Raw genomic sequence first — 113,873 nt, 5'->3', positions numbered from 1 at the left:
CTCCTTGATGCGGATGTCGCGGTAGGAGATCACATCGTCGGTGCTGTGGACCTGGAGACCGATGTACCCGGAGGAGTACCGGCGGCCGTCCGTGCCGGGGTCGTCCCCGCGCGGCGGGGTGAACTCCTGGCCGCCGGTGTTGTCGAACTCATTGAGCAGCACACCGTTGCGGTAGATCGAGTAGTGCTGACCGACCACCCGGATCTCATAGTCGTTCCAGCTTCCCTTGGGGGTGACCCCGGCGCCGCCGAGCCCGACCCGGTCGAAACCGTAGATCGATCCGGTCTTGTACATATCGCCGTCGGGGCGGTCGAGGATCTGCACCTCGTGCCCGTATTTGATGGCGACCCACTCCGGACGGGACTCCTCGGGGTGGTCATGCACATAGGGGAAGCGCACGAAGACACCGCCGTTGGCATTGCCCGTCCCGGGTGCGTCATCGCGGAACTGGAGCTTCAGCGAGAAGTCGTCGTAGGTCCGCTGCGGGAACCACAGCATGCCCATGCCCTCGACCGAGGTGCTGCTGGTGATGCTGCCGTCGTCATTGAGACCGAAGGCCCCGCCGCCCACATGCTGCCACTTGTTCAAGGACTTCTGGGTGCCGTCGAACAGCGGGCGGTAGCCCTCGTCCTGACCGGGCTTGCCGATCCCGGACTGCTTGGCCGCCTTGTTGATCGCCCGGTACTCGCGCTGGTCGATCACGCGGTCGGTGAGCAGCTTGTCGGTGACGGCCGTGACGTGCTTGAGGAAGAGGGCGTGGGAGGACCAGTCCTTCTCGTCCTCGATCAGCTCATTGATGGTGCAGCGGCTACGGGTGATGCGGTTGGGGACGCCGGTGTCCACCGTGCCGACGATCACCGTAAGGCGCTCGTCCCACTCCGGGCACGCGGGTACGGGCACCCCGCCGCCCTCGGCCACGGTGAACGCCAGTTGCCGCGCCTCGGAGGTGTTGCCCGCCTTGTCGGTGGCGCGGTACGCCACGGTGTGGCGGCCCACCCGGTCCACCGCCACGGGGGTGGTGTAGGCGAGATACGGACCGCTGTCCAGGGAGTACTCGACCTTCGCCACCCCGGAGTCGTCGTCGGCCGCGGTGAGCGAGACCTTGGCGCTGCCCACATAGGCACCGTCGGAGTTCTTCGTCCCGTCGACCGTCGCGGAGACCGCCGGGGGTGTGGTGTCCTCGGCCGGCGGGGCCACCACGGTGAAGTCCACCGACTTCACCTCCGAGACGTTCCCCGCCTTGTCCGCCGCCCGGTAGCGCACCGTGTGGGAGCCCGCGTCATGGACCATCACCGGACCGGTGTAGGGCTGGAACTCCCCCTGGCCCAGGGCGTAGTCGATCCGGTTGACCCCGGAACCGGTGTCGGAGGCGGTGATGGTCACGGTGGCCATGCCGATGTAGGCACCGGACGGGTCCTTCTCACCGGAGACGGTGGCGGAGGTCTCGGGCGCGGTGGTGTCGTCCGTCGGCGGCGCCACCACGGTGAAGTCCACCGACTTCACCTCCGAGACGTTCCCGGCCTTGTCCACGGCCCGGTAGCGGATGGTGTGCTCGCCCACCTGGTGGACCATCACCGGGGCGGTGTACGGCTGGAACGCCCCGTCCCCCTCGGCGAACTCGATCCGGTCCACGCCCGAGCCCTCGTCGGTGGCGGACACCGTGACGGTGGCCATCCCGATGTAGGCGCCGTCCGCGTTCTTCTCGCCCTCGACCTTCGCCGTGGCGTCGGGCGCGGTGGTGTCCTCGCCACCGCCGCCGTCGGTGACCACCAGGATGCCCTGCATCTGGCCGTGGCCGGGGATGGTGCAGTGGTAGCGGTAGCGGCCGGGGCTGAGGGTGACCTCGGCGGTGTGCTTGCCGCCGCTGTCGTCCGAGGGGTTGGCGAGGATGTTCAGCGGGACGTCGTTGTTGTACTCGGGGTCGGAGACGTCGAACGTCAGGGTGTGCGGCATCCCCATCGTGTTGCCGGTGGCCGTGCTGTTCTCGAAGACGATGGTGGTCTTCCCGGCGACCGCGGTGGTGGGCGCCGAGGCGTACTTGGTGATGTCGTCACCCGCGGTCCAGGTGAGGGTCTGCTGTGCGGCCTGCCGGGTGTCGTTCTGCCCGTGGGCCGCCGTCGCCGTCGCCGAGCCGAGCCCGAGGATCATGAGCAGCGCGGCGAGGAGGGGCAGCCAGGGTCTGCTGGGTTTGGGGCGCCTTCGTTTCACGGTCACTCCGCCTTCCTGACCAGGTCCTTGGCGAGCGGAGTGGGCTCGCCGCCGGTATAGGTGATGTGCCACAGCGCCGACTTGGAGTCGGAGGTGAAGAAGCCGCGCCCGTAGTCGAGGACGTAGAGCGAGCCGTCCGGGGCGAACTTCCAGTCCATGAGGTTGCGGATGCCGTCGGCGCCCACCGGGATGATCTTCTTGAGGGTTTCGGCGTGCACCGGCAGACCGCCCTTGCCGACGGTCTTCGGGTCGGTCACCACCGCGTGGCGCGGCTGGTCGGCGTCGTAGAAGTCGCCGACGAACCACTTGCCGTCCCAGTAGGCGGGCCACTTGGTGGTCGATTTGCTGTCGGCGTCATAGCGGTAGACCGGGCCGTTCATGGTGGCCTGACCGCCGCCCTTGAGCCACGGCAGCAGGAACTTGGCCTCGGACGCCTTGTAGCTGGGGATGCCGTTGGCGTCCCGCGGATAGTCGGGGGCGCCGCCCTGGGGCGAGTACCAGATGGTGTTCCCGGTGATGGGCGGCAGATTCACCAGACCGTTGTTGTTGGGCGACTCGTTCTTGGGGTGGTCGCAGTCGTACCAGCCCAGCGGCTTGCTGGGGTCGGGCAGATTGCGGTCCCGGTAGGGCTGCTTGTTGCCCATGCAGAACGGCCAGCCGTGGTTGCCCGCCTTGGTGATGGCGGCGAACGTGTCGTACTTGGCCGGGCCCCAGGTGGTGCTGGGCTCGCCCGCGTCGGGGCCGACCCAGCCCGCGTAGAGGATGTCGGTCTTCTGGTCCACGAAGATCCGGGCCGGGTTGCGCACCCCCATCACATAGATCTCGCCACGGGTCTTGCCCCCGCCCTCGTCGGGCTCCTTACCGGTGAAGAGATTGCCCTCGGGGAGGGTGTAGGTGCCGTCGTCCTCGGGGTGGATCCGCAGGATCTTGCCGTTGAGGTTGTTGGTGTTGCCCGCGGTGCGGCGGGCGTCGGAGAAGGAGACGCCCTTGTAGTTCGGCTGCGGGTTGTTGCCCGAGTAGCCGTCGCTGAACTGCGAGGAGTTGTTGTCGCCGGTGGCGATGTAGAGATTGCCCTTGGAGTCCCAGGACATCCCGCCGCCCGCATGGCAGCAACTGTGGATCTGGACCGGCCAGGACAGCAGGACCTTCTCCGAGCCCAGGTCAAGCTTGTTGGTCTTCAGGTCCAGGGTGAACCGGGAGACGCGACGCTCGGCCATCTGGGTGTCCCGGTTGATCCGGGAGTGCGGGGTGTAGTGGAGATACACCCAGCCGTTGTCGAGGAAGTCCGGGTCCAGCTCGATACCGAGCAGCCCCTCCTCGTTCTTGATCAGCTCATCGCCGCCGCCCTTGTTGCCGAAGACGGTCACGGCGCCCGCGAGCGTCACCTTTCCGGTGGCCGGGTCGTAGACATGGATCTGGCCCTGGCCCTTGCCGATCTCCGGGTCGTTCCAGTCGGTGACCACGGGCGCGCTGTTGTCACCGCCGCCGCGGCCGATGTAGAGCACCCGGCCGTCCTTGGCGACGACGAGGCCGTGCGGTTCGCCGATCTGGTCCGACTGGCCCGGCTGATTGGGCTTGGTGACCCGCTCGGCCTTGTAGTTCGCGTTGATGGTGGCCTTGCAGTCGGCGGTCGAGAGCCGGGTGGTCCACAGCAGCGCGCCCCGCAGATGGGCACGGAAGTCGGTCTCCTGGAAGGTGGCGACCGTACCGCCCATCCCGGTGTAGAAGGAGCGGCCGCCGTCGTAGTCACGGCACCAGGAGATCGGGTGGTCCCAGCCGTTGGCGCCGGTGCCCGGCTGGTAGCTGGACTCCCGGACCCGGGCCACGGTGTGCACCGTGCCCGACGGGTTGACCTTCCAGTTCGGCCAAGTGTCCGTGCGCTTCCACTCCAGCGGCAGCTCCTTGGTGGCCGGGTGGACGCGGTCGCCGACCTCCACCACGGCCCGCTGGGCGGTGCCCGGGCTGGTGGCCGCCGGGCGGGCGCCGATCAGCCCGCTGTACCAGTCGGAGTACGGCTCGTTGCGGGCCGCGTCATGGATGCCGAGGAAGCCGCCGCCCGCCTTCATATACGCCTCGAGCCCCGCCTCCTGCTCGGGGTCGAGCACATCGCCGGAGCCGGTCAGGAAGACCACGGCGTTGTACTTGCCGAGCCTGGGCTTGGTGAAGACCGAGGCGTCGGCGGTGGCGTCGACGGTGAACCGGGTCGCCGCGGGGCCCTGATTGCCGATCTTCTCGATGGCCTCGATGCCCGCGTTCACCGTGGCCGGCTCATCCCCCGCCGAGCCGTGGAACACCAGGACCCGGACGTTGTCCCCGCCGGGCGGGGAGGGCAGCGTGAGTGGCGCACGATCCTCGGGCCGGGCGCTGGCGGGAGTCCCGCCCAGCAGGGTCGCGGTGAGCGCGCCGAAGAGCAGCGCCGCCACCCCCGCGCGTCTCTTCCGCAGCCGACCGACTGTCATCCCTCTCCACCTTGAGGGCATTTGGTACGGTTTGTCCCGCATGGGTCACCCATCCCTCTCACATACCGGAAACCACCGCTGAAGGAAGCTAGACGGCTTTTCGCAACCCGCCAATAGCTATGACCGCAACTCAACGAACTTTGTCCTGAGTGTGGATGAACGAAGCTCCCCCGGCTACCGTGAAAGCACCCCGGGGCATCTGCGCATCGTCAACGGCAGGGGATCCACAGCGATTTGGGAGAACGATGAGCGACGCACCCGGTATCACCTCCAGACGCGGTCTCAGCAGACGGCTCTTCACCGGCGGCGCGGCCGCCGCGGCCGTCGGACCGCTGGCCCTCACCTCCTCGGCGGCCGCGAAGGCGCCGAAGGCCCCGTCCGGCGCGGTCCGGACGGCGACCGCGGGCGGAGTGGTCCGCCATCTCAAGCTCTACGCCGAGAAACTGCCGGACGGCCAGATGGGCTACGGCCTCGAGAAGGGCAAGGCCACCATCCCCGGTCCGCTGATCGAGCTGACCGAGGGCGACACCCTGCACATCGAGTTCGAGAACACCATGGACGTCACGGCCAGCCTCCATGTGCACGGCCTGGACTACGACGTGGCCAGCGACGGCACCCAGCTCAACCGCAGCGCCGTGGAGCCGGGCGGCACCCGCACCTACACCTGGCGCACCCACGCCCCGGGCAAACGCGCCGACGGCACCTGGCGGCCGGGCAGCGCGGGCTACTGGCACTACCACGACCACGCGGTGGGCACCCCGCACGGCACCGGCGGCCTCCGGAAGGGGCTGTACGGCCCCGTGGTGGTGCGGCGGGCGGGTGACATCCTGCCGGACAAGCAGTTCACCATCGTCTTCAACGATATGACGATCAACAACAAGTCGGGCCATGAAGCCCCCGAGTTCCGGGCCACGGTGGGCGACCGTGTCGAGATCATCATGATCACGCACGGCGAGTACTACCACACCTTCCATATGCACGGGCACCGCTGGGCGGACAATCGCACCGGACTGCTGGAAGGCCCGGACGATGTGAGCCGGGTCATCGACAACAAGATCACCGGTCCGGCCGACTCCTTCGGCTTCCAGGTGATCGCCGGGGAGAACGTCGGCGCCGGCGCCTGGATGTATCACTGCCATGTCCAGAGCCACTCCGACATGGGCATGGCCGGGCTGTTCCTGGTCGCCAAGCCCGATGGCACCATCCCCGGCCACGACCCGCACGGGCTGTCCGCGCACCGCCACGGATAGGCGGCGAAACGATTGCGACGGGGCGGGCCGCCGGGCCCGCCCCGTCGCCTTGTCGCCGTATCGCCGCCGTACCGCCCCGTCAGGCGGTGTGCAGCCGCAGGCCGTACACCGACAGGATCTCGTTGATCGGCTGGTACCAGGTCTCGCCGCCACTGGAGCAGTTGCCCCAGCCGCCCGAGGTCACGCCCTGGGCCTGGTCGCCGCTGATGAACGAGCCTCCGGAGTCACCGCCCTCGGCGCACACACTGGTCTTGGTCATCTCGTACACGGCGCCCTGGCTGTAGTTCACGGTCTCGTTCTTGGCCAGGACCGTGCCGCAGTGCCAGTGGGTGGTGGAGCCGGAACGGCAGATGGAGGCGCCGATCGGGGCCTCGTTGGAGCCGCGGACCAACTGGTCGGGAACGGTGCCCCAGCCGAGCACCACCGGCACGGTCCACCAGCCGCTGCCGACGCTGACGTAGGCGTAGTCGTTGCCGGGGAAGGAGGAGCCCTGGAAGTTGCCGATGTACGAGCCGTCCCAGCCGCTGACGGAGCCGCCCGCCTGGCCGCAGTGCCCGGCGGTGACGAAGCCGCCCTGGACCGAGAAGCCTATGGAACAGCGGACGTTGCCGGTGTAGTACGGGTCACCGCCGACCGTACCGGCGGCGAAGGTCGTCGGCGCCTGGGCGGGGGCCTTCTCGACGGTGACCGGGACCGAGGACGCGCGCTTTGCCGCGCGGAGGAACGCGCGGACGGCGGTGTCGCCCTCGCGGCCCTCGCGGACCCGGACCACGACACCGCCCGCACGGGGGTCGGCGCTCCAACTGCTCACCCCGGCCGGGGCGGCCTTCTCGCGGGCCTGGTCATCGAGGCGCGCCTTGGCGGCGTCGAGCGCGGCGGCGCTGTGCTTCACGATCCGGGTGGTGGCGCCCGTGGCCCGTACCGACGCGGCCCGCTCGGCGCTGGTGACGCCGACGACCAGCTTTCCGCTGCTCGTGTCGAACCACGAGCCGCCGTAGGACGCGCCCGCGGCGCGCTCGGCCTTGGGCTCCAGCCTCATGGCGGCGGCCTCCTGGCCGAGCCGCTCGCGCGCCTGGTCCGCGGTCAGGCCGAGGTCCCGGCCGAGCGCGCGGACGAGGCCGGCGGACGGCGCCGGCGCGGCGGCGGGCTTCGCCGCGGGGGCGTCGGCGCCGGAGGCCGCGGCGGCGGTCGAGAAGGCCCCGCCGGCACCCGAGAGGGCGCCGAGGACGAGCAGTGCGGACAGTCCGGCACGGACAACGGGCTTCCGTCTCATGGAAGTTCCCCTTCTGTTCGGCGGGTGAGAGCGCTTTCACGTGTCGATCGCGCCGAGCCTAGCGAGCCAGGGGGGAAAGTCCAGACCAAGACCGTGATCGGTCACACTCGGAACGGATACCCGCGCGGACTCATGGGGCGTCGTCCGGATTCCAGTTGAGCAGCCGCACCTGGGCGACGGTGCGGACATGGCGGCGCATGGCCGCGGCGGCGGCCCTGGGGCGGCGCTCGGCGATGGCGTCCAGGATGCTCTGGTGCTGACCGAGCGAACGCCTGGGGCGGCCGGGCTGACGCAGCGACTCCTCGCGGCTCTCGGCGATCTGGTCGGCGATGGAGCGCATGAACTCGCCGAGCAGCGGGCTGTGCGCGGCCGCGGTGACGGCGGCGTGGAAGCGGCGGTCGCCCTCGATGCCGTGGCGCCCGGACTCGATCTCGTCCTCCATCCAGATCAGGGCCTGCTGGAGGGCCATGAGGTCGTCGTCGGTGCGGCGCTCGGCGGCGAGTTCGGCCAGCTTGGTCTCCAGCGCCTCACGGGCGTCGAGCACATCGGGCAGCCTGCGGCGGCGCTCGACCAGCCGCTCGACGGGCTCGGTGTCGAGGCTGTCGCGCAGCAGGCACATACCGCCGCCCTGGCGCACCTCGACGAGCCCCTGCACCTCGAGTACGACGATGGCCTGTTTGACGGAGGCGCGGCTGATCCCGAGGCGCTGGGCCAGTTCGCGCTCGGTCGGCAGCCGGTCGCCCGCGCGCAGCCCGCCCTCCTCGACGTAGGCGCGCAGCCTCTCCAGCACCTGCTCGTACAGACGCTGACGGTTCATCGGTCGCAGCGCGTCCCCGGCCATACGGGCTCCCCCCATCGCGGTTTGTGATGGTCCCGATTCGCAGCGTAGCACCGGGTGGAGGGATGGTGCGGTGGTCTGACGGACCGGTGGAGCACTGGTCAATTGGCTGAGCCAATCTGCCACCGATGTCTTGACTGCCGAACCGCCCGGCCCCCAACGTGAGTCAGCCAGCAGGCCACTTGGCCCGACCGTCCCCGGTCCGCCGACCGGGTCCCCGTGACGGGAGCGCGCGATGTCCGACGAATTGATCTCGATACTCGTGCTGGTGGTGGTCTTCGTCATCGCCACCACTCGTTCGATCAACATGGGCGCCCTGTCCTTCGCCGCCGCCTTCGGCGTGGGCGAGCTGGTGGCCGACTTCAGCGCGGACCATATCTTCGCCGGGTTCCCGGGCGATCTGTTCGTGGTGCTGGTGGGGGTGACGTATCTGTTCGCCCTCGCCCGGGCGAATGGCACCACCGACTGGCTGGTGCACGCCTCGATCCGGCTGGTGGGCGGGCGGGTCGCGCTGATCCCCTGGGTGATGTTCGCGATCAGCGGGGTGCTGACCGCGATCGGGGCGGTGAGCCCGGCGGCGGTCGCGATCGTCGCTCCGCTCGCGCTCTCCTTCGCCGCGCGGTACCACATCAGCCCGCTGCTGATGGGCGCCATGGTGGTGCACGGCGCCCAGGGCGGCGGCTTCTCCCCGATCAGCATCTACGGCTCGATCGTCAACGGCATCGTGGACCGGGAGAAGCTGCCCGGCAACGAGGTCACGCTGTTTCTCGCGAGCCTGGTGGTCAACCTGATCATCGCCGCCGTCGTCTTCGTCGTCTGCGGCGGGCTGAAGCTCCCCCGGACCGCCGTCGCCGCCGGGGAGGCGCGGGAGGACGGGGCGGGTGAGGCCCCGGCGGAGGCGGAGGGCCGGCTCACCCCGGCCCGTATCGCCACGCTGAGCGCGCTGGTGGTGCTGGTGGTCGCGGTGCTCGCCTTCGATCTGGACGCCGGGCTCACCTCGATCACCCTCGCCGTGGCCCTGAGCGTCTTCTGGCCGGACCACGGCAAGAAGGCCGTCAACGAGGTCACCTGGCCCACTGTGCTGCTGATCTGCGGTGTGCTCACCTATGTCGGGGTGCTGGACGAGATGGGCACCATCGACTACGCGGGCAAGGCGGTCAGCGACATCGGGATTCCGCTGCTCGCCGCCCTGCTGCTCTGCTACATCGGCGCGATCGTCTCCGCCTTCGCCTCCTCGGTGGGCATCATGGGCGCGCTGATCCCGCTGGCCGTCCCCTTCCTGGCCCAGGGCGACATCGGCGCGGTGGGGATGATCGCGGCCCTCGCGGTGTCGGCGACCGTCGTCGATGTCAGCCCCTTCTCGACCAACGGGGCGCTGGTGCTGGCCAACGCGCCGGATGTGGACCGGGACCGGTTCTTCCGGCAACTGATGGTCTACGGCGGGATCATGGTGGTAGCGGTGCCCCCGGTCGTCTGGCTGGCGTTGGTGGTCCCCGGCCTCGGCTGAGCGGGCCGAAGGGAACTCCCATCCGGAGTTCAGCCCGCGGGTCGAGCGCGCGGGTCGAGCACGCGCGTTCAGCCCGGGGGCTCAGCCGGGCGGCAGCGGAACCCAGCGGGATTCCCCCGGGGCGACGGTCAGCGAGCGGTCGGCGAGCCGCACCTCGATCGGGGACTCCTCCGAGTCCGGCACGCTGATCCACAGCCTCCCGGCCCGCACCCGCAGGGCGACGCCCCAGTGGCCGCGATAGCGCACCGAGAACCGGTACTCCGACAGCCCGGACAGCTCGGGCAGCGGCACCGGGTCCAGCCACAGCGCGTCCTCGCGGGTCTCCAGCCCGGTCAGGCCGCGCTGCACCAGATCGAGGGTGCCGCCCATGGCGCCGAGGTGGATGCCCTCGCCGGTGGTGCCGCCCTGGACGTCCGCCACATCGCCGAGCAGCGCCTCCTGGAAGTGCCGCCACGCCTCGTCCCGGCGCGCCCGCACCAGCACCCAGCCGTGCACCAGCTCGCTGAGGGTCGAGCCATGGCTGGTCCGGGGCAGGTAGTACGCCACGGTGGCCTGCCAGACGTCGTCGTCCAGGACGTAGCCGAGCCGCCGGAAGAGGCCCGACAGCTCGGCGGGGGCGAAGAGGTAACCGAGCATCAGCGCGTCGGCCTGTTTGGAGACCTGATAGCGGTTGACGGAGTCGCCCTCGGACTCCAGGATCCGGTCCAGCCGGCGGATGTCGCCGTAGCGGGCGCGATAGCCGTCCCAGTCGAGTTCGGCCAGCTCCCCGTAGCCCTCGAACTGGCCGATGACTCCCCGGTGGAAGGGGACCAGCAGCCGCCGTGAGACGTCCTCCCAGCGCTCCGGCTCCGCGCGGTCCAGGCCCACCCGCTCGAACAGCTCGCGGCGGCGCGGCTCGGGCAGGGTACGGGCCAGCTCCAGGGCCCGGTCGAGCACCCAGGCGGCGGTGACGTTGGTGTACGCGTTGTCGTCGATCCCGGGGCGGTCGGTGCCGGGATAGCCGTCGTGATACTCGTCGGGCCCGACCACCCCGCGGATGCGGTACCGCCCGTGGTCCGGATCCATGACGGCGGTGTCCGCCCAGAAGCGGGCGATCTGCACCAGCATCTCGGCGCCCTTGGTGTACAGGAAGTCGGTGTCGCCGCTGGCCTGGCAGTACTGCCACACGTTGTACGCCACCGCCGAGCCCACATGGTGCTGGAGCCGGGAGTGGTCCGGCAGCCAGCGGCCGGAGCGCGGGTTCAGATGCAGCGTCTGGGTCTCCTCACGGCCGTCGCCGCCGCTCTGCCACGGGTACATCGCCCCGGCCCGCCCGGCGTCCGCGGCGGCGCGGCACGCCTGGGGCAGCCGCCGGTGACGGTAGTGCAGCAGGGCCCGGGACACCTCGGGGAAGTGCAGGTTCAGATACGACAGCACGAACAGCTCGTCCCAGAAGACATGGCCGCGGTACGCCTCGCCGTGGAGGCCGCGGGCCGGGACGCCCACGTCCAGTTCCGCGGTGTGCGGCGAGAGCGTCTGGAGGATGTGGAACAGATGCAGCCGCAGGATGTGGCCCGCCTCGCCGGGGACCTCCAGCGCCGCTTCGCGCCACAGGTGTTCCCAGGCGGTGTGGTGGGAGGCCAGCAGCTTCCCGAACTCCGGCGCCCGGGCCACTCCGTCGAGGGCGGCCTGGGTCGGATCGCTCATCGCGGGGTCCTTGGAGGTGTACACCGCCACGGTCTTCTCGACGATGACCGGGGCGTCCGGCCCGACCGGCACGGCCAGGGTGCGCACCGCCGCGCTCTCGGTGAGCCGCTGCCCGCTGCCGGTGGGCGCGCCGCGGACGGCCCGGGTACGCGCGGCCATGGCCACCCGTACCTCGGAGGTGGTGGTGCGGCAGCTCAGCCATACGGTCTCGGGGGCCGCGGAGCCGGTGCGCCGGTCGACGAGATGGCGGCCGGAGAGCGCGGCGTAGCGGGCCACGCCGGTGTTGGCCACGGCACCGTCGAGCCCCGACTCCAGCTCGACGGTGCCGGACCAGCCCTCGGCCCGGAAGGTGGTGCGCATCGCCGCCAGGTGCGGATCACCCATGTGGACGAGCCGCTCCTGGTCGACGTGGAGCACCCGGCCGTGCCGGTCGGTGTACCGCAGCCGCCGCAGGAGGGTGCCGTGCCGGAGGTCGAGGGTCTGCCGGTAGCCGGTCAGCTCGTCCCCGTCGGGTGTGAGCCAGCCGCCGGTGCCGACGGGCCGGTCCGGGTCGTGGACGCGGTAGCGCAGCGGCAGCCAGTTCGGCAGGTTGACCAGGTCCTCGTTCTGGACCTGCCGTCCGCCGACCACCGACGTCAGCCGGTTGTAGCAGCCCGCCACATAGGTGCCCGGGTAGTGCGTCTCATCGGCCGCCGCCTCGCAGGCCGCGCCCCGGGTGGCGAGATAGCCGTTGCCGAGCGTGCACAGCGACTCGCGCAGCCGCTCCTCGCCGGGCTCATAGCCCTCGTACTCCCACACCCAGTCCGCCACGGCCGCTCACCGGCTCTCCTCCCTCGACACCCCCATTGTCGTCCGGGCCGCGGGACTTCACCGGCTGCGCCGCGCCCCCGCGCGGCGGGCGCTCAGCAGATCTTGTAGTCGACCCGACTGCTGTTGTACGAGCAGGTGTCGACCGTGGAGCCGCCGGTCTTGCGGAGGGTGGCCTTGTCGGCGTCGTTGTTCCAGACGTACGCCCGGCGGTCCTGGTACTTGGTGGCCGAGGTGTCGGAGCCGGTGCCGGTCCGCACGGTCACGGTCTTGCCCGCGCCGAGGGTGTAGCTCGGGAAGGTGTACTTGTGGTTGCTCGCGTCGACGAGCACCCAGCCCTTGAGGCTGACCCCGCGTGAGGTGGAGTTCTTGATCTGGACGTACTCGCCGTTGAGGCTGGAGGTGCTCCCGTTGTCGGTGCCGGGCGAGTCGTAGTAGATCTTGGAAAGGTGTACGGAGCCCGCGGCACCGGCGGGCGTCGCCGGGTACAGCAGGGCGATCGCGCAGCCGGCGGCGAGTGCCGCGCCGATGCGGGCGGTGTATGCGGACATGAGGTCCCCCCTTGCGTGGTGCGTGGTGAAGCAGTGGTAACGCAGGACGGACGGGCGGCCGCGCCCGAAGATGGTTTGGAGTCAGCGAGCTGACTCCTTCGGTGCGGCCGTCCGTCCGTCTTCCCCCCACCTGTGTGGAGGACCAGATTGGACCACGGCTGAACGCGGCGGCAGGGCTGCGCGGCCCTTGCTCCAGGGCCGTATGGCCCTAGCGCGGATCGGATCCGCGCTGCCCTGGCGCGGATCCGATCCACGGCCCTGTCCGGCGGGGGCGCCGGGGGTGAGGCGGGGTCAGCGGCCGAACTGCGCGCCCCCGTTGATGTGCAGGACCTGCCCGGTGACGTACGCGGCCTCCGGGGAGGCCAGATAGCGGATGGCGGCCGCGATCTCGACGGGCGTCCCGGGCTGTCCGGTGAGCGTCTGCCCGATCTGCTGGGCGATGAACTCGGGCGTGCCGCGGTCGCCGAAGAACTCGGTGTCCTCGACATAGCCGGGAGCCACCGCGTTGGCGGTGATGCCCTCCGGGCCGAGCCGCTTGGCCAGCTCGAAGGTGTAGGTGTGCAGCGCGGCCTTGGTGCCGCCGTACGATCCGGGGCCGCGCAGCGCCGCGACCGAGGACAGATGGACGATCCGGCCGCCGGGCCGGGTGAGGTGGGGCAGCAGCGCCTCGGTGAGCAGTACGGCGGTCAGCACGTTGGCCGCGAAGTTCCGCTGGTACTGGTCGGCGATGCCTTCGAGGGTGCCGTCGTTGGAGGCCGCGACATTGCCTCCGGCGTTGGTGACGACCACGTCCACCCCACCGTCCGCCGCGATGAACTCGGCGGCGCGCCGGGTCTGCCCCGGGTCGCTGAGGTCCGCACTGGTCCAGGTGACCAGGTCGGGGCCGTAGGCGGCGTTGAGCTTGTCCGCCGCCGTGCGCAGCACCTCGGCGCGGCGCCCGAGAATGACCACCCGGTCCCCTTCGGCGGCGAAGGTCTCCGCGGCCGCCAGTCCTATGCCGGTACCGCCGCCCGACACCACGATCCGTCGCCCCATCACGGGCCTCCTCTGTGCAGCTTATTGAATTCCAGTCACATCTATGAATCGCACGCTAGGAAGAAAGCGCATTCCCGTCAAGGCTCAGTACCCAACAGGCAGGCTGTTGCCTTGCGTTCACTATTGACAGGTTCTGTTGGGGATGGCGCAATGGCGGCGCCCCACTTGTCCCAGCAGCAGCCTCAGTAGCTGTTCCAGCAAGGAGGACATGTGCGTTTTCGTTCATCTTTCGCCAGATCCGTGGTCGCGACCGTGACCTTGGCGCTTGGCGCGCTCGGTCTGCTGACCGGTCCAGGTCCGGCCGCGGCCGACACCCGCTCCGACGACTCCCCGGTCGTCCACGGCCTCCGCGGCGACTACTACCTCCAGTCCGCCTCGGGGGCCTTCGACTTCCACGAGCTGAAGGCCACCAGCCTCGACACCGCCCTGGACTTCGACAATCTGGAGCCGCGGCTGCAAGCCACCACCGGACGGTCCGACGACGTCAGCGTCCGCTGGACCGGCCAGATCACACCGGAGCGCTCCGGTGCGCACACCTTCTCGATCACCGGCGACAACGGCTTCCGGCTGTGGATCGACGGCAAACCGGTCATCGACCACTGGGTGGACGACTGGGACAAGGAGCAGACCTCCCAGCCCGTCGAGCTCACCGCGGGCAAGGCGTACGACATCAAGGTCGAGTACTTCGAGCACTACGGCGGCTCCAACCTCCATCTGTCCTGGACCCCGCCGGGCGCGGCCAAGGCGCCCGTGCCCGCGTCCGCCTTCCGGCTGCCCGCCGACTTCGACTACGACGGCCCCCTGACCAGCGCCGTCCGGCCCGACGGCCGCACCCTGCTGCTGGACTTCGCCCAGCCCCTGACCACTCCCCCGGCCGATCTGACGTCACATCTGACCGCCGTCATCGGCGGCGCGGCCTGGCCGCTCGGGCGCGCCCGGCTGGACGCCTCCGACCCGTCCAAGCTGCTGCTCGCCCTGAAGGAGCCGGTGGTCGGCCGCGGCGGCGAGGCCGTTGTGCGCTATGACGGCGAGGGCGGCCTGGAGGACGGCGACGGCGCCATCGAGCCGTATGTGTCCTTCGGCGGCAACACATCGACGTATCAGCTCAGCACCCCCTGGGCCAAGGACGTCGGCCCGGACAACGCCCACCCCGAGTACCCGCGCCCCCAGCTCACCCGCGATCAGTGGCGCAACCTCAACGGCGACTGGCAGTTCGCCGCCGCGAAGGAGGGCGAGAAGCCGCCCGTCGGGCAGCGGCTCAAGGAGCGGATCCTGGTGCCGTACCCGGTGGAGTCCAAGCTCTCCGGTGTGGAGCGCCATGAGGACCGCATGTGGTACCGGCGGACGTTCACCGTGCCGGCCGACTGGAAGGTCGGCGACGCGAAGCGGCTGCGGCTGAACTTCGACGCCGTCGACTGGCAGGCCGAGGTGTACGTCAACGGCACCCGGGTGGCCGACCACCGCGGCGGCTACGACCGGTTCAGCGCCGATGTCACCGACGCCCTGCGGCCGGGCCGCACCCAGGAGCTGATCGTCGGCGTCTACGACCCGACGGACGCGGCCGACGGCGAGAACCCGCCGATGGGCAAGCAGCGCCTCGACCCCAGCGGCATCTTCTACACCCCCTCCTCCGGCATCTGGCAGACCGTCTGGATGGAGCCGGTCGCCACCGACCACGTGGACACGCTCAAGCTGACCCCGGACGTCCCCGGCCAGGCCCTCACCGCCGAGGTCCGCGGGGTGCGGGACGGTGTCCCGGTCACCGCGACCGCCTACGACGGACGGCGCGTGGTCGGCACCGCCACCGGGCGCACCGGGAAGCCGCTGACCGTCCCCGTGCCCTCGCCGCATCTGTGGTCCCCCGACGATCCGCATCTGTACCAGCTCAAGGTCACGGTCGGCCGGGGCGCCTCGGCGGACCGGGTGGAGAGCTACTTCGGCATGCGGAGCATCGCCGTCAAGGAGGTGGACGGCAAGCGGCGCACGGTGCTCAACGGAAAGCCGATCTTCTCCATGGCCACCCTCGACCAGGGGTTCTGGCCGGACGGCCTGCACACCGCGCCGACCGACGAGGCCCTCGCGTACGACCTGAAGATGCATAAGCGCATGGGCTTCAACTCGGTGCGCAAGCACATCAAGGTCGAGCCCGACCGCTGGTACTACTGGGCCGACCGGCTGGGCCTGATGGTGTGGCAGGACATGCCCGCCATGAACACGGTCACCCCGTCGGAGAAGGCGCAGGCGCAGTACGAGCACGAGATGAAGCGGATGATCGACCAGCACATCAGCAGTCCGTCGATCGCCATCTGGGTCACCTTCAACGAGAGCTGGGGCCAGTACGGCGGCCCGAAGGTGCCCGAGCTCGCCAAGGGCTGGGACCCCACCCGGCTCATCGACGGCGCCAGCGGCTGGAACGACACCGGCAACGGCGACCTCGCCGATATCCACGCCTATCCGGGACCGGGCGATCCGCGCCCCGACGCCTCACGGGCGGGCGTCACCGGTGAGTACGGCGGGCTGGGCCTGGCCATACCGGGCCATGCCTGGCCGGTGCAGCACACCTATGTCGGCGTCGACAAGGACCAGTACACCGAGGAGTATCTGAAGCTGCTGGACAAGGTGCGCGAACTGGTGGCGTGCAACGGCAGCAGCGGGGCCGTCTACACCCAGATCACGGATGTGGAGGGCGAGCTCAACGGGCTGCTCACCTATGACCGCAAGGAGATCAAGCCCGATGTGGAGCGGCTGCGCCGGGCCCATCGGGCGCTGATCCGCGACGCGGCGGACCCGGCGTCCATGGAGTGCACCACCTAGGCACACGGCTCGGCCATGGCGATGACCCGTTCCGGGGCGTGACGGCCCCGGGGCGGGTCATTCCGTCGCCAGCGCCTCGATGGCGGCGACCGTACGGTCCACCACCACGTCGTACAGCCTGCTCTGCGCCCGCGGCAGCCTCGACAGCAGCGGGGCGACCGCTTCCCGCTCCTCCTGGGGGTAGCGGGCCAGCGCCTCGCTCAGTGCGTCCAGCTTGCGGGCGGAGACGGGGCCGCGGTGGGTCTCGTAGACCGCGTGGCCGATGACGGTGGATCCGATGAGGGTCACGGCCAGCGCGAGATCGTCCTCGGTCAGCCGCAGGGGGCGCAGCATCCGGGTCAGGGTCACCAGGGAGGAGATCCGGGCGGGCTGCTGGGTGGCGGCCATATAGGGGAGCAACTGGCGGTGGGGCAGCAGATAGTCGCGGCTGCTGTGCATCCAGGAGCGCAGCCGCTCCTGCCAGGTCTCCCCCGGCGGGTCCTTGTGCTGGGTCTCGGCCAGGACCCGGTCGGCCACCGCCTGGAGGAGATCGTCGCGGTCGGGGAAGTAGCGGTAGAGCGCCATGGGGGCGGAACCGACCGCCTCGGCGACCTTTTTGACGGTCAGCGCGACCTCCGGCTCGCGGAGCGCCAGCTCCGCGGCGCTGCGGACGATCTGCTCGCGCGACAGGCGGGGCGGGCGCCCACGTCCCCTGCGGACGGTCCCCTCCGCGGTCCCGGCCATCCGGTGTCCTTTCGCTCGCCCCCGTCGTGCCAGGCCCCAGGCTACGCAAGTCGACTCGGGTGCCGCTCGTGGCCGTCCGGCGCCTTGACCGCGGCCTCTTGAACGCCGCCTCGCGCCATGACCGCATCCGACCTGCCCGTGGACATCGTGCGCGCCCGTCGCCACGGCATCGCCGATCCGACGAGGCGGACCGGCCGGTGCCGCCGAGCCGACGGGCGAGAGCGGCGGCTATATTTGACGTACCAGTTACACAAATTTATGCGACACTGCTGCCGCACCTGACGTGGATCGGCCGCGCCCCGACGAAGGACCACCGTGACTTCCTTACCTCCGACCCCCGATGCCTCCGAAGCGGCGACGACCGCCCACCCGCCGCGCTCCGGACCGGTGGTCGCCGTCCTGGCGTTCGGCGGAATCGTCGTCTCCCTGATGCAGACCCTCGTCGTGCCGCTGATCCCCGATCTCCCGGGACTGCTGCACACCTCGGCCTCGGACGCCTCCTGGGCGATCACCGCCACCCTGCTCGCCGGCGCCGTGGCCACCCCCGTACTGGGGCGGCTCGGCGATATGTACGGCAAGCGGCGGACGCTGCTGCTCAGCCTGACGATGCTGGTGGTCGGATCGGTGGTGTGCGCGCTCTCCGACGCCCTCGCGCCCATGATCGTCGGCCGTGCGCTCCAGGGCTTCTCCGCGGGCGTGATCCCGCTGGGCATCAGCATCATGCGGGACGAGCTGCCCGCCGAACGGCTCGGCTCGGCGATGGCCCTGATGAGCTCCTCGCTGGGCGTCGGCGGTGCCCTCGGCCTGCCCGGCGCCGCGGCGCTGGCCGAACACGCCGACTGGCATGTGCTGTTCTGGGTCTCGGCGAGCCTGGGCGTGGTGGTGATCGCGCTGGTGCTGGCGCTCGTACCGGAGTCCCCGGTGCGCGGCGGCGGGCGGTTCGACCTGGTGGGCGCCATCGGGCTGTCGGCCGGGCTGCTCTGCCTGCTGCTGGCCATCTCCAAGGGCGCCGACTGGGGCTGGGGCAGCACGACCACCATCGGGCTGTTCGGCGGCGCGGTGGTCGTGCTGCTGCTGTGGAGCCGGTGGGAGCTGCGGGTGACCGGGCCGCTGGTGGATCTGCGCACCACCGTCCGGCGTCAGGTTCTGCTCACCAATCTGGCCTCCATCGTCATCGGCTTCGCGATGTTCGGGATGTCGCTGGTGCTGCCGCAACTGCTTCAGATGCCCGAGGCGACCGGGTACGGGCTGGGCCAGTCGATGATGACCGCCGGTCTGTGCCTGGGCCCGTCCGGTCTGGTGATGATGGCCATCTCACCGCTGTCGGCGCGGATCACGGCCACCTGGGGCCCCAAGGTGTCGCTGATGCTCGGCGCGGGAGTGATCGCCGTCGGGTACGGCATGGGCGTCTTCCTGATGGACGCCGCCTGGCAGGTCGTGATCATCTCGTGTGTGATCGGCGCCGGGATCGGCCTCGCGTACTCGGCCATGCCCGCGCTGATCATGTCGGCGGTGCCGGTGTCCGAGACGGGCGCGGCCAACGGCCTCAACACCCTGATGCGGTCCATCGGCACCTCGACCGCCAGTGCCGTGGTGGGCGTCGTCCTCGCCCATATGACCACCGCGTTCGGGCCCACCGAGGTCCCGTCCCTGAACGGCTTCCGCACCGCCTTCGTGATCGGCGGCGGCGCCGCGCTGGTGGCGCTCGCGGTCGCCTCGCTGCTGCCGGGCCGCGGTCCGGACCGGCTCACGGCACCCTCGGAGCGGTCCGGCACACCGCAGCCGGTGGCAGGCCGCTGACCCAGGGCCGACGACAGCCGCCCGTATCCCCCTTCCGCCACGCGGGCGGGGGATACGGGCGGCTGTCGTGGCGGGGGCGCATACGGGCCATCATGTGGACAGCGGTTGACGGAACGGGCCCGCGCGGGGCTGAATGATGCGGGTGAGGACTGAGCTGCCCCTGGTCACACGCGACCACATCGACTTCGGTCGGGTGTGGTCCGCCTCCTGTTCCGGCTGACCCGGCAGCGGGCCGTCCCACCGGCCGCCCTCCTTTGATCTCAGACTCTTCTGATCCCAGGGCCCTCGTCTGCCATTTCCGCGGCTGACGCGCCATCACCCGGCGAACCGCCATGTTCCGGTTCCGGGGCGCTTCTCCCCTGTCTCGCCATGTCTCCGCTTCCCGAAAGGTCACCCCATGTCCGTGGAGTTCCTCGGCACCGCCGCCACCGACGACGGCTCGCAGCCCGGTCCGCGCTCCGGCGCGCCCTTCGCGGCCGAACCCGCGCCCCGGCTGACGGTGGCCCGGGTGACGGTGGACGATCCGCGGGTCGAGCCGCTGCTGGCCGAGCTGGCGTACGAGTACTCCACCCGTTACGGCAGGTCGGCCGATCGTGAGCTGAACCGCTATCCGGCCGAGGAGTTCGCCCCGCCGCACGGGGAGCTGCTTCTGCTGCTGGAGGACGGTGAGCCGGTCGCCGGTGGTGCGTACCGGCGGTATGACGGGCGGACGGCGGAGCTCAAGCGGATCTGGACGCACTCGGGCCACCGGCGGCGCGGGCTGGCCCGCCGGGTGGTGGCGGAGTTGGAGCGGTCGGCCGCCGAACGCGGCTACCGCCGGGTCTACCTCACCACCGGGCCCCGCCAGCCGGAGGCGCGCGGACTGTATCTGGCCACCGGCTACACCCCGCTGTTCGATATCTCGGCCGACCCGGAGACCATCGGCCCGCTGCCCTTCGAAAAGGCGCTGTAGGCCCGGCGGAGCCCGGTCCACCGACACCCGTCCGTCCGCCTGTCCGTCCGCCCACTCGGCCGCTCCGGGCGGACGGGCACATTCCCCCGTTTACGGTTGACCGTTCTGTGTCAACTGTTGGTGAACGCCCGCACGTGCGGTTTTAGGATGCGGTAATTCTGCCGCGACCCGACCGTCCGAAGGCACACCATGACCAAAGTCCCGAACGTCGATGCACTACCCGAGCCAACCGTGCTCACACGCGCGAAGCGACGGCGTCCCGGACTTCTGGTGGCCAATGCGATCGTGCTGGTACTGGCCGCGATGGCGGTCACCACGATATTCACCAACCCTCGTTTCGAGTGGAACACCGTCGCGAAATACTTCTTTGAAATCCGGGTACTGAAGGGCATCGGGGTCAGCATTGGAATGACCGCGGTGACCATGGCGATTTCACTGGTTACCGGCACCCTGGTCGCTCTTATGCGGATGGGCGACTCCCGGCTCATGTCCACGGTCGCCGCGGCGTTTATCTGGGTTTTCCGCAGCATTCCCATGCTGGTGCAACTGCTGTTCTGGTACAACCTCGCCGCGCTGTTTCCGACACTGTCCCTCGGCATTCCCTGGGGGCCGCGTTTCATCACCTTCGACTCGAACGACGTCATCGGTCCGCTGACCGCCGCGATCATCGGCCTGACCCTCCATGAGACCGCGTACATCGCGGAGTTGATCCGTTCGGGGCTGCTCGCGGTGCCCGAGGGACAACATCAGGCGGCGTCCGCGCTGGGGTTGACGCCGACTCAGATCTTCTTCCGTATCACCCTCCCCCAGGCGCTGCGGGTCATCGTCCCGCCGATGGGAAATGAGCTGATATCTCTCCTCAAGGCCACCTCCCTCGTCAGCGTGATCACCCTGGCTGACCTGCTCTACTCGGTCCAGCTCATTTACGCCAAGAACTTCCAGACCGTTCCGCTGTTGATCGTGGCCGCCATTTGGTACATGATCATCACTGGCGTCATCACTCTTCTACAGCAGCGCCTGGAGCGACGTCTGGGACGGCACACCCTGATTTCGGCCGACAAGGCCGGGAAAGTGAAGAGGATCGAGCACTCGGTATGACCGTGGCATCGGAAAAGCAATCGCAGGCGGTCGTCTCCCTGCGTGGGATCCGTAAGTCGTTCCGTGGCACCGAGGTGTTGCACGGTATCTCCCTGGATATCCACCGAGGTGAGACGGTCTGTCTGATCGGTCCCTCCGGATCCGGAAAGAGCACGCTGCTGCGCTGCGTCAATCACCTCGAGGTGCCGGACCAGGGCGTGGTGGTGGTCGACGGCAGCGTCATCGGCTACCAGTTGCGCGGCCGCACCCTGCATGAGCTGGGCTCCCGGGAGCTGGCCGCCCAGCGCTCGGCGATGGGCATGGTGTTCCAGAGCTTCAATCTGTTCCCGCATCTGACCGCCCGCGAGAACATCGTGGAGGCCCCGCGCCGGGTGCTCGGGCTCTCCAAGTCCCAAGCCGACAAGCGGGCCGTGGAGCTGATGACCCGGGTCGGGCTCGCCCACAAGCTGGACAGCTTCCCGGACAAGCTCTCCGGCGGCCAGCAGCAGCGGGTGGCCATCGCCCGCGCCCTGGCGATGCGCCCCAAGGTGATGCTCTTCGACGAGCCGACCTCCGCCCTCGACCCCGAGATGGTGCAGGAGGTGCTCAGCGTCATCAGGGACCTGGCCCGCGAGGGCATGACGCTGGTCGTCGTCACCCATGAGATGCGCTTCGCCGCCGATATCGCTGACCGGATCGTTTTCATGGACGACGGCCGGATCGTCGAAGAAGGTGCCCCTGACCAGTTGCTGCGCACTCCCGCACACGACCGCACCCGTACGTTCCTGTCGAAGGTCAGCCCATGAGCACCGAACTTCCCCTGCCCGCCAAGACTCTCCGGCGCCTGGAGCTGTGGGACTCCTACCGCTCCTACCAGTACCTGGAGGCCGGGGAGGACTTCCGCGCCTTCGAGCTGGCGCCCGCGCTCGGCCGGGTCCCCGGGTCCGCGCTGGAGTGGAGCGAGGACGTCGAGGTCCGTGCGCGGGACTTCGAGGAGCGCCATCCGGTGATCTCCGCGCATGACCATCTCTCGCTGCGCCCCGCGGATCCGGGCGACTTCGCCGCCTACCGCCGCCAGGGCCGGGAGTCGATCCCCTACGAGGGCATCGCCCACTCGGGGGTCGACCTGTTCTTCGACGGCGGCCCGGCCGCGGTGAGCATGATCCGCTCACATGCCCCCTGGGACTGGGACGACGCGGTCGCCGATCTGGCCATGCGCCAGGCGGATCTCGCCCATCAGCGGCTGGTGACGCCCGTCCGTACGCTCGAGGAGGCCGACCGGGCGCGGGCCGGCGATCAGGTGGGCGTGGTGCTGACCCTGGAGTCCGCCTCCCCCATCGGCAATGACATCGACCGGCTCGATCTGCTCTACGGTCTGGGCGTCCGCCTGCTCGGCCTGGTCTACAGCGAGAGCAATCAGCTCGGTTCGGGGCTCGCCGACACCGGTGACACCGGTCTGACCCTGCTCGGCCGCCGGGCGCTGCGCCGGATGAACGACCTCGGGATCATCGTCGATGTCTCGCACAGCGGGGACGCGACGGCCCTGGACGCCGTGCGCCGCTCCGCCGCGCCCGTGGTGATCACCCATGCCGGGTCCCGGGCGCTGTGGCCCACCCCGCGGATGAAGCCGGACGATGTGATCCGGGCCTGCGCCGGGTCCGGCGGGTTCATCGGCGTCGAGGCGGCGCCGCATACGACCATCACCGCCCAGCACCCCCGGCACAGCCTGGACTCGGTGATGGAGCACATCGAGCGCTGTATCGATCTGGTCGGCATCGACCATGTGGCCTTCGGCCCGGACACCAACTTCGGCGATCACACCGCCTGGCACCGGACGTTCGCCCCGCTCTTCGGCAAGGACGACGCGCACGACGGCAAGGCCCCCGAACTGCCGCCGCACGAGGAGGTCGCGTATGTACGCGGCTGCGAGAACCCCGCGGAGGCCGTCGGCAACATGATCCGGTGGCTGTTCGAGCGGGGCTACTCCGAACCGGACGTGGGAAAGCTGGCCGGGGGCAACGTACGGCGCGTCGCCGAGACCGTCTGGGGCCGCTGACCGGTCCCGTTCTTCCGCATCCGCCACCCCCCATCTCCTGGAATGGAGCACCCATGCGCAACCGTCCCCATGTCGCCGCATGTGCCCTGCTGGCCTCCCTGACCCTGACCCTGTCCGCCTGCTCGGTGGACGACACCCCCGGCGACGGCAAGGCCAAGCGGAGCCATCCGGCGGCCACGCTCGCCCCCGAGCCCAAGGACAGTGCGCTGGCGGCCGAGGTGCCCGAGGAGTACACCAAGAAGACACTGATCATGGGTGTCAGCGAGTACGCGCCGTATGTCACCTTCGAGTCCGACGGGAAGATCACCGGGCTGGTCCCCGAACTGGCCGCGCAGCTCTCCTCGTTGCTCGATGTGAAGATCAAGGTGGAGCGGACCAACTTCGACGCGGTGATCCCGGGGCTGAAGTCCGGCCGGATCGACCTCAGCGCCCCCTCCGGTGACTTCATCGAGCGTCAGAAGGAGGTCGACTTCGCCGACTTCGCGCAGAGCAGTGTGACGCTGTTGGTGCTGGGGGACGGCTCCTTCCGCCCCAAGACCGGTCTCGAGGTCTGCGGGCACAAGGTCGGCGTCGAGAAGGGCGCCGGAACGCAGAACGTGCTCGCCGCGCAGAACAAGCGGTGTGCCGCCAAGGGCAAGCCGTCGGTGGACGCGAAGCTCTACACCGATCTGCCCGCCGCCTCGCTGGCGCTCCAGAGCAAGCGCGTGGACGCGGTCGCCGCGCCCAGCGCCTCCAACACCTCGGCCAGCCAGAACGCGCAGGACCGCTTCGAGACGCTCGAGATCAAGGACATGATGGACCTGCCCGCCGCGTCCGCCATCTACGGCATCCAGGCCAAGAAGGGCACCGGGCTAGCCTCCGTGATCGTCAAGGGGCTTCGGAAGATGTACGAATCGGGCACCTACGCCAAGCTCTTCGGCCAGTGGGGGCTGCCGCTGTCCACGGTCACCCGGTCCCAGCTCGCCCTCAACGGCTCCAAGCAATCCCAGACCCAGTGAGATCTTCCATGGCACGAACCAGCCAGACCGAAACGAGCGGGGACAGAGAGCGGGCCGCCTGGGAGGAGCCCGCCCGGCTGCTGGACGAGCGGGTGTGGCGACGCACCCTGCGCGTTCCGACGCGGGACGGGATCGTCCTGGCCGCCGATCTGTTCAGCGCCGAGGAGCGGCCCGGACCCCGTCCGGTCATCCTCGAACGGACCCCCTACGGCCGCCGCGACATACGCGACTCCGACCGCAGCCGCCACGACGAGCCGGTACCGACGCCGGAGGAGACCTCGGCGTTCTTCGTCCGCGCGGGGTACCACGTGGTGCGGCAGGACTGCCGGGGCCGCGGGGACTCGGACGGCACCTTCGTGAAGTATCTGGGCGAGGGGCCGGACGGCGCGGACACCATCGACTGGATCGCCGCCCAGCCCTGGTGCGACGGCCGGGTGGCCATGATGGGGGTGTCCTACTCGGCCCACGCCCAGACGGCGGCCGCGGCCGAGTCCCCCACCGGCCTGTCCGCGATGTTCATGGACTCCGGCGGCTTCGCCAGCGCCTACGAGGCCGGGATGCGGATGGGCGGCGCCTTCGAGCTCAAGCAGATCACCTGGGCCTTCCGGCACGGTGAGGAGAGCCCGGAGGCGGAGCGGGACCCGCTGGTGCGCAAGGCGTTCGCGGGGACGGATCTGCGCGACTGGTTCACCGTGCTGCCGTGGCGCACCGGCGTCTCCCCGCTGCGTCAGGTGGGGAGTTACGAGCGCTATCTGCTCGACCAGTGGCGGCATGACGCCTTCGGGGCGTACTGGCGCCAGCCGGCCATCTACGGGCGTGGCCACTACGACCGCTTCCCCGATGTGCCGAGCCTGCACATGTCGAGCTGGTACGACCCGTATGTGCGCTCCACCATCGAGAACTTCACCACCATGGGCCGTCTCAAGCGGTCCCCGGCGTATCTGGTGATGGGCCCGTGGAAGCACGGACTGCGCTGTGTCACCTTCGCCGGCGATGTGGACTTCGGGCCCGCCGCGACCTTCAGCGGCAATGTGGACACCTCGTATCTGTCCTTCCGGCAGCGCTGGTTCGACGCGGTGCTGGGGGGCGGCGATCCGGAGTCGATCCCGCGGGTGCGGTACTTCCTGATGGGCGGCGGGGACGGCCGGCGGGACGAGGCCGGGCGGATGCGGCACGGCGGCCGGTGGCACACCGACACCCAGTGGCCCCCGGCCGGGACCCGGGAGACGGCGTTCTACTGCCACGCCTCGGGCGAGCTGAGCGCGGAGCGGCCGGCTGCGACACGGGCCTGGGTGGAGTACGACTTCGACCCCAACGACCCGGTGCCGACGCTGGGCGGCCAGGTCACCTCGGGGGAGCCGGTGATGGTGGGCGGCGCCTTCGACCAGGTGCCGGACGAGCGGTTCTACGGCGCCCGCCCGCCGTATCTGCCGCTGAACTCCCGGCCCGATGTGATCTCGCTCGCCACCCCGCCGCTGGAGGAGCCGCTGGAGGTGGCCGGGCCGGTCACGGCGCGGCTGTTCATCTCCTCCTCCGCGCCGGACACCGACTTCACGGTGAAGCTGGTCGATGTGCATCCGCCGAACGAGGACTATCCCCACGGCTTCGCGATGAACCTCACCGAGGGCATCTTCCGCTGCCGCTTCCATGAGTCGTTCGAGCGCCCGGAGCCGCTGGAGCCGGGCGAGATCTACGAGATCGAGATCCCGGCGCCGGACACGGCCAACCGCTTCGAGGCCGGGCACCGGCTACGGGTGGACATCTCCTCCAGCGACTTCCCCCGGTTCGACGTCAATTCCAATACCGGGGTGCCGGAGGCGGTGAGCCGCCGCAAGGTGGTCGCGACCAACCGCGTCCACATGGACGCGGAGCGCCCCTCGGCGGTGCTGCTGTGGACCCGGCCGGGCTGACGGGCCGCGGTGGCCCGGCCGTCACCGCATGATGGTCGCCAGCACGTCCTGCCCCAGCCGGAGCAGGGTGCTGGTGGCCAGCCGGTGGTAGACGTACTTGCCCTCGCGCTCGGACTCGATGAGCCCGGCGTCCCTGAGCTGGCGCAGGGTGCGGGAGACCTGCGTATCGGCGAGCCCCATCCGCTGGGCCAGTTCGGAGGTGGTGATGGGCTCGCCCAGCAGATGGCGGCAGATCTCCATCCGGCCCAGGGACGCCAGTGCGGACATCCGGGCCCGCAGCTCCGCCTGGGTGAGCTGATCGGCCGTCCCGTCCTCCCGGGCGGCGAACTGGAGCACCACGGGGTGGCACTCCTCGTCCTTGACGGTCAGATGCGGCCAGACATGGACGGAGGGGAGCAGGAAGAGCGGGCGCGGGCCGATCTCGATCTCGGCGACGGCCAGCTTGTCGTAGCGCACCCGCTCCCCGCCCCGGGAGACCACCGCGGTGGGGCTGAGCCCGGCCAGCACCTCGGCCAGACCCCGCCGCCGGATGTCGCCGCCGACCCGGGCGGCGGCCGACTCCAGCCGGTCGCGGACCGTGCGCCACTCGGAGGCGAAGAACGCCTCGTGGCAGGAGTCGAGGAAGCACAGGAGCCGGCCGCGCAGCCCCTCGGGCGAGGCCACCAGATCGTGGGCCAGTTCGCCGCGCCGGATGGACCGCAGCTCGCACTGGGTCACATAGCGCTCGGCGGCCTCGGGGTCGGTGAGCAGGCTGCCGGCCGGGGGCACCGCCTCGCGGAAGCCGAGCACGCCCTGGGAGCACAGGCCCACGAACTCCTCGAGCGGCAGCTTCTCCAGATGGCGCAGCTCGTCCTCGAAGGGCTGGTCCAGCGGGAGCCCCAGTGGGAACAGCAGCCGGCAGCGGAGCCGGGCCCACAGCGGGGACAGAGCGCTCATCTCATGGGCGAGGGAGGGGGAGATCGCCGTCCCGAGCCGGTGCGTCCAGCGCTGGGCCTCGGGGTGGTGGTCGGGCTCGGCCATGATGTGCAGCACCGACATGAGCTCGGCCAGCGCCGACCGGCCGACGTACACATCGGCGGGTCGTGCGCGCTGGAGGTTGAGCGTGATCCCCACACCCGCACATTACTCGGCGGGTGACGGGCCCGGCCGGGGTGTCTCGCGAATCGGCGCCGGACCCCCAGGTCAGGGGCCTGAAGTGGCCGGGGCCGACGCGCGGGGTGACCGGGGCCCGGCCGCGGGGCCCGTCAGTCGCGGGGCAGCAGGGGGCCCAGCGGGCCCAGATCCAGGTTGAGGTCGTCCTCCGTCAGCCCGAAGTGCTCCCGCAGCTCGGCCATGTTCTGCTCCAGGGCCATCAGCGTCAGCCCGAGCTTCTCCATCTGTTCATCGCTGATGCCGCCCTGCTCGACGCGGCGCAGCGCCTGCCGCTCCATGAGCTGCCGCAGCAGCTCGACGATGGTGAGCACCAGACCGGCCAGGCTCTTGCGGACCGACTCCTCGTCCACCTCGATCCGCCGGCCGGGCCGGGGAGCGCGGTCAGCCGTCATGGCGGACCCCCTCCCTTCCTCCTCGTTCCTCCTCCTCGTTCTCCACCCGTACGGAGGCGATCAGGGCGCGCAGGGAGATCCGCACCAGGTCGATATCGGCGATGTTCAGGGTGATCTCCCCCGCGATCACCACGCCTCCGGCGAGCACCCGGTCGAGCAGGTCGACCAGGGCCACCTCCCTGCGCTCGATCGCACGGGTCACGGCGGCGCCTCCTCCGGCCGGACCTCTCCGGCTTCTCCTGCCTGCCCTTCCTGGCCGTCCTGGCCGTCCTGGCCGTCCTGGCCTTCCCGCTTCGGCGGAGCGGTGAAGGAGTACGGCGGCCAGGGACCGCTGACTTCCAGGGTGACGGCGGGGTAGCGCTCCCCCAGCGTGGTCACCAGGGCGGTGAACTCCTCGGTGAGGCCGTCGGGCACCAGATAGGAGTTGTTCAGCACCATCCATCCCTCGTACGCGGCCAGCGCGGTGTCCTGCGGTGGATGGGCGGCCGTCGCCACCGCCAGCGCGGCGAGGGAGGCGTGGATCTCCTCCGCCCGCTCGGTCGCCCGCAGATGCGCGGTCTCCTGGTCCTGCCGCTGGGCCCGGCGGCGCAGCAGATAGGCGGTGCCGGGGCTGTCCTCGCCGCCCGCGGGCTCATCCGGGTCGGGCAGGAAGGACCTGGGGTCGACATACGCCTTGACGCCCCACTCGGTGCGGCCCGCCACCCGCCGCAGCGTGGCGGTGAAGTCCTCCCGGCGCTCCTGGAGCATCGCGCGGACCCGGTCGTCGTCGTGGTAGAGCGTGGCGAAGCGCAGCGGGATGACCTGGCCCTGGCGGGCCGCGCCGTTGATCACCCGGTGGTGGGCGCGGGCCGTGCGCTCCAGCCACTCCAGGTCCTCCAGATGGCCGCGCAGCGCGTCCTCGTCGAACTCCTCCAGCGGTACGGAGCCCACGACGGCGGCCAGCCCCGCCTGCTCCACCAGGCGCACCGGCTCGTCCGCCACGCCGGTGAGCCCCGGTGGCGGGGCGCCGTCCTCGGGGGCGGCCAGCACCGCGTACAGCCAGGTGGCGAGGGAATCGGTCACCGTTCGTCCTCCCGCTCCGCGCCGCGGTCCACCTCGTGCGCGCCGGGGCCCTCCTCCAGCTCGCCCACGCGCCGCCGCAGCCGCTCGTTCTCCTCCAGGACGTCCCGGGCGCCGGACGAGAGCGTGGGGTCGTGCTCCCACCAGTCGATGCCCATCTCCTTGGCCCGGTCCACGGAGGCGACCAGCAGCCGGATCTTGATCGTCAGCAGTTCGATGTCCAGCAGATTGATCTGGATGTCACCGGCGATGACGATGCCCTTGTCGAGCACCCGCTCCAGGATGTCGGCCAGGCTGGAGGGCTCGGCGCCGCGCCGGGCCGGTTCGCGTGCGCCGCCGGTGCGCCGGACCGGCGCGTTCCAGTCGGAGCTCTGGTTCATGCCCGGTCATCCCCCCTGCCCCGGTAGTGGCGCTCGGTGCGGCGGTAGGAGGCGAGTTCGCCGCTGTCGTCCAGTTCGACCTGGTACTCGGCGAGGATGTCGGTGGAGTCCGGTATCCGGCGGGTCTCGACGACCTCGATGCCGATGACCCAGCCGTCCTTCCCGCGCTCCAGGGAGGTGACGCCCTCCGCGGCCCGTCCGGTCAGCCCCTCCACATGGCGGGCCGCTCTCCGCGCGGCGTCGCGGGCGTCGAGGGCGGGACGGCGGGGCCGCTCCCGCTCATGGCCCCGCTCATGCCGGTCCCGTTCCGCACGGGGCCGGGTGCGCGGCCGCTCCTCACGGCTGCGCTCCTCGCGATGGCGCTCCTCGTCGTGGCGCTCCTCGCGGTGCCCCTCCTCGCGAGGCCGTTCCTCAGGGGGCACGGCTCACACCTCCAGGCCCCCGCCGGGCGGCCCCTGGGACATCAGCCTGCGAACCAACTCGTCCTCCTCGCGGGCCGCCTCCTCCTCGGTGAGCTCTCCGCTCTCGCGGGCCTCCGCGACCTCCTCCAGCCGCTGCTTGATCACCTCGGGGTCGTAGAGCTGCCGATGGGCCTCGTCATGGAGCCGCTCGGCGACCCAGACGACACCTCGCACCGGGGCCAGCGGCAGCGTGGCCAGGCCGGTGAACAGTCCCATGGCTACTCGTCGCCTTCCTCTCCTCCGGGTCCTTCGACAATCGCGTCCGCCACGAAGTCGTACGGCGCAAGCGGGCCGATCAGCCGCAGCCGGACCCGGCCGTGCCAGTGCTCGGCCAGTTCCTCGGCCGCCTCCTCGAATGCCTGCCGCTTCGCGTCCTCCACCAGGAACGAGGCGTTGGCCAGCCCTTCGGCGGACGCCGCCTCCTGTGACACCGAGGCCAGTGCGTACGGCCCCAGCCGCCGGTCGAGCTCCAGCGCGTCCACGCTCCGCTTCGCGTCGATGGTGTCCAGGACGAGCCGGCCGAGCTGGATCCGCTGCTCGTACCCCTCCTCCTCCGGCAGCCCCCGCAGCTCCTCGCGGAGCCGTCTGGCCTCCGGCTGTTCGGTCACCACCTCGCGCAGGACCGCGTCCTGCTCATACCGGGCCCGCACGGTGAGCTGCGAGCGGCCGCGGAGCCGGTCGAGGCCGCGGGCGAAGTCGTCGTGCCCCTCGGCCAGCAGCTCGTCGGTCACCGCCGCGGTGTCGCGCACCACGGTGCCGAAGCGGAACGGCAGCACCGGTGGACCCTGCTCGGCCAGGCTGTCCAGCACCTTGGCATGGGTGCGCAGATCCTCGGGGGTGCCCAGCGGCTTGCCGACAGGCACCTCGCTGACCACCGCGGCCTGACCGCGGTGGCGGACCAGGGTCACCGGCGCCTCCGGATCCCCGACGGCGGGCAGGTCCTTGACCGCCTCATCGGTCCGGTCGTCCGTGACGACCCCGTAGACATAGCAGGCACGTGCGTCCTCGGCCATCACCGCTCGCGCTCCCTGTGGCTGGTGGAACCCCTCGTACGCCGGTGCCTCTCCCGCTCCTCGGGCTCGGGCTCCCGGTCCTCGTCGTCATCGTCATCGTCGTGCAGCAGATCCGAGACCGATTCCTTGACGCCTTCCAGGGCGCCCTTGGTCTTCTTCTTGCCGCCGCCCTCCCGGAGGTCGTCCATGAGGCCGGGCAGGCCGTGGGTCTCGGTGCCGCTGCGGGCGAGGTCGAGGCGGTTGGTCGCCTCCGCGAACCGCAGATACGTGTCCACGCTGGCGACGACGATCCGGGCGTCGATGGTCAGGAGCTCGATGCCCACCAGGGACACCCGCACATACACATCGATGACCAGGCCCTTGTCCAGGATCAGGTCGACCACGTCGACCAGGGCGCTGGAACTCGCCCGGTCCAGATACTGGCTCTGCTGCTGGCGTGCTACGGTCACCGCGCTCACCCGTTCCCGGGGCGGGATCCCTCAGCGGCGCGTGCGGCGCCGTGCGGGCTCCTCGTCCTCGTACTCCTCCTCGTCTTCGTCCCGGGGCTCCTCGTCCTCGTACTCCTCGGACTCCTCGGACTCCTCGGGCTCTTCCTCCTCGTCGTACTCCTCGCGCTCTTCGCCTTCTTCGCCTTCTTCGCCCTCCCCCTCCTCTCGCTCGTCCCCCTCCACGATCTCGCCGTCGTGCACCACACCGCGCCAGCCCACGACCTCGTCGGGGTTGAGCAGCACCTCGCGCATGAGATGACGGCGGAAGTGCTTCAACTCCAGACGCACCCGGCGGCCCTGGGCACGCCAGAGGTTGCCGGTGCGCTCCATGAAGCCCTGCGGCCAGTACTCCAGGACGAACAGGATCCGGGTGAGCTCGGGGGCCAGCTCATGGAAGGTGATCGTGCCGTCCACATGGCCCTTGTCCGCCCGTGACGTCCAGATGATCCGCTTGTCGGGCACCTGCTCGACGACCTCTGCCTGCCACTTGCGGTGCGACCAGAAGACCTGGGCCTTCCACTCGGATTCCGTCCCGGGCACGTCCTCGTCCTCGCTCTCCTCCTCGCCCTTGTTCTGGACGTCCTCGACCTTCTTCATGTACGAGGGGAAGTTCTCCCACTCCGTCCAGAGGTTGTAGGTGAGGGAGAGGGGCGCGCCCACGTCGATCTGCTCCACGATGTTGGTGACCTTGAGCTTCTTGCCGCCCTTGCCGCCACCGTCGCCGCCACCGCCGAGGCCCGGGATGAAGCTCTTGGCCTTGTCGACGACCTTTTCCTTGACCTGGTCCTTGACCTTGTCCTTGGCCGTGTCGACGACCTTGTCCTTGACCTGTTCCAGCTCGCTCTTCAGCCCGCCCTTCAGCGCGCCGCCGATCCCGGGGTTTCCTCCCAGGTGGGTGACCGATTCCAGAGCCTTTTCGCCCAGCGCCATCAGCAGGCCCTGTGCTTCCTTCACCAGGCGGTCGGTGGGCAGCGCGCCGCGCCCGCCGGCCCGTCCCTTGGGAGTTTCCTCAGCCATGGCCCTCACCTCTGGCTTCGTCGCGCGGGCCCTTCGCAGCCGTCCGCTTCCTGGCCTGCGCCGGACGGTCGGCCGGCTTGCGCTGCTGCTTGCCGGTGCGCTCGCGTGGCTCGCGCTCCTCATGCTCGTCCGGCTCCTCATGCTCCCCGTCCTCCGGCTCCCCGCCCCCCGCGCCGCCGGTGCGCAGCGCCGTGGCGCGGTGCTCCAGCCGGTCGCTCAGGGCGTCGATGCGGTTACTGGCCGCCGACATGGCCGCCTCCCGGCCCGCGGAGACCAGCCGGCTGCCGATCTCCTGTCCCAGCTTGCCGAGTTCGGAGGACTTCAGTGCCTGGGCGCCCGGTGGGCTCATACCGGAGAGCCGTTTGCCCGCGGCGAGACCGGCGAGGCCGAGGATCAGGGTCCCCCTGTGGCCGCGCCCGAAGAGATAGCCGCTGACGAAGGCCAGCGCCACCCGAGCGTTCTTCATGATCGCTCCTCCTCCCGGAGCTGAACGAGACAGCCGTTCGGATGCATATAGCCAAGTATGGTGCATTTCACCCTATTGAGTGACCTCAGGCCGCGAGCACCGGATGCGGGGCCTGCGCCAACGGGAGTTCATGCGAGACCACGAAGCCGGCCACCGCGTCGATGCCCTTGTCGATGCCCTCGCCGCCGGTACGGTCCGGCCCGCGCCATAGACGGCCACGCTCTCGCCCGGGGAGAGCCGTAGGCACCGCCCGCGAAACCGGGGTTGACGGTGAGACAGAAGCCGGTGTCGCCCGCGAGGCAGTTCTCGCAGAATCCGCGGGCCACGTTGAACGGCACGACACGCGGACGCAGATCGGAGCCGCGGATCTCACCTGGATCACCTCCGCGTCGGATGCTGACGGGCGGCGGTGGTGGCGGAAACGGCCGGTCCCAGGGTGTCTCGGCCACCACCGGGTACTTCCAGCGAAACGCCGTCGGACGCCCGGCGCAACCGGGTCCCGTGCTCCGGGGCCTACTCGACCGTGATCCAGTCCAGGGTGCGCTGGACGGCCTTCTTCCAGCCCGTGTACCCCTCCTCCCTGGCCTTCTGGTCCCACTGGGGCTCCCACCGCCTGGACTCGCTCCAGTGGGAGCGCAGCTCATCGGTGTCCCGCCAGAAACCCGTGGCCAGCCCCGCTGCGTAGGCGGCGCCCAGGGCGGTGGTCTCGGCGATGACGGGGCGGCTGACCGGTACGCCCAGCACATCGGCCTGGATCTGCATGCACAGCTCGTTGTCGGTCACCCCGCCGTCCACCCGAAGGACGTCCAGGTGGATGTCGGCATCCCGCTCCATGGCCTCGACCACGTCCCGGCTCTGGTAGCAGATGGCCTCCAGGGTGGCCCTGGCGATATGGCCATTGGTGTTGAAGCGGGTGAGGCCGACGATCGCGCCCCGGGCGTCGGAGCGCCAGTACGGGGCGAAGAGCCCGGAGAACGCGGGCACGAAGTACACCCCGCCGTTGTCCTCGACGGTGCGGGCGAGCCGCTCGCTCCCGGGGGCGTCGTCGATCATCTTCATCTGGTCGCGCAGCCACTGGACGGCCGAGCCGGTGACGGCGATCGAGCCCTCCAGGGCGTAGACGGGAGGGCTGTCGCCGAACTGGTACGCCACGGTCGTGAGCAGCCCGCTGGTCGAGCGGATCAGCTCCGCTCCGGTGTTGAGCAGCAGGAAGTTACCGGTGCCATAGGTGTTCTTGGCCTCGCCGGGGGCGAAGCAGACCTGGCCGACCGTGGCCGCCTGCTGGTCGCCGAGGACGCCGGTGATGGGGGTGGCGGTGCGCAGCGGGCGGGAGGTGCGGGCCTGGCCGAACGCCTCGGGGTGGGAGGAGGGGTTGATCGTCGGCAGCATCGCGCGTGGAATGCCGAAGATCTCCAGTAGTTCGTCGTCCCAGTCCAGCGTCTCCAGGTTCATCAGCATGGTGCGGCTGGCGTTGGTGACATCGGTGGCGTGGATACCGGCGCCGGGGCCGCCGGTGAGGTTCCACAGCACCCAGGCGTCGGTGTTGCCGAAGAGGGCGTGGCCGCGCTCGGCGGCCTCACGGACGCCCTCGACGTTCTCCAGAATCCATTTGATCTTGCCGCCGGAGAAGTAGGTGGCGGGCGGCAGCCCCGCCTTGCGCCGGATGATCTCGCCACGGCCGTCCCGTTCGAGGGCGGCGGCGATGGTGTCGGTGCGGGTGTCCTGCCAGACGATGGCGTTGTAGTACGGGCGGCCGTTGCGCGGATCCCAGATCACCGTGGTCTCGCGCTGATTGGTGATGCCGATCGCGGTCAGGTCGGCGGGCGAGAGGCCGCCCTCGCGGAGGGCGTTCTGCATCACGGAGTTGGTGCGCTCGTAGATCTCCACCGGATCGTGCTCGACCCACCCCGCACGCGGCAGGATCTGGCGGTGCTCGAGCTGGTAGCGAGCCACCTCGTCGCCGTCGTGGTTGAAGATCATGAAGCGGGTGCTGGTGGTTCCCTGGTCCACCGCACCGACGAATTCCGGCATGATGCCGCCTCTCGTGGGTGGGGTCCGGCCCGGATCGGCTATTCGGGGGTGGGGGTGCGGCCCACCTCCGGTGTGGCCACCGGGAGGTAGCGAGTGATCAGGACCTGGTAGAGGGCGGCGCCGATCAGCCCCCCGACCAGCGGGCCCACGATCGGCACCCAGAAGTAGATGTCCCCGTACTGATCCCGCCAGGCGCTGTGATAGCCGGTGAGGAAGCTGGCCAGCCGGGGGCCGAAGTCACGCGCCGGGTTGATGGCGTACCCCGCGTCGGCGCCCCACGCCATGCCGATCGCGACCACGATCAGGCCGATGATGAGCGGCCCCAGATTGGCCTTGGGGGCCGAGTTCAGCAGATCGGTGACGGCGAAGATGAGCAGTACCAGGATGGCGGTGCCGATGATCTGGTCGCGCAGCGCGCCCCATTCGCTGACCGGAAGGACGCCGTTGCCGGGGAGAGTGGAGAAGACGAACTGGGTCTTGAAGGTGTGCCCCGGGTCGGCGTGGCCCAGCGCCTCGGTGTAGTTCCAGCGCACCAGCAGCGCCCCGACGAACGCGCCGAGCGTCTGGGCCCCCACGTACGGCAGGACCTTGCTCCAGGGGAAGCCCTTGAAGGCCGCCAGGGAGACGGTGACCGCCGGGTTGATATGGGCCCCGCTGAGCCGCGCCGCCACATACACACCGAGGGTGACGCCCAGGCCCCAGGCCCAGGCGATGGAGTCGTGGTCGCCGAGACCGCCCGGGGGCTTGGTGAGCGCGCCACCGGCCACGACCTGGGCCACGACGCCGCAGCCGAAGAGGATCAGCACCATGGTGCCCGCGAACTCCGCGCAGAGCTCGCCGATCAGTGCCGACCTCGGGTGGTTCGCCTCCGGGGCAGCCTTCGGGTCAGTCATGCGCCCATCCTGGGCGCGCGGCGGCACGGCGGCCCGTCCTGCTGGGCCGTACGGGGCATGGACGGTCTTGGACGGGGCGCGGAAGCGAATCGTCGACGGGTCATGGACAGGTCAGGGACGGCGCAACCCGGTCTGTACGGATCAGGGTGCGGCCCTGTACCAAGGTCAGGACACCATCACCCATCGCCCTCCAGCGGAAACAGGACGACACGGATGCCGACCACCCACGCCCCGACGAACTGGGCCGGGAACATCACCTTCTCCGCCGCCCGGCTGCACCACCCGGACACCATCGACGAGCTGCGGCGGATCGTCCGCTCCGCCGACCGGGTGCGGGTGCTCGGCACGGGCCACTCCTTCAACCGCATCGCCGACACCGAGGGCGATCTGGTGAACCTGGACCGGCTGCCGCACCGGGTGGAGATCGACCCCGGCAAGCGCACCGCGACCATCGGGGCGGGCATGCGCTACGCCCATGTGGCCCAGGCCCTGCACACGGAGGGCCTGGCCCTGGCCAACCTCGCCTCGCTGCCGCACATCACGGTCGCGGGAGCCTGTGCCACCGCCACCCATGGCTCGGGGAGCGCCCAGCGGTGTCTGGCGGCGGCGGTCGCGGGGCTGGAGATCGTCGGCCCCGACGGCGAGGTGACCCGGATGAGCCGGGACGAGGACCGGGACCGGCTGAACGGGGCCGTGGTCGGCCTCGGCGGACTGGGCGTCGTCACCGCCATGACGCTGGACATCGAGCCCACCTACGACGTGGCCCAGTGGGTGTGGACCGGGCTTCCGCTGGACCGGCTGGACGACAGCTTCGAGGAGATCTTCGGCGCCGCCTACAGCGTCAGCGTCTTCACCGACTGGCACTCGGGCGAGGGGGTGGTGTGGCTGAAGTGCCGCACCGATCTGCCCGATCCCCCGGAGCCCGGGCAGCCGTGGCTGGGGGCCGTCCCGGCCGTCCGCCACCACCATCCGGTGCCCGCGATGCCGCCGCTGCACTGCACCGAGCAGTTGGGCGCGCCGGGGCCGTGGCATGAGCGGCTGCCGCACTTCCGACCGGACTTCACCCCCAGCAACGGCGATGAGCTCCAGTCGGAGCTGCTGCTGCCGCACGAGTCCGCCTCGGCGGCGTTCGCCGCGCTGCGCGGCCTCGGCGACCGGATCGCGCCCGTGGTGCAGGTGTCCGAGGTCCGTACGGTCGCGGCGGACGAGCTGTGGCTGAGCCCCGCGTACGGCAGGGACAGCGTCGCGTTCCACTTCACCTGGGTCCCCGACCATGACGCGGTGATCGAGGTGGTGGCCGCGATGGAGGAGGCGCTGCTGCCGCTGGGCGCGCGGCCGCATTGGGGCAAGCTGACGACGGCCGCCCCCGAGCGGATCCTCTCCTCGTACGACCGGGCCGCCGACTTCGCGCGGCTGCTGGCCGAGCACGACCCGGCGGGGAAGTTCCGCAACGCCTATCTGGACGGCTACTTCCCCACCGGCTGAGCCCGTCGATCCGAGGGGTGAGCCCGTCGCCCGCCCGGTGAGCCCGTCGGCCCGCCGGGCGGGAGCATCCGGGCCGGTCCTCAGCCGGTCCAGGACCATTCGGCGACCTCGGGCATATCGGTGCCGTGCTCGCGGATCCAGGCGTGGTGGCGGGTGCGGGCGTCCTGCATCCGCTGCCGTACGGCCACGGCGCGCGCCGCGAGCCCCGGGGTCCGGTCGATGACGTCCATCACCAGCCGGAAGCGGTCCAGGTCGTTGCGGACCACCATGTCGAACGGTGTGGTCGTGGTGCCCATCTCCTTGTAGCCGCGCACATGCAGATGCGGGTGGACGGCCCGGCGGTAGGACAGCCGATGCACCAGCCACGGATACCCGTGGTAGGCGAAGATGACCGGCCGGTCGCGGGTGAACAAGGCGTCGAACTCATGGTCCGACATCCCGTGCGGATGCTCCTCCTTCGGCAGCAGCCGGGTCATGTCGACGACGTTGACCACGCGCACGGCCACATCGGGCAGATGGCGGCGGAGGATCCCGGCCGCCGCGACCACCTCCTGGGTGGGCACGTCACCCGCGCCGGCCAGCACCACATCCGGCTCCCCCGCGCCGTTCTCGGTTCCGGCCCAGTCCCAGGTCCCGGCGCCGCGGGCGCAGTGGGCGCGTGCCTGGTCGAGATCGAGCCAGTCGAAGCAGGGCTGTTTGCCCGCGACGACGACATTGACGTAGTCGCGGGTGCGCAGGACATGGTCGGCCACGCTGAGCAGGGTGTTGGTGTCCGGCGGCAGATAGACCCGCACCACTTCCGGGCTCTTGTTGAGCACATGGTCGACAAAACCGGGGTCCTGGTGCGAGAAGCCGTTGTGGTCCTGGCGCCACACATGGGAGGTCAGCAGATAGTTGAGGGAGGCCACGGGGCGCCGCCAGGGCAGTGAGCGGGACACCTTCAGCCATTTGATGTGCTGGTTGACCATGGAGTCGACGATGTGCACGAACGCCTCGTAGCAGGAGAAGAGGCCATGCCGCCCGGTCAGCAGATAGCCCTCCAGCCAGCCCTGGCAGAGGTGCTCGGAGAGGATCTCCATGACCCGGCCGCTGCGGCTGAGGTGCTCATCGGTGGGCAGGACGGCCTCCTGCCACGCCTTGCCGGTGGCCCGGAAGAGGCCCTCCAGCCGGTTGGAGGCGGTCTCGTCGGGGCCGACCACCCGGAAGTCGCGGCGGGCGGCGGTGTCCTCCATGACCCTCTCCAGCAGCCCGCCGAGGACCCGGGTCGGCTCGTGGAGGGTCGCACCGGGCTTGTCCACGGGGACCCCGTACCGCTCCAGGGCGGGCAGCGGCAGCGAGCGCAGCAGCCGCCCGCCGTTGGCGTGCGGATTGGCGCCCAGGCGGCGGTCGCCCTCCGGGACGTCGGCCAGGAGCGGCGGCCGGGGCCGCCCGTCGGCGTCGAAGAGCTCCTCGGGGCGGTACGAACGCAGCCAGCGCTCGAGCTGCCGCAGATGCTCCGGGTTCTCCCGGACGCCCGGCAGCGGGACCTGATGGGCGCGCCAGGTGCCCTCCACGGGGAGCCCGTCGACCACCTCGGGCCCGGTCCAGCCCTTGGGCGTACGGAGCACGATCACCGGCCAGCGCGGCCGCTCGGCGGCGCCCTCCTGGCGGGCGGTGCGTTCCTCGCGGGCGGTGCGCTGGAGCAGGGCGATCCGGTCCAGGGCCTCGTCCAGGGCGTACGCCATGGCCCGGTGCACCGCGAGCGGTTCGTCCCCGGTGACGTGGATCGGCTCATGGCCGTAGCCGCGCAGCAGCTCGTCGAGTTCGGGCCGGGGCAGCCGGGCGAGGACCGTGGGGTTGGCGATCTTGTACCCGTTGAGATGGAGGATCGGCAGCACGGCGCCGTCGTGGACAGGGTCCAGGAATTTGTTCGCGTGCCAGGAGCCGGCCAGCGGACCGGTCTCCGCCTCGCCGTCGCCGATGACGCAGGCGACCAGCAGTCCGGGGTTGTCCAGCGCGGCCCCGTAGGCGTGGGCGAGGGAATAGCCGAGCTCACCGCCCTCGTGGATCGAGCCGGGGGTCTCGGGGGCGACATGGCTGGGCACCCCGCCGGGGAAGGAGAACTGCCGGAAGAGCCGGGCCATGCCCGCCGCGTCCCGGCCGACATCCGGATAGATCTCGGAGTAGCTGCCGTCCAGCCAGGAACCGGCGAGCACCGCGGGACCGCCGTGGCCGGGGCCCCAGACACAGATGGCGTCCAGGTCGCGGTCCTTGATGACGCGGTTCAGGTGGGTGTGGACGAGGTTGAGGCCGGGTGAGGTGCCCCAGTGGCCCAGCAGCCGGGGCTTGATGTGGTCCGGGCGCAGCGGCTCGGTCAGCAGGGGGTTGGCCAGCAGATAGATCTGGCCCGCCGCGAGGTAGTTGGCGGCGCGCCAGTGGGCGTCCAGGGCGCGGATCCGGTCGTCCCCGAGCCCGCTGTCCGGCGAGCCCGTCGTGGTCGGTGCGTCTGGCATGGACCTCTCTCCCTCGTGGTATCCGGTGTCCGGTGGTGTGCCCCCGTGGTGTCCGGTTGCCTTGCCCAACGGTCGCGTCATCCGCCCGCCGGTCGCGCTACCCGGCGCCGCCGGTCGCGGCGTCCCAGCCGTTCAGACCCGCTCCGGCACGATCACCACCGGGCAGGGCGCGTGGTGCAGTGCCGCGTGGGCGACGCGGCCGAGCTCCAGCCCCACAGCGTGCCCGTGGCCGCGGCGGGCGCCGAGTACCAGCAGATCGGCGGTGGCCGCCGCGTGGAGGAGCGCCTTGCGGGCCGTTCCCTCGACCGTCTCGCGGTGGACGGTCACCTCGGGGTGGTCCCGTCCGGGGGTCCGCAGGGCGTGATCCAGCGTCCGCTCCGCCCGTGCCCAGTGGGCACGTACCGGGTCCCCCTCCAGCAGCAGTTCATCCGTCACCTCACCGGCCGGGGCGCGCCAGGCGCGTACGCCTTCCAGGGTGCGGCCGCTCACCTCGGCCTCGCGGAAGGCGAACCGGGTCGCGGCCGAGGGGCCGGCCGTCTCGCCCACGCCGAGCACGATCCGGCCGAAGGCACCGCGCCGGTTGGGCTCGCCGCCGCGTACGACGGTGACCGGGCACGAGGCGCGGGCGGCGACCGCGAGGCTGACCGAGCCGAGCAGCAGCGCGGCGAGTTCGCCGCGGCCGCGGGAGCCGGTGACCAGGCCCGAGGCGTCCCGGCCGGCGCGCAGCAGCGCGGCGACCGGGTCCTCCGGCAGGACCTCGGCGCAGACCTTCACCTCGGGTCCGCACCGGTGGGCGCGCTCCGCGGCCAAGGTGGCGATCTCCTCGTCCCGGATCAGCTCCCAGGGGCGCGCCGGGTCGGCGGCGGGGGCGATGCCCTCGTACCGCTGCCACAGCGAGGCGTGGATCAGCCGCAGCGGCACCCCGTGCCGGGCCGCCGCTTCCACCGCCCAGTCCACGGCCTGAAGGCTGTAGTGCGAGCCGTCGACGCCCACGACGAGGGGAAGGTCCGCCGTCTCCACCGTTTCCACCACCTTCCGCGCGGCGGCCGCACTGTGCCGACGCCTCTTCACCCTCGCGGCCGTGCGGGATCCGGCGCGAGGGGCGTTTCGGCCCCGCCGGGGGTCGTTCGGCCCAGGGTGCCCATGCGGGCCGAACGGTCCGCATCGGACCCCGGGCAGCCCAAGAGGGCGGGCGGGTCGCCGTCCGAGGCTGGGACCGACCGGGGAGGCACGGATGAAGCACCGCAAGATCGGCAACGTGATGACCGACGACGTCGTCCGGGTGAGTTCCATGACCTCGTTCGACGAGGTCGGTGCGCTGCTCTCCCGGCACCGCTTCAACGGGCTGCCCGTGGTGGACGACGACGACAAGGTGGTCGGCATGATCACTGGGACCGATCTCAGCGAACCCGCCCCGACGGCCGGGCAACTGATGTCGCGCCCCGCGGTCACCGTGCGCCCCCAGGACAGCATCGTGGACGCGGCCCGCGCGATGGACCGCCATCGCGTCGAGCGGCTCCCCGTCGTCGACGAGGAGGAGCGGCTGATCGGCATCGTCACCCGCCGGGATCTGCTGCGGGTCTTCCTCCGCCCGGACGACGAGATCCGTGCCGAGGTGATCGACGAGGTGCTGGTCCGCTCGCTGTGGCTGGGCCCGCAGTCGGTCGCCGTCACCGTGACCGACGGGATCGTACGGCTGGAGGGACAACTGGACCGGCACAGCGAGATCCCCATCGCGGTCCGGATGACCGGACAGGTGGACGGCGTGGTGGCCGTGGTCGACCGGCTCACCTATCTGATCGACGACTCCGCCGGCCGGGGAGGTGCGCGGCGATGACCCACCCGGCCAAGCCGGTGCGGGACGGCCGGGTGGTGGTGGGCCTGGACGGCTCGGACAGCGCGTGGGCCGCGCTGGACGGGGCGGTCGCCGAGGCGCGGCGCCGTCACGCCACGCTGGAGATCGTGCACGCCTGGCCGTGGGCGCGGACCGACCCGCTCGCCTTCGACCCGGACAGCGAACCCCGGCGGCCCGCGGTGGAGATCGCCAGAACCGTGCTGCGGCTGGCCGTGTCCCGCGCCCAGGAGCAGGATCCGGAGCTGCGGATCGTGCCCACCCTGACGGCGCAGGACGCGGTGCCCGAGCTGCTGCGGATCGGCGGGGACGCCGCGCTGATCGTCATCGGCACCCGGGGTCTTGGCGGTTTCACCGGGCTGCTGCTCGGCTCGGTCGGGCTGCGGCTGGCCGCCCACACCCGGCGCCCGCTGCTGGTGGTACGCGGCGGGCCGACGACGACGTACGGGCCCGAGAGCCACGGCAAGGTGCTGGTCGGGGTGGAGAGCGGCGCGGACGCGGCGGCGGCCCGGTTCGCCTTCGAGGAGGCGAAGCGGCGCCGCGCCCGGCTGCGGGTGCTCTACGCCTGGCCGCGGCCCCGGGTCTTCGCGGGCGATCACGCGCTGCCCGCACGCGAGGTGGTGGCGCTGCGCGCCGAGCGGGAACAGACGGTGGCCCACGGCATGGTGGCCGGCCTGCGCGAGGAGTTCGGGCAGATCCGGGTACGCGAGCACACCACCCACACCGCCCCCGCCCAGGCCCTGGTGGAGGCGTCCCGAGCGGCGGACGTCCTGGTACTCGCCGTCCACCGGCGCACCCCCCGCCTCGGCATGCAACTGGGCCCGGTCACCCACGCGGCCCTCCACCATGCGCACTGCCCGGTGGTGCTGGTGCCGGTGGAGTAGCTCGGGGGCCGGGACGGAATGGGCCCCGGCCCGGCGCGGAGACCGGTCGGCCGTGTCGGGCCAGGGCGGTGGAAAGGGCCGGAAGACCTGGTCCCTGGGACCCTGCCGGGACCGGTCGGCCCTGTCGGTGGGGGCCCGGTCATGGTCCGCTGGAGATGGCACCGGGGGCATCCGGCAGACGCGGAGAAGCGGACGCCTGAGTTCCGTGCACCGCGCAATCAGGGCCCGCGAGAAGTGGGCGCCCCCGGCGCCACGCCTCGGACTGGGCGCCTCCCAGCGGTGACCGCGGCCATGGACAAGCGGCCATGGACAAGGGGCGCGTCGCCGCCGTGAGGGCACGCGTGCGGGCCGCGGTCGGGCATGCGGCGCCGCGTCGCGAGTGGCCGCGCGTGATCAGCCGTCGGCTGACGGACAGCGGCCGGCGGCCGGCGGCTCGTACGTCCCCGAGGCGGGCCGAGGTGCCGAGTGGGTCTGCCGGGAAGGAGGCAGCGATGGCGCGCCCCGTAACCGTCGGGCTGGACGGTTCCCCCGAGAGTCTGGCCGCCGCCGGATGGGCTGCCCATGAGGCCCGTTCGCGCGACGCCCCACTTCGGCTGGTGAACGCCTGGCCGGGGCCTGATCAGAAGGATCTGACACCGGGCCGGGAGGCCGCCTGGCACTACTGGGCCGAGCGCGCCCTGGGTTCGGCCAGCGCCGAGCTGGACGCCGACCACCCGGACATGGCGATCCTCACCGATCAGATCCCCGGCCGGCCCGCGCCCGTCCTGCTGGCCGAGGCGGAGCGCGCCCAACTGCTGGTGGTGGGGTCCCGCTCGATCGGCACGGTCGCCGGATTCTTCCTCGGCTCCGTCGGTCTGGAGCTCGCCGCACGCGCCATGACCCCCGTGGTCCTGGTGCGGGCGGACGCGCACGAGGACCGGCAGGGCGATGTGGTGGTCGGGGTGGAGCCGGGCGAGCCGGGCGACGACATCCTGGAGTTCGCCTTCGACGCCGCGGCCCGCCGCGACGGTGTGCTGCGGGCCGTCTACGCCAGCCGGGTCCCCGCCATCCGGGGCGATGCCCCCTGGGTGGTGGACGTGGGGCTGAGCGACGCGCGCAAGGAGTCCGAGCACGCGCTGGGCGAGGTGCTGGCGCCGTGGCGGGACAAGTTCCCCGAGGTGCGGGTCTTCGAGGAGATCGCGTCGGACAGCCCGGCCCGGCAGCTCGTGGGCGTGGCGGCGGGAACGGCGCTGATGGTCGTGGGCCGTGGTCCGCGCCAGGTGGGGTTCGGTCCCAGGCTGGGGCCGGTCACCCAGGCCGTGGCGCACCACGCCGCCTGCCCGGTCGCGATCGTGCCCCAGCGATGAGACCCCGGGCCACTCGGCCACCGCGCCGCACGAGGCGCCCGACCGGATGACACGCCATGCGACGGGGCGGCCGAGAACCGCGGCGGAAGCCCAAGGCGAACAACCGGAGGAGAACGCGAACAATCGGAGGAGAGGGAAGCGACCATGAAAGCACTCGTCTTCCACGGGCCGGAGCAGTTCTCCTGGCAGGAGGTGCCCGACCCCGAACTCGAGGCCACCACCGACGCGATCGTCCGGATCGACACCGCGACCATCTGCGGCACCGATCTGCACATTCTCCGCGGCGAGCTGCCGGACGTCAGCCCCGGCCGGGTGCTCGGCCACGAGGGGGTCGGCGAGATCGTCGAGACCGGTGCCGATGTCCGCGGGGTCCGGCCCGGCGACCGGGTGCTGCTCTCCTGCATCTCGGCCTGCGGCCACTGCCGCTTCTGCCGGGAGCGCAGCTACGGGCAGTGCCGTGACGGCGGAGGGTGGATCCTCGGGCGCCTGATCGACGGCACCCAGGCCGAGTATGTCCGGGTGCCCTTCGCCGATCTGTCCACGCATCCGCTGACGGGGCCGGTCGAGGGCCATGACGCCGTGCTGCTGGCGGATACCTTCCCCACCGCCTATGAGGTGGGCGTCCTCAACGGCCGGGTGGGGCCGGGCGATACGGTCGTGGTGGTGGGCGCCGGGCCGGTCGGGCTGGCCTCGATCGCCACGGCGCAGTTCTTCTCCCCCGGCCGGATCATCTCCGTCGATCCGGACCCGGCCCGGCTGGACGCCGCCAAGCGGGTCGGAGCCGACGCGGTGGCGGACTCCGGCGAGGACCCGGAGCGGCTGGTCGACGATCTCACCGAGGGGCTCGGCGCCGATGTGGTGATCGAGGCCGTCGGGAACCCGCGGAGCTTCGAGACCTGCACCCGGATGGTGCGGCCCGGCGGCCGGATCGCCAATGTCGGGGTGCACGCCCGGCCCGCCACGCTGCATCTCGAAGAGCTGTGGATCAAGAACGTGACGATCACCACCGGGCTGGTCGACACCTTCTCCATCCCCACTCTGCTCTCCCTGCTGGCCGCCGGGCGGCTGCCCGCGTCCACGCTGATCACCCATCTGTTCGAGCTGGACCAGATGGAGGAGGCGTACGACGTCTTCGCCCGCGCGGCCGACACCGGCGCGATCAAGATCGCGCTCGGCGAGGCCGCCCGGCCGCTGGTGGCCCGGGAGACGTGAGCGGGGAGGTGACGCGTATGGGAGCGCCCATCGTCGTCGGTGTCGACGGTTTCGCCGAGAGCCCGCCGGCCGCACACTGGGCGGCCCGTGAGGCGCTGCTGCGCGATCTGCGGCTGCGGCTGATCCATGCCTGGAACCCGCCGTCGCCCGAGGCCCCGACCCTCCCCCACGAGGACGACCTGCACTACTGGGCGCAGCGTCTGCTGACCGACCTGGTGGGCGAGTTGCGGGACGCCCATCCGGGGCTGCGGGTCTCGGCCGAGCTGGTGCCGCGCGAGACGGTGCCCGCCCTGCTGGACGCGGCCCGGGACGCCGAGATGCTGGTGCTCGGCTCGCGCGGCCGCGGCACCCCCGGCGGCTACCTCCTCGGATCGACCGGCCGCCATGTGCTGGCGCACGGGGAACGGCCGGTGATCATGGTGCACGCCGACGACCGGCCGCTGACCGCCGATGTGACCGTCGGGGTGTGTCTGCGGGGGACGAACGAGGAGACGCTGCGGTTCGCCTTCGACGCCGCCGCCCGGCGTGGCGGTGCGCTGCGCGCCGTGCACGCGGGCGCGGGCACGAGCGCGGGCACGAGCGGGCCGGAATACGAGGAGTCGGGGGAGGCGGGAGCAGGGGACGCGCTGGACGCGGCGCTGCGCCCCTGGCGGGAGAAGTACCCGGGGGTGCCGGTGGCGGAGGCCCTCACGGCCGAGCGCCCGGCCCTCGGGGTGATGCACACCGCGCCGGGCTCCGGGCTGCTCGTGCTGGGCCGCGAGGAGACGGAGCCGGACCCCGTCCCCTGCCTGGGCTCGGTGATCCACGCGGCGGTGCACCACGCACCGTGCCCGGTGGCGGTCGTCCCGTGCGGCTGATGTCCGAAGGGAGCGGCTGATGTCCGAAGGGAGGCGAGAGTGACATGTCGGAGGCGATGACCACCGACCTCTACGAGGCGACGATGGCCCTGTCGTATCTGCGCGAGGGCATGACCGGCCCGGCCACCTTCGACCTCTACGTCCGCGACCTGCCGCCCGAGCGGGGCTTCCTGGTCACCGCAGGGCTGGAGCCGGCGCTGGACTTTCTGTCCGGCTTCCGTGTGGAACCCGAGGACGTGGCGGCGTTCGCCGCGGCGACGCACCGTCCGTACGAGGACCTCGAACCCCTGCTGGGGCTGGGCTTCGACGGCGAGGTGCGGGCGGTGCCCGAGGGGCGGATCGTCCTGGCCGGGGAGCCGCTCCTGGAGCTGACCGCGCCGCTGCCACAGGCCCAGCTCGTCGAGACGTATCTGATGGGGCAACTGAGCCATCAGACCACCATCGCCTCCAAGGCGGCCCGGTGTGTGCTGGCCGCGGAGGGGCGCCCGGTGGTGGACTTCTCGCTGCGCCGCACCCATGGCCCCTGGGCCGGGATGCAGTCGGCGCGGCTGAGCGCGATGACCGGGTTCACGGCGACCAGCAATGTGGCGGCGGCCGCCGCGTACGGGATCGAGGCGAGCGGGACGATGGCGCATGCGTACATCGAGGCGTTCCCGGACGAGGAGACCGCGTTCCGCGCGTTCGCCCGTACCCATCCCGGCCCGGTCACCTTCCTGGTGGACACCTATGACACGGCGAGCGGAGTGGCCACCGCGGCGGGGGTGCTGAGCGAGCTGGAATCCGGACCCAGCGGCGCGATCCGGCTGGACAGCGGCGACCTGGGCGAACAGGCGGTGCGGGCGCGGGAGATCCTCGACGCGGCGGGGCTGCCCGAGGTGCGGATCGTGGTGAGCGGCGGGCTCGACGAGTACTCCGTGGAGGAGCTGGTCCACTCGGGCGCGCCGATCGATGTCTTCGCCGTGGGCACCCGGATGGGGGTGTCGGCCGACGCCGCCGCCCTCGACACCGCGTACAAGCTGGTCGCCTACGACGGGACCCCGGTGATGAAACTGTCCTCGGCCAAGGCCACGGCCCCCGGGACCAAGCAGGTGTGGCGCCGCCCCGGCTACGCCGATGTGATCGGCGAGCGCGACGAGCTTCCGCCGCACGGCGGGGCGCCGCTGCTGGAGACCGTGATGCGGGAGGGCAGGCGCACCGGAGCTCCCGACACCCTCGACCGCGCGCGGCGGCGGTTCGACACCGATCTCGCGGGGCTGCCACCGCACGCCCGGCGGATCCGCCACCCGGTCCCGCCCCGGCCGGCCACCTCCGCCGGACTGGCCGGGCTCGCGGGGCGGGTACGCCACCGGATCGAGCACCGGCTGGCGGCCGACAGCGAGGCGGGCGGAAGACAGGCAGCGTGACCAAGGAGGATGCCGTGCCCCGGAGTGCGCACATTGTGAGCGATGTGATGACCCATACCGTCGTCGCCGTCGGCCGCGAAGCGCCGTTCAAGGAGATCGTCAGAACGCTGGAGCAGTGGCGGGTGAGCGCCCTGCCGGTGCTGGAGGGCGAGGGCCGGGTCATCGGCGTGGTCTCCGAGGCGGATCTGCTGCCCAAGGAGGAGTTCCGCGACAGCGATCCGGCACGGGTGGCGCAACTGCCCGACCTCCCCGGTATCGCCAAGGCGGGCGCGGTGACGGCGGATGAGCTGATGACGACCCCCGCCATCACCGTGCACGCGAGCGCGACGCTGGCCGAGGCCGCGCGGATCATGACCCATAAGCGGGTCAAACGGCTCCCGGTGGTGGACGAGGAGGGCCGACTGGAGGGCATCGTCAGCCGCGCCGACCTGCTGAAGGTCTTTCTGCGGCCGGACGACGACATCGAGGAGGAGGTACTTCGCGAGGTGGTGGCCCACCTGTTCCCGGCCGCGGGGGAAACCGTCCGGGTGAGCGTGAACGAGGGCGTGGTCACCCTGACCGGCCGGGTCAAAGAGGCCGTCCTCATCCCGGCGGCGGCCCGCCTCATCCGAGCGATCGAGGGCGTGGTCGACTTCGACAACCAACTCACGGCGGCACCACATACGGCCCAGCGACGGTAGGTGCGCGGCGCGCCCCCGGCGAACCCCGCCGGGCGGGGTCCGCCGGGGGCGCGCCCGGCCGCGCGGGGGCCCGGCGGGCGTGGCTGGGACGTCCGAGTGCGCGTGCGCCCGACACAAAGACGACGAAGACGCACCCCTACGCCACCTCCCGCGCCGCCGCGCTTACCACGGCGACGATCCGCCGGTAGGCGGCCCGGCGCGCGATGCCGCCCAGCAACTGCTGGGCGGCACCCCCGGCGCCGGACGCCGCCCGCCCGGCGGCCTCACCCACCGGTGCCACAGGCACGCAGACCGGCCGGGCACGGCGGTACGCGATGGGGCCCACCAGATGCGGCATCATGCGCCGGTGCCACAGGCACGCAGACCGGCCGGGCACGGCGACGCGTAGCCGGGCATCACCCGAGGTGGCGACCCAACGCCACCGCGCGGCGGCGCATTGCCGGTAGGCGGCGCAGCGGCGCGCGATGCCCCCAGCCACCGCTGGGAGACGCCCCGCGCCGTACCACCCGCCGGGCGGCATCACCGATGCCACACGCGCCAACACCGGCCGGACACAGCCGTACGCGATCGCGCCTCCTCGGATGCGGCGGCCCCGCGCCAGCGAGGGGAACGCCCCGGCGCCGGGCACCACAGGCCCGGGCAGCATCATGGGAGGCGCCCCGGCGCCGTACCACCCACCGGGCGGCACCACCAATGCCACACACGCCAACACCGGCCAGGCACAGCCCTACGTCATCGGGCCTCACCGAATGCGGCGGCCCAGCGCCAGCGGGGGCAGCGCCCCGACCCCGGGCACCACAGGCCCAGGCAGCATCAGGGGAGGCGCCCCGGCGCCGTGCCGCCCGCCGGGCGGACGCCACCGATGCCACACACGCCGAAGACCCGCCGGGCACGGCGCTTCGTGATCGCGGGTCATCGGATGTGGCGGCTCCAGCGGGGGCCGACCTCGGCCCAGGCGCGGCCCCATTCCTGGGTGCGGGCGCGGTCCAGGCGCCAGCGCGCCACACCGCGTCCGGCCAGCGATATCGCGCCCACGCCCGCCGCGGCCGATGTCCCGGCGAGCACCGCGCGGGTGGCGATCTGCTCGGGGGTGGGAGGCCGCTGGACCAGTTGGCCGCGGCCGTCGGTCCAGACCTCGGTGGCGGTGCCCGCCTTGCTGCCGTCGTGGACCCGGGCCGTGCCGGTGTGGACGGTACCGTCCGGGCCGGTCCACCGGACGATCGCGCGCACCTGGCCGGTGGTGGACCCGTCGCCCGCGGGCTGCGCGACGGGCGCGTCCTCCTTCAGGACGGCGGGCACCCGGTGCCGGTCCGCCCGCTCCTGCTGGAGCGACGCGTCCACGGCCGTGCCCGCGGCCACCCCTGCCACCGGGCCGCCGACCGCCATCACCACGCCGGTGACCAGCACGACCCACGCCTCGATCACATCCGAGCGGCGTCTGAGCGGGTTGCGCCGCCACCGCCATGTCCGCCGCCCCCGCACTTCCGTGCCCATGTCGTGACCGTCGCACGCGCGGGGAGGGCGGGACGAGGGCCGGGCAGCCCCCTTGGGGGCCCGTTCGGCCCTGGTACCGCCCTGACCTGCTGCGCCACGATTCCCACCGGGGGCAGGGCGGACGGTGGACGAACAGTGCGAGAGCCCATGACCGAGACACGAGCGACACCGGCGGCACCGGCGACACCGATCAGGGTGTTCGTCCTCGACGACCACGAGGTCGTGCGGCGCGGACTGCATGACCTCCTGGACGCCGAACCGGACATCGAGGTGGTCGGCGACGCGGGAACCGTCGACCACGCGCTGGCCCGGGGCCCGGCGCTACGGCCCGACGTGGCCATCCTGGACGTCCGGCTGCCGGACGGGGACGGCATCACGGTCTGCCGCGAGCTGCGCTCCCGGATGCCGGATCTGGCCTGTCTGATGCTGACCTCGTTCGACGACGACGATGCCCTGCTGGACGCGATCATGGCCGGGGCGGCGGGCTATGTGCTCAAGCAGATCAAGGGGTCGGACCTGGTCTCGGCGGTGCGTACCGTCGCCTCCGGCCAGTCGATGCTGGACCCGGCCACCACCGCCCGGCTGATGAGGACCCTGCGGGGGGACACCGCCCCGCAGGAGCCCAGGGACGAGGTGCTGGCCGGGCTGTCCCCGCGCGAGCGGGAAATCCTGGTGCTGATCGGCGACGGGCTCACCAATCGGCAGATCGGCAAGCGGCTCTTCCTGTCCGAGAAGACGGTCAAGAACCACATCTCCCGGCTGCTGGCCAAGCTGGGCGTGGAGCGCCGTATCCAGGCGGCGGTACTGGCGACCCACTCGGCCCCGCCCGCCGCCGACGACCATCCGGGATGACCCGGATCCGGGGCCGCACCGCCCCCCGTCCGTAACCCCGACGGACGCCCGACCACGGCCCCTTACGGCCCCACCACCGACGGCGCCACCGGCGCGAGGAGACCCCATGCAGCCCGCAACGCTCGACGCGGCGATCCTGGAGAAGCTCATCTCCGCGGCCGTGGCCGCCCCGTCGATGCACAACACCCAGCCGTGGCGCTATCGGCTGGACCCCGACACCGTCACGCTGGAGGTCCGGGCCGCCCCCGAGCGGGCGCTGCGGTACGCCGATCCGATGGGTCGGGCGCTGAGCATCTCCGCCGGGGCCGCCGTGTTCAATCTGCGGGTCGCCGTGGCCCACTTCGGCTGGCACCCGGTGGTCCGGCTGCTGCCGTACCGGTCACAGCCCGATCTGCTGGCCACGGTGCGGCTGGCCGCGTCGCCCCACGACGTCGACGGGCAGGACGGCGACGGGCACGACGCCCCGCACCACCACGACGCCCCGCACCACGACGACCGGCACCAGGATCTGTACGACGTCATCTGGCGGCGGCACAGCAGCCGCTCCCCCTTCTCCGGGCGCCGACTGCCACCACGGGTGCGCTACGAACTGGCGGAGGCGGCGTGCGCACACGGCGCCACGCTGTGGCTGGCGGGCCCCGAGGAGACCTCGCGGCTGCTGCGGCTGACCGCCGAGGCGCAGCGGCGCACCTCGGGGGATCCGCGTCGGCTCGCCGAGAGCCGCGACTGGGTCCGCGAGACCGGGCCGTACGGCATCCCTGCGGCCGCCCTCGGGCCACGGGACGTCACCGGGCGGCTGCCGATGCGCGACTACCTCGGCCCGGGGCCGGACGGCCGCCGGGGCGGTGATCCGCCCACCGTGGCGTTCGAGAGCGACCCGGCCATCGCCGTACTGGCCACGGACCAGGACCGGCGTACCGACTGGCTGCGGGCCGGGCAGGCGCTGGAACACGTACTGCTGCTGGCGACTTCGCACGCGGTCCGGGCGTCCCTGCTGCACCAGGCGCTGGAGTGGTCGGATCTGCGGTGGTCGCTGAGCGACGCCCACCGGACGCCCGGCCATGTGCAGATGCTGATCCGGCTGGGTTACGGACCGGTGGGGCCGGCCACTCCGCGCAGCGAGGCGGCCGAGACCCTGGACGCCGAGACCCTGGACGGGGGCCGCTGACCCGGCAACGGGCCCCGCTGACGCGGCACAGCCACCGTCTACCGCTCCGGCAGCGGTACCCCCCACACCAAGCGGGTGCCACCGCCCGGCGGCTCCCCCAGCTCCAGTTCGCCGCCGAGCTTCTCGGCGCGCTCGGCCATGTTGCGCAGTCCGCTGCGGCGGCCGCCCTCGGGGACGCCCACCCCGTTGTCCGTGACCATGAGGGTCAGCCGCCCGGCCGCCACGACCAGCGAGATCTCGGCGGCGTCGGCCCGTGCGTGCCGGGCGATGTTCGACATCGCCTCGGCCAGGACGGCGACCATGTCGTCCGCGACGGTGCGCGGCACATCGGTGTCGACCAGGCCCTCGGTGCGCAGCGAGGGGGTGAAGCCGAGCGCGGGCACGGCCTCCTCGATGGTCTTGGCGGTACGGACTCGCAGCCCCTGGACCGCGGGCCCCGCCTCGTGCGAGCGCAGTCCGAAGATCGTCGAGCGGATGATCTTGATGGTGTCGTCCAGGTCGTCCACCACCCGCAACAGCCGTTCGGAGCCCTCCGGGTGCTGGACGAAGCGCAGCGTGGACTGCAACGTCATTCCGGCGGCGAAGAGCCGCTGGATGGCCAGGTCGTGCAGATCGCGGGCGATCCGGTCGCGGTCCTCCAGCAGCACGAGCTGCTCCGCGTCGCGCCGTCGCTCGGCCAGTTTCATCGCGATGGCCGCCTGGCCCGCGAAGCCCAGCAGGGTGTCGGTCTCGATCTGGGTGAAGGCGGGGCTGTCCGCCATGCGGGCCAGCGAGAGCACTCCGCCCACTCCGTCGCTCGTCCGCATCGGCACCGCGACGGCCGGGCCGAGCCCCTCCCAGCGCTGCGGGCCGACCGTGATCCGCGGGTCGTTCTGGACATCGGTGCTGGTGACCGGCTCGGAGGCGGTGAAGGCCGCCCCGCCGAAGGTGCCCCGGCGGGGCAGCACCAGACCGCGGTGGTCCTCGGCGTCGGTTCCCGCCGCCAGCGCGACCTCCAGTTCGTCGGTGCCGGGCACCGGCAGCATCAGCACGCCCAGATCGGCGGAGAGGATCCGGCGGGCGTGCTCGACGATCAGCTCCAGGACCCGGGTCTCGTCCACTCCGGACAGCAGGCTGTGGGTGACCTCGGCGTTCGCCTCCAGCCAGCGCTGGCGGTGCCGGGTCTCCTCGTACAGCCGGGCGTTCTCGATGGCCACTCCGGCGGCCACGGCGAGGGTGGACAGCACCGTCTCGTCCTCGCCGTCGAACTCCTTACCGCCGCGCTTCTCGGTGAGATAGAGGTTGCCGAAGACCTCGTCGCGCACCCGGATGGGCACCCCGAGGAAGGAGCCCATCGGCGGATGGTCCGGCGGAAAGCCGTAGGAGGCCGGATGCTCCGAGAGCTCGGCCAGCCGCAGCGGCTGGGGGCGGCGGATCAGCTCCCCCAGGAGGCCGTGGCCGGAGGGCAGATGCCCGATCGCCTCGATCCGCTCCTTGTCGATGCCCACCGGCAGGAATTCCGCCAGCCGCTGATCCTCGCCGATGACCCCCAGCGCGCCGTATTCGGCGTCCACGAGCACCACGGCGGCCTCGACGATCCTCCGCAGCACATGCGAGAGATCCAGCTCCCGGCCCACCGACAGGACGGCTTCCAGCAGGCTGTGCACCCGGTCCTGGGTGCCGCGCACCCCGTCGATGCGCGACTGGAGCTCCTCCAGCAGCTCGTCCAGTCGAAGCTGGGGCAGGGACTCCGTACTCCTCGTGCTCTCCATACCCACGGTGCCTCCGTCGGCTTCACCGCGCCCGGCGCGGCATTCCGCACGGCCCTCACTCTCTTCACGGTAGCCGCGCCCGGCCGACAGTGAGTGGGTCGGAACATCTTGGCGTGCGGGAGCACGTTGGCTAATGTGCGGGCCTGTTCGCTCTGGAGCGTTTCGACACCCAAGAAGGGTGGACCACCAGATGCCCCTACGCCTCCGCCGTCGCCTCCTCCTCCCCCGCTTCTCCCGGCCACCCCGGCCACCCCGAATCCCCCGGACCTCCCGCATCTCCCGGGCTTCCCGCACCTCCCGGATATCCCGGATCGCCGCTCTCGCCCTGGCCCTCGCGCTCGCCGCCCCCGCCTCCCCGGCGGCAGCGGCGAATCCCCCCGATCCGCCCGCGGATGTCTACAAGCTGCTGGAGGACCCCGAGGTCACCTCGGTCGGACAGGAGCCCGCCCATGCGCGGCTGACCCCGTACACCGACACCGCCGGCGCCCTCGACGGCGGCTCCAGGAGCCGCTGGACCGCCTCGCTCGACGGCGCCTGGAAGCTCCATATGTCCGACCGCCCCGAGGAGGTGCCGAAGGACTTCTTCACCGAGGGCTACGACACCTCCAGCAGCGGCTGGCGCAGTGTGAGCGTGCCGCACACCTGGCAGACGGACGGTCTCGACCATCCGGTGTTCCGGAACATCCCCACCGAGATGTATCCGGACGCTCCCCCGAAGGTCCCGCACGACGTCAATCCGACCGGCGCCTACGTCAAGACGTTCGAGCTGCCGAAGAGCTGGGAGAAGCGCCGGACGTTTCTCCGCTTCGAGGGCGTCACCAGCGGCTATCTGCTGTGGGTGAACGGCTCGTACGCCGGCTATGACCAGGGCGGCTACACCCCGGCCGAGTTCGACATCAGCGACCGGCTGCACCCGGGCCGCAACACCGTCGCGGTGCAGGTCCACCGCTGGGGTTCGGGGGCGCATCTGGAGGACTACGACCAGTGGCGGTTCTCCGGCATCTTCCGCTCGGTCGGGCTGTACTCCACCCCGGCCACCTATCTGCGGGACATCACGGTCAAGACCGATCTGGACGCCCGCTACCGCGACGCCCGGCTGACCGCCGAGGTCGAGGTGGCCGCCAAGGGCCCGCGGCGCGGCACGGATGCGCGCAAGGTCCTCGGCACGCTCTACGACCGTCGCGGACGCAAGGTGACAACGATGTCGGGAACGGTGGACGGCGGCAGCGGATCCACCACCCTCGCCGCCGATGTGGCCGATCCGGCCAAGTGGACCGATGAGACGCCCGACCTCTACACCCTGGTCGTCCGGCTCACCGACGCCGACGGCAAGGTCACCCACACCACGGCCCAGCCGGTGGGCTTCCGCGAGATCGAGATCAAGGACAGACAGCTCCTCGTCAACGGCAAGCGCATCCTCGTCAAGGGCGTCAACCGCGCCGAGACCGACCCCGGCACCGGCCGCCACGCCACCCGGGAGCGCACCGCCTCGGACGTCTCCCTGATGAAGCAGCTCAACATCAACTCCGTGCGCACCTCCCACTACCCCTCGGATCCCTACCTCTACGAACTGGCCGACGCCCGTGGCCTGTGGATCGACGACGAGGTGGACATCGAGACCCATCACCACGACGCCTGCCCGGACGACTGTCTGGCCGAGCGGCCCGAGTGGCAGGCCGCGTTCATGGACCGCCTCACGGCGATGTACGAACGGGACAAGAACCATCCCAGCGTGCTGATGTGGGACACCGGCAACGAGGCCGGACTGGGCAAGGCCCACTACGCGATGGCCGACTTCCTGGACCGCGAGGACCCGGCCCGGCCGGTCTACCACCAGCCCAACAGCCCCGACGGCGACGCCCCGTTCGCCGATGTGTGGGGCCCGCGCTACCCCTCCCCCTCGGGTCTGGAGGAGAAGGCGAAGGCCACCACCAAGCCCATCATCATGGGCGAGTACGCCCACGCCATGGGCAATTCGCTCGGCAACTTCCGGGAGTTCTGGGACGTCGTACGGAAGTACCCGCAGGTCCAGGGCGGCTACATCTGGGACTGGGCGGAGCAGAACATCACCCAGCCGCTGCTGACCACCCCCGACACCTCCGGCAACGACATCCTCTCCTACGTCTCCGGGAAGCCCGGTCTGGTGGCGGGCCACCGGGGCAAGGCGCTGGAGCTGTCCGGTCTCGACGACTTCGTGGAGGTCTACCGCGACCCGAAGCTGGACACGGTCTCGGACGCGCTCACCCTGGACGCCTGGGTGAAACCCGCCGACTGGACCGGCTCCTTCACCGTGATCGCCAAGGGCGACCACAGCTATGCGCTGAAGATGCGCGACAAGGACACCCTGGAGTTCTTCGTCTACGGGGACGGCGACTGGCACACCGTCGCGGCCGATGTCCCAGGCGGCTGGTACGGCTCCTGGCATCGCGTCTCCGGCACCTTCGACGGCCGGACGCTCCGGCTGCTCATCGACGGGAAGCAGGCCGCGTCGGCCGACTGGACCGGCACCGTCGGCTCCTCCGCGCAGCCGGTGAACATCGGCCGCAACCCGGAGACCGACCAGGAGAACATCCGCACCCGGATGGCACACGGCACCGTCGACCAGGTCCGCGTCTACCACAAGGCGCTGAGCGCCGATCAGCTCGCCGCCGACCCCAGCACGGACGCGGTGCTCGCGCTCGACTTCGACCGGCTCGACCGCAAGGGAGAGTTCCTGTCCTATGGCGCCGGGACCGGCGGGGTCGACGGGGTGGTCTCCGCCGACCGCACCGTCCAGCCCGAGGCCCGCGCCATGGCCGCGGTCCACGCCCCGATCCGTATCTCGGGCGACGAGGCCCGTACGGGGCGGATCGAGGTGCGCAACGAGCGGTCCTTCACCGGCACCGACGACCTCCGGCTGCGCTGGCGTATCACCGAGGGCGCCCGCACCCTGGCCCAGGGCAGCCGCGCGCTCGGCCTGGCCCCGGGTGAGCGGACCACCCTCCAGTTGCCGAAACCGCCCGCCAACCCCCGGGACGCCGACCGGCAGTTGACCGTGGAGGCGGTGCGGGCCGCGGACACGGCCTGGGCGAAGGCGGGAGACCGGGTGGCGGTCGAGCAGTTCGACATCGGCGGCCGGCAGCTCGCGGGCACGGTACCGGCGCGGGCACCGGGGAAGGTGGAGGCCACCACCTCCGATGGCCGCCTCACCGTCACCGGCGAGGGCTTCTCGTACGGCTTCGACCGGACGAGTGGCGAGCTGGTATCCATGAAGTCCGGCGGCCGGGAGCTGCTCGGCTCCGGCCCCGAGCTGGACGCCTGGCGCGCCCCGCTCAGCAATGAGATCGGCTCCGAGGAGGGGCCCTGGCGCGAGGCGGGCCTGGACCGGCTGCGCACCGAGCCGGGCAGGGTCACGGCGGACGAGCGGGACGGCGAGGTCGTCGTCACCGTGCCCTCCTCCGCCGCCGCGCCCGGTGTGAAGGACTCCTCGTTCGCCCAGACCCTGCGGTACACCGTCAGCGGCACCGGGGAGCTGCGCCTGGACCACCGCGTCGAGGCCCGGGGCGCGGCGCGCACGGTGCCCTATCTGCCCCGGATCGGGCTCTCGCTCCGGCTGCCCGACCGCTACGACCGGTTCACCTGGTACGGGCGCGGGCCGCAGGAGAACTACACCGACCGCGAGGACGGCGCACCGGTGGGGGTGTACTCCACGGACGTGGCCGAGCAGTTCGCCGGATACACCAAGCCGCAGGACTACGGGAACCACGAGGACGTCCGCTGGGCCTCGCTGTCCGACGGCAGCGGCGGGCTCCTGGTGTCGGGCGACTTCTCGGCCGGGGTGACCCCGTACACCGGGATCGACCGCGCCGCCTATCCGTTCGCCCTCCGCAAGGACCCGGGAGGCAACACCCTGCACCTGGACCACGCGGTGAGCGGGGTGAGCGAGACGTTCCACACCGTGCTGCCCGAATACCAGGTGCGGCCCGCCAAGGAGTACGCCTACACCCTGCGGCTGCGCCCGCTGACCGGCGCCGAGGCCCGCACCGGCACCCCGCGCGGCCCGGTGGTCTGCGCCCCGGAGGCCAGGCTCACCGCCGCCGACACCACGGTGGCGGCGGGCGAGTCCACCCCGGCGGAGCTGACCGTCAGCAACCCCTGCGACACCCCGCTGCGCGATGTCACGGCGGCCTTCGGCCTGGCCGGGGGGTGGACCGCCGAGCCCGGCACCCTCGACCTCGGCGACCTCGCGGCGGGCCGGACCGCGACCGTACGGACCGAGATCACCCGCGGCGAGGACACCCCGGACGGTCTGCGGCCCGCCGTCGCCGACGTCCGCGCCACCTCGGCGGGCGGTGCGCGGGTGAGCGGCTCGGCGTCGGCCGAGATCGACGGCACGCCTCCCCCGCCGCGCGGCGACGTGGCGGTGTCCACGCTCGACTTCCTCACCGCGGACAACGGCTGGGGCCCGGTCGAACGCGACCACAGCAACGGCGAGTCCGCCCCCGGCGACGGCAAGACCCTGACCGTCGGCGGCACGGCCTACGAGCGCGGCCTCGGCGTGCACGCCGATTCCACGGTCGAGGTCTTCCTGGGCGGCAACTGCTCGTCCTTCACGGCCGAGACGGGCGTGGACGACGAGGTGGGGGCCGACGGCAGCGTCGTCTTCGAGGTCTACGCCGACGGCGAGCGGGTGTACCGCGGCGAGACGCTGCGCGGCTCGGACGCGGCCGTACCGGTGAAGGCCGACATCGAGGGCGCGCAGCGGCTCCGGCTGCGGGTCACCGACGGCGGCGACGGCAACGCGCATGACCACGCCGACTGGGGAGCGGCCACGGTGCGCTGCGATACGGGAGGAACGGGGTGAGCTGACGGCGGATGGCCGCGGGCCCCGGTCACGCACGCCCGGGGCCCGCGCCGTCCGTCCCGTCCCCGGGGCTCGGGCCTTCCGTCCCGTCCCCGGGACCCGCGTCTTCCGCCTAGTCCCCGGCCCTCGCGCCGTCCGGCCCCTGGAGCAGTTCCTCGAGCCGGTCCAGGAAGATCCGCTGCTTGGTCACGATCTTCCGGCGGGCCTCGTCCGGGCCGAACCAGGCGACCCGGTCGATCTCGGGGAACTCCCGCATCCGGCCGGACCCCTTCGGCCACTCCATGGTGAATGTGCCGGGGGTGATCCGCTCCGGGTCCAGATCCCCCGCGAGCGCCCAGACGGTGACCTCCTTGCCCCCGGTCTGCGTCACCGAGCCGAGCGGAATCGGCTCGCCGCCGGGCGGGGGCATGCCGAGTTCCTCCTCGAACTCCCGGCGCGCGGCGGCCTCCGGGGTCTCGTCCTCGTCGTACTCCCCCTTGGGCACCGTCCAGGCGCCCGCGTCCTTGGCGGCCCAGAACGGGCCTCCCATATGGGCGAGCAGCACCTCGATGGCCGGACGGCCCGCCGGGCCCGCATCGCGGTACAGCAGGAGTCCGGCACTGCGCTGACGAGTCACAGCGACCAGTGTGCGCCCACCCCGCCGGGCTGGTGTGCCGGGCTCGCCGGGTCAGCCCTTGCGGGCGTAGCCGAGGTAGGTGACCAGCGGCCGGGCGTCCGGGGCGAGGACGAAGTCGACGATCGGCGGGATCTGCTCATCGCTGATCTGCCCCTTGCGGCGCGCCATGGTGGCCTTGACCAGGCTGCGCGGGTCCTTGGGCTTGAAGTCGCAGATGTCCTCGTTGCGCAGCCCCTGCCGGTCCAGGGCGGCGGTCAGTTCGGCGGGGGTGCGCAGCCGCGCAGCCGTGTAGCGGCCGGCCGGCATGATCCGGGTCATCGGGACGCGCTGGAAGGCGCCGAGGTAGATCAGCCGGGAGAGCAGGGTGCGGTTGACCGTGTCGTAGATCAGCACACCGCCGGGCCGCAGCACCCGGGCGGCCTCCGCGAGCACCCGGTCCAGCTCCGAGGTGATCTCGAAGGTGTCCGCGTAGTAGGCGAGGTCGAACGCGCCGTCGGGGAGGCCGAGTTGCTCGGCGGGCGCGGTGCGGTACTCGATCCCGGGGTGCTCGCCCTCGCCCGCCTCGCGCGCCATCTCGGTCGCGGTGGCGGAGGGGTCGACGGCGACGACACCGAAGCCGAGTCCGGCCAGCCCGCGGGCCAGCAGCCCGCGGCCGCTGCCCACGACCACGGCGCGGCTTCCGGACGCGGAGAGGTCCGCGCTCTTGAGGGTGGTGCGGACGTACTCCAGACGGCTGTCCTGAAAGGTGACGGCCCGGATCTGACGGCCGTCGACGGCCTCCGGCGACCGTGAGTCCAGTTCGATGTGCGGGGCGGCGGCCATCGTCTTCTCCCTCACGGGTGCGCGGATTCGCGGATTCACCGGTGCCTGGGGTGACCCGGACGGGCTCGCCCGGTTCCCCGAGGAAACCTAACATCCTTAAGTTCCCTCAGGGAACTCGGCTAGGGTTGTGTCATGACCCGTACTCCGCTCGCCGATGTGGCCTGCTCGATCGCCCGCGCCACCGATCTGTTCGGCGACGCCTGGACCGCGCTGATCATGCGGGATGTGCTCACCGGGGTCACCCGCTTCGACGATCTCGCCCATGACCTGGGCATATCGCGGAAGGTTCTGGCCGCTCGGCTGTCCCGGCTGGTCGAGGAGGGGGTGCTGGTCCGGGAGCGATACCAGGAGCGTCCGCCGCGTGAGCACTATCGCGCCACCCCGAAGGGCGAGGACCTCTATCCGGTACTGCTCGCCCTGATGGAGTGGGGCGACCGCTGGTACGCCGGTCCCGCCGGGCAGCCGGCCCGGATCCGCCATCTCGGCTGCGGGCTGGACACCACACCGGTGTCCGCGTGCGCCCACTGCGGGGAGCCCCTGACGGTCGGCAACACCACCCAGCTCCCGGGTCCCGGCGGACGCACCGGACCCGGCACCCGGGTGCTCGGCCCGCTGCTCGCCGCGCGGGAGGACACCCCGGAGACCGGGCGCCCGGCGACGGTTTGAGCGAACGGCACGGGGCACTCGGCACCACAAGCCGGGCAGCCGACCACGAGGAGCGCCGACCATGCGCTACGAAGAACTGACGGGCCTGGTCCAGGCCCGGGCCCAGCTTCCCGACCGGCAGTCGGCCGAGCGGGCGATACGGGCGACGCTCGAAACCCTCGCCGAGCGCATCCCGGGCGGACTGGCGGACCATATGGCGGCACAATTGCCGCGGGAGGCGGGCGAGCCCCTGCGCCGGGTCGCCGCCGCACACGAGGGCACGCCAGAGGAGCGGGCACACCGGCGGGACCACGGCGAGCGGTTCGATCTCACCGGTTTCGCGGGCCGGGTCGCCTGGCGCACCGAGCACACGGAGGACGAGGCGCTGCGCGAGGCGGCCGCCTTCTTCGAGGTGCTGGACTCGGCGGTGGACCCGGAGCTGATGGAGAAGCTCTACGGCGTGCTGCCGAGCGACATCCGGGAGCTGCTGCCGGAGGCGCGGGCCGAGTAGGGCTCACGGCCCGCCCACGGGGTGCCCGGCGGGTCTCTCCCCTCCCCGCCCCTTCCCGCAGCATGCATTCGCGGCTCCGCCGCGTGGCAAGGGCTCCGCCCCTGGACCCCGGGGCCTGGGGTCCAGGGGCCTGGGGCGAAACCCCACCACGCGGCGGAGCCGCATATCGATGCCGAAGGAAGGAGCGAAGCCCCGGCTTCGGGGCCTGAGGCGAAGCCCGGTCCGGGGCCTTGGAGGGCGGAGCCCGGTTGTGGGGTCCGGGACGGAGCCCCGATTGCGGGGTCTGAGGCGAAACCCGGTTGCGGAGCCTGAGGCGAAGCCCCGGCTTCGGGGCCCTGGAGGGCGAAGCCCGGTTGCGGGGTCTGGGGCAGAGCCCCGGTTGCGGGGTCTGGGGCGGAGCCCGGTTGCGGGGTCTGGGGCGGAGCCCGGTTGCGGGGTCTGGGGCGGAGCCCCGGTTGCGGGGTCTGGGGCGGAGCCCCGGTTGCGGGGCCTGGGGCAGAGCCCCGGTTGCGGGGCCTGGGGCGGAGCCCCGGTTGCGGGGTCTGGGGCGGAGCCCCGGTTGCGGGGTCTGGGGCGGAGCCCCGGTTGCGGGGCCTGGGGCAGAGCCCCGGTTGCGGGGCCTGGGGCAGAGCCCCGGTTGCGGGGCCTGGGGCAGAGCCCCGGTTGCGGGGCCTGGGGCAGAGCCCCGGTTGCGGGGCCTGGGGCAGAGCCCCGGTTTCGGGAAGGGGCGGGGAGGGGCATAGCCCGCCGCAGGCGCCCAGCACCGTCGAACACGGCCTACGGCCAGGAAGGCTGCCGCCCCGCCGTGCACAACGGGGGAGCCCCGCGGGGCGGCAGCGGCCGAGCCGGGAGACTCGGCCGAGCCGCGGGGGCGTGGGATGTTCCCGGCGGCTCACCGGCGTCTACGGACCGCATCGGCGCCCTGTTCACCTTTTATCCGATGGTGAGCACCCGCCGCTTATGTGCACCCACCGCTTGAGCACCTGCCACGCCCCCGGTGATCGTCTGTCAGGCTGTCCCCATGCCGACCACCACCGTCTCCGAACTCGTCGACGAACTGCTCTCCGGGACCCGCCCGCTGCCGATCATCTCCGCGGGCGTCCCCGTGCTCCGGCAACCGGCCTTGCCGTACGAGGGCCAACTGACCGCGGACCAGTTGGACCGGCTGCTGGCGGCGATGCGGGAGACGATGCACTCCGCGCCCGGGGTGGGGGTCGCGGCCCCGCAGATCGGTGTGCCACTGCGGCTGGCGGTGATCGAGGACCCGGCGGAGGTGGCGGCCGAGGTGCGGGAGGCGCGCGACCGGGTGCCGCAGCCGTACCGGGTGCTGGTCAATCCCGTCTACGAACCGGTCGGCGACGGCCGGGCGGCGTTCTTCGAGGGGTGTCTGAGCATCCCCGGCTGGCAGGCCGTGGTCAGCCGCCCGGACCGGATCCGGCTGCGCGGGCAGGACGAGACGGGGCGGGAGCTGGACGAGGAGTTCACCGGCTGGCCCGCGCGGATCGTCCAGCATGAGACCGACCATCTCGACGGCGTCCTCTATCTGGATCTGGCCGAAACTCGTTCCCTGTCCTCGGCCCAGGCCGTCAGCGACTACTGGTCCCAGCCCACCCCCGCCACCGCCGCCCATTCACTCGGTTTCCCGCTCCGGACCGCCACCGGCACCGCCACCGGCACCGGCACCGGCACCGGCGATGACAGCGGCGGCACCGGCGCTACCGCTCCGTAACCACGGGCCGACCAGCGGCATGTGTTCGTCATCGACTGGCAGTCGCCGAATCACCACACGGACACTGTGACGTACGTCGCCACGGCAAGACTGGTGAAAGCCCGCAGTGCGCGCCGCCTCAGCGCACCGCACGGCGAGTGAGGCGTTTCTTCCGCTCTTCCCCAGTCCCCACCGCTCCTGACTTCCCTTGAACGGAGAACAGGAATGTCCGTGCTCACGACGTCCTCGACGACGGCGCCCACCAGCTCGTACGTCACCTCGATCGCCCACACCCAGGAGCAGATCCACGCCGCGCAGCGGCTGCGCTACCAGGTGTTCGGCGAGGAGAGGGGCGGCCGGCTGGACGCCGCGGTCGACGGCCGCGACGTGGACGAGTTCGACGAGATCATGGACCACCTGATCGTCACGGACACGGCGACGGGCACCGTGGTCGGCACCTACCGGCTGCTTCCCCCCGGGCGCAGCGAGCGGCTCTACTCGGACACCGAGTTCGATCTGCGCGGCCTTCCGACCGAGGTCCGCTCGTCCATGGTCGAGACCGGCCGGGCCTGTGTCCACGCCGACCACCGCACGGGCGCCGTCATCAACCTCATGTGGGCCGGTCTGGCCCGCTATGTGCTGCTGTCCGGCCATCGCTATCTCGCGGGCTGTGCCTCGGTTCCGCTCGCCGAGGGCGAGGGGGCCGCGGCCAACGCCTGGCTGCTGGGCACCAGCAAGCACGCCGCCCCGCCCGAGATGCGGGTCCACCCGCTCGACCCGTGGATACCCTCGCGGCCGCTGGACGGCGAGCCCAGCTACGCCGACCTGCCGCCGCTGCTCCGCGGCTACCTGCGGGTCGGCGCCTGGATGTGCGGCTCCCCGCAGCACGACCGGGCCTTCAACGACGCCGACTTCTTCGTGCTGCTGGACACCGAGCGGATGAACGACCGCTACCGCCGCTACTTCCTGGGTGAATCCCAGTGACCGACGCGGCCACGATGAGTCTGCCCGAGCACGCCTGGGCGGGCTGGTCCCCGTGCACTCCCGGCTGTGTCTCCCACGCCGCCGACCGCGTCCCGGCCACCCGGGGCGCCCGGCGGGCCGCCGTCTTCGTCGGGGCGGTGATGGGCGCGCTGCTGTCCGGCCGGCGGATCGCCGAGCCCGAGACGCTGCGGGCGCGGGCGGCGACGCTGCTGGACGCCCTCGGTATCCGGCTGGAGGTGACGGGCGACAGCACGCTCAGCGCGCCCGGCGGCACCGGCACGCTCGTCGTGGCGAACCACATCTCCTGGCTGGACATCCTCGCGCTGCTCGCGGTGGAGCCCGTGGTGATGCTGGCCAAGCGGGAGATCGCGGGCTGGCCGCTGATCGGCCCGCTGGCCACCCGCGCGGGGACGATGTACATCGACCGCGGCTCGCTGCGCGAACTCCCCGACACCGTACGGGAGATGGCGGCCCGACTGCGTGACGGCCAGTCGGTGATGGCCTTTCCGCAGGGCATCACCTGGTGTTCGGGCACGGGCGGCAGCTTCCGGCGGGCCACCTTCCAGGCCGCGCTGGACGCGGGCGCGCCGGTGCGACCGGTGACGCTGGAGTACGTCCAGCACGGTGTCCCGACCACGGTGGCCGCCTTCGTCGGCGAGGACGACTTCGGCGGCTCGCTGCGCCGGGTGCTGCGCGCCGACGGGCTCACGGTGCGGGTGGCCGTGCACCGTGCGCTGCGGCCGATGCGGGACGTGGACGACCGGCGCAGGGTCGCGGCACAGGCCCAGGCGACCGTCTGCGGGGCGCGGCTGCCCCTGCACCAGGAGTTCCCCGCTCTCGAACTGGCACGCTGAGCCCGTCCGCTCCGGGCCCTCCGTCCCGGGCGCCACGTCCCGTCCGAGGAGGGCGCCCGGGGCGGTGCTCAGCTCTCGGTGCGCCGGTCCCGGACCCGGCGGATCTTGCCCACGGAGCGCTCCAGCGTCTCCGGGTCCACGACCGCCACCTCCACCGTGAGCCCCACCCCGTCCTTCACTCCCCGCGCGATGGCCACCGCGGCGGCCGCGCGCTGCTCGGGGCCGGCGCCGGGGCGGGCCTCGATCCGCACCGCCATATGGTCCATCCGGCCGCGCCGGGTCAGCTCGAGCTGGAAGTGCGGGGCCACCGCCGGGACCCGCAGCACAATCTCCTCGATCTGGCTGGGGAAGACATTGACCCCGCGCACGATGAGCATGTCGTCACAGCGGCCGGTGATCTTCTGGATGCGCCGGAAGGCGGGGCGGGCGGTGCCGGGCAGCAGCCGGGTCAGATCGCGGGTGCGGTAGCGGATGACGGGGAGCGCTTCCTTGGTGAGGGTGGTGAAGGCCAGCTCCCCCTCCTCGCCGCCGGGCAGCACCGCGTCGGTGAACGGGTCGACGATCTCCGGGTAGAAGTGGTCCTCCCAGACATGCAGCCCGTCCTTGGTCTCCACGCACTCCTGGGCCACGCCGGGGCCGATCACCTCCGAGAGCCCGTATATGTCCACCGCGTGGATGTCCATGCGCTCCTCGATCTCCCGGCGCATCTCCTCCGTCCAGGGTTCGGCGCCGAAGATGCCGACCTGGAGGGAGGTGGAGCGGGGATCGACGCCCTGCCGCTCGAACTCGTCGAGGAGCGTCAGCAGATAGGACGGCGTGATCATGATGATCTCGGGCCTGAGGTCCTGGATGAGCCGCACCTGCCGGGCGGTCATCCCCCCGGAGGCGGGGATGACGGTGCAGCCGAGCCGCTCCGCGCCGTAGTGGGCGCCGAGGCCGCCGGTGAACAGGCCGTAGCCGTAGGAGATATGCACCTTGTGGCCGGGCCGGCCGCCGGCCGCGCGGATCGAGCGGGCGATCACCTCCGCCCAGACCGCCAGGTCGTGCTCGGTGTAGCCGACGAGGGTGGGGCGGCCGGTGGTGCCGCTGGAGGCGTGCAGCCGCCGCACCTCGCTCTGCTCGACGCCGAACATCCCGAAGGGGTAGGTGTCGCGCAGATCGTCCTTGGTGGTGAAGGGGAACCGGGCCAGGTCCTCCAGGGTGCGGCAGTCCTCGGGGCCGACCCCGGCCGCGCGGAACTTCCTGCGGTACAGCTCGACATGGTCGTACGCATGGCGCAAGGTGGCCCGCAGCCGGGTGAGCTGGAGCGCCCTCAGCTCCTCGGGGCTCATCCGCTCGGCGTCGTCGAGCGGGGCCACGCTCAGGGATTCCGCCATGGGCGTCCACCACCTCCGGTTGCCGACCGAACATTCGGTTACCATTCGGGCGCGGTCCAGTAATCCAGCATCCGACCTGGCTGTCAAGGGTCCGGACAGCCCGGCCGCGCCGGTACGCACCCGCCTGACGCGGAACGGCGGGAGGACGGTGAACGATCGGCTCCGACTCTCCGTATCCGTAGATGCGATGGACGCAGCCGCGACCCGGATCCGATGCGAGAGGGCCCTTTATGTACGACGCCGCCGACGCCGACGCTCCGCACCCGCTCCGGACCGCCGACCGCCCCCCGCGCCGCCATGGCCCGCGCGCGATGGCGGTCGCGGCGGCGGTGGGCGCGCTGCTGACCGTCGCCGGCTGCGGCGGGGACGGTAAGGCGGACGCCAAGGCGGAGACCGGGGGAAACGCCGCCCGGCCGAGCGCGAGCGCCGCGCCCAAGGCCGCGCGGGTGGAGCAGCTCGCCTCGGCCGCCGGCTGCGAGCCGGAGTTCACCACCAAGGTGGACGACTACCGGCAGGCCGTCTGCAAGAGCGCCAAGGGCAAGTTCCTCTTCCTCGACTTCGTCACCGCCAAGGGCCAGCGCGACTGGCTGGAGACCGCGCAGATGTACGGCGGGGTCTATCTGGTCGGCAACCGCTGGGTGCTGTCTTCCTCGCCCAGGAAGAACATGGAGAGGCTCCGGGACGAGTTCGGCGGCACCATCGAGGAGGAGACCTCCTACGGGGGCGCCTCCCGCGCCCCCCGGTGAGGATCTTTCCCCTCCCCGCCCCTTCCCGCAGCATCGCTATGCGGCTCCGCCTTCCAGCCCCTCCGGCGCTTGAGGAGCGGGGTCTGGGGCGGAGCCCCAGTTGCGGGAAGGGGCGGGGAGGGGAGCAGCCCGCCGCAGGCGTCACGACCCCCCGGACACCCCCTACACGTCGGCGAGCGCCCGCAACGTGGCCGCCTCCCGCGGCAGCAGCCGCTCGTCGTCGTCCGGGACGAACTCCAGCAGGACATCCAGCGGCGGGCCGTCGGCGGACACCGCGGCGCGGTGCGTGCGCAGCCGCTCGAAGGCGCTGCGCCACAGCGGGGCGCGGGCGGTCAGCGGCAGCCGGGTGGTCCCGGGCCACCAGGAGAAGGCGTGCACCGCGGCGATCCGGTCCCCCAGCGCGTCCAGCCCCTTCAGCGCCTCGGCGTCGGGCATGTCGACCGGCGGCTGCCAGTAGGTGGCGACCTCCGCGCGGTCCACCTCGTCCAGCAGCCGGAGGGTGTGGTCCGCGCCGTCGGTCAGGGTGTTGCGGTGGAATTCGTAGGCGAGTTCCACCCCCGCGTCCGCGGCGAGCGCGGCGGCGCGCCGAGTGTCCTCGACGACCGCGCGGCGCCCCTCGGGCGGGGTCTCGCGGGTGCCGGTGGCGCCCGCCCAGATCCGGATGCGCGGGGCACCGAGCGCCACGGCGGAGCGCAGCACCGCGTCGAACTCCTCCGGGTCGCTCCGCCCGGCGCGGTAGTAGGAGCCGTACGAGGCGACGGCGAGCCCGGCGGCCACGGTGGCGTCGCGGACCCGCCGGGCGGTGTCCTCGTCGCCGGGCGGCACATGGACATCACCGCCCCATTCGACGCACTCCAGGCCCGCCCCGGCCACGGCGGCGATCACCCGGTCCGGGTCGAGCCGGCGCAGCGTCACCGAGCAGATGCCGAGCCGCGTCATGCGCCCGCCTCCGTGACGGTGGGCACGTCACCCGCGCCGAAGTCCACCACGACGCCTTGGCCGTCCGGGAGCCGTACGGTGACCGCGAGCCCGGTCACCTCGGCGGTGGCGAGATCGGCGAGCGGGGCCGGGGCTCGTTCGCCGGTGAGCGAGGCCAGTGCGACGAAGAGGGTGCCGGCGGGGTCCTCGCCGACGGTGCCGGTGAGTTCGGGGACCAGGGCCCATGGCCCGTACGCGGTGCCCTGCGGCGCCCGGACCGCGGTGGCGCTCTGCCAGCCGTGCAGTCCGAGGAGCTGACCGGCCACCTCCTCCCCGTCCAGCCGTATCTCGGCGCCCTGTTCGGTCTCGGCCGGGGAGCCCGGGGGCAGTGCGACGGCCCAGCCGCTGTGGTGGATCCGGGTCCCGGCGGGGACGCCGACCGCGCGGTGGACGCGCACTTCGAGCCGGCCGCGGACCAGGGTCAGGCTGTCGACGCGCATCGAGGGCACCTTGGGGCCGGCGTCGGGGAAGGCGGGGGTGTGGGAGGAGGCGAGCCAGTCGGGGCCCGCGGCCAGCGGGTGGATGCGCAGCCGGGCGCTGCGCACTCCGCGCACCTCGATGGCGATGTGGTTGTCGGGGGTGTTGTCCGCGCTGGTGGGCCCGGTGCGGGTGGAGTAGGCGAGCCGGGCGTAGAGCGGGTCGGCGGGTCCGTGCTCGGCCTCCCAGGGGCGGAGCTTGTAGCTGCCGTGGTTGTGCAGCCGCACCAGCCCGTCCCGGCCCGTGGTCTGGACGAGGAACCCGGCGGCGGGCAGCGCCACCGCCCGGTCCCGGCCCTCGGCGGGCGCGGCCTCCTCGGTGGCGGTCCACACCGGGTGGTCGGGCGGGAGCAGCAGGCCGAGGAACCCCTTGGAGGCCCAGTAGGGCGAGCCGGGCCCGGAGTAGCGCTGGAGGGTCGCGGCGTGCGGCCCGTACCAGCCCAGGCTCAGCACCCCGTCCTCGGTCAGCGCCCCGCGGTCCAGGAAGTGGCGCAGCGCTCCGCTGAGGACGCGGCGGGTGGCCCCGGGGGCGAGGGGGGTGTGGCCGGTGAGGGCGCCGAGGGCCACCGAGGCGACGGCGGCGAAGCGGTAGGTGAGGGAGCGTCCGTGGTGGATGGGGGCGCCGTCGCCGTCGAAGAGCAGCGAGAAGCCGTCGAGGAAGGTGCGCAGCCGGGGGCCGAGCCGGTCCAGCAGCGCTTGGTCGGCGGCCAGATGGGCGTGGAGCAGCGGGTACATGTGCAGCGCCCAGCCGTTGTAGTGGTCGAACGACCGCCCGTCGCCGTCGGAGTACCAGCCCTGGCCCTCGTACCAGCCCTCCAGGAGGCCGAGCCCGCGCTCGATGGCGCGCGCCGTCTCCGCGTCACCGCGTCCGACTGACTGAAGGAAACCGGCGACGGTGAGGGGGAAGAGATACCAGTTGTTGGGGGCGGGCTGATGGCGCAGCGCACCGCGCAGCCACTCCTCGGTGCGGTCCTGGGCGTCGGACGGCAGGGTCTCCCAGGTCCACGGCGCGGTCAGCCGCAGGCCCAGGGCCACGGACGCGGACTCCACCATGGGCTGACCGTGGGCGCCGTGATGGCCGATCACCGGCCAGGACTCGGCGTCCTCGCGCCCGGGGGTGAGGGTGCCGCGGGCGATGCCCGCGGTGTAGCGCTCCAGGAAGCCGTGCTGGTCCTTGCCCGCGGCCCCGGCGGTGCGGAAGGCGGCGAGGAGGAAGGTGCGGGCGAACCCTTCGAGCCCATCGGAGCGCACCCCGGACCTCGACGGGGGGCCGGGCAGGTCGATCAGGCCGTGGCCGGGGGTGGCGTAGCGGAGGGCGGCGTGCAGCATGCCGTCCGCGGCGGCCTCCCAGTGGGCGCGGGTGTAGCCGGTGTGGGGGCTGAGGGTGCGGTCGTCGGCGGGGAGGGGGAAGGGGAGCTCGGGCATGGCGGGGTGGGCCTCCTGAGGTCGCGGGACGTGAGAGGGCGCGTCCTCTCACGCCGAGCGGTCGAGGATCTCCGGTCGTACGGGGTGGGCGAAGCCGCGGCCGGTGACATAGTTCTCGATCTCGCCGATGGCGAGGTCGGCCAGGCGGCGCAGCTCACCGCTCTTGGATCCGGCGATATGCGGGGTGATCAGCGCGTTGTCGCAGTCGTACAGCGGTGAGGCGGCGGGCAGCACCTCCGGCACGGTGACATCGAGGACGGCGCGGATCCGCCCGGCCACCAGTTCCTCGGTGAGCGCGTCCTGGTCCACCACCGCCCCGCGCGCGGTGTTGATGAGCGTGGCGCCGTCCGGCATGGCGGCCAGCAGCTCCCGGCTGACCAGCCCCTCGGTGGCGGGCAGCAGGGGGGTGTGGACGCTGATGACATCGCTGCCGGCGAAGAGTTCCCGCAGGCCGACCGGGACCGCGCCGAGTTCCCGCGCCTCCTGAGCCGTGACAAACGGGTCGTACAGCCGCAGGTCGAGGTCGTACGGGCGCAGCAGCTCGAGCACCCGGCGGCCGATGACGGAGGCGCTGAGGATGCCCACCGTGCGGCGGTAGTTGCCGGCGTCCGGATAGCGCTCGTTCCAGTCGATCGTGCGCCGCTCGGCGCGGTAGTCCCGGGCGATGTCCAGGATCCGCTTGTTGGACAGCAGGATCATGGCGACGGTGTATTCGGCGACGGGTACGGCGTTGGCCGCGGCCGCCGAGGAGACCGCGATACCGCGCTCCCAGCAGGCGTCGGTGATGTGGTGGCGCACGGTGCCCGCGGTGTGGACGACGGCGCGCAGCCGGGGCGCGGCGTCGAGTGCGCGGCGGTCCAGGGGCGGGCAGCCCCAGCCGGTGACCAGCAGTTCCGCGTCGGCGAGGGCGCGGCGCGCGGCCGGGGTGGTGAAGTCGTCGAGGACGAGGCCGGGGTCGAGGTCGAGGAGTTCGGTGAGCCGGTCCATACTCCCGGATCCGAGCACCTGCCGGGCGGAGCGCTCGGCCATGGCCAGGGCGGCCCGGGGGCGGTGGCGGGCGGAGAGGTGCGGGTCGGTCACTTGACGCTCCCTGCGGTCAGTCCGGACTTCCAGTAGCGCTGAAGCATCACGAACGCCACGATCAGCGGCACGACGGCGAGCAGTGAGCCGATGACCACGAGCGGGTAGTACTCGGGCGAGACGGTGGCGGCGCTGTTCCAGGTGTAGAGGCCGAGGCTGAGCGGATACAGGTGCTGGTCGGAGAGCATCACCATCGGAAGGAAGAAGTTGTTCCAGATGGCGGTGAGCTGAAAGAGGAAGACGGTCACGAATCCGGGCCCGAGCATCCGCAGGCTGACCCGCACATAGGTCTGGAGTTCGCCCGCGCCGTCGACCCGGGACGCCTCCAGCACCTCGTTGGGCACATAGCCGCTGCTGAGCAGGCGGGCGAGATAGACGCCGAAGGGGTTGAAGAGCACCGGGATGAACACCGACCAGAAGGTGTTGACCATGCCGATGTTGGAGGCCACCAGATAGAGCGGCAGGGCCAGCACGGTCGGCGGCACCATCACGCCGGTGAGCACGAGGCCGAACAGTTTCTCCTTGTGCCGGAACTCGTACTTGTCGAAGGCGTAGCCCGCGGCGACGCTGATGAGCGAGCCGACCAGGGCGCCGACGACCGCGTACAGCAGGCTGTTGATGTACCACTCGCCGTAGAGCCCGCCGCCCATGGAGAACAGGTCGGAGAGGTTGCGGCCGAAGGAGAAGTCGCCGAAGGAGAGGATGTCGCTGCCGAAGAGGGCGTCGGCGTTCTTGGTGGACGCCAGCACCAGCCACAGCGCGGGCAGCATGGTGTAGAGGGCGGCGATCAGGACCACCGCGTTGGCGATGCCACGGCTGGTCAGCTTGGAGCGCCCGAAGGGCTTGCCGAGCGGTCTGGCCGGCGGTCCCTGGGGGGCGTTCACGGGGGTGGTGGGTGTGGTCGTGGTCATCACGCTCTCCGTTCCCGGCGGCCCGACCAGCGCGTCACGGCATACGACAGGACGCAGGTGACGATCAGGAGGATGACGGAGGCCGCGGAGGCGAGTCCGTAGTTGTTGCGGCGGAAGGCCGCGTCGTAGATGTACATGTTCGGGGTGAAGCGGGAGTTGACCATCGGGGTGGCCTGGTTCATCAGCATGGGTTCGGTGAACAACTGGAGCGCGGCGATCAGGGAGAACATGCACACCATGACGAGGGAGCCCCTGATGATGGGCACCTTGACCTGGAGCGCGGTGCGGATGCCCCCGGCGCCGTCGATGGTCGCCGCCTCGATCACCTCACGCGGCAGCGCCTGGAGCGCGGCATAGAAGATGATCATGTTGTAGCCGAGCCCGCTCCACAGGGCGATATTGACGATCGACGGGAGCACGGTGTGCAGACCGAGGAAGTCGATGGTGATATCGGCCTGGGCGAAGAGTTTGATGACCGGGCTGAGCCCCGGGGTGTAGAGGTACAGCCAGATGACGGCCGCGATGATGCCGGGCACGGCGTGCGGCAGATAGACCAGCATCTGGGCGGTCCGCCGCAGCCGGACCAGGCCCGAGTCGAGCAGCAGGGCGAGCGCGAGCGCGCTGATGACCACGAGCGGGACGAAGATCACGCAGTAGAGGGCGATGGTGCCGAACCCGGAGAGGAAGCTGGGGTCCTCCAGCACCGAGAGATAGCTGCGCAGTCCGGTGAAGACGGTGCGTCCGCCGCCGAAGCCGAGTCCCTCGTGGTCCTCGGAGAAGAGGCTGAGGTAGATGGCGTAGCCGACGGGGACCAGGAACACGGCGACGAGCAGCGCCGTGAAGGGGGTCAGCAGAACGGCGGCGGCGAACCTCTGCTGGCGTCGTCCGGTTCTGCGGGGCGGGTCGGCGGCGACCGCCGATGGCGGCGCCGCCCCTTTCGAGGACATGACAGTGCTCATGGATTACCTCGGCTCAGGCGGGAAGAGGTGCGGCTCGGGGTGAGACGGGAGAAGAGGGGATTCAGCGGGTGGTGACCGACAGGCCGAGGCTCTTCAGATCGGGCATCGTCCGGCTCTGGGCATCGCGCAGGGCTTTGAGGATGTCGCCGCTGCCGGCCCCCGCCTTCGCCAGCCCGTCGTCACCGGAGCTGGTGGTCGAGGTCATCCGCGGGCCCCACTTCCAGGTGGGCGCGATCCGCTCGGCCTCCTTCTGGAAGAGACCGAAGATGTCCTGGCCGGAGTAGTAGCTGGTGTCCATCTCCTTACGGGCGACCGGCACCAGGCTGGGCACGGACGGGAAGGCGCTGCTGACGCCGCTGGCGAGCTTGGCCTTCAGGGCGCCGGGGCTGGTCACCATCCAGGAGATGAACTCCATGGCCTCCTTGGGGTGCCGGCTGTCCTTGGTGACCATGAAGGTCGAGCCGCCCTGGGTGCTCACCTTGGGCTTCGCCGGATCCCACTGCGGCATCGGCGCGATGGCCCATTTGCCCTTGCCGTCGGGGGTGGACGCCATCATCGAGCCCGCGGCCCAGGCGCCCGCCAGGTAGCCGGCCGTCTCCCCGCTGCGCAGATGGGCCCGCCACTGCTGGCTGGACCCGGGCTCGACCCGCACCAGATCGTCGTCCATCAGCCGCTGCCAGTAGCCCGCGACCTTACGGGTGGGGGCGTCGTCCATGGAGATCTGCCAGGTGTCCCCGACGGTGTCGTACCACTTCGCCCCGGCCTGCCAGGCGTAGCCCGCCATATAGAGGGTGCCGCCGGTGGTGAAGAGGCTGGCGATACGGGACCGGGGCTGGGCCTGCTTGAGCTTGCGGGCCGAACTCTCGAACTGCGCCCAGGTCTTGGGGACCGGGATGTGGTTCTTGGTGAAGATGTCCTTGCGGTACAGGAAGACCATCGGCTCGATGTCCACCGGTACGGCGTAGGTGCGCCCGTCGAAGGTGGTGAGGTCCAGCGCCTGCGGCAGGATCTTCTTGCGTACCGAGTCGGGCAGCAGCTTGGTGATGTCCCGGGGCACGCCGTCGATGGTGAAGCCGGGCAACTGGGGGTATTCGATGGTGGCCACGTCGGGGGAGTTGCCCGCGCGCGCGGCGTTGCTGAGCTTGGTCCAGCCGCCCTGCTCCCCGGAGGGGACCTGCTGGAATTCGACTTTGATGTCGTCGTGGGTGCGGTTGAACTCGTCGACGACTTCCTGACTGCCGCGCAGCGCCGACCAGAAGGTCAGCCGTACGGGACCGTCGCCGACGGTGTCGGATCCGCGACTTGTCGAGAAACCCGAGCAGCCCGCCAGAACGAGGGCGAGCAGCGTGAGCAGTGCGGTGGTGCCCGCCGTCGCCCGGCGTCCGGTTGCCGAGCGACCTGGGCGTCTATGACCAGGCATGGGCCCTCCCCTGATTCAGCGGTGGAGTCAGGGGAATCTTGAGCGCTTGACTGAAAAGCCGTCAATACATCGAACAGAAGAAACTAAAGCGGTCAAACAATCAGAGAAGCGGGGCGGTGGAATCCCGGACCACCAGCTCCGGCAGCAGCTCCAGATGGCGGGCGGCCCCGGCCCACCGCCCGGCCCGCGTCCGCTCCAACTGGCGGGTCAGCAGCTCCAGCGCGGCCTGGCCGACCTCACCCTTGGGCGGGGCCACGGCCGTCAGCGCGATCTGCCCCATATCGGCCACCACATCGTTGTACGCGACCACCGAGCAGTCGCGCGGCACCTCGACACCCGCCTCGCGCAGCCGCTGGACCAGCACCAGCGCGTCCATGTCGCCGTGGATCAGCGCGGCGGTGGCCCCGGCCCGGCGCACCGCGTCGGCCAGGTCGGCCTCCCCCGCGTCGCGCGGGCGCGGATCGGGCCCGGCGGTGCGCGAGCTGAGCATCACCGGGCACCCCTCACGGATGCCACGGGCCGCGGTCTGCGCCGCGAACTCCGAGCGGATCACCCGTGCGGTGGGGCTGTCGTCGCGCGCCGCGAGCACGATCCGCCGATGCCCCAGCGAGGTCAGATGCTCGAGCGCCAGATGCACTCCGTACGCGTGGTCCGAGCGCACACAGTCCAGGCCGTAGATGGCGCTGCCCCGGTGGGGCCGGCGCTCCACCAGCACCACGGGGAGCTCCAGGGTGCCGAGCCAGGCGTGGTCAGCCCGCTCCTCCGCCTCGGTGCGCCAGCGCGGTGAGAGCAGCAGGCCCCGCGCGCCCGCGTCCAGCGCCTGGCTGACCGCGCGCTCGGTGCCGCGCTCGTCCGCGGCGATGTGCAGCGCGAGCCGCAGTCCGGCCTTCTCGGCGGCCTCGCGCGCCGCCTGGACGGCCTCGGTCAGATAGGTGTTGCGCTCGGGGACCACCATGCCGATGGTGTCGCCGGTGGCGGTGGACTCCTGGGCCATCGGCCGCAGCGAGCGCGCCACCCCGTGGCCGCGGCGCACCTCCCCGCGCTGGGCCAGCTCCTCCACGTCCCGCCGTACGGTGACCACGGACACCGCCAGCTCATCCGCGAGATCGGTGATCCGCGCGCTGCCCCGGGCCTCCACCAGTGCCGCGATCCGCGCCTGCCGCTTCTGCGCCGACTCCCGCATGTTCCCCACCCCTGACGCGATCGGCTTTCGTCTGTACTCGAAACACCGCCATAGTAGCGATCATTCGATCAGAAAGCAGTCGGCGGGTATCCGGAGGTGGTCAGCACTCGGTGACGCCACGCTCCCGCAGGGCCGTCCGCAGGGCCCGTGTCGCGTAGTACGTCCGCGATTTGATCGTTCCGGGCGGCACCCCGAGCGCCCGGGCCGTCTGGCCGACACTGCGGTCCAGGTAGTGCAGATGCAGCAGCACCTCCCTTTGCGGAGGCGCCAGGTCGGCCAGCGCGTCCCACACCAGCCGGGCGGTGAGCGCTTGATCGACCGCGTCCGGCGCCGCCAGCAGCGCCATCTCCGCCTCACCGGCCATCTCCACCGGCCGCTCCGCCTGGTCCTGGTGGCCATCGGTCACCAGGTCGCTGACCACGGTGAACAGCCGGTTACGGACGGTGTCGTCCATGGGGCCGACGTCCATGGGGCGCTGCCAGGCGTGGATCGCCACCTCCTGCACGATGTCCTGCGCCCGGTGCCAGTCCCCGCCCAGCATCCGGGCAGCCAGCCGGTGCAGTGCCGAACCGTGCCGTCGGTACAGCGTCCTTAAGTAGATGTCGGCGTCGGTCGTGACGGCCGCCGTGCGGATGTTCATGGTCTCGTTCCCCCCGAGGCTGATGTGTCAATGGCGCGAGCGTAAAAGAAGGGCGACGCCGATTGAGTGACGAAAGTCTGACGTCGTACGGCGGCCGGAAGAACGCGGTGCCCGAAACGGGCTCGACTAAGATCCCTAGTTGTGCGATTTACGGTGGTAGGCCCGGTCAGGGCGTGGCGTGACGAGGTCGAACTGGACCTGGGTCCGCCCAAACAGCGAGCCCTGCTCGCACTGCTGCTGGTGCGGGCGGGACAGCCCGTCTCGCTCGGCGAAATCGTCGATGTGCTCTGGGCGCAGGATCCGCCGAGCACCGCGGTGAATGTGGTGCACCGCCATGTGGGATCGGTGCGCCGGCTGCTGGAACCCGGTCTGCCGACGCGGGCCGAGGGCAGCCGGCTGGTGCGCAGCTCGGGCGGCTACCGGCTGAACGCCGACGCGGACGCGCTGGATCTGCTGCGCTTCCGGGAGCTGAGCGAATCGGCGCGGCGCACCGCCGCCGAGGGCCGGCCGGAGCGGGCGGCCGAGCTCTTCTCACAGGCGCTCGCCCTGTGGCAGGGGCCGACCGCCACCGGAGTCCCGCCCGACATCCAGTCCCATCCCGTCTTCTCCGGTGTCGACCGGGAACTTCTGGCCATCGCCAAGGAGGCCGCCACCACGGCGCTGGCGGCCGAGGTTCCGGAGCAACTGCCCACCGTGCTCCAGCAGTTCGCCGCCCACCATGCGCTGGACGAGACCCTCCAGGCCCAGTTGATCCGGGTACTCGCCGCCACCGGACGGCGGGCCGAGGCGCTGGAGGTCTTCTCGACCGCGCGCGACCGGCTGGCCGATCAGCTCGGCGTCCCGCCCGGCCGCGAGCTGCGCGCCGCCCATCGCGAGGTGGTGCCCCGGTCGACCCCGGCCCCCGCCGAGCCGGTCCAGCCGGCCCCTCCGGCGGCGCCGCCCGACCCGGTGATCCGCCCGGCGCAGCTCCCGCCCGACCTGCCCGCGTTCAGCGGACGCCATGCCGAACTCGCCGGTGTCCATACTCTGCTGCCCGAGGGCGCCGACGCCGGATCACCGGGTCCGGTGATCATCAGCGCGATCGACGGGATGGCCGGGATCGGCAAGACCACGCTGGCCGTGCACTGGGCCCACCGGATCGCCCACCGCTTTCCGGACGGGCAGCTCTACGCCAATCTGCGCGGCTTCGATCCGACCGGTTCGATGATGTCGCCGAACGAGGCGCTGCGGGCGTTCCTCCACGCGCTGGGGATTCCGCCGAACCGGGTGCCCACGGGGCTCGACGCCAAGACCGCGCTGTACCGCAGTCTGCTGGCGGGGCGGCGGATGCTGATCCTGCTGGACAACGTGGTGGACTCCCAGCACGTCCGGCCGCTGCTGCCCGGCTCCCCCGGCTGTCTGACCATCGTCACCAGCCGCAATCAGCTCCACGGTCTGATAGCGAGCGAGGGGGCCCGTCCCCTTACTCTGGGGCCGCTGTCCCCGGCCGAGTCCCATGAGGCGCTGGTCCGGCGACTGGGCACGGACCGGGTCGCCGCGGAGCCGCAGGCGGTGGCCACCATCATCCGGCTGTGCGGGCGGCTGCCGCTCGCGCTGGCGGTGGTGGCCGCCCGGGCCGCGACCCGTCCGTCCTTTCCCCTTTCTTCTGTCGCCGCGGAGTTGCGCGAGAGCCAGGGGAACCTCGACGCGTTCGCGGGCGCCGATCCGAGCACCGACGCGCGCAGCGTCTTCTCCTGGTCCTACCGGGCCCTGGACCGGGAGGCCGCCCGGCTGTTCCGGCTGCTCGCCCTCCATCCGGGGCCCGAGGTCTCCGCCGCCGCGGCCGCGAGCCTGGCCGGGCTCCCGCTCCGGGTCACCCGTGCCCTGCTGACCGCGCTCACCTGCGCCCATCTGCTGGTGGAGCACGCCCCGGGCCGCTACACCTTCCACGATCTGCTGCGGGCCTACGCCATGGAGCTGGTCCAGGACCACGACACGGACGAGATCCGCCACGACGCCCGGCACCGGATGTTCGACCACTATCTGCACACCGCGCGCACCGCCGCCACGCTGCTCGCCCCGCACCGCACCGAACCGCTGCCGCTGTCCCCGGCCCGGCCCGACGCCGCGCCCGAACACCTCGGCGGCCAGGACCGCGCCGAGGCATGGCTCTCGGCCGAGCGGGTCGTGCTGCTGTCGGTCGTCGAGCACGCCCGCGACCACGGATTCCCGTCCCACGCCTGGCGGTTGGCGGTCACACTGGAGCTCTTCCTGGACCGGCGCGGCCACTGGCAGGAGCAGACCGCCATCCAGCGCACCGCGCTGGGGGCGGCCCGAGCCCTGTCCGACCGGCTCGGCCGGGCGCACAGCCACCGCACCCTGGGGTTCGCCGAGGGACGGCTGGGCCGGTACGAGGAGGGGTGCGGCCATCTGGAGCGGGCGCTGGAGCTGTTCACGGAGCTGGGCGAGGCGGGCGGACAGGCCCGCACCCTGCGCTCGCTGGCCTTTCTGTCCAACACCCAGGGCCGCTACCAGGAGGCGCTGGACCACTACCGGCCCGCGCTCGGCCACTACCGCGCCGCGGCACACCTCAGCGGACAGGCCAGTGTGCTCAACGAGATCGGCTGGACCCATATCCTCCGCGGTGAGTACGAGCACGCGCTGTCCCACTGCCGCCAGGCCGTCGAACTGCACCGGCGGATCGGCGACGCGGCCGGCGAGGCCGCCGCGCTGGACAGCCTGGGGTACGCGTACCACCACATCGGACGGTATGAGCCCGCCCTCACCTCATACGGCCGGGCGCTCGCCATCTACCGCGAGATCAGCGACCGGTATCTGGAGGCCGACACCCTGCACCACCAGGGGGACACCCGGCTGGCCCAGGGCGACCTGGCCACCGCGCTCATCGACTGGCGCGGGGCCCTGGAGATTCTCCAGGAGCTGAACCACCCCGATGCCCGGGTCCTCGACGGCAAACTGGGGCAGTACCGGCAGTCACCGCATCCGGCCTCGGCTCTCAGCGGATGACGGGGCCTGGTGGGCGTGGTCTTCCGCGCTGTCGTATCCACGGCGGGGCGCCTCCGGGTCGTCGGGACGGTGCGCGGCGGGCCGCTCGGGAGCGGCCGGGCACCGGGTTCTCCCTGCCGTACGTACGGGCCCGGTGAGTTGCTCAACCGGGCGGGAAAAAAACTTCTCAACACCCCCGCGGTTCGCGGCCGCGCAGGGTAGCAGCCGGAAGTGATCTCTGTCCCGGCTTTATTCACTGGTGATGAGGTCTCCACGACCGAGCCACACGAGGTACTAGCGTCCGGTGTCACTCCGAACCAAGGAGGGCGCTGTGCCACCAGCAAACCTCACCAGACCCATCGCCTCCAGCCGAACCATCGGCACCGGGCTCATCATTGGGGCGCTCGCCGTCACCCTGGCGGCGATCCTCATCCCGGTGTCGCTGTTCGGCGAGAGCAGCGCGGCCCTGCCGCGCAACGGCGTCACGGACGACGGCGGTGGGACGGTCAGCACCCAGTACGGGCCGCTCACGGCCACTGACCGGGACTTTGTCCGCAAAGTCAGGCTCGCCGGAACGTGGGAGCTCCCCGCCGGCCGGCTCGCCCAGCAGCGGGACGTTCGGGACGCGGTGAAGACCGCCGGTGAGCATCTCATCGAGGGACACACCGAGCTCGACCGCCGCTCCGAGGAGGTCGGCCGGGCACTCGGGATCACGCTGCCCAACCAGCCCAACGCGCAGCAACAGGGCTGGCTGAACGAGATGACCAGCGCCGGCAGCAGCGCCCAGTTCGAGCGGGTGTTCGCAAACCGGTTGCGCGCCGCTCACGGCAAGGTGTTCAACCTTGTGGCGCAGGTGCGAGCCGAGAGCCGCAACTCCATGGTCAGATCTCTGGCCACCAGGGCCAATGCCATCGTTCTCGACCACATCACGGTCCTCGAGGACACCGGGCTTGTCGACTTCGACACCCTCTAACGACTAAGTGAAGTGATCTTATGAGGCAACAGACCCACAAACGCGGGCGGTTCACCAATAAAACCGTCGCCATCGTCGCCGCACTGGCGCTCGGCGGTGGCGGGGCCGCGATCATCGCCGCCAACGCGTCCGCCCACGGCGACAAGGGCGACTCCGGCCAGAACCACACCGTGGCCGCGAAGGCGGGGACGATCCAGTGCCCCGATGTGGGGCAGAAGCTGAGTGATGTGCCGCAGAAGGCCAGGCCGAAGGTCGACAAGAACCTGGCCGAGCTGGACAACCAGGTGGCCAAGGCGTACCAGCAGATGAACCAGCAGCAGGGTTCGAGCGACGCGGTGCTCTCCAAGCTCAACGACGAGCGCTCGCGGACGATGGACAACATCGGCTCGGCCATGGGCGGCGACAACTCCCAGCTCCAGGGGATGACCGACTGCAAGTGGCAGGAGGTCGCCACCCAGGGCGGTCAGCAGCAGGGCAACCAGCAGGGCGGCGACCAACAGGGCGACCAGCAGGGTGGCCAGCAGCAGGGCGGCGACCAGCAAGGCGGCCAGCAGGGCGGCGACCAGCAGGGTGGCGACCAGCAAGGCGGCGAGGGCGCCAACGATGTGCCCGGCAACGCGGGCGGCCAGGCGGGCAACGGCCCCTCGCAGGACGACTTCGTCGACATCACCAAGGTGCAGCCGAACGTCCAGCAGCCGCCGCAGGCCCAGCAGAACGGCTCCACCGGCACCTTCGCCACGGAGTGCGGCGTCGGCGACCCCAAGCTGCGCAACAGCGACAACGTGATCGTCGCGCCCGGTGTCGGCAACGGCGCCCACCACACCCACGACTACGTGGGCAACGACAGCAACGACGCCTTCGCCAACAACCAGACCTTCGAGCAGGGCGGCACCTCCTGCAAGAACCAGGACGACAAGTCGACGTACTACTGGCCCGTGGTCCGCGCCCAGGACGGCAAGGACGAGGCGGACGCCAATGAGCTCGGCGGCGGCCAGGAGGGCAACGTCGGCACGATCCTGACCCCCACCAGCTCCAAGATCGAGTTCAAGGGCAACGCCCAGAGCAAGGTCACGGCGATGCCGAAGTTCCTGCGGATCATCACCGGTGACGCCAAGGCGTTCACCAACGGCGACAAGAACGCCAACGCTTCCTGGAGCTGCACCGGCTTCGAGGACCGGCAGTTGACCGACAAGTACCCGCTCTGCCCCGAGGGCAGCTCCGTCACCCGGACCTTCGACTTCCAGAGCTGCTGGGACGGCCAGAACATCGACAGCGCCAACCACCGTGACCATGTGGCGTTCGCGGGCGAGGACGGCTCCTGCCCCAATGGCTTCCAGGCCATCCCCCAGCTCGTGAACACGATCACCTACGATGTGCCGGCCAACACCCCGTTCGCCGTGGACGGCTTCCCCGAGCAGTTGCACAAGCCCATCACCGACCACGACGACTTCATCAACGTGATGTCGGAGGACCTGATGAACGAGGCGGTGGACTGCATCAACAGCGGCAAGCAGTGCGGCTGATGCAACACAGTCACCAGGCGCGCGTCGGCCGTTCGGCCGGCGCGCGCCGCGCTGCCACCGCGCACTTACACCAGGCCGCGGACGACGACGCGGCGGGCGACCCTCCGGCGGCGGGACATCCGGACACCGAGGGGCTCCAGGGCCGGGAACATACCGACCGCCCGGTCCGCCCCGTCCCGGATCAGGAGCTCACCCGGCAACTGGTCGAGGGCTACCGGTCGGGCAGCAGCAGCCCGGCGGCGGGCGACCTGCTCTACCGCCGCCACCACGCGGCGACCCTGCGCTACGCCCTGACCTGCTGCCGTGACCCGCATGACGCCGAGGACCTGGCCTCCGAGGCGTTCTTCCGCACGTTCCAGGCCGTACGCGCCGGGGGCGGACCGCGGGGCCCCTGGCGGCCGTATCTGCTCACGGTGGTGCGCCATACGGCGACGGAGTGGAGCGCCGGGGAGCGCCGGGTGCTGCTGACCGCCGACTTCGAGTCCTGGCGGCAGCACGCGTCCACGGCCGATCCCCAGCAGCATCTGGTGGCCCGGGAGGACCGCCGGTTGCTCATCCGCAGCTTCCGGGGACTTCCCGAGCGCTGGCAGACCGTGCTGTGGCTGACCCTCGTCGAGGAGGAGCCCCCGCACCGGGTGGCCGTGGCCCTGGGCATCTCCCCCAGCGGGGTGACCTCGCTGGCCTTCCGGGCCCGGGAGGGGCTGCGGGAGTCGTATCTGCGGGCCCATCTGGAGTCGGCGCGCGACGACCGGTGCCGCCACTACAGCGGTCTGATCGGCGCCTCGGTGCGCCGGGGCGGGGTGCGCGGCCGGGCGCTCGCGCGCCATCTGGCCGGATGCGCCTTCTGCTCCCACGCGTACGGCGAACTGCTCGGCCTGAGCGCGGCGATGCGCACGGCCCCGCGTACGGCGGCGCCCGCCGGGGCGCGAGGCTAGGGCCCTCCGGCGATCGGCGTCCGGGGCCTGGCGCCCGGCGTCCGGACCGGCCCACGACAGCGAGAACCGCCGACCGCGTGAGCGCGGCCGGCGGTTCGCCTTCTGCGGGTCAGAGTCCGTTGACGCGCGCCTCCCTGGCGATGCCCAGCGGCCGGACACCGGGGGGCGCACCGGCACGGGTGCGGCGGCCGACCCGGGACGCGTGCCGCCGTATCCGGTCCATCTGCGCCATCAGCCTGCGGCCGCGCAGCGCCATCTCCAGCTCGAAGCGTATTCGGGGGTCCCGCAGGCCCGGCCCGAAGAGCTTCTCGATCTGGCGCAGCCGGTAACGCACGGTCTGCGGATGCACCTTGAGGGCCTTGGCCGCCTCGGGTGCGCCACCGCCCTCCAGCCAGGCCAGCAACGTCATCTGGAGCCGCTCGCTCTGCCGGGGGGTCAGCCCGACCAGCGGCTTGAGCCACCGGGAGGCCAGCGCCCGGACCAGCGACTCGTCCTGGAGGAGCAGCAGCATCGACAGATGGTCGTCGACGAAGAGCACCCGGGCCTCGGGGCCGGGCCGACCGGGCGCCAGGGTCAGCAGGCGCCGGGCCCAACGCACCGACGAGGACGCGTCGTTGAGCGGCACCACATGGCCCACGGCAGCGGTACGGCCGCGCAGCGCGGTCTCCAGCGCCGCCCGGGTGCCGGGCTCGGCGGGCGCCTCGCGCTCCGGCTCCCGGTCGCCTTCCTGAGGGGCGGCGGTGGCGGTGGTGTCCGCGGTGGGGTGGCCCGGGTCCGCGTCCGGGTCGGGGATCAGCAGGCACAGCTCGTCGCCGACCGCGCCGATGAGGGTGTCTCCCAGCACGGCGGCCAGTTGCGGCGCCTCGCCCGGGGTGGGCAGGGCGATGGCCTGCACCGTCTCGGGGAGTGGCCACCGGGCGGCCCGGGAGAGCTCCATCAGGGTGCGCTCGGAGACCGCCACTTCACCGATGAGGGCCTCGAACAGATCGCGCCGGGCCCGCTCGGGCGGCACCTCGGCCAGCGCCTCCTCGGAGGCGGGGGTGGCGGGCTGCTCGCCCGCGCCGTCCTCGCCCGCCCTGCGGTGGCCGAGTGCCGTCAGGAGGGCCTGCTCGACTCCTCCTCGGACCTTGTCTCGCTCAGAGTCCTCCAGAAGTTCGGCGAATCCCGGAATTCTGTGCCGAAGGTTCTCAACCACCTCGTCGGCCACGGACGGGAGTTCATTGCGCAGCACACGGGTCCACTCGCCACGGGGGCGGGACCAGATGCGGTTCACGAGTTCGCCCATCATTACCTCGTTCTTGCCGGGGGGAGACCTGGCCGTTGGGGGGTCGGCCAGGTCCGTGGAGGTTGCCTCCGTGACCGGTTCGTCCAGTACCGGTCAGGGAGTCGAGGGTCCTCCGCTACGTCATAGAGGACCCGGCCCCCTCCCGGTCCCGGCACTTTGCCGGTTCTTTGCCATTGAAACGACAGTGGAGCAGCCGGGAACGGCGTGGGCGGGGTCCGTCCACTAGAAGTTGTCACGTTACGACAAATCTTATGGAGATCACGTGTACTTCCGAGAAGCTGGCGCCCCCAAGACGACTTTGACGTATCTCGTCACCCGCGCGAATCCGCGCGATCGGGAGGCTCCAATGTCCATGTCCCAAACGCCGCTGCCCTCGTCGCAGGGGCGTCACGGGGGACGCCGGGCTCGAGGCGGACGACGGGCCGCTCGCCGGACTCAGCAGCGTGACCCATCCGGGATGGGATGGCCACGCCACATCCGGATCTACGCCATCCTCGGCTCCATCGCGGCGACCCTGTACGTCGCGTGGGACGCCGGCGCGTTCTCCAAGACCTTCGTGTTCCTCGACTTCGGCGCGGGTGTGCTCGCGCTGGTCTGTCTGACGTCGGCGGTGCTGTGGGGGCTCGCCGCGACCGACCAGCTCATCCTGCACACCAGGCAGCGGCTGATGGCCCAGGCCGTCCACCGGGCGGCCGCGGTCGCCGGGCTGCTCTTCCTGGCCGTTCACATCTGGGTCAAGATCGCGGAGAGCCACACCAACGCCGCGTCCATCGTGTTGCCGTTCGCTGACGCAAATCAGCCGGTGCTGATCGGGCTCGGCACCATCGCCGGCTATCTCTTCGTGATCGCCGCGGTGACCGGTGCGGTGCGCAGCTCGTTCGCCTCGGCCGGCAACTCCCGCTGGCGGTACCGCTGGTGGCGGGCGCTGCATGTGGGCGCCTATCCGGCGTGGTGCGCCGCGCTGATCCACGGTCTGAAGGCGGGACGCGCCGCCAAGACCTGGGCCACCTACGGCTATATCGCCGCCCTGGCCGGTGTGGCCATCGCGCTGTGGCTGCGGCTGGTCGCCCGCCGCCGCCAGGACGTCGACCGGGCGGACGGCATCGAGGTCAGGAACCCGCCCGCCCGCAGCATGCAGGAGGGCCGGACCCGGCGGGCCGATCCCACCGTGCCGCGCCCCCGTTCGGCCGAGCCCGGCTCGCGTGACAGTCAGCCGCTCGGTGCCTCTCGCGGGTGGGACCGGTGATCACGACCAAACCCAGGCTCGCCTGTGTCGATCCGCCCCGGCTGCTGGCCGGGCTCGACGAGGTGTACCGGCTCGACCGGGTCGGCCATCTGACCGTTCATGGCACCATGCCCGCCCTCCGGGCGGATGAACTCGTGGCGCTCGCGGAGAACATCGATCTGCGCGGGCGCGGCGGCGCCGGTTTCCCCTTCGCCAAAAAGGTCCAGGCCGTCGTGGAGTCGGCCGGCCGGCGCGAGGGCCGCTGCGCCGTGGTGGTCAATGGCAGCGAGGGTGAGCCCAGTTGCCTCAAGGACACCGCACTGCTGCTGCACACCCCGCATCTGGTGATCGACGGCGCCGTGCTGGCCGCCGAGGCGCTCGGTGCCGAGGAGGTCGCCATCGCGGTGCACCGTACGGATGTCGAGGAGTCCCTGGCCGCCGCGATCGCCGAACGCGGCCCCAGCGGAGTCCCGGTGTCGGTGAACCGCACCCCGGACCGGTTCGTCGCCGGTGAGGGCGGCGCGGTCATCAACGGCATCAGCGGCGCCCCGGCCATCCCCAACGGCCGCAAGATCCGCACCAGCGACAGCGGGCTCAGCGGACTGCCCACCCTGCTGTCCAACACCGAGACCTTCGCCCAGCTCGCGGTGGCGGCGCGGATGGGCGCCCTGCCGTACCGCTCGGTGGGGCTGCCCACCGAACCGGGCACCACGCTGCTGACGGTCGGCGGGAAGTATGTGCTGGAGACGCCCACCGGGGTGCCGCTGACCTACGTCCTGGAGCTGTGCGGTCTCACCGCCGGCCAGGCGGTGCTGGTGGGTGGCTACCACGGCAAGTGGCTGGACCCCCGGAGCATCAACGCCGCCACGATCTCCCGGGAGTCCATGAAGAAGTACGGCGCCCGGCTGGGCGCCGGGGCGGTGCTGCCCATCCCGGAGAACACCTGCCCGCTCGGCGAGACCGCGCGGGTGGCGCGCTGGCTGGCGGCCGAGACGGCCGGTCAGTGCGGGCCCTGTTTCATCGGGCTGCCGGCGCTGGCGGACGCCATCGGCCAGGTGGAGCGCGGCGGCGGCCAGTCCGCGATCGACAATGTGCGCGCCTATGTCAATTCGGTGCGGGGGCGCGGGGCATGCAGCCATCCCGACGGCACCGCCGGATTCGTGACCACCGCGCTGGACGCGTTCCCCGAGGAGTTCGAGGCGCATGCGCTCGGCACCGGCTGCGGACGGCCCACGATGGGCGTCCTGCCGCTGCCGGAGGACGCGCTGCCGCGGGCCCTGCCGCCCGCCCCGCTGAACCCCTCGGCGCGCGATGAGCGTCCCCAGCGGGGGCCGGTGGAAAAGCTGCTGGTCGACTGGTCGCTGTGCCAGGGCCATGGGCTGTGCGCGGACATCCTGCCGCCCGAGGTGCTGACGCTCGGCATCGACGGCTATCCGGCCTCGGCCAAGATGGATGTGCCCCGGCAGCTCCGGGCCCAGGCGGTCCGCGCGGTCCGCCGCTGCCCCGCCCTGGCGCTGCGGATCGAGGAGTAGGCCACAGGGTGATCCATCGCACCACCCCACACCACGACGGCCGTGCGCAACGGCCGTCGACTGCTGTGCGCTCAGGGATCCGGCGTTTTTTGCGTCGGATGACAAATTCGGAAGCCGCTGAGCGCCGGTCCGCATGGGCTCCGTATGGACATGACGTCGGCGCAATCATCGCCGGACCGATCGAGATTGCAGAGGGATGGTCATGGAGAAGCGTCACATCGCGTTCGCCGGGGTGTCGGTAGCGATGGTTCTGCTGACGGCGGCTTGCGGCAGCAGCAAGGACAACTCCGCGGGCAGCGCCAATGTGCAGCCGGCGGGTGGCAGTCAGACCGTGGGTGCGGGGGCCTCCGCGTCGGCGGGCGCGGGCGCGGTGGCTGGCGCGACCGGCGGGTACCAGGCGGGCGGCGACACCGGTGCCGCGGCGGGCGGTGAGGCCGAGCGGACCGGTCCGGCGAAGCAGTTGGCGGTCAAGGAGGACGCCAAGCTCGGCAAGTTCATCACCGACAGCAAGGGCTGGACCCTCTACCGGTTCGACGAGGACACCCCCAAGCCCGCCAAGTCCAACTGCAACGACGACTGCGCCACCAAGTGGCCCGCGGTGCCCGCGGACGACGCAGCGGCCACCACCGGTATCGAGGCCGACAAGCTGGGCTCGGTCACCCGCTCCGACGGCACCAAGCAGCTCACGCTGGCGGGCTGGCCGGTCTACCGCTTCGCGGGCGACGCCAAGCCGGGTGACACCAAGGGCCAGGGGGTGGGCGGCACCTGGAACGCGCTGGCGCCCGACGGAAAGCCGGCCGGCAAGACCGCGGCCGCGGACGACAGCCTCCAGCTCATGGTCAACAACAACGCCGAGCTGGGCAAGATCATCGTGGACGGCAAGGGCATGACCGTCTACCGGTTCGACAAGGACAGCGCCTGGCCGATGAAGACCGGCTGCCTCGGTGCCTGCCTGGACACCTGGAAGCCCGTCAAGGCCGTGGACACCACGAAGGTCGCCGGGCTCGACGCCGCGAAGGTCACCTCCTTCAAGCGCCCCGACGGCACCAAGCAGGCGGCGTTCGACTGCTGGCTGCTGTACACCTTCACCGGGGACAAGAAGCCCGGCGACATCAACGGCCAGGGCGTCAAGGGCACCTGGTTCGCGGTCACCGACAAGGGCAAGAAGGCGGGCCAGTAGGACAGACTCCTTCACTTACGGTCCACCGCGGCGGGTGGCCCGAGGCCGTCCGGCCCAGGGCCGCCCCGCCGGATTTTCTACGGGAGGTTGATGTGTCACTCGCACTCCGGGCCACCGCGGTCGGCGCGGCCCTGCTGTTCCTGGCCGGCTGCGGTGGAGGCGATCAGGCACACGGCGCCAAGCACGAGCAGAAGAAGGTGTCCCCCGCCACCAAGGAGTTCGCCAAGCCCGGCAAGCCCGCGCCGCTGACGAAGATCGCCGACGCCATCGGCTGCAAGGCCACGGTCATCACCGAGGCGGACGAGCTGCGCCAGGGCGCCTGCGGATCCGGTGGGAAGCGGTTCACGATGGTCACCTTCGCCACCGACAAGGGCCAGCACGACTGGCTGACGACGTCGAAGGACTACGGGGGCATGTACCTGGTCGGCAAGCGCTGGTCGGTCACCGGCCTGTCCATGAACTCGCTGGAGCCGCTGCGCGAGAAGCTCGGCGGATCCCTCGAGCAGGGGATGTCCCACGGCGCCTCCCATGGCGGGATGAAGCACGGGGACGGGATGGACGGCATGGAGGGCATGGACGGCTCGGCGAGCCATCCGGGCCACGACGGGAAGAAGTGACGCCCGGAACCCGCCGACCAGGCGGTGAGCGCGGATCAGCCCCTCAGGCCGCCCGGGAGTCCGCCCACTTGACCAGCTCCGGGTCGGCGAGCGTGGAGACCCACACATCCACCGGCGGAGGCTCGTCCACCGGCTTCCGCGGCCCGACGCCGAGCACCCTCAGCCCGGCGCGCGAGGCGGACAGAAATCCACAGTGGGAGTCCTCCACCGCGAGGGCGTCCTCGGGGGCCGCACCGCACAGCCGGGCGGCCTCCAGATAGACGTCGGGATACGGCTTGGGCCGCACCTGCCCCTCGGGGACCAGCACATGGCCGAAGTACCGCAGCAGCCCGGCCTTGGCGAGCCCGTCCTCGACGACGTCGCGCGGGCAGTTGCTGGCCACGGCCAGCGGGGCGAACGTCGCCGCCTTCGCCACCAGTTGGGGCGCGCCCGGCATGGTGACCGGGTCCTCGGCCACCAGCCGGCGGAAGGCGTCCAGGAGTTGTTCGGTCATCTCGTCGGCGAGCTCGGGGCGGCCGGCGAATTCGGCCAGCATGCGGCCGCATTCGGTGTAGTGGAGCCCCTTCGTGCTTTGCGCGAACTCCTCGTCGGGGGCGGTTCCGTGGTTTCTGAGGACCACTTCGCGCGCCTCCACCCAGTGTCGTTCGGAATCCATCAGGGTGCCGTCGCAGTCGAAGACGATGGCGGCTGGGGTCCATCCGAGAAACTTTTCGGCTGTCATCTGTCTGCCGTTCCATGGGAGGTGGAGGAATCGGCGCAGGGAGTGCCTGTACTTGCGGGGAGCCGCTGAGTGGAAATGTTCTGGCGGCTCGGAAGTGGCGCCGTGCGCCGACCGCTGCTGTCGTACAGGCCGTGAGGTTCGCCTGCCCGAAACATAACGATCACTACGTTAGTTAGCTGACCCGGAGTAAGCAAGGGGTCACTCAGTGTCGGCGATTTGTTCGTCGGTCAGGCCGTTCGTCGCCCATGAGTTCGTCGCACAGTGTGTTCGTCGCTCAGAGGTACTGGAGCACCCCGACCGCCGTGCAGATATCGGCCTGGCGCAGCCGGAAGACGCACGTCCGGCCATGGGAGGTGCACTCGACCACGGCCGGCGGAAACGACTCGGTGAAGCGGATCGCCTTCATGCGGCAGGCGACCGGCCGGGTCAGCGTCCCGCCGGTGGCCAGCGCCGCCGCCTGACGGGCGCCCTCCAGCAGCACCAGGCCCGGCACATGGTCGCTCCAGTGGTCGAAGAAGAACGGATGGCGGGGGTCGGCGGGGTCGAGGTAGACCACTCCCCCGTCCTGTACCACCAGCACGTCCCGGGCCGCCGGAACGGCCAGTTGCGCAGGTGAGGGCCGTACCGCGGCGCGCAGCCTGCGGCGCGCGGTGTGCCCGTGGAAGGCGGACCGGGTCTCCGCGTAGGCCGTGCCGTCGAGGAAGCGCGCGGTGCCCCCGGCCCAGGCGAAGAGCTTGCCGCCCGCGGACAGCACGACATCCAGCCGCATCCCGGAGACGAAGCGTCCGCAGGGGGTGGTGCGGATGTCGGTGACGGCGGCCCGGCAGGTGATGTCGGAGGCGCCGTACGGCGCCCGGGGCTCGGTCTCGGGGTCCAGCCGGTAGGAGAGGTCCCGGATCAGGAAGTGCGCCCCCGCGGGCACCGCGTAGTACCGCGTGGGGATGTAGATCCCCAGCTCGCGCAGGGTTTCCGCGATCATCAGCGGATGGTGGCGGCCGTCTCCGCCGTGCGGGAAGGTGGGATGGGACCGCGGCCACTGGGCGGCGGCCTCGAACCGGTTGTCACCGTGCGTACGCACGTCGGTGAGCAGCACCTCGGCCACCGAGACCCGGTGCACCGCCTCCCGCGCCACCGTGCGGGACCAGCTCAGCGGCCGCCCGGTGGGACCGGACGGCTCCGAAAGGCCATGAGCCTCACGAACGATCACCTTAAAATACTAATAATGTTTGACCTGTCTCGCCTCATCACCATCACAGGCCGAAAGTCCGCTAAGTTCTCCCCGTCACATCCGACGGGCTGCTGAAGGACGGCGAACACGTGCAAGAACGGGCCGAGCAAACACGCCGATCCCTTCTGGAGGCCGCCGCGTTCCTTTTCGACGAACGGGGATACGCCGGCACGAGCATCAGCGACATCACCTCCCGGTCCGGTCACACCAGCGGCGCCATCTATTTCCATTACACGAGCAAGGAAAGGCTCGCCCTCGCCGTGGTGGAGGAGCACTTCGCCACCTGGCCCCCGCTGATCGAGCGCTTCACGGCCCTCGACGCGCCGCCCCTGGAGCAACTCGTGCGGCTCAGCTTCGCGGTGGCCCGCGCCTTCCGCGATGACCTCCTGGTCCGCGCCGGGGCCCGGCTGTGGACCGAGCGCACCCTGATCGAGGCGCCCATGCCACCGCCCTTCGTGGGGTGGATGGACGCCGTGGGGCAGATGATGGAGAAGGCCCGTGCCGAGGGTGATCTGGCCCCGCATGTCGATCCGCTGGCCGCCGCCCGGACCGTCGTCTTCGCCTTCTTCGGACTGCACACCGTCTCCGAGGCCCTCGACGGGCGGCGGCTGGTCGAGGACCATCTGGCCGATCTGTGGACCCTGCTGCTGCCCTCGCTCCAGGCCCGGCCCGGGGACACCACGAGGCTGCTGGCGCTCGCCCGCCCGGAGGCCCCGCCCCCGTCAGAGTGAGGCGCCCGCGCACATCACCAGCGTCTGCCCGGTGACCGCGCCGCCCTCCGGGCCCAGCAGGAACGACGTCAGCCCCGCCACCTCCTCGGGACGGACGAGCCGGCCCAGCGGTGGCAGCACCGGCGGTGTGCCGCTGCGGCCGGGGTCGCGCAGCATGGGGGTGTCGGTCGGCCCCGGCGCCACCACGTTCACCGTGACCGCCCGGGGCGCCAGCTCGGCCGCCCAGGACCGGGCCAGGGCGGGCAGCGCCGCCTTGGTGGCGGCGTACTGGCTCTTGCCCGGGACGCCCGTCATCGTCCGGCTGCCCACCAGCACCACCCGGCCGCCGTCCGCCACCCGGTCCACCAGCGTGTCGACCAGGACGCCCGCCGCCTGCACATGGATCCGCCACATGAGCGACCCGTCCTCGGGCCTCAGCTCCCCGAGCCGCGCCGAGCGCTGAACGCCCGCCGCGTGCACGATGGCGTCCACCCCGGACACCGCGGCGAGCACCTCGGGAAGCTCCTCCGGCCGGGACAGATCGGCCGGGATCCAGTGCAGCCTCGCGACCGGGCGCCCGGGGGCCGTACGGCTGATCCCGGTGATCCGCCACCCCTCGGTCAGCAGCCGGGTGGCGATCGCGGCGCCGATACCGGAGCTGACACCGGTGACCACGGCGTGCCGGGGCTCAGGCATCGGCCGCCCAATCCGGCGTGACCCGGACGTACTTGATGGCCCGGCGGTGGTACGTATACGCGATGTGCAGTGTGCCGTCGGCGCCCTGCCGGATGGTGGGGTAGGACAGCTCGCGGTTGAGCCGGTCGCGTGAGTTGTTGGTCAGGCAGTGGCCGTCGCCGGTGTCCAGATCGCGCCGTACGGGCCAGGTCAGGCCGTTGTCGGAGGAGAGCGCGAGGGTCATCGGGGCGCGCGGCGCGCCCCAGAAGGCACCGGGTGCCGCGTCGTCCCTCGTCGCGGCCGGGGCGGGCGGCTCGCCGGTCCGCCCCTCGTCGTCGATCTCGTCGTAGAGGGAGACACGGCGGGCCGTGGCGTCCGCCCGGCTGCTGTGGTTGTAGACCAGCGCGAGCCGCCCGTCGGCGAGCGGGACGTACTGCACGGAGGAGTTGTTGTTGGGCAGTTCGGTGCGGACCGGCTCGCTCCAGGTCTCCCCGCCGTCGGTGCTGTGCGAGCGGTACACCGCGTCCGCCCAGCGGCTGCGGAAGAGGGCCAGCAGGGTGCTGTCCGGCAGTTGGTGGACGTTCATGTGCACACAGCCGGTCGAGCCGGGCACGGGCCGCTCGCACCAGGTCCGCCCCTGGTCGTCGCTGATCATCACCGCGCTGGTGTCGTGGTCGCCGACCCATTTGACCCCCGGGGTGGCCACGCAGTGGAACACCGGCAGCAGCCACCGCCCGGAGTCCAGGACGGCCACCGGCTGACGGATGAACACCCCGCCCGCCTCGGTGGCCGGGAAGAGCGTGCGCGGCGCGCCCCAGGTGGCGCCCGCGTCGGCGGACACCCGCAGCCGGACCTCCGCCGTGTCCTGGTCGCCCGCCCGCTGGGCGGTGTAGAGCAGCCACAGCTCCCCGGCCGGGGTGGGAAAGAGCAGCGGGTTCTGCTCCGAGCGGGTGTCGTCGCCGGAGAGCCGGACCGGCTCCGACCAGGCGCCGGAGCCCGGGGCGAGCCGGGAGAACCACACGGAGATGTCCGGTACGCCCTCCTGTGTGCCGCCGAACCACACACAGCCGAGGTCCCCGCCCGGCAGCACGGTGAGGTTCGCGGCGTGGTTCTGCACGGCGGGCGCCGGCAGGAACGCCTCCTGGCGCGCCGGGTCGCCCGGGCGCGGCCGGAGCCGTCCGTCCGTCGGCGGCATCGCGGTGTCATGGTCGGCGGTCATGGGCGCCGGGCTCCTCGTGGTTGCGGTGGTACGGGGATGTGTGCGGCCGGGCCGCAAGGCACCGGGAGACCGGGCCGCGCGGCCCGATGCGCCTCCGGAACCCCGGTCCGGAAGGACCCGCCCGAAGGGCGTTCGGGGTCCAGGGGCGGAGCCCCTGCCACGCGGCGGAGCCGCATATGGATGCTGTGGGAAGGGCCGGGGTGGGGGAAAGCCACGGGCCTACCGGTTGTACGCGGGCATCGGCCCCCGCAGTTGGGCGCCCACCTCGTCGCACGCCGCCGTCACATCCGCCGGAAGGGGGCCCGCGGTCGCTGCGGCCAGATTGGCGCTCAGGTGTTCCACGCGGGAGCCGCCGAGCAGCAGCGCGTCCACCCCGTCCCGGCCGAGCAGCCAGCGCAGGGAGAGGTCGACGAGCGGGATGCCCGCCTCCCCGGCGATCCCGGACAGGGTCCGTACGGCCTCGAAGAGCCCGGCGTCCCAGTAGCGCTGCCGGTACATGGCGGCCACCCGGGAGTCGCCGAAGCGGCCCGACTCCGGCTGCTCCGCGAAGGTGTGACGGCCCGTCAGCAGCCCGCCACCGAGCGGGTTGTAGACCATGGTGCGCAGTCCGCTGGTGGCCGCGTACTCCCGGTACTCCTCCTCGATCCGCCGCGCCAGCAGGTTGTAGAGCTGCTGGGCCACCACCGGGCGCGGTGCGCCGACCCGGTCGGCGGTGTGGGTGAGCTCGGCGATCTGCCAGGCGGCGTAGTTGGAGACGCCGAGCGCCCGGATCTTGCCCTCGGCGACGAACTCGGCGACCGTGCCCAGCGTCTCCTCCAGCGGTGTGGAGCGGTCGGGCTGGTGCAGATAGAACAGGTCGACATGGTCCGTGCCCAGGCGGCGCAGGCTGCCTTCGAGGGCCGCGCGCATGCCGCGCGCGGACAGCGGTGAGTGGTCGCCGGTGTCGGGGTGCGGCATACCGGCCTTGGTGGCGAGCACGATCCGGTCGCGGCGGCCGGGGAGCAGCTCGGCCAGGATGGTCTCGGTGGTGCCGCCCGCGTAGGCGTTGGCGGTGTCCACCCCGGTCACCCCGGCGTCAAGGGCGGTGTCCAGCATCGCGGCGGCGCCCGCGCGGTCCACCGTGTCGCCGAAGGTCATGGTGCCCAGCACCAGCCGCGAGAGCGGCACCGGGATCCCCGGCAGGGCGACCCCGCCGGGCGACGCCTGGGTGGTGGTGTGGGGCTGCGGATGCGCGTTCACTGCGTTGCTCCTGGTTCGTGGTCGGTCGCGATCGCGGACACGAGGGCGCGCGGTTTACGTCCCCGCATGGTCGTCGGGTCGAGCGCCGCCCGCCGCAGCGCCCTGGTGTACGGGTCGGCGGGCGCGGAGAGCACCCTGCCGGTCGGCCCGGACTCGATGATCCTCCCGGCGCGCATCACCACCACCTCGGAGCTGATCTCGCGGACCACTCCGAGGTTGTGGGAGATGACGATGTAGGCGAGCCCCTGTTCGGCCTGGAGTTCCCGCAGCAACTGGAGCACCTGGGCCTGTACGGAGACGTCGAGCGCGGAGGTGGCCTCGTCGCACACCAGCAGCTCGGGGCCGCTGGCCAGGGCGCGGGCGATGCCGATCCGCTGGCGCTGGCCGCCGGAGAACTCGGCCGGGCGCCGCTGGAGCGCACCGGAGTCCAGCCCCACCTGGTCGATGAGGACGGCGGCGCGGCGGGCGCGTTCGGCGCGCGAGCGCATGCCGTTCAGCCGCAGCGGCTCGGCCACGATCTCCTCGGCCGTCAGATGCGGGTCGAGCGAGCCGTACGGATCCTGGAAGACCATCTGCACCCGCTTGCGCAGCGGGCGCAGCCGCCGCTCGGGCAGGCCCGCGATATCCGTTCCGTCGAGGAGGATCCGGCCCTCGGTGGGGCGCAGCAGCCGGACCAGGGAGCGGGCGATGGTGGACTTGCCGCAGCCGGATTCGCCGACGACGCCGAGCGCCCCGCCGGGCGGGACGGAGAAGCTGACGCCGTCCACCGCGCGGAAGACACCGCCGGCGACCGGGTATTCGACCACCAGGTCCTCGACGGCCAGCAGGGGTGTGGTCACAGCGCCTCCTCGGTGACGGCGGCGGCGGGGGTCTCGTGCCAGGGGCCCAGGGTGGGCACGGCGGCGAGCAGATCGCGGGTGTACCGCTCGCGGGGGTGGTCCACGATCTGTTCGACCGGCCCCGACTCCACGAACCGGCCGCCGCGCATGACGTGGATGCGGTCGGAGACCAGCCGGGCCACGCCCAGATCGTGGGTGATCATCAGGATGCCGATGCCGGTGCGCTCCTGGAGCTCCATCAGCAGATCGAGGACGCCCGCCTGGACGGTGACGTCGAGCGCGGAGGTCGGCTCGTCGGCCACCAGCAGCCGGGGCTCGGCGGCCAGCGCGATGGCGATGAGGACACGCTGGAGCATGCCGCCGGAGAACTGGTGGGGGTAGGCGCCCCAGCGGGTCTCGGGGTGCGGGATCCGTACGCGGCCGAGCAGTTCGACGCCCTGGGCGCGGGCGTCGGCGCGGGACATTCCCGGATGGCGCAGCCGGAGTGCCTCGCCGAGCTGGCGGCCGATGGTGTGCACCGGGCTGAGCGCGGTCATCGGGTCCTGGGGGATCAGGGAGACCCCGCGGCCGCGGATCCGCCCGGCGGCCTTGGCGTCGGCGATGACGTCGGCGCCGAAGATCCGGGCCGTCCCGGAGAGGACGGCGAGCCCGTCGGGCAGCAGCCGCAGCAGGCCCATCGCGGTGGTGGACTTGCCGGAGCCGGACTCGCCGATGATCGTCACCGTCTCGCCGGGGCCGATGGTGAAGCCGACTCCGTCGACCGCGCGCACCACACCGCGGTCGGTGATCAGCTCGATCTGGAGGTCCTCGACCTCCACCAGGGGGCCCGGGGCGCCGGTGTCGCGGGGGCCGTTGGTGTCGTGGATCTCGGGGGTCTCGCGGGCGCCGTTGGTGCCGTTGGTGTCGCTCATCGGGAGCCCTCCGTCGCACGTCGGCGGGTACGGTCGCGCAGTCCGTCGCCCAGCAGGTTGACCCCGACCACCAGCAGCACGATGACGAGGCCGGGCAGGGTCACCAGCCACCAGGAGGTGGTGATGTAGTCCTGGCCGTCGGAGATGATCCGGCCCCAGGTGGCGAACGGCCGCTGGGGGCCCGCGCCGAGGTAGCTCAGCGCGCTCTCCAGCAGCACCGCCTGGGCGAGCAGCAGCAGGACCACGAGCGATGCCTGGCGGACGATGTTGGGGATGATGTGACGGGCCAGGATGGCGATCCGGGGCAGCCCCAGCACCTGGGCGGCGGCCACATACGGCTTCTCCCGCTCGACCAGCACCAGCGACCGGGTCAGCCGGGCCACCTCGGGCCACTGGGCGATGGCGATGACGCAGGTGATGACGGTGACGGAGGGGCCGAAGAGGGCCACCACGAGCAGCAGCATCATCAGCAGCGGCAGCGACATCTGGGCCTCCAGCAGCCGGGAGACGACGGCGTCCACCCAGCGGCCGTAGTACCCGGCGGCGGCGCCCGCGACGATGCCGATGAGGCCGGAGACGACGACGGCGAGCACACCGATCGACAGCGAGACCTGGCCGCCGTGCAGCACCCGCGAGAGCACATCGCGGCCGAGTTGGTCGGTGCCGAAGAGATGGCCGTCGGTCAGCGGGGCCAGCCGGCGCCGGGAGAGGTCCTGCTCGCCCGCGCCGGGCAGCGGCAGCACCTGGGCGAGGGCGACGGGGACCACCACCAGCAGGGTGCACACCGCGCCCGCCCACAGCTTGAGGCTCGCGCTGCGGCGGCGCCGGGTGGCGGTGGCGCGGGCCAGGTCCCGGGCGGTGACCGCGCTGGGGCGGGGCGCGGGGCCGGACTTCGCGGGGGCTGGGGGTTCGGCGGGGGTTTCGAGGGCGCCTTTCATCTCAGGCCGCCTTTCCCAGGCGTACCCGCGGGTCGAGCAGCGGGTAGGCCAGGTCGATGAGGAGTTGGACGAGGACCGCCAGGGCGGCGGTGACCAGGACGGTCGCCTGGATCAGCGGATAGTCGCGGGTCTCCAGGGCGCGGACGACCAGCGAGCCGACCCCGGGCCAGCCGAAGACCACCTCGACCACCACGACGCCGTTGAGCATGGCGGCGAAGCGGGTGCCGAGCGCGGTGAGCACCGGGATGGCGGAGTTGCCCATGGCGTAGCGCCAGGTCAGTACGCGGTTCGAGACCCCGCGGGAGCGGGCGACGGTGACATACGGCGCGGCGAGGGCCGCCACCATCTCCCGGCGGACCAGCCGGGAGATCAGCGCCATCTGGAGGATCGCCACGGTCACGGTGGGCAGCACCAGCCCGCCCCAGGTGGTGAAGCCGGAGGCGGGCAGCACCGGTACGGCCACGGCGAAGAGGGTCAGCAGCATCACGCCGATCCAGAAGTCCGGCATGGACTGCCCGGCGATGGTCAGCACATTGGCGCCCAGCTCGCGCTTGGTGTCGGCGCGGCGGGCCATCCATACGCCCAGCGGCACGGCCACCAGCGCGGTGAGGGCGATCGCGGAGAGGGAGAGGGTGATGGTGTACGGCACCCGGTCGAGCACCACGTCCAGGGCGGGCGCGTGGAAGGAGTAGCTGGTGCCGAGGTCGCCGGTGAACAGATCGCGCAGAAAGAGCCCGTACTGGCTGAGCAGTCCGCGGTCCAGGCCGAACTGCTCCCGGATCCGGGCGAGGTCGGCGCTTGAGGGGTTGGGCCCGGCCAGGGCCGCGGCGGGGTCGCCGGGGGCCATGCGGACCAGGACGAAGACGGTGGAGAGGGTCAGGAAGACGGTCAGGACGCTCTGGCCCAGGCGGCGTATCAGATAGCGCGTCACGGCTCAGCCCTCCAGACGCACGGCGGCGAGATCGTAGGAGTTGAGCTGGAGAAGGCGCACATCGCGCACCCGGGTGCGGCGGGCCAGCACCACATCGGGGACGAAGGCCCACAGGCAGGGGCGGGTGTCCCAGATCTGCCGCTGGACGGCGGCGAGCTTGGTGTTCCGCGTCTTCTCATCGGTTTCGGCGGAGGCGTCGGCCAGCCGGGCGGCGATCCGCGGAAAGACATAGCCCTGGTAGGTGTCCCGGGTCCGCTCCTTCTCCGCGGTGCCGCCGTACATGCCCTGGAGGCTGGTGGAGGCGTGGCCGGTGGGAACGGAGAAGCCGTTGCCGAGGACGTCCCAGTCGCCCCGGCGGCCCTGCCGCCACTGCTGGATGTCGCCGCCCGGTTCGAACTGCTGGAGGGTGGCGCGGACACCGACCGCGCGCAGCATCTCCAGCACGGCCTCCATCACCGAGGTGTCCGCGGGGAACTCGCCGGACTCCCAGATGATCTTCACCTTGAGATCGCTCGCGCCCAGCGCGGCGAGGCGCTTACGGGCCTGGCCGGGGTCATGGACGTAACGGCCGGTGCGCACCGAGCCCTTGAGGGCGAGCGGGATGACGCCCTCGGCCTGCTGGGCGGAGCCGGTGAGCACATCGCGCACCAGGGCCTCGCCGTCGATGGCGTAGCTGAGCGCCTCGCGCACCCGGGCGTCGGCCAGCGGATGTCCGCGCGGTTTGCGGAAGTTGAAGAAGAGCTGATTGACCCGGGTGCCCGAGGTGCGGTCCAGACGCACCCCCGGCAGCCCCTTGAGCTGCTCGGCGGAGTCGGGGGTGATGGTGTCGATGACATCCAGCTCACCGCTGCGCACGGCGACGACCCGGCTGGACTCCTCGGGGACGAAGCGCACCCGCACCCGGTCCACGGTGGGGCGCCGCCCCCAGTACCGGGGGTTGGCGTCCAGGGTGTACTCACCGGTGCCGGAGTTGGCCGAGCTGACCACGTACGGGCCGGAGCCCACCCCGCCGGACAGCTCCTCGGGCCGGTTCCGCGCGGCGGGGCTGATCAGGATGTTGGCCATCAACTGGTCGAGGATGGGCACCGGGCGCTTGGTGTGCAGCCGGAAGGTGCGCTCGTCGACCGGCTCGACGGTGGGCATCTCGGGGAAGAGGCCGACGATGAACGAGCCGTTGACGCCCGCGTACATCCTGAGCGCGGTCGAGACGTCCTTGACGGTGACCGGCGTTCCGTCGGAGTAGCGGGCTCCTTGGCGCAGCCGCACCGTCCAGGCGGTGGGCCCGGTCATCTCGAAGCGGTCGGCGAGTACGAGTTCGGGCCGGAGCCCCTTGCCGATCCGGGTCAGCGCCTGGCGCACCGCGCGCTGCACCGTGACCGCCGCGTCGAACTGGTTCAGCTTGTTGTCCAGGCTGACCAGCGAGCGGTTCAGCCCGAGGCTGATGGCGCCGGGCCCGGGGGCACCGGTGGGGCCCGCGCACCCGGTCAGCGGGGCGAGGGCGATACCTGCTGAGGCGCCTGCTCCGAGGCGCAGCACGGACCGGCGGCTGAGGGCCGGACCGAAGGGGATACGGGTCATCGTTGACCTCTCGGCGTTCCTGAGGCGAGCGACCGGATCGCTCGACCCGCTCGGCGCCCGGATGACGGCCGTACGGGTCAAAGTGTCGCGGCGGTCACCGTGACATGGCTGCGCGCTTTACGCAATACTCCTCGCGCACTTCGCGCAACGTATGCCATCATCGGCACCACGGAGCCGATGTCCACGCCATCGGATCGCTCCGTCCGTCAGGGTCATTCGAGGAGGTGCCGGTGGACATGACACCCAACCGGAGGCTATTGGCCATCGCGGATGACCTGTCGGGCGCCGCGGAGGTGGCGGCCGCCCTTTGCTCGCGCACAACGCGCAGCCGGGTCGTGCTTGTGGGGAGGCCCGGGGTGGTGAGCGGGGGTGGGGTGAGCGTCCTGGACCCCCGCCATCCCGGCGAGGCGACCGTCCTGGACCTCGACTCCCGCTACCGGCCCGCCACAGAGGCGGCCGAGGCGGTCCGCGACGCGCTACGGCTGTCCTCGCCGGACGGGGACACGGGCGGGGAGGCCGACGGGGAAACCCTCGTACTGAAGAAGATCGACTCGCTGCTGCGGGGCAATGTCGCCGCCGAGATCGCCGCGCTCGCCGAGGGCGGGGCGGGTGTGGTGCTCGCGCCCGCACTGCCGATCGCCGGGCGCGTGGTGCGCTCGGGGGTGGTCCACATCGGCGGGGTGGCGCTGCATGAGGGCGACGCATGGCGCGCCGAAACCGTGCCTCCGCCCGCTTCGGTGTCCCAGGCACTCGGCGGCCTGCCGACCGCGCTGATCCCGCTGACGACCGTACGGGCGTCCCCGCCTGCCCTGTCGGCCGCGCTGCGTGCGGCCGTGGCGGCGGGACGGGTGGCGATCTGCGACGCGGAGACGGACGCCGATCTCGACGCGGTGGTCAAGGCATCGCTCGCCGAGGGCCCCCGGATACGCCTGGTCGGCTCAGGCGGCCTGGCCGTGGCCCTGGGCCGCCACCTGACGACCGCCCCTCCTGCCACGACGACTCCGACCGCCACCCGGGCCACCGCGGCGTCGGCGACTCCGACCGCCACGGCCCCGGCCACCTCCGCGGAGACGGGTCCGACCGCCCCCGACCCCACCGGGGCTCCGGCCCTCACCGTCCCGGCTACCACCACCGCCACCACGGCTCCGTCCCCGGACACGGCCACTGCGCCCCCGGCCGGCCCCGCCACCACCAAGCCCACCACGGGTCCGGCTGTCACCGACCTCACCGGGACTCCGGCCACCACCGACCCCACCGGGTCTCCGGCCGCCGACACCGCCAACCCGACCGCGGCTACGCCCGCCACCACAAGCCCGGCCGACAGCGGCCCCATCATGGCTCCGGCCGCCGACACCGCCGGCCCGGCCCCGGCCACCCCCGCCACCACAAGCCCGGCCGACAACGCCCCCATCACGGCTCCGGGCGCCGCCAACGCCCCGGCCATCACCACACCGGCAGGGACAACCGCGTCGACGGCCGGACCCACGGTGCTCTCGGCGAACGCCGGCGCCGCCCCCACCACCACACCGGCTCCGGGCGCCGCCGTCACCACTGCGCCCCAGTCCGGCCCCGCCACCACACCGGCGGCGGCCGCCGACTCGTCGGCGGCCGGAACCGCGGCGCCCTCGGCGGGCACCGGCCGACCCGTGCTGGTCGTCGTCGGCACGGCCGAGCCCGCGGCCGCCGAACAGATACGGCGTCTGGTCGAGGACGGGGCCACCCACCACCAACTCCCGCTCGCGGGGCTGCTGTCGGACGGTCCCCCGCCGCGGCTGCCCCCGCTGACCGCCCCGGTCACGGTCGTCTCGCTCGCCACCTCGCCCAGCCCCTCGCCGGTGGCCCCCGGCCCGGCGCCGACAACCGACCGCGCGGTGCCCGTCCCGTCCCCCCGCGCGGAGCACGATGCCGTCGCACCCGCCGACGTGCCCGGCCCGCCACCTATCCCAGCGCCCGGCTCCCGGCCCGCCACCCCGCCACCATCCGGCGGCGGGGCCGACCACGCGGGGCCGGGCGGAAGCCCGAGCGCGGGCCCCGCCGACGACGCGGGCGCGCGACCCGGGCCCGGGTCCGGGTCCATGTCCGTGTCCGGTCGGCGGCTGGTGTTCGGGCTCGCTCGCGTCATCCGCGACGCCGTCGCCGCGCATCACGGCGCCGTCGACCTCGTGCTGACCGGCGGCGAGACGGCACGCCGGGTGCTGGATGCCCTGGCCGTGGCCGAGCTCGATCCGGTCGGCCAGGTGCACCACGGGGCCGTTCATCTCTCGACTCCCGACGGGCGGTCCGTCGTGACCCGACCGGGCAGCTTCGGCGATCCCGACTCCCTGCGCCACATCGTTCAGGCGCTGCGCCCCCACCCGATGGAACGGAAGGTCACCTCATGAACTCCTCCACCAACCTCGCCCCCACCGGGGCCGCTGGTGCGGACGCCGATTCCGCCCCGCTTCCGCTCATCGCGGTCACCATGGGCGACGGCGCCGGCATCGGACCCGAGGTGATCGTCCCCGCGCTGCTCGACCCGGACACCCTGCGGCGTTGCCGTCCGGTGGTCATCGGGGACGCGGAGCGGCTGCGGCAAGCGGCCCGGCTGCGCGATATCGCGTGCGAGGTCGTCACCGTGGACGCGCCCGCCGACGCGGCGTTCACCCCGGGCCGGATCAACGTCGTCGACCTCGGGCTGCTCCCCGCCGAGCTGCCCTGGGGCACGCTCTCACCGCTGGCCGGGGACGCGGCCTACCAGTACGTACGGACCGCCGCCGAACTCGCCCTGAACGGTGAGGTGCAGGGCATCTGCACCGCGCCGCTCAACAAGGAGGCGCTGCACGCGGGCGGCCATGTCTTCCCCGGCCACACCGAATTGCTGGCCCAGCTCACCGGCGTCGAGGAGGTGTCGATGATGCTGGCCACCCCCACGGTGAAGGTCATTCACGTCACCACCCACATCGGACTCATCGACGCGGTACGGAAGATCGAGCCGGGTCTGGTCGAGCGCACCGTGCGCCGCGGCCATGAGGCGATGGTCCGCGCCGGGACCCCCGAACCGGTGATCGGGGTGTGCGGGATCAATCCGCACGCCGGGGAGAACGGACTGTTCGGCTACGGCGAGGAGGAGGAGAAGATCGTGCCCGCGCTGGAGGTACTGCGCGCCGACGGCATCGACGCCCGCGGCCCGCTCCCCGCCGACACCGCCTTCTTCCTGGCCGGGCGAGGTGACTACGACCTGATCGTGGCGATGTACCACGACCAGGGGCACGGCCCGGTCAAGGTGCTGGGTCTGGAGGCCGGGGTCAACCTGACCGTCGGTCTGCCCGTCATCCGCACCTCCGTCGACCATGGCACCGCCTTCGACATCGCCGGTACGGGCACGGCCGACGCCGGTAGCATGATCGAGGCGCTGCGGCAGGCCGCCGAGATGGCTCCGTCCCCCGCCCACTGACGCCGGTCCCGCCCGCTGACGCCCAGCCCCTGCCCAGGAACGCGAGGCCGAGCCCACGTTGAGGAACGCGAGAGACGCGAGAGAGATGCCGGCGAACGGAGCGCGGGCCCGGCGCGACCAGATCGTCCACCTCGCCACGACCACGGGCCTGACCAGCGTGGAGGAGCTGTCCCGCACCTTCGGCGTCACCGCCTCCACCATCCGCCGCGACCTCGCCCAGCTCACCGCGGACGGGCGGCTGGCGCGGACATACGGCGGGGCGATGGCCCTGGTCGCCCACCCGGAGGCGTCGCTGCGCCAGCGCACCGGCGAGGCGTTCGAGGCCAAGCGGGCCATCGCGCGCTGGGCGGCGTCGACGATCCGCGCCGGGGAGACGGTGCTGCTCGACGCCGGTTCGACGGTCGGCGCGCTCGCCCATGAGCTGCGCACCGCCGAAGGGCTCACGTTGGCCACCACCGGGCTCACCGCACTTCAGGAGCTCGCCGATGTGGAGACCGTACGGGTGGAATGCCTCGGCGGTACGCTCCGGCCGCTGAGCCAGAGCTTCCTCGGCCCACTCGCCGAGGCGGCCCTGGAGCGCATGACCTTCGACCGGGTGTTCCTGGGCGCCGACGGGGTGACGGCCGAACACGGCATCTGCGAGGCGGATCTGAGCCAGACCCGGCTGAAGGAGCTGATGGCCCGCCGGGCGGACGCGGTGTACGTACTGGCGCACTCCGCGAAGATCGGCCGCCGCCCCTTCCACACCTGGGTGCGGCTGCCGCCCGGCTGGACGCTGGTGACGGACGACGGCGCCGACCCCCACGAGATCCGGGCGCTACGGGCCCAGGGGGTCGAGGTCACGGTCGTCGGGGGCGAGTGACCCTCGCCCCGCGACGCCCGCTGATCCACCATCCGGCAGTGGGCCGCACCCCTCACGTACGACCGTGCCATGACTCCCACAGCGCGGCATACGCACCCCCGCGCGCCACGAGCTCCTGGTGCGGGCCGAGTTCGCTGATCCGCCCGTCCTCCATCACCGCCACCCGGTCCGCGTCATGCGCGGTGTGCAGCCGGTGGGCGATCGCGATGACGGTACGCCCCTCGAGCAGGGCGGCGAGGGAGCGCTCCAGACGGCGGGCCGCGCGCGGATCGAGCAGCGAGGTGGCCTCGTCCAGCACCAGGGTGTGCGGATCGGCCAGCACCAGCCGGGCGAGGGACAGTTGCTGCACCCGGTCCGGCGCCAGGGCCGCGCCACCCGCCCCCACCCGTGCGTCCAGCCCCAGCTCAAGGGCCCACTCCCGGGCCCCGACCACGTCCAGCACCCGCTCCAGCTCGGCGTCGGCGGCCTCGGGCCCGGCGATGAGCAGATTCTCCCGGAGCGTTCCGGAGAAGACATACGTCTCCTGGGTCACCAGGGCCACCTGGCCCCGCAGCCGGTCCGGGGAGAGCGCGGTGAGCGGCACCCCGCCGACGGTCACCGAGCCGGTGCGCGGTGCGTGGATCCCGGCGAGCAGGCGGCCGAGGGTGGACTTGCCCGCGCCCGACGGCCCGACGACCGCCAGCCGCTCCCCCGGCTCGATCTCCAGGTCGATCCCGCGCAGCACATCCCGGCCGTCCCGGTAGGCGTAGCGCACCTCGCGCAGCGCCAGGCCCCGGTGCCGGGGCGCGGCCGCTGTGGGGGCGTCGGCTCCGGGATCGGGGGTGCGGTGGACGCCCCGCAGCCGGGCCAGTGAGGCGGCGCCGGCCTGGAGGTCGCCCAGGCAGTACAGCACCGTGTCGACCGGGCTCAGCAACTGCTGGACGTAGAGGGTGGCCGCGGTGACGGCGGCGAGCGAGACCATGCCGTGGAGCGCGAAGAGCCCGCCGACCACCAAGGTCGCGGCCACCGGCAGCAGATAGGCGGTGTCGATGACCGGCAGAAAGACCGTGAGCAGCCCGATCGTATGGCGCTCGGCCGCGTAGGACCCGGCGATGTCGCGGTCCGTGCGCTCCGCGCGCCGCCCGGCCAGGCCCAGCGCCTCGACGGTACGGGCCCCCTCGACGGTCTCGGTGAGGCCCTCGGTGATCCGCGCGTAGGACGCGCTCTGGCGCAGGAACGCCTCGCGCGACCGGCCGAAGAACCACCGGGCCGCGACCCACAGGACCGGCACCCCGACCAGGCAGGGGAGGGCCAGCAGCGGGCCCACCACGAACAGCGCGCCGAAGGTGACGGCGATGGTGACCAGGGCGGTCATGGTGGCGGGGACCGCGCGGCGCACACAGCCCGCGAGCACCTCCACGTCCCGGATGGTGCGGGTGACCAGATCGCCCGCGCCCGCCCGTTCGACGGTGGCGAGCGGCAGGGCGAGCACATCGCCGACGAACCGCTCGCGCAAGTCGGCCAGGACCTTCTCGCCCAGCCGCGCCGAGGCGTACGTCGCGGCATGGGTCAGCAGCGCCTGGACGATGACGAACGCGCAGATCAGCAGCGTCGTACGGGTGATGGCGCCGCCGCCGTCACGGGTGTCCTCCACCAGGTCGCCCAGCAGCCGGGGGCCCACCAGTCCGCAGCCCGCGGCGAGCGCGTACAGGACGAGCACGGCGGCGAGTTCGCGCGGGTGGCGCAGCGCCAGCCGCCGCGCGTAGGCGCGGGTGTCGCCGGCCGGGGCGACCGGCAGCGGGGTGTGGGTGCTCATGCCGACTCCTCCCGCGCCACGACGGACCGGTAGCGGACATCGGCGAGCAGATCGCCGTGCGAGCCCTGGGCGACGGCCTTCGCGCTCTGCACGTAGACGACATGGTCCGCCCGGTCGAGCACCACGGGGCTGGTGGTGAACACCAGCGTGGTCCGTCCTGCGCGCAGCTCGCTCACCCCGCGCGCGATACGGGCCTCGGTGTGGGCGTCGACGGCGCTGGTGGGCTCGACGAGGATCAGCACCTCCGGGTCGGCCATGAGCGCGCGCACCAGGCGCAGCCGCTGCTGCTGGCCGCCGGAGAAGTTGCGCCCGGACTCGGCGACGAGGTCGTCGAGCCCGTCCGGGAGCGCCTCGGCGATGTCCCGCGCACAGGCGGCGTCGACGGCCCGCTCCAGCTCCGTGTCGCTCCCCCGGCCACGCAGCTCCTCGCGGAGCGGACCGGCGAAGAGGCGGTCGTCGTTGTCGGCGACGAGGATGCGGCGGCGTATCCCGTCCGGGGGCAGATCGCCGAGCGGGGTGTCCCCGAGGGTGACGGTGGAGTCGGTGTAGCGGCCGAGCCGCGCGGCGAGGGCCGCGGTGTCGGCGGGGGACGCGCAGGCCACGGCGGTGAACCGGCCCGGTGCCACGATCAGCCCGGAGGCGGGATCGGCGAGCGGGGCGGGTCCGTCGTACGGAGCGGGCCCCTCGTACGGCCCCTCGTACGAGACGGGCCCCCGGTCCGGCCCCTCGTACGGAGCGGGTGCGGCAGCCCCCAGCGCGAACTCGGGCCGCAGCGCGAGAAACGCCGTGATACGGCGGGCGGCCACATGCCCCTGGGTCAGCCGCCCGGCCGCGTTGGTGAGCCGGCGCAGCGGATCGACCAGGAAGACGGCGTAGCCGTAGAAGGCGACGAGCTGTCCCGGGCCCATCCGCCCGCTCGCCACGTAGTGCGCGCCCAGCCAGACGACGACGGTGGTCAGCAGCCCCGGCAGCAGCACCTTGGCACCCTCCAGCAGCGCCTCCACCCGGGCCACCTCCACGCCCGCCGCGCGCACCCGCTGGGAGTCGGCGCGATAGCGGTCGGCGAAGACCTCCTCGCCGCCGATGCCGCGCAGCACCCGCAGCCCGCCGACGATGTCCACGGCGCGGCCGGTCAGCTCGGCCTGCTGTTCGCGCAGCCGCTGCTGGCGCCGGTGCAGCGGACGGATCAGCAGGGCCACCGTCCCCACCATGAGCGGCACCCCGAGCAGCACCACCAGGCCGAGCTGCCAGGAGGTGCCCAGCAGGATGGCCGCCACGACGGCGATGGCGACGATGGCACCGCTGCCCCGGGCGGTTTCGGCGAGCGCCTCCCCGAGACGGCCGATATCGGCCACTCCGGCATTCACGATCTCGCCTTTGGCCACCCGTTTCGGCAAGGTCGCCCCCAGCCGGGCGGCCTGGCGGGCGATGAGTTGTGCGGTGCGATAGGCGGCGCCCAGCCGAGTGGTGAGGGCGGCGCGGTCGCGCAGAATTCCGGCGGCGGCCTGAATCGTCCCAAGGGCCACCACCGCACCGCCCCACCACAGGAGTGCCCGCTGGTCACGGGCGATGATCCCGGCGTCGATGGCCTTGCCGACGGCGGCGGGCACCAGGGCCTGGGCCAGCACATGGACAATTCCATAGAGAGCGCCAAGGAATATGGCATTACGTTGATAAGCGGCAATCCATAACAGATAGGATATAGGTGAGCGATGGTCTGGATTTCCGGGATCCGGATCAGGAAAACGTCGCATGACGACGGCGATGCTAGCGACGCCGCTTCCGCCGGGCGGAGGAATTATCGCCCGCCTTCCCCGCCGCTCGCGCGTTCGGCGCCGAGTCCATGCGTACATCCCCGGGGACCGGGGCACCCGCCCCGGATACGACATGGCCACCCGCCGACGAGCTTTGGAGGACACCGTGGCACGGCAGACCGACCCGACCCTCATCCACCCGACGCAGCGAGATCCCGGGCCGCCGTCTCCGACCCCGTCGCCCGGTCCGGGCGGCCCCGAACCGGGTCCCGCACCGGGCCCCGTGCCCGGACCGCCCCCGGGGCCGCCGCCCGACCCGATTCCCACCCCTCCGCCCGAGCCGCCGCCGAACCCCACCCCCGGCCCCACACCGGGCCCGGCCCCCGATCCGGTGCCCAAGCCGCCTGGCCCCGACCCGGTTCCCGAGCCATCACCGGCCCCGGGCCCGATCAGGTGAGGCCGTCGCCGGGCCGCCCGGGCCCGACGGACGCCCGGGTGGCGTAACAGCGGTGGGTGCCGCGGCGGCCGAGGTGAGATCGTCGGACGGAATCGGACCGGAAAAGGAGAAGCAGATGTCCATCACCGCTCCGGCCCGCCCCGTCCTCGAACCCGCCGCCGCGGCGTTCGCCGAGGCCACCGCCAAACCGCCGTATCCGTACCAGATGACGCCCGCGGAGGGCCGTCGCACGCTCGACGAGGTGCAGTCCGGCGAGGTGCCCAAACCGGAGGTGGACGAGGAGTGGATCAGCGTCGGCGGCATCCCGGCGGGCGGCGTCAAGGCGCGGATCGTCCGCCCTCCGAAGGCCGTCGGCACCCTTCCGGTGATTCTCTACATCCATGGCGCGGGCTGGGTGTTCGGCAACGCCCACACCCATGACCGGCTGGTCCGGGAGCTGGCGGTCCGAGTGGGCGCCGCGGTCGTCTTCCCCGAGTACGACCTCTCCCCCGAGGCCCACTACCCGGTGGCGCTGGAGCAGAGCTACGCCGTGGGCCAGTGGATCGTGACCCATGGCGAGGGGGCCGGGCTCGACGCCTCCCGGATCGCGGTGGCCGGGGACTCGGTGGGCGGCAACATGGCCATCGCCCTCACCCTGCTCGCCAAGGAGCGCGGCGATCTGTCGCTGGTGCGGCAGGTGCTCTTCTACCCGGTGACCAACGCCGCCTTCGACACCGGCTCCTACGAGGCGTTCGCCGAGGGCTACTTCCTCACCCGTGAGGCGATGAAGTGGTTCTGGGACCAGTACACGACCGACCCGGCGCACCGCTCCGAGATCACCGCATCCCCGCTGCGCGCCACCCCCGACCAGCTCACCGGGCTGCCGCCCGCCCTCGTCATCACCGGCGAGGCGGATGTGCTGCGCGACGAGGGCGAGGCGTACGCGGCCAAGCTGCGGGCGGCCGGGGTGCCGGTCACCGCCCTGCGGATGCAGGGGATCATCCATGACTTCCTGATGCTCGACGCGCTGCGCGACACACGGGCGGCGCGGGCCGCGCTCACCCTGGCCGTGGACACCCTGCGGGACGCGCTGGGCACCGCCTGAACACGAGCAGCCCCGCTCAGCCCGCGCCGCCCTTGGCCTGCTTGGCCTGCCGCTTGAGCTCCTGCTTATGGGCGCGGACCTTGTCCAGCGACTCGGGCCCGGTGATGTCGGCCACCGAGCGATACGCGCCCTCCTCGCCGTAGGCCCCGGCGGCCTCGCGCCAGCCCTTGGGCCGCACCCCGAGCCGCTTGCCCAGCAGCGCGAGGAAGATCTGCGCCTTCTGCTTGCCGAAACCGGGCAGTTCGTTCAGCCGCCGGAGCAGTTCCGCACCGGAGGAGACATCGCACCACATGGCGGTCGGATCGCCGTCGTAGTGCTCGGCCAGATACCCGCACAACTGCTGGATGCGCCCGGCCATCGAGCCCGGGTAGCGATGCACGGCGGGCTTCTCCGACAGCAGCGCGGCGAACCGCTCGGGGTCGTGGGCGGCGATCTCCCGGGCGTCCAGCCGGTCCCTGCCCAGACGCCCCGCGATGGTGTACGGACCGGAGAACGCCCACTCCATGGGCACCTGCTGATCGAGCAGCATCCCGATCATCAGGGCCAGTGGGTCACGCTCGAGCAGGGCGTCCGCCTCGGGTTGCTGGGCGAGACGAAGGCGTGTGTTCATCCCCTGGCCTTACCCCGCCACCATCGGAACGAACCAGATGAAACACCCATACCACCCAAAGGCGTGCACACCATCACCAATTTGGTCGAATTGCGAGGTGTTGGGGCGCATGCGAATCTGGTGGCGAACCGCCGTGACATCGGAACACGGAGGCGAGTGACCATGTCAGCAACCGCGACTCGCCAACGACGCCATGACGACACTCCCGACACCGGCGGTGCCTTCCTGCGTCTGTCCCGGCTCCCGTCCGGACCTGAACGCGACGCGCTGCGCGAGGCGATCATCTGCGCCTGGCTGCCCGTCGCCAAACGCCTGGCGCTGCGCTTCCGCAACAAGGGCGAGAACATGGAGGACCTCACCCAGGTCGCCTCGCTGGCCCTGGTGAAGGCCGTCGACCGCTACAACCCCGACCTCGGGCATGCCTTCCCCTCCTATGCGATACCCGTCATCACCGGTGAGCTCAAGCGCCACTTCCGCGACTATCTGTGGACGCTGCACATCCCCCGCAACATCCAGGAGGTCCGCTCCCGTACCCGCTCCGCCCGCGACGCGCTGGAGCAGGAGCTCGGCGGGCGCGCCCCCACCATCCATGAGATCTGCCTGCGCACCGGTATGGCCCAGGAGGACGTGAAGGCGGGCCTGGAGGCCAGCGCCTCCTGCACTCCGCTCTCCCTCAACGCCGCGGTCCAGGGCGCCGAGGAGCGGCTGCTCGCCGAGACGGTGGGCGCGGACGACGCCGCGATCGAACGCGTCGTCAACCGCGAGGCGCTGCGGGTGCTGATCGCCGAACTGTCGGAGCAGGACCGCTACGTGCTGTATCTGCGGTTCTTCGCCGGGCTTTCGCAGAGTCAGATCGGCGAGATCCTGGGCTTCTCGCAGATGCACATATCCCGCAGGCTCTCCCGGCTCTACAGCGAGCTGCGGCAAGGGCTCATGGCCTACGCCTAGCCGCAAGCCCAGCCCCGCAACCCCCGGCAGGAGGTGGCCGATGCGCTCCGAGACCGCCCGTATCGCCGCGGACGACGCCATGCTCGTGGGCGATCTGGCCCTTCCCGACCAGCCCATCGGCGTCGTCGCGTTCGCCCACGGCAGCGGTAGCTCCCGGCACAGCCCGCGCAATCGCGCGGTGGCCCGGGTGCTACAGGACGCCGATCTGGCCACCCTGCTCTTCGATCTGCTCACCGATGCCGAGGAGCGGGTGGACGCGATCACCGCCGAACTGCGCTTCGACATCCCGCTGCTGGGCCGCCGGCTGGTGGCCGCGGTCAACTGGCTCGGCGACCATCCGGCCACCTCGGCACTGCCGGTGGGGCTGTTCGGCGCCAGTACGGGAGCGGCGGCGGCGCTGACGGCCGCCGCGGAGCGGCCGGAGCGGGCGGCGGCCGTGGTCTCCCGCGGCGGCCGGCCCGATCTCGCGGGCGGTGCGCTGAACCGGGTGCGGGCGCCGGTGCTGCTGATCGTGGGCGGTGACGACCACGAGGTGCTGCGGCTCAACCAGCAGGCGGCCGCCATGCTCGTGGCCCCGCACGAGATCCATGTGGTGCCCGGCGCGAGCCATTTGTTCGAGGAGCCGGGAACGCTGGAGGAGGCCGCCGAGGTGGCGCGTGACTGGTTCGTACGGATGGCCAGGCACCCGGCCCGGGGCGGCAAGCGGTGACGCACGACGGCGCCGCAGCCGGCGGACGACGCATCGCGACACTTCCCGCGGAGCGCTTGGCGGCTACGGCCCTGGGGCGGACCCCAGCACCTGGCGCAGGTCGTAGGAGACCGGCTCCTCGAGCTGTTCGTAGGTGCACTGCCCGGGCTCCCGGTCCGGCCGCCAGCGCCGGAAGCGGGCGGTGTGCCGGAAGCGGCCGCTCTGCATATGGTCGTAGGCCACCTCGCACACCCGCTCCGGGCGCAGCGGCAGCCACGACAGATCCTTGACCCCGGTCCAGCGGCTGGGCGCACCCGGCATCCGGCCCTTGGCATGGGCCTCCTCGCGCGCCCAGTCGGCCCAGGGATGGCCTTCGACGGTCTCCATGGCCAGTGGTTCCAGCTCGGCCAGCAGCTCCTGGCGGCGGCGCGCGGTGAAGGCGGCGCTGACGCCCACGTGCTGGAGCCGGCCGGTGGCGTCGTACAGGCCGAGCAGCAGCGAGCCCACGCCCTGGCCGGACTTGTGGACGCGGTACCCGGCCACCACACAGTCGGCGGTGCGCTCGTGCTTGACCTTGATCATCACCCGCTCGCCGGGGCGATAGCGCAGGTCGGGGCTTTTGGCCACAACGCCGTCGAGCCCCGCCCCCTCGTAACTCTCGAACCACTGCCGGGCCACGTCGAGATCGTCGGTGCAGGGGGCGAGGTGCACCGGGTCCCGGGCGTCGCGCAGCGCCTCGGTCAGCGCCTCGCGGCGCTCGCTGAGCGGGGTGTCCAGCAGCGAGGCGTCGCCGAGGGCGAGGATGTCGAAGGCGACAAAGCCGGCGGGCGTGTTCTTCGCCAGCAGCCGCACCCGGGAGTCGGCGGGGTGGATCCGCTCCAGCAGGGCGTCGAAGTCCAGCCGTCCGCCGCGCACGATGACGATCTCGCCGTCCAGGACGCAGCGCGGCGGCAGGTTGGCAAGCAGCGCCTCGGCCAGTTCGGGGAAGTAGCGGGTGAGCGGCTTGGTGGTGCGGCTGCTGATCTCGATCTCGTCCCCGTCGCGGAAGACGATGGCCCGGAAGCCGTCCCATTTGCCCTCGTAACGCATCCCGGGCGGGATCGTGGCCACGGCCTTGGCCAGCATCGGCTCGACGGGAGGCATCACCGGAAGGTCCATGATGTCCGATTGTGCTCCCGTGGCGGGCCGCGCGCCCGCCGGGAGGCGGCCTCGGGCGGGCGGGCCTAGCGTGGCCGTATGGCAGAGTCGGTGGAGCTCACGGTCGGCGGTCGCACGGTGCGGGTGACCAACCCCGGGAAGGTGTACTTCCCGGAGCGCGGGTTCACCAAGCTGGACCTCGCCCGCTACTACCTGGCGGTCGGCGAGGGCGCGCTGCGGGCGCTGCGGGACCGGCCGACGACGCTGGAGCGCTATCCGGACGGGGTCGACGGGGAGTCGTTCTTCCAGAAGCGGGCCCCGAAGAACCTCCCGGAGTGGATTCCGACCGGCCGTATCGCCTTCCCCAGCGGTCGGCACGCGGACGAGATCTGTCCCACCGAGACGGCGGCCGTGGTGTGGGCGGCGAATCTGGGCAGCCTGACCTTCCATCCGTGGCCGGTGCGGCGCGGGGACACCGAACACCCCGATGAGCTGCGGATCGACCTCGACCCCCAGCCGGGCACCGACTACGAGGACGCGGTACGGGCCGCGCAGGAGCTGCGCGAGGTGCTGGACGGGCTGGGGCTGCGGGGGTGGCCCAAGACCTCGGGCGGCCGGGGGCTGCACGTCTTCGTCCCGATCGCGCCCGAGTGGACCTTCACCCAGGTTCGGCGGTCCGCGATCGCGATCGCGCGGGAGCTGGAGCGGCGGGCCCCGGAGCGGGTGACCACCAAGTGGTGGAAGGAGGAGCGCGGCAAGAAGATCTTCGTGGACTACAACCAGACCGCCCGGGACCGCACCATCGCCAGCGCCTACTCGGTACGCCCCCGCCCCCACGCCCCGGTCTCCGCGCCGCTGCGCTGGGAGGAGGTCCCCGACGCCCGGCCGCGCGACTTCGACCTGGCCACCATGCCGGTGCGCTACCGCGAGCTGGGCGATCTGCACGCGGACATGGACGAGCACGCCTTTCGCCTGGAGCCCGCGCTGGAGCTGGCCACGCGGGACGAGCGGGAGCACGGGCTCGGTGACCTCCCCTATCCGCCGGAGCATCCGAAGATGGCGGGCGAGCCGAAGCGGGTGCAGCCGAGCCGGGCCAAGAAGTGATGGGCCGGGCCAAGAAGTGATGGCCGGATCCTCGGCGGCTGCGAGAATCGCGCCATGTCCGTCTTCGCTCACCCCGGCCGCCATCGGGTGGCGGTGCTGGTGCGCCATGGGCTGCTGCCGTTCGAGCTGGGCATGGCGCACCGGCTGTTCGGCCGGGCCGTATCGGCCGCCGGTGAGCCGCTGTACGAGGTGGTGACCTGCGCGCCGGCCCCCGGTGAGGTGCGCACCGACTCCGACGTCACCATGCGGGTCGCGCATGGTCCGGAGGCGCTGGCCGAGGCCGACACCGTGCTCGTCCCGGCCGCCAACGAACCGGACGAGCCACAGACCGAGGGCCGCCTGGGCGCCCCGCTCACCGCCGCCCTCGCCCGGATCCGCCCCGGCGCCCGGATCGCCTCGATCTGCACGGGGGCGTTCGTGCTGGCGGCCGCGGGGCTGCTGGACGGGCGCCGGGCGACGACCCACTGGCAGGAGGCCGACCGGTTCCGGAAGCTGTTCCCGGCCGTCGCGCTCGACCCGGACGTGCTCTACGCGGACGAGGGCGAGGTGCTGACCTCGGCCGGGGACGCCGCCGGTATCGATCTGATCCTGCATATGATCCGGCGCGACCACGGCGCGGCGGTGGCGGGCGAGGTCGCCCGCGGCTCGGTGGTGGCCCCGCATCGCGACGGCGGCCAGGCGCAGTTCATCCGGCGGCCGGTGCCGGAGCAGCGCGGCGGCTCCACCGGCGCGGCCCGCGCCTGGGCGCTGACCCGGCTCGACCGTCCGCCGACCCTGCGGGAGCTGGCCGAGCGGGAGTCGATGAGCGTACGGACCTTCTCCCGGCGGTTCCGGGAAGAGGTGGGGATGACCCCGGTGCAGTGGCTGACCCAGCGGCGCCTCGAGCGCGCCCGGCAGTTGCTGGAGGAGACCGATCTGCCGGTGGACCGGATCGCGGCCGACGCGGGGTTCGGCACCGCCGCCTCGCTGCGGCAGCATCTGCACACCGCCCTCGGGGTGTCACCGAGCGCCTACCGCGCCACGTTCCGCGGCAGTGGCGCCGCACCCTAACGACGGGCCGTGAACTGGCCGGTGCCCAGGGTGTGGAACCACGTCTGGATCCGATGCTCGTTATGGGTGGTGGCGAGCGAGAGAAGCAGCAGCAGCCGGGCCTTCTGCGGGGTCAGGTCCTGGGCGCCGATGACCCCGTGGACACGGGGGTCGTAGACCGCGCCGGAGCCGGTGCGCGAGGCGGAGACCATGACCACCCCGTTCTTGACGGCGTCGTCCCGGGCCTCGGTCATGGCCGGGGAGAGGCCGCCCGCGCCGGTGCCCGCGGTGACGATCCCCTTCGCCCCGGCGTCGGCGAACGCCTTGATGGCCTGGGGTCCGGCGCCCTGGTAGCTGTAGGCGATGTCGACCTCGGGCAGTGGCCGCCGGGCGATCCGGTCGAGGTCGAACGGGGTCTTCCAGCCGGGCTTGCCGCACTGCTCGACCCGGGCCGGCGCACGGTTGACGCGGATGTGGTTCTGGTCGATGACGCCGAGTTCACCGCTGCTGCCGCTGCTGAACGCGTTCAGCCGCAGGGTGTCGGACTTGCGCACCTCGCGGGCGGCGTGGATCTGGTCGTTGAGCATCACCACGGTGCCGAAGCAGGTGGTGCGCCCGCTGGCGGCGAGGTGGATCGCGTTGTAGAGGTTGGCCGGGGCGTCGGAGCCGACCACCGTCCAGGGCCGCATGGAGCCGGTGAGCACCACGGGCTTGTCGCTGCGGACGGTCAGGTCCAGCCAGTACGCGAACTCCTCCATGGTGTCGGTGCCGGTGGTGAC

The 113,873-nt window shown here is 71.9% G+C and carries 98 protein-coding genes (2 of these 98 running past the window's edge); 44 read left to right on the top strand and 54 right to left on the bottom strand.

The window, feature by feature from the left end; genetic code table 11:
* Both ACK1X7_RS42080 and ACK1X7_RS42075 read right to left on the bottom strand, forming a co-directional pair.
* Positions 1-2,148 carry the 5' portion of an OmpL47-type beta-barrel domain-containing protein gene (locus ACK1X7_RS42080; protein ID WP_413116950.1) on the bottom strand. Its footprint begins 6 nt before the window's first position, so 2,148 of the gene's 2,154 nt are visible here — the first part of the coding sequence; it begins with the start codon at positions 2,146-2,148; its stop codon lies off the left edge, out of view.
* A gap of 62 nt (positions 2,149-2,210) precedes the next feature.
* Positions 2,211-4,667, bottom strand: a complete 2,457-nt coding sequence (locus tag ACK1X7_RS42075) for a ThuA domain-containing protein (RefSeq protein ID WP_385141133.1) — start codon at positions 4,665-4,667, stop codon at positions 2,211-2,213.
* A gap of 245 nt (positions 4,668-4,912) precedes the next feature.
* On the opposite strand from ACK1X7_RS42075, the gene ACK1X7_RS42070 reads away from it, so the two are divergent.
* Entirely contained in the window at positions 4,913-5,917 is a 1,005-nt protein-coding gene (locus ACK1X7_RS42070; protein WP_385141129.1) for a multicopper oxidase domain-containing protein, read from the top strand.
* 79 nt (positions 5,918-5,996) lie between these two features.
* On the opposite strand, the gene ACK1X7_RS42065 is transcribed toward ACK1X7_RS42070, so the two are convergent.
* Entirely contained in the window at positions 5,997-7,190 is a 1,194-nt protein-coding gene (locus tag ACK1X7_RS42065; RefSeq protein WP_385141126.1) for a S1 family peptidase, read from the bottom strand.
* A gap of 130 nt (positions 7,191-7,320) precedes the next feature.
* Positions 7,321-8,031: a FadR/GntR family transcriptional regulator gene (locus ACK1X7_RS42060; RefSeq protein WP_385141123.1), complete on the bottom strand. Its 711-nt coding sequence runs from the start codon at positions 8,029-8,031 to the stop codon at positions 7,321-7,323.
* A 232-nt stretch (positions 8,032-8,263) separates the two neighbouring features.
* Between ACK1X7_RS42060 and ACK1X7_RS42055 the strand changes: the two genes are divergently transcribed.
* Positions 8,264-9,535 carry an SLC13 family permease gene (locus tag ACK1X7_RS42055; protein WP_385141120.1) on the top strand — a complete coding sequence of 424 codons (1,272 nt, stop codon included), beginning with the start codon at positions 8,264-8,266 and terminating at the stop codon, positions 9,533-9,535.
* Positions 9,536-9,616: 81 nt separating this feature from the next.
* Here the strand turns inward: ACK1X7_RS42055 and ACK1X7_RS42050 are convergent, their stop codons facing one another.
* From ACK1X7_RS42050 to ACK1X7_RS42040, 3 genes are all read right to left on the bottom strand, one after another.
* Positions 9,617-12,031, bottom strand: coding sequence for a glycoside hydrolase family 65 protein (locus tag ACK1X7_RS42050; protein ID WP_390794113.1), 2,415 nt, complete (start codon positions 12,029-12,031; stop codon positions 9,617-9,619).
* 92 nt (positions 12,032-12,123) lie between these two features.
* Complete coding sequence (locus tag ACK1X7_RS42045; RefSeq protein WP_385141114.1) at positions 12,124-12,579, bottom strand: lamin tail domain-containing protein; 456 nt, start codon at positions 12,577-12,579, stop codon at positions 12,124-12,126.
* 291 nt (positions 12,580-12,870) lie between these two features.
* Positions 12,871-13,614: an SDR family NAD(P)-dependent oxidoreductase gene (locus ACK1X7_RS42040; RefSeq protein ID WP_390794112.1), complete on the bottom strand. Its 744-nt coding sequence runs from the start codon at positions 13,612-13,614 to the stop codon at positions 12,871-12,873.
* A 252-nt stretch (positions 13,615-13,866) separates the two neighbouring features.
* On the opposite strand from ACK1X7_RS42040, the gene ACK1X7_RS42035 reads away from it, so the two are divergent.
* Positions 13,867-16,428 carry a PA14 domain-containing protein gene (locus tag ACK1X7_RS42035; protein WP_385147896.1) on the top strand — a complete coding sequence of 854 codons (2,562 nt, stop codon included), beginning with the start codon at positions 13,867-13,869 and terminating at the stop codon, positions 16,426-16,428.
* A 57-nt stretch (positions 16,429-16,485) separates the two neighbouring features.
* On the opposite strand, the gene ACK1X7_RS42030 is transcribed toward ACK1X7_RS42035, so the two are convergent.
* Entirely contained in the window at positions 16,486-17,151 is a 666-nt protein-coding gene (locus ACK1X7_RS42030) for a TetR/AcrR family transcriptional regulator (RefSeq protein WP_361497019.1), read from the bottom strand.
* 315 nt (positions 17,152-17,466) lie between these two features.
* Between ACK1X7_RS42030 and ACK1X7_RS42025 the strand changes: the two genes are divergently transcribed.
* The 7 genes from ACK1X7_RS42025 (at position 17,467) to ACK1X7_RS41995 (ending at position 25,944) form a co-directional block, all read left to right on the top strand.
* Positions 17,467-18,951, top strand: a complete 1,485-nt coding sequence (locus ACK1X7_RS42025) for an MFS transporter (protein WP_385147899.1) — start codon at positions 17,467-17,469, stop codon at positions 18,949-18,951.
* A 397-nt stretch (positions 18,952-19,348) separates the two neighbouring features.
* Positions 19,349-19,903 carry a GNAT family N-acetyltransferase gene (locus ACK1X7_RS42020; protein WP_390794110.1) on the top strand — a complete coding sequence of 185 codons (555 nt, stop codon included), beginning with the start codon at positions 19,349-19,351 and terminating at the stop codon, positions 19,901-19,903.
* Positions 19,904-20,092: 189 nt separating this feature from the next.
* The gene (locus ACK1X7_RS42015; protein WP_413116506.1) at positions 20,093-21,001 is read left to right on the top strand and encodes an amino acid ABC transporter permease; all 909 of its coding nucleotides are present in this window, start codon (positions 20,093-20,095) and stop codon (positions 20,999-21,001) included.
* Positions 20,998-21,786: an amino acid ABC transporter ATP-binding protein gene (locus ACK1X7_RS42010; protein WP_385147905.1), complete on the top strand. Its 789-nt coding sequence runs from the start codon at positions 20,998-21,000 to the stop codon at positions 21,784-21,786. The genes ACK1X7_RS42015 and ACK1X7_RS42010 overlap by 4 nt, the downstream gene beginning before the upstream one ends.
* Positions 21,783-23,036, top strand: a complete 1,254-nt coding sequence (locus tag ACK1X7_RS42005; RefSeq protein ID WP_413116505.1) for a dipeptidase — start codon at positions 21,783-21,785, stop codon at positions 23,034-23,036. Before ACK1X7_RS42010 ends, ACK1X7_RS42005 begins: the two co-directional genes overlap by 4 nt.
* A gap of 53 nt (positions 23,037-23,089) precedes the next feature.
* Positions 23,090-24,034 carry a transporter substrate-binding domain-containing protein gene (locus ACK1X7_RS42000; RefSeq protein WP_385147911.1) on the top strand — a complete coding sequence of 315 codons (945 nt, stop codon included), beginning with the start codon at positions 23,090-23,092 and terminating at the stop codon, positions 24,032-24,034.
* A gap of 8 nt (positions 24,035-24,042) precedes the next feature.
* The gene (locus tag ACK1X7_RS41995; protein WP_413116504.1) at positions 24,043-25,944 is read left to right on the top strand and encodes a CocE/NonD family hydrolase; all 1,902 of its coding nucleotides are present in this window, start codon (positions 24,043-24,045) and stop codon (positions 25,942-25,944) included.
* A gap of 21 nt (positions 25,945-25,965) precedes the next feature.
* Here ACK1X7_RS41995 and ACK1X7_RS41990 read toward each other — a convergent pair whose 3' ends face one another.
* The 14 genes from ACK1X7_RS41990 to ACK1X7_RS41925 all read right to left on the bottom strand — a co-directional run bounded on the left by ACK1X7_RS41990 (position 25,966) and on the right by ACK1X7_RS41925 (position 35,296).
* A complete protein-coding gene (locus ACK1X7_RS41990) occupies positions 25,966-27,057 on the bottom strand; it encodes a DUF5937 family protein (protein WP_390794108.1) in 1,092 nt (363 codons plus the stop codon).
* A 131-nt stretch (positions 27,058-27,188) separates the two neighbouring features.
* Positions 27,189-27,488 carry a gas vesicle protein K gene (locus ACK1X7_RS41985; protein WP_382960249.1) on the bottom strand — a complete coding sequence of 100 codons (300 nt, stop codon included), beginning with the start codon at positions 27,486-27,488 and terminating at the stop codon, positions 27,189-27,191.
* Positions 27,478-27,690, bottom strand: a complete 213-nt coding sequence (locus ACK1X7_RS41980; RefSeq protein ID WP_413116503.1) for a gas vesicle protein — start codon at positions 27,688-27,690, stop codon at positions 27,478-27,480. Before ACK1X7_RS41980 ends, ACK1X7_RS41985 begins: the two co-directional genes overlap by 11 nt.
* On the bottom strand, positions 27,687-28,550 hold the full coding sequence (locus ACK1X7_RS41975; protein ID WP_413116502.1) for a GvpL/GvpF family gas vesicle protein: 864 nt from the start codon (positions 28,548-28,550) through the stop codon (positions 27,687-27,689). Before ACK1X7_RS41975 ends, ACK1X7_RS41980 begins: the two co-directional genes overlap by 4 nt.
* Positions 28,547-28,927: a gas vesicle protein gene (locus ACK1X7_RS41970; protein WP_361497050.1), complete on the bottom strand. Its 381-nt coding sequence runs from the start codon at positions 28,925-28,927 to the stop codon at positions 28,547-28,549. The genes ACK1X7_RS41975 and ACK1X7_RS41970 overlap by 4 nt, the downstream gene beginning before the upstream one ends.
* Entirely contained in the window at positions 28,924-29,349 is a 426-nt protein-coding gene (gene gvpO, locus ACK1X7_RS41965) for a gas vesicle protein GvpO (RefSeq protein WP_390794107.1), read from the bottom strand. The genes ACK1X7_RS41970 and gvpO overlap by 4 nt, the downstream gene beginning before the upstream one ends.
* A 3-nt stretch (positions 29,350-29,352) precedes the next feature.
* Positions 29,353-29,604: a gas vesicle protein GvpG gene (locus ACK1X7_RS41960; protein WP_385147926.1), complete on the bottom strand. Its 252-nt coding sequence runs from the start codon at positions 29,602-29,604 to the stop codon at positions 29,353-29,355.
* A gap of 2 nt (positions 29,605-29,606) precedes the next feature.
* Complete coding sequence (locus ACK1X7_RS41955; RefSeq protein WP_385147928.1) at positions 29,607-30,401, bottom strand: GvpL/GvpF family gas vesicle protein; 795 nt, start codon at positions 30,399-30,401, stop codon at positions 29,607-29,609.
* Positions 30,401-30,850, bottom strand: coding sequence for a gas vesicle protein GvpJ (gene gvpJ, locus ACK1X7_RS41950; RefSeq protein ID WP_390794106.1), 450 nt, complete (start codon positions 30,848-30,850; stop codon positions 30,401-30,403). Before gvpJ ends, ACK1X7_RS41955 begins: the two co-directional genes overlap by 1 nt.
* Before the next feature lie 30 nt (positions 30,851-30,880).
* Complete coding sequence (locus ACK1X7_RS41945; protein ID WP_385147934.1) at positions 30,881-31,906, bottom strand: SRPBCC family protein; 1,026 nt, start codon at positions 31,904-31,906, stop codon at positions 30,881-30,883.
* Entirely contained in the window at positions 31,899-32,372 is a 474-nt protein-coding gene (locus ACK1X7_RS41940; RefSeq protein WP_385147937.1) for a hypothetical protein, read from the bottom strand. The genes ACK1X7_RS41945 and ACK1X7_RS41940 overlap by 8 nt, the downstream gene beginning before the upstream one ends.
* Positions 32,373-32,457: 85 nt before the next feature.
* Positions 32,458-32,619 (bottom strand): hypothetical protein, encoded by a 162-nt coding sequence (locus tag ACK1X7_RS41935; protein ID WP_385147952.1) that lies wholly within the window; start codon positions 32,617-32,619, stop codon positions 32,458-32,460.
* A 266-nt stretch (positions 32,620-32,885) separates the two neighbouring features.
* Complete coding sequence (gene glpK, locus ACK1X7_RS41930; RefSeq protein WP_385147940.1) at positions 32,886-34,403, bottom strand: glycerol kinase GlpK; 1,518 nt, start codon at positions 34,401-34,403, stop codon at positions 32,886-32,888.
* Positions 34,404-34,441: 38 nt separating this feature from the next.
* Positions 34,442-35,296, bottom strand: a complete 855-nt coding sequence (locus ACK1X7_RS41925; protein ID WP_385147942.1) for an MIP/aquaporin family protein — start codon at positions 35,294-35,296, stop codon at positions 34,442-34,444.
* A 213-nt stretch (positions 35,297-35,509) separates the two neighbouring features.
* Here ACK1X7_RS41925 and ACK1X7_RS41920 point away from each other — a divergent pair, with 213 nt between their 5' ends.
* On the top strand, positions 35,510-36,781 hold the full coding sequence (locus ACK1X7_RS41920; protein WP_385147946.1) for an FAD-binding protein: 1,272 nt from the start codon (positions 35,510-35,512) through the stop codon (positions 36,779-36,781).
* Between the two features lie 80 nt (positions 36,782-36,861).
* On the opposite strand, the gene ACK1X7_RS41915 is transcribed toward ACK1X7_RS41920, so the two are convergent.
* Entirely contained in the window at positions 36,862-39,273 is a 2,412-nt protein-coding gene (locus tag ACK1X7_RS41915) for a phosphoketolase family protein (protein WP_390794105.1), read from the bottom strand.
* A gap of 132 nt (positions 39,274-39,405) precedes the next feature.
* Positions 39,406-40,293, bottom strand: coding sequence for a universal stress protein (locus tag ACK1X7_RS41910; protein ID WP_413116501.1), 888 nt, complete (start codon positions 40,291-40,293; stop codon positions 39,406-39,408).
* 214 nt (positions 40,294-40,507) lie between these two features.
* Here ACK1X7_RS41910 and ACK1X7_RS41905 point away from each other — a divergent pair, with 214 nt between their 5' ends.
* From ACK1X7_RS41905 to ACK1X7_RS41875, 7 genes are all read left to right on the top strand, one after another.
* Complete coding sequence (locus tag ACK1X7_RS41905) at positions 40,508-41,110, top strand: CBS domain-containing protein (RefSeq protein WP_014056807.1); 603 nt, start codon at positions 40,508-40,510, stop codon at positions 41,108-41,110.
* On the top strand, positions 41,107-42,009 hold the full coding sequence (locus tag ACK1X7_RS41900; RefSeq protein ID WP_385156511.1) for a universal stress protein: 903 nt from the start codon (positions 41,107-41,109) through the stop codon (positions 42,007-42,009). Before ACK1X7_RS41905 ends, ACK1X7_RS41900 begins: the two co-directional genes overlap by 4 nt.
* A gap of 491 nt (positions 42,010-42,500) precedes the next feature.
* Positions 42,501-43,355: a universal stress protein gene (locus tag ACK1X7_RS41895; RefSeq protein ID WP_385156508.1), complete on the top strand. Its 855-nt coding sequence runs from the start codon at positions 42,501-42,503 to the stop codon at positions 43,353-43,355.
* 144 nt (positions 43,356-43,499) lie between these two features.
* Positions 43,500-44,567 carry an alcohol dehydrogenase catalytic domain-containing protein gene (locus tag ACK1X7_RS41890; RefSeq protein ID WP_390794103.1) on the top strand — a complete coding sequence of 356 codons (1,068 nt, stop codon included), beginning with the start codon at positions 43,500-43,502 and terminating at the stop codon, positions 44,565-44,567.
* Positions 44,568-44,584: 17 nt separating this feature from the next.
* Entirely contained in the window at positions 44,585-45,424 is an 840-nt protein-coding gene (locus tag ACK1X7_RS41885; protein ID WP_413116500.1) for a universal stress protein, read from the top strand.
* Positions 45,425-45,468: 44 nt separating this feature from the next.
* Positions 45,469-46,827 (top strand): nicotinate phosphoribosyltransferase, encoded by a 1,359-nt coding sequence (locus ACK1X7_RS41880; protein ID WP_385156500.1) that lies wholly within the window; start codon positions 45,469-45,471, stop codon positions 46,825-46,827.
* A 14-nt stretch (positions 46,828-46,841) separates the two neighbouring features.
* Positions 46,842-47,507: a CBS domain-containing protein gene (locus ACK1X7_RS41875; RefSeq protein WP_385156497.1), complete on the top strand. Its 666-nt coding sequence runs from the start codon at positions 46,842-46,844 to the stop codon at positions 47,505-47,507.
* Positions 47,508-47,643: 136 nt separating this feature from the next.
* Here the strand turns inward: ACK1X7_RS41875 and ACK1X7_RS41870 are convergent, their stop codons facing one another.
* Together ACK1X7_RS41870 and ACK1X7_RS41865 are read right to left on the bottom strand one after the other, a co-directional pair.
* Positions 47,644-47,985 (bottom strand): hypothetical protein, encoded by a 342-nt coding sequence (locus tag ACK1X7_RS41870; protein ID WP_413116499.1) that lies wholly within the window; start codon positions 47,983-47,985, stop codon positions 47,644-47,646.
* A 434-nt stretch (positions 47,986-48,419) separates the two neighbouring features.
* On the bottom strand, positions 48,420-49,001 hold the full coding sequence (locus ACK1X7_RS41865) for an Rv1733c family protein (protein ID WP_385155649.1): 582 nt from the start codon (positions 48,999-49,001) through the stop codon (positions 48,420-48,422).
* A 147-nt stretch (positions 49,002-49,148) separates the two neighbouring features.
* On the opposite strand from ACK1X7_RS41865, the gene ACK1X7_RS41860 reads away from it, so the two are divergent.
* Positions 49,149-49,853 (top strand): response regulator, encoded by a 705-nt coding sequence (locus ACK1X7_RS41860; protein ID WP_385155646.1) that lies wholly within the window; start codon positions 49,149-49,151, stop codon positions 49,851-49,853.
* Between the two features lie 106 nt (positions 49,854-49,959).
* Complete coding sequence (locus tag ACK1X7_RS41855; RefSeq protein ID WP_390794100.1) at positions 49,960-51,021, top strand: Acg family FMN-binding oxidoreductase; 1,062 nt, start codon at positions 49,960-49,962, stop codon at positions 51,019-51,021.
* A gap of 38 nt (positions 51,022-51,059) precedes the next feature.
* Here the strand turns inward: ACK1X7_RS41855 and ACK1X7_RS41850 are convergent, their stop codons facing one another.
* Entirely contained in the window at positions 51,060-52,772 is a 1,713-nt protein-coding gene (locus tag ACK1X7_RS41850) for a GAF domain-containing protein (RefSeq protein ID WP_413116498.1), read from the bottom strand.
* A 190-nt stretch (positions 52,773-52,962) separates the two neighbouring features.
* On the opposite strand from ACK1X7_RS41850, the gene ACK1X7_RS41845 reads away from it, so the two are divergent.
* On the top strand, positions 52,963-57,615 hold the full coding sequence (locus ACK1X7_RS41845; protein ID WP_413116497.1) for a glycoside hydrolase family 2 TIM barrel-domain containing protein: 4,653 nt from the start codon (positions 52,963-52,965) through the stop codon (positions 57,613-57,615).
* A gap of 112 nt (positions 57,616-57,727) precedes the next feature.
* On the opposite strand, the gene ACK1X7_RS41840 is transcribed toward ACK1X7_RS41845, so the two are convergent.
* Both ACK1X7_RS41840 and ACK1X7_RS41835 read right to left on the bottom strand, forming a co-directional pair.
* Entirely contained in the window at positions 57,728-58,231 is a 504-nt protein-coding gene (locus ACK1X7_RS41840) for an NUDIX domain-containing protein (protein WP_390794097.1), read from the bottom strand.
* Positions 58,232-58,282: 51 nt separating this feature from the next.
* Positions 58,283-59,053 carry a class I SAM-dependent methyltransferase gene (locus ACK1X7_RS41835; protein WP_385158427.1) on the bottom strand — a complete coding sequence of 257 codons (771 nt, stop codon included), beginning with the start codon at positions 59,051-59,053 and terminating at the stop codon, positions 58,283-58,285.
* A gap of 132 nt (positions 59,054-59,185) precedes the next feature.
* Here ACK1X7_RS41835 and ACK1X7_RS41830 point away from each other — a divergent pair, with 132 nt between their 5' ends.
* The 5 genes from ACK1X7_RS41830 (at position 59,186) to ACK1X7_RS41810 (ending at position 63,755) form a co-directional block, all read left to right on the top strand.
* Positions 59,186-59,719 (top strand): winged helix-turn-helix transcriptional regulator, encoded by a 534-nt coding sequence (locus ACK1X7_RS41830; protein WP_413116496.1) that lies wholly within the window; start codon positions 59,186-59,188, stop codon positions 59,717-59,719.
* A gap of 61 nt (positions 59,720-59,780) precedes the next feature.
* The gene (locus tag ACK1X7_RS41825) at positions 59,781-60,209 is read left to right on the top strand and encodes a DUF2267 domain-containing protein (protein ID WP_361513718.1); all 429 of its coding nucleotides are present in this window, start codon (positions 59,781-59,783) and stop codon (positions 60,207-60,209) included.
* A gap of 1,021 nt (positions 60,210-61,230) precedes the next feature.
* Positions 61,231-61,938: a peptide deformylase gene (locus ACK1X7_RS41820; protein ID WP_413116495.1), complete on the top strand. Its 708-nt coding sequence runs from the start codon at positions 61,231-61,233 to the stop codon at positions 61,936-61,938.
* A gap of 204 nt (positions 61,939-62,142) precedes the next feature.
* Entirely contained in the window at positions 62,143-62,901 is a 759-nt protein-coding gene (locus ACK1X7_RS41815; RefSeq protein WP_208518697.1) for a GNAT family N-acetyltransferase, read from the top strand.
* Positions 62,898-63,755, top strand: coding sequence for a lysophospholipid acyltransferase family protein (locus tag ACK1X7_RS41810; protein WP_385157520.1), 858 nt, complete (start codon positions 62,898-62,900; stop codon positions 63,753-63,755). Before ACK1X7_RS41815 ends, ACK1X7_RS41810 begins: the two co-directional genes overlap by 4 nt.
* A 68-nt stretch (positions 63,756-63,823) precedes the next feature.
* On the opposite strand, the gene paaK is transcribed toward ACK1X7_RS41810, so the two are convergent.
* Entirely contained in the window at positions 63,824-65,131 is a 1,308-nt protein-coding gene (paaK, locus tag ACK1X7_RS41805; RefSeq protein WP_385157523.1) for a phenylacetate--CoA ligase PaaK, read from the bottom strand.
* 230 nt (positions 65,132-65,361) lie between these two features.
* On the opposite strand from paaK, the gene ACK1X7_RS41800 reads away from it, so the two are divergent.
* Entirely contained in the window at positions 65,362-65,877 is a 516-nt protein-coding gene (locus tag ACK1X7_RS41800) for a hypothetical protein (protein ID WP_385157526.1), read from the top strand.
* A 162-nt stretch (positions 65,878-66,039) separates the two neighbouring features.
* Here the strand turns inward: ACK1X7_RS41800 and ACK1X7_RS41795 are convergent, their stop codons facing one another.
* The 8 genes from ACK1X7_RS41795 to ACK1X7_RS41760 form a co-directional block, all read right to left on the bottom strand.
* Entirely contained in the window at positions 66,040-66,816 is a 777-nt protein-coding gene (locus ACK1X7_RS41795) for a sugar phosphate isomerase/epimerase family protein (protein WP_398158989.1), read from the bottom strand.
* Entirely contained in the window at positions 66,813-68,756 is a 1,944-nt protein-coding gene (locus ACK1X7_RS41790) for a DUF2264 domain-containing protein (protein WP_385151425.1), read from the bottom strand. The genes ACK1X7_RS41795 and ACK1X7_RS41790 overlap by 4 nt, the downstream gene beginning before the upstream one ends.
* Positions 68,757-68,804: 48 nt before the next feature.
* On the bottom strand, positions 68,805-69,836 hold the full coding sequence (locus ACK1X7_RS41785) for a hydroxyacid dehydrogenase (protein WP_413116494.1): 1,032 nt from the start codon (positions 69,834-69,836) through the stop codon (positions 68,805-68,807).
* Positions 69,833-70,747: a carbohydrate ABC transporter permease gene (locus ACK1X7_RS41780; protein WP_413116493.1), complete on the bottom strand. Its 915-nt coding sequence runs from the start codon at positions 70,745-70,747 to the stop codon at positions 69,833-69,835. Before ACK1X7_RS41780 ends, ACK1X7_RS41785 begins: the two co-directional genes overlap by 4 nt.
* Positions 70,747-71,694, bottom strand: a complete 948-nt coding sequence (locus ACK1X7_RS41775; protein WP_413116492.1) for a carbohydrate ABC transporter permease — start codon at positions 71,692-71,694, stop codon at positions 70,747-70,749. The genes ACK1X7_RS41780 and ACK1X7_RS41775 overlap by 1 nt, the downstream gene beginning before the upstream one ends.
* A 73-nt stretch (positions 71,695-71,767) precedes the next feature.
* Positions 71,768-73,126 carry an ABC transporter substrate-binding protein gene (locus ACK1X7_RS41770; protein ID WP_413116491.1) on the bottom strand — a complete coding sequence of 453 codons (1,359 nt, stop codon included), beginning with the start codon at positions 73,124-73,126 and terminating at the stop codon, positions 71,768-71,770.
* Between the two features lie 100 nt (positions 73,127-73,226).
* Positions 73,227-74,309 (bottom strand): LacI family DNA-binding transcriptional regulator, encoded by a 1,083-nt coding sequence (locus ACK1X7_RS41765; RefSeq protein ID WP_385151440.1) that lies wholly within the window; start codon positions 74,307-74,309, stop codon positions 73,227-73,229.
* A gap of 100 nt (positions 74,310-74,409) precedes the next feature.
* Positions 74,410-74,949: a sigma-70 family RNA polymerase sigma factor gene (locus ACK1X7_RS41760; RefSeq protein WP_385151443.1), complete on the bottom strand. Its 540-nt coding sequence runs from the start codon at positions 74,947-74,949 to the stop codon at positions 74,410-74,412.
* A 141-nt stretch (positions 74,950-75,090) separates the two neighbouring features.
* On the opposite strand from ACK1X7_RS41760, the gene ACK1X7_RS41755 reads away from it, so the two are divergent.
* From ACK1X7_RS41755 to ACK1X7_RS41740, 4 genes are all read left to right on the top strand, one after another.
* On the top strand, positions 75,091-77,955 hold the full coding sequence (locus ACK1X7_RS41755; protein WP_413116490.1) for an AfsR/SARP family transcriptional regulator: 2,865 nt from the start codon (positions 75,091-75,093) through the stop codon (positions 77,953-77,955).
* Positions 77,956-78,265: 310 nt separating this feature from the next.
* Positions 78,266-78,907, top strand: a complete 642-nt coding sequence (locus ACK1X7_RS41750; RefSeq protein ID WP_216343950.1) for a DUF4142 domain-containing protein — start codon at positions 78,266-78,268, stop codon at positions 78,905-78,907.
* A 20-nt stretch (positions 78,908-78,927) separates the two neighbouring features.
* The gene (locus ACK1X7_RS41745) at positions 78,928-80,430 is read left to right on the top strand and encodes a DUF1996 domain-containing protein (RefSeq protein WP_413116489.1); all 1,503 of its coding nucleotides are present in this window, start codon (positions 78,928-78,930) and stop codon (positions 80,428-80,430) included.
* The gene (locus tag ACK1X7_RS41740) at positions 80,430-81,365 is read left to right on the top strand and encodes an RNA polymerase sigma factor (protein WP_413116488.1); all 936 of its coding nucleotides are present in this window, start codon (positions 80,430-80,432) and stop codon (positions 81,363-81,365) included. Before ACK1X7_RS41745 ends, ACK1X7_RS41740 begins: the two co-directional genes overlap by 1 nt.
* Before the next feature lie 109 nt (positions 81,366-81,474).
* On the opposite strand, the gene ACK1X7_RS41735 is transcribed toward ACK1X7_RS41740, so the two are convergent.
* Positions 81,475-82,653 carry a PucR family transcriptional regulator gene (locus ACK1X7_RS41735; RefSeq protein ID WP_385151456.1) on the bottom strand — a complete coding sequence of 393 codons (1,179 nt, stop codon included), beginning with the start codon at positions 82,651-82,653 and terminating at the stop codon, positions 81,475-81,477.
* Positions 82,654-83,107: 454 nt separating this feature from the next.
* Here ACK1X7_RS41735 and ACK1X7_RS41730 point away from each other — a divergent pair, with 454 nt between their 5' ends.
* From ACK1X7_RS41730 to ACK1X7_RS41715, 4 genes are all read left to right on the top strand, one after another.
* The gene (locus tag ACK1X7_RS41730; RefSeq protein ID WP_385151459.1) at positions 83,108-83,896 is read left to right on the top strand and encodes a hypothetical protein; all 789 of its coding nucleotides are present in this window, start codon (positions 83,108-83,110) and stop codon (positions 83,894-83,896) included.
* A complete protein-coding gene (locus tag ACK1X7_RS41725; RefSeq protein WP_413116487.1) occupies positions 83,893-85,407 on the top strand; it encodes an NADH-ubiquinone oxidoreductase-F iron-sulfur binding region domain-containing protein in 1,515 nt (504 codons plus the stop codon). Before ACK1X7_RS41730 ends, ACK1X7_RS41725 begins: the two co-directional genes overlap by 4 nt.
* Before the next feature lie 202 nt (positions 85,408-85,609).
* Positions 85,610-86,587 carry an SCO0930 family lipoprotein gene (locus ACK1X7_RS41720; protein WP_361505650.1) on the top strand — a complete coding sequence of 326 codons (978 nt, stop codon included), beginning with the start codon at positions 85,610-85,612 and terminating at the stop codon, positions 86,585-86,587.
* A gap of 92 nt (positions 86,588-86,679) precedes the next feature.
* Positions 86,680-87,204 (top strand): hypothetical protein, encoded by a 525-nt coding sequence (locus tag ACK1X7_RS41715; RefSeq protein WP_382952115.1) that lies wholly within the window; start codon positions 86,680-86,682, stop codon positions 87,202-87,204.
* Between the two features lie 43 nt (positions 87,205-87,247).
* Here ACK1X7_RS41715 and ACK1X7_RS41710 read toward each other — a convergent pair whose 3' ends face one another.
* Positions 87,248-87,925 (bottom strand): HAD family hydrolase, encoded by a 678-nt coding sequence (locus tag ACK1X7_RS41710; protein ID WP_119992657.1) that lies wholly within the window; start codon positions 87,923-87,925, stop codon positions 87,248-87,250.
* A 274-nt stretch (positions 87,926-88,199) separates the two neighbouring features.
* Positions 88,200-89,132, bottom strand: a complete 933-nt coding sequence (locus ACK1X7_RS41705) for a ScbA/BarX family gamma-butyrolactone biosynthesis protein (protein ID WP_385153532.1) — start codon at positions 89,130-89,132, stop codon at positions 88,200-88,202.
* Between the two features lie 110 nt (positions 89,133-89,242).
* Here ACK1X7_RS41705 and ACK1X7_RS41700 point away from each other — a divergent pair, with 110 nt between their 5' ends.
* Complete coding sequence (locus ACK1X7_RS41700) at positions 89,243-89,884, top strand: ScbR family autoregulator-binding transcription factor (protein ID WP_385153535.1); 642 nt, start codon at positions 89,243-89,245, stop codon at positions 89,882-89,884.
* Here the strand turns inward: ACK1X7_RS41700 and ACK1X7_RS41695 are convergent.
* From ACK1X7_RS41695 to ACK1X7_RS41660, 8 genes are all read right to left on the bottom strand, one after another.
* Positions 89,876-90,559 (bottom strand): SDR family NAD(P)-dependent oxidoreductase, encoded by a 684-nt coding sequence (locus ACK1X7_RS41695; RefSeq protein ID WP_413116486.1) that lies wholly within the window; start codon positions 90,557-90,559, stop codon positions 89,876-89,878. The genes ACK1X7_RS41700 and ACK1X7_RS41695 overlap by 9 nt on opposite strands.
* A complete protein-coding gene (locus ACK1X7_RS41690) occupies positions 90,552-91,757 on the bottom strand; it encodes a sialidase family protein (RefSeq protein ID WP_390794086.1) in 1,206 nt (401 codons plus the stop codon). Before ACK1X7_RS41690 ends, ACK1X7_RS41695 begins: the two co-directional genes overlap by 8 nt.
* A 219-nt stretch (positions 91,758-91,976) precedes the next feature.
* Positions 91,977-92,996 (bottom strand): aldo/keto reductase, encoded by a 1,020-nt coding sequence (locus ACK1X7_RS41685; protein WP_390794085.1) that lies wholly within the window; start codon positions 92,994-92,996, stop codon positions 91,977-91,979.
* Positions 92,993-93,835 carry an ATP-binding cassette domain-containing protein gene (locus tag ACK1X7_RS41680; protein WP_385153546.1) on the bottom strand — a complete coding sequence of 281 codons (843 nt, stop codon included), beginning with the start codon at positions 93,833-93,835 and terminating at the stop codon, positions 92,993-92,995. The genes ACK1X7_RS41685 and ACK1X7_RS41680 overlap by 4 nt, the downstream gene beginning before the upstream one ends.
* Positions 93,832-94,746 (bottom strand): ABC transporter ATP-binding protein, encoded by a 915-nt coding sequence (locus ACK1X7_RS41675; protein ID WP_385153549.1) that lies wholly within the window; start codon positions 94,744-94,746, stop codon positions 93,832-93,834. Before ACK1X7_RS41675 ends, ACK1X7_RS41680 begins: the two co-directional genes overlap by 4 nt.
* Positions 94,743-95,684 (bottom strand): ABC transporter permease, encoded by a 942-nt coding sequence (locus ACK1X7_RS41670; protein WP_361506588.1) that lies wholly within the window; start codon positions 95,682-95,684, stop codon positions 94,743-94,745. Before ACK1X7_RS41670 ends, ACK1X7_RS41675 begins: the two co-directional genes overlap by 4 nt.
* Before the next feature lies 1 nt (position 95,685).
* Entirely contained in the window at positions 95,686-96,615 is a 930-nt protein-coding gene (locus ACK1X7_RS41665; protein ID WP_014056758.1) for an ABC transporter permease, read from the bottom strand.
* A gap of 3 nt (positions 96,616-96,618) precedes the next feature.
* Positions 96,619-98,193, bottom strand: coding sequence for an ABC transporter substrate-binding protein (locus ACK1X7_RS41660; protein WP_385153552.1), 1,575 nt, complete (start codon positions 98,191-98,193; stop codon positions 96,619-96,621).
* A gap of 104 nt (positions 98,194-98,297) precedes the next feature.
* Between ACK1X7_RS41660 and ACK1X7_RS41655 the strand changes: the two genes are divergently transcribed.
* The 3 genes from ACK1X7_RS41655 to ACK1X7_RS41645 all read left to right on the top strand — a co-directional run bounded on the left by ACK1X7_RS41655 (position 98,298) and on the right by ACK1X7_RS41645 (position 102,488).
* Positions 98,298-100,574, top strand: coding sequence for a four-carbon acid sugar kinase family protein (locus ACK1X7_RS41655; RefSeq protein WP_413116485.1), 2,277 nt, complete (start codon positions 98,298-98,300; stop codon positions 100,572-100,574).
* Positions 100,571-101,626 (top strand): 4-hydroxythreonine-4-phosphate dehydrogenase PdxA, encoded by a 1,056-nt coding sequence (gene pdxA, locus ACK1X7_RS41650; protein ID WP_390794083.1) that lies wholly within the window; start codon positions 100,571-100,573, stop codon positions 101,624-101,626. The genes ACK1X7_RS41655 and pdxA overlap by 4 nt, the downstream gene beginning before the upstream one ends.
* Before the next feature lie 85 nt (positions 101,627-101,711).
* The gene (locus ACK1X7_RS41645) at positions 101,712-102,488 is read left to right on the top strand and encodes a DeoR/GlpR family DNA-binding transcription regulator (protein ID WP_413116484.1); all 777 of its coding nucleotides are present in this window, start codon (positions 101,712-101,714) and stop codon (positions 102,486-102,488) included.
* 52 nt (positions 102,489-102,540) lie between these two features.
* Here the strand turns inward: ACK1X7_RS41645 and ACK1X7_RS41640 are convergent, their stop codons facing one another.
* The gene (locus ACK1X7_RS41640) at positions 102,541-104,283 is read right to left on the bottom strand and encodes an ABC transporter ATP-binding protein (protein WP_385155667.1); all 1,743 of its coding nucleotides are present in this window, start codon (positions 104,281-104,283) and stop codon (positions 102,541-102,543) included.
* Positions 104,280-106,037: an ABC transporter ATP-binding protein gene (locus ACK1X7_RS41635; protein WP_413116483.1), complete on the bottom strand. Its 1,758-nt coding sequence runs from the start codon at positions 106,035-106,037 to the stop codon at positions 104,280-104,282. The genes ACK1X7_RS41640 and ACK1X7_RS41635 overlap by 4 nt, the downstream gene beginning before the upstream one ends.
* A gap of 572 nt (positions 106,038-106,609) precedes the next feature.
* Here ACK1X7_RS41635 and ACK1X7_RS41630 point away from each other — a divergent pair.
* Positions 106,610-107,578, top strand: a complete 969-nt coding sequence (locus ACK1X7_RS41630; protein ID WP_390794080.1) for an alpha/beta hydrolase — start codon at positions 106,610-106,612, stop codon at positions 107,576-107,578.
* Between the two features lie 16 nt (positions 107,579-107,594).
* On the opposite strand, the gene ACK1X7_RS41625 is transcribed toward ACK1X7_RS41630, so the two are convergent.
* A complete protein-coding gene (locus ACK1X7_RS41625) occupies positions 107,595-108,188 on the bottom strand; it encodes an HhH-GPD-type base excision DNA repair protein (RefSeq protein ID WP_413116482.1) in 594 nt (197 codons plus the stop codon).
* A 162-nt stretch (positions 108,189-108,350) separates the two neighbouring features.
* On the opposite strand from ACK1X7_RS41625, the gene ACK1X7_RS41620 reads away from it, so the two are divergent.
* Together ACK1X7_RS41620 and ACK1X7_RS41615 are read left to right on the top strand one after the other, a co-directional pair.
* On the top strand, positions 108,351-109,136 hold the full coding sequence (locus tag ACK1X7_RS41620; RefSeq protein WP_385155655.1) for a SigB/SigF/SigG family RNA polymerase sigma factor: 786 nt from the start codon (positions 108,351-108,353) through the stop codon (positions 109,134-109,136).
* 40 nt (positions 109,137-109,176) lie between these two features.
* The gene (locus ACK1X7_RS41615) at positions 109,177-109,845 is read left to right on the top strand and encodes a dienelactone hydrolase family protein (RefSeq protein ID WP_382952066.1); all 669 of its coding nucleotides are present in this window, start codon (positions 109,177-109,179) and stop codon (positions 109,843-109,845) included.
* Positions 109,846-109,908: 63 nt separating this feature from the next.
* On the opposite strand, the gene ACK1X7_RS41610 is transcribed toward ACK1X7_RS41615, so the two are convergent.
* Entirely contained in the window at positions 109,909-110,982 is a 1,074-nt protein-coding gene (locus tag ACK1X7_RS41610; protein ID WP_385150089.1) for an ATP-dependent DNA ligase, read from the bottom strand.
* Between the two features lie 78 nt (positions 110,983-111,060).
* Between ACK1X7_RS41610 and ligD the strand changes: the two genes are divergently transcribed.
* Positions 111,061-112,065 carry a non-homologous end-joining DNA ligase gene (gene ligD / locus ACK1X7_RS41605; RefSeq protein WP_385150092.1) on the top strand — a complete coding sequence of 335 codons (1,005 nt, stop codon included), beginning with the start codon at positions 111,061-111,063 and terminating at the stop codon, positions 112,063-112,065.
* 54 nt (positions 112,066-112,119) lie between these two features.
* Positions 112,120-113,115, top strand: coding sequence for a GlxA family transcriptional regulator (locus tag ACK1X7_RS41600; RefSeq protein ID WP_413116481.1), 996 nt, complete (start codon positions 112,120-112,122; stop codon positions 113,113-113,115).
* On the opposite strand, the gene ACK1X7_RS41595 is transcribed toward ACK1X7_RS41600, so the two are convergent.
* A protein-coding gene (locus ACK1X7_RS41595) for an asparaginase (protein WP_413116480.1) crosses the window boundary here: on the bottom strand, positions 113,112-113,873 show its 3' portion. 366 nt of this gene lie beyond the right edge of the window; only the last 762 of its 1,128 coding nucleotides appear in the window; its start codon lies off the right edge, out of view; the stop codon is at positions 113,112-113,114. The genes ACK1X7_RS41600 and ACK1X7_RS41595 overlap by 4 nt on opposite strands.

Origin of the sequence: Streptomyces sp. CY-1 (assembly GCF_047218265.1) — a bacterium.
GTDB classification, from domain to species: Bacteria; Actinomycetota; Actinomycetes; order Streptomycetales; family Streptomycetaceae; genus Streptomyces; species Streptomyces niphimycinicus.
Note: the sequence above shows the minus strand (reverse complement) of the source record. Positions and strands in the feature narration are given on the sequence as shown.

Excerpts from the sequence above, each read along its gene's own strand:
- ACK1X7_RS42065 (WP_385141126.1), bottom strand. The coding sequence starts at position 7,190 with ATGAGACGGAAGCCCGTTGTCCGTGCCGGACTGTCCGCACTGCTCGTC.
- ACK1X7_RS42075 (WP_385141133.1), bottom strand. The coding sequence starts at position 4,667 with ATGACAGTCGGTCGGCTGCGGAAGAGACGCGCGGGGGTGGCGGCGCTG.
- ACK1X7_RS41720 (WP_361505650.1), top strand. The coding sequence starts at position 85,610 with ATGGAGAAGCGTCACATCGCGTTCGCCGGGGTGTCGGTAGCGATGGTT.
- ACK1X7_RS41625 (WP_413116482.1), bottom strand. The coding sequence starts at position 108,188 with ATGAACACACGCCTTCGTCTCGCCCAGCAACCCGAGGCGGACGCCCTG.
- ACK1X7_RS41925 (WP_385147942.1), bottom strand. The coding sequence starts at position 35,296 with ATGACTGACCCGAAGGCTGCCCCGGAGGCGAACCACCCGAGGTCGGCA.
- ACK1X7_RS41845 (WP_413116497.1), top strand. The coding sequence starts at position 52,963 with ATGCCCCTACGCCTCCGCCGTCGCCTCCTCCTCCCCCGCTTCTCCCGG.
- ACK1X7_RS42060 (WP_385141123.1), bottom strand. The coding sequence starts at position 8,031 with ATGGCCGGGGACGCGCTGCGACCGATGAACCGTCAGCGTCTGTACGAG.
- ACK1X7_RS41790 (WP_385151425.1), bottom strand. The coding sequence starts at position 68,756 with ATGCCCGAGCTCCCCTTCCCCCTCCCCGCCGACGACCGCACCCTCAGC.
- ACK1X7_RS41940 (WP_385147937.1), bottom strand. The coding sequence starts at position 32,372 with ATGAAGAACGCTCGGGTGGCGCTGGCCTTCGTCAGCGGCTATCTCTTC.
- ACK1X7_RS41915 (WP_390794105.1), bottom strand. The coding sequence starts at position 39,273 with ATGCCAGACGCACCGACCACGACGGGCTCGCCGGACAGCGGGCTCGGG.
- ACK1X7_RS41855 (WP_390794100.1), top strand. The coding sequence starts at position 49,960 with ATGCAGCCCGCAACGCTCGACGCGGCGATCCTGGAGAAGCTCATCTCC.
- ACK1X7_RS42000 (WP_385147911.1), top strand. The coding sequence starts at position 23,090 with ATGCGCAACCGTCCCCATGTCGCCGCATGTGCCCTGCTGGCCTCCCTG.
- ACK1X7_RS41760 (WP_385151443.1), bottom strand. The coding sequence starts at position 74,949 with ATGAACATCCGCACGGCGGCCGTCACGACCGACGCCGACATCTACTTA.
- ACK1X7_RS41660 (WP_385153552.1), bottom strand. The coding sequence starts at position 98,193 with ATGACCCGTATCCCCTTCGGTCCGGCCCTCAGCCGCCGGTCCGTGCTG.
- ACK1X7_RS41865 (WP_385155649.1), bottom strand. The coding sequence starts at position 49,001 with ATGGGCACGGAAGTGCGGGGGCGGCGGACATGGCGGTGGCGGCGCAAC.
- ACK1X7_RS42010 (WP_385147905.1), top strand. The coding sequence starts at position 20,998 with ATGACCGTGGCATCGGAAAAGCAATCGCAGGCGGTCGTCTCCCTGCGT.
- ACK1X7_RS41600 (WP_413116481.1), top strand. The coding sequence starts at position 112,120 with ATGTCCGTCTTCGCTCACCCCGGCCGCCATCGGGTGGCGGTGCTGGTG.
- ACK1X7_RS41610 (WP_385150089.1), bottom strand. The coding sequence starts at position 110,982 with ATGGACCTTCCGGTGATGCCTCCCGTCGAGCCGATGCTGGCCAAGGCC.
- ACK1X7_RS41730 (WP_385151459.1), top strand. The coding sequence starts at position 83,108 with ATGGGATGGCCACGCCACATCCGGATCTACGCCATCCTCGGCTCCATC.
- ACK1X7_RS41710 (WP_119992657.1), bottom strand. The coding sequence starts at position 87,925 with ATGACAGCCGAAAAGTTTCTCGGATGGACCCCAGCCGCCATCGTCTTC.
- ACK1X7_RS41900 (WP_385156511.1), top strand. The coding sequence starts at position 41,107 with ATGACCCACCCGGCCAAGCCGGTGCGGGACGGCCGGGTGGTGGTGGGC.
- ACK1X7_RS41800 (WP_385157526.1), top strand. The coding sequence starts at position 65,362 with ATGTACGACGCCGCCGACGCCGACGCTCCGCACCCGCTCCGGACCGCC.
- ACK1X7_RS41920 (WP_385147946.1), top strand. The coding sequence starts at position 35,510 with ATGCCGACCACCCACGCCCCGACGAACTGGGCCGGGAACATCACCTTC.
- ACK1X7_RS41815 (WP_208518697.1), top strand. The coding sequence starts at position 62,143 with ATGTCCGTGCTCACGACGTCCTCGACGACGGCGCCCACCAGCTCGTAC.
- ACK1X7_RS42015 (WP_413116506.1), top strand. The coding sequence starts at position 20,093 with ATGACCAAAGTCCCGAACGTCGATGCACTACCCGAGCCAACCGTGCTC.
- ACK1X7_RS41630 (WP_390794080.1), top strand. The coding sequence starts at position 106,610 with ATGTCCATCACCGCTCCGGCCCGCCCCGTCCTCGAACCCGCCGCCGCG.
- ACK1X7_RS41735 (WP_385151456.1), bottom strand. The coding sequence starts at position 82,653 with ATGATGGGCGAACTCGTGAACCGCATCTGGTCCCGCCCCCGTGGCGAG.
- ACK1X7_RS42070 (WP_385141129.1), top strand. The coding sequence starts at position 4,913 with ATGAGCGACGCACCCGGTATCACCTCCAGACGCGGTCTCAGCAGACGG.
- ACK1X7_RS41905 (WP_014056807.1), top strand. The coding sequence starts at position 40,508 with ATGAAGCACCGCAAGATCGGCAACGTGATGACCGACGACGTCGTCCGG.
- ACK1X7_RS41780 (WP_413116493.1), bottom strand. The coding sequence starts at position 70,747 with ATGACCACGACCACACCCACCACCCCCGTGAACGCCCCCCAGGGACCG.
- ACK1X7_RS41970 (WP_361497050.1), bottom strand. The coding sequence starts at position 28,927 with ATGAACCAGAGCTCCGACTGGAACGCGCCGGTCCGGCGCACCGGCGGC.
- ACK1X7_RS42040 (WP_390794112.1), bottom strand. The coding sequence starts at position 13,614 with ATGGGGCGACGGATCGTGGTGTCGGGCGGCGGTACCGGCATAGGACTG.
- glpK (WP_385147940.1), bottom strand. The coding sequence starts at position 34,403 with ATGCCGGAATTCGTCGGTGCGGTGGACCAGGGAACCACCAGCACCCGC.
- ligD (WP_385150092.1), top strand. The coding sequence starts at position 111,061 with ATGGCAGAGTCGGTGGAGCTCACGGTCGGCGGTCGCACGGTGCGGGTG.
- ACK1X7_RS42045 (WP_385141114.1), bottom strand. The coding sequence starts at position 12,579 with ATGTCCGCATACACCGCCCGCATCGGCGCGGCACTCGCCGCCGGCTGC.
- ACK1X7_RS41615 (WP_382952066.1), top strand. The coding sequence starts at position 109,177 with ATGCGCTCCGAGACCGCCCGTATCGCCGCGGACGACGCCATGCTCGTG.
- ACK1X7_RS41745 (WP_413116489.1), top strand. The coding sequence starts at position 78,928 with ATGAGGCAACAGACCCACAAACGCGGGCGGTTCACCAATAAAACCGTC.
- ACK1X7_RS41645 (WP_413116484.1), top strand. The coding sequence starts at position 101,712 with ATGCCGGCGAACGGAGCGCGGGCCCGGCGCGACCAGATCGTCCACCTC.
- ACK1X7_RS41695 (WP_413116486.1), bottom strand. The coding sequence starts at position 90,559 with ATGCCTGAGCCCCGGCACGCCGTGGTCACCGGTGTCAGCTCCGGTATC.
- ACK1X7_RS41995 (WP_413116504.1), top strand. The coding sequence starts at position 24,043 with ATGGCACGAACCAGCCAGACCGAAACGAGCGGGGACAGAGAGCGGGCC.
- ACK1X7_RS41960 (WP_385147926.1), bottom strand. The coding sequence starts at position 29,604 with ATGGGACTGTTCACCGGCCTGGCCACGCTGCCGCTGGCCCCGGTGCGA.
- ACK1X7_RS41675 (WP_385153549.1), bottom strand. The coding sequence starts at position 94,746 with ATGAGCGACACCAACGGCACCAACGGCGCCCGCGAGACCCCCGAGATC.
- ACK1X7_RS41765 (WP_385151440.1), bottom strand. The coding sequence starts at position 74,309 with ATGCGGGAGTCGGCGCAGAAGCGGCAGGCGCGGATCGCGGCACTGGTG.
- ACK1X7_RS41795 (WP_398158989.1), bottom strand. The coding sequence starts at position 66,816 with ATGACGCGGCTCGGCATCTGCTCGGTGACGCTGCGCCGGCTCGACCCG.
- ACK1X7_RS42020 (WP_390794110.1), top strand. The coding sequence starts at position 19,349 with ATGTCCGTGGAGTTCCTCGGCACCGCCGCCACCGACGACGGCTCGCAG.
- ACK1X7_RS41895 (WP_385156508.1), top strand. The coding sequence starts at position 42,501 with ATGGCGCGCCCCGTAACCGTCGGGCTGGACGGTTCCCCCGAGAGTCTG.
- paaK (WP_385157523.1), bottom strand. The coding sequence starts at position 65,131 with ATGGCGGAATCCCTGAGCGTGGCCCCGCTCGACGACGCCGAGCGGATG.
- ACK1X7_RS41985 (WP_382960249.1), bottom strand. The coding sequence starts at position 27,488 with ATGACGGCTGACCGCGCTCCCCGGCCCGGCCGGCGGATCGAGGTGGAC.
- pdxA (WP_390794083.1), top strand. The coding sequence starts at position 100,571 with ATGAACTCCTCCACCAACCTCGCCCCCACCGGGGCCGCTGGTGCGGAC.
- ACK1X7_RS41880 (WP_385156500.1), top strand. The coding sequence starts at position 45,469 with ATGTCGGAGGCGATGACCACCGACCTCTACGAGGCGACGATGGCCCTG.
- ACK1X7_RS41655 (WP_413116485.1), top strand. The coding sequence starts at position 98,298 with ATGGCTGCGCGCTTTACGCAATACTCCTCGCGCACTTCGCGCAACGTA.
- ACK1X7_RS41945 (WP_385147934.1), bottom strand. The coding sequence starts at position 31,906 with ATGGCTGAGGAAACTCCCAAGGGACGGGCCGGCGGGCGCGGCGCGCTG.
- ACK1X7_RS41835 (WP_385158427.1), bottom strand. The coding sequence starts at position 59,053 with ATGGCCGCCGCCCCGCACATCGAACTGGACTCACGGTCGCCGGAGGCC.
- ACK1X7_RS42055 (WP_385141120.1), top strand. The coding sequence starts at position 8,264 with ATGTCCGACGAATTGATCTCGATACTCGTGCTGGTGGTGGTCTTCGTC.
- ACK1X7_RS42005 (WP_413116505.1), top strand. The coding sequence starts at position 21,783 with ATGAGCACCGAACTTCCCCTGCCCGCCAAGACTCTCCGGCGCCTGGAG.
- ACK1X7_RS41620 (WP_385155655.1), top strand. The coding sequence starts at position 108,351 with ATGTCAGCAACCGCGACTCGCCAACGACGCCATGACGACACTCCCGAC.
- ACK1X7_RS41830 (WP_413116496.1), top strand. The coding sequence starts at position 59,186 with ATGACCCGTACTCCGCTCGCCGATGTGGCCTGCTCGATCGCCCGCGCC.
- ACK1X7_RS41825 (WP_361513718.1), top strand. The coding sequence starts at position 59,781 with ATGCGCTACGAAGAACTGACGGGCCTGGTCCAGGCCCGGGCCCAGCTT.
- ACK1X7_RS41890 (WP_390794103.1), top strand. The coding sequence starts at position 43,500 with ATGAAAGCACTCGTCTTCCACGGGCCGGAGCAGTTCTCCTGGCAGGAG.
- ACK1X7_RS41850 (WP_413116498.1), bottom strand. The coding sequence starts at position 52,772 with ATGGAGAGCACGAGGAGTACGGAGTCCCTGCCCCAGCTTCGACTGGAC.
- ACK1X7_RS41640 (WP_385155667.1), bottom strand. The coding sequence starts at position 104,283 with ATGAGCACCCACACCCCGCTGCCGGTCGCCCCGGCCGGCGACACCCGC.
- ACK1X7_RS41860 (WP_385155646.1), top strand. The coding sequence starts at position 49,149 with ATGACCGAGACACGAGCGACACCGGCGGCACCGGCGACACCGATCAGG.
- ACK1X7_RS41820 (WP_413116495.1), top strand. The coding sequence starts at position 61,231 with ATGCCGACCACCACCGTCTCCGAACTCGTCGACGAACTGCTCTCCGGG.
- ACK1X7_RS42030 (WP_361497019.1), bottom strand. The coding sequence starts at position 17,151 with ATGGCCGGGACCGCGGAGGGGACCGTCCGCAGGGGACGTGGGCGCCCG.
- ACK1X7_RS41955 (WP_385147928.1), bottom strand. The coding sequence starts at position 30,401 with ATGGCCGAGGACGCACGTGCCTGCTATGTCTACGGGGTCGTCACGGAC.
- ACK1X7_RS41740 (WP_413116488.1), top strand. The coding sequence starts at position 80,430 with ATGCAACACAGTCACCAGGCGCGCGTCGGCCGTTCGGCCGGCGCGCGC.
- ACK1X7_RS41635 (WP_413116483.1), bottom strand. The coding sequence starts at position 106,037 with ATGCGACGTTTTCCTGATCCGGATCCCGGAAATCCAGACCATCGCTCA.
- ACK1X7_RS41770 (WP_413116491.1), bottom strand. The coding sequence starts at position 73,126 with ATGCCTGGTCATAGACGCCCAGGTCGCTCGGCAACCGGACGCCGGGCG.
- ACK1X7_RS41690 (WP_390794086.1), bottom strand. The coding sequence starts at position 91,757 with ATGACCGCCGACCATGACACCGCGATGCCGCCGACGGACGGACGGCTC.
- ACK1X7_RS41885 (WP_413116500.1), top strand. The coding sequence starts at position 44,585 with ATGGGAGCGCCCATCGTCGTCGGTGTCGACGGTTTCGCCGAGAGCCCG.
- ACK1X7_RS41670 (WP_361506588.1), bottom strand. The coding sequence starts at position 95,684 with ATGAAAGGCGCCCTCGAAACCCCCGCCGAACCCCCAGCCCCCGCGAAG.
- ACK1X7_RS41775 (WP_413116492.1), bottom strand. The coding sequence starts at position 71,694 with ATGTCCTCGAAAGGGGCGGCGCCGCCATCGGCGGTCGCCGCCGACCCG.